General features: G+C 33.0%; 83 protein-coding genes. 38 read left to right on the top strand and 45 right to left on the bottom strand.

Annotation, left to right across the window (positions count from 1 at the left end; genetic code table 11):
* From AST99_RS06600 to AST99_RS06555, 10 genes are all read right to left on the bottom strand, one after another.
* On the bottom strand, positions 1–750 hold a 750-nt coding region (locus tag AST99_RS06600), incomplete at its 3' end, for a rhomboid family intramembrane serine protease (RefSeq protein ID WP_057780456.1).
* Between the two features lie 3 nt (positions 751–753).
* The gene (locus AST99_RS06595) at positions 754–1,512 is read right to left on the bottom strand and encodes a rhomboid family intramembrane serine protease (RefSeq protein WP_057780453.1); all 759 of its coding nucleotides are present in this window, start codon (positions 1,510–1,512) and stop codon (positions 754–756) included.
* Positions 1,513–1,533: 21 nt separating this feature from the next.
* Positions 1,534–3,402, bottom strand: coding sequence for a DNA mismatch repair endonuclease MutL (mutL, locus tag AST99_RS06590; RefSeq protein ID WP_057780451.1), 1,869 nt, complete (start codon positions 3,400–3,402; stop codon positions 1,534–1,536).
* Positions 3,402–3,692, bottom strand: coding sequence for a hypothetical protein (locus tag AST99_RS06585; RefSeq protein WP_057780449.1), 291 nt, complete (start codon positions 3,690–3,692; stop codon positions 3,402–3,404). The genes mutL and AST99_RS06585 overlap by 1 nt, the downstream gene beginning before the upstream one ends.
* Before the next feature lie 8 nt (positions 3,693–3,700).
* Positions 3,701–3,919 (bottom strand): hypothetical protein, encoded by a 219-nt coding sequence (locus tag AST99_RS06580; RefSeq protein WP_057780447.1) that lies wholly within the window; start codon positions 3,917–3,919, stop codon positions 3,701–3,703.
* A gap of 278 nt (positions 3,920–4,197) precedes the next feature.
* Entirely contained in the window at positions 4,198–4,491 is a 294-nt protein-coding gene (gene trxA, locus AST99_RS06575; RefSeq protein ID WP_057780445.1) for a thioredoxin, read from the bottom strand.
* 83 nt (positions 4,492–4,574) lie between these two features.
* Positions 4,575–5,987 (bottom strand): MBL fold metallo-hydrolase, encoded by a 1,413-nt coding sequence (locus AST99_RS06570; RefSeq protein ID WP_057780443.1) that lies wholly within the window; start codon positions 5,985–5,987, stop codon positions 4,575–4,577.
* A gap of 56 nt (positions 5,988–6,043) precedes the next feature.
* Positions 6,044–6,844: a sulfite exporter TauE/SafE family protein gene (locus AST99_RS06565; protein WP_057780441.1), complete on the bottom strand. Its 801-nt coding sequence runs from the start codon at positions 6,842–6,844 to the stop codon at positions 6,044–6,046.
* Positions 6,845–6,938: 94 nt separating this feature from the next.
* Positions 6,939–7,571 (bottom strand): Crp/Fnr family transcriptional regulator, encoded by a 633-nt coding sequence (locus AST99_RS06560; protein ID WP_057780439.1) that lies wholly within the window; start codon positions 7,569–7,571, stop codon positions 6,939–6,941.
* Positions 7,572–7,672: 101 nt separating this feature from the next.
* A complete protein-coding gene (locus AST99_RS06555; protein ID WP_057780437.1) occupies positions 7,673–8,716 on the bottom strand; it encodes an aldose epimerase family protein in 1,044 nt (347 codons plus the stop codon).
* Positions 8,717–9,133: 417 nt separating this feature from the next.
* Here AST99_RS06555 and AST99_RS06550 point away from each other — a divergent pair, with 417 nt between their 5' ends.
* The 7 genes from AST99_RS06550 to AST99_RS06520 all read left to right on the top strand — a co-directional run bounded on the left by AST99_RS06550 (position 9,134) and on the right by AST99_RS06520 (position 18,581).
* The gene (locus AST99_RS06550; protein ID WP_057780434.1) at positions 9,134–9,634 is read left to right on the top strand and encodes a GbsR/MarR family transcriptional regulator; all 501 of its coding nucleotides are present in this window, start codon (positions 9,134–9,136) and stop codon (positions 9,632–9,634) included.
* 23 nt (positions 9,635–9,657) lie between these two features.
* Complete coding sequence (locus tag AST99_RS06545) at positions 9,658–10,785, top strand: efflux RND transporter periplasmic adaptor subunit (protein ID WP_198151417.1); 1,128 nt, start codon at positions 9,658–9,660, stop codon at positions 10,783–10,785.
* A 13-nt stretch (positions 10,786–10,798) separates the two neighbouring features.
* Entirely contained in the window at positions 10,799–13,942 is a 3,144-nt protein-coding gene (locus AST99_RS06540) for an efflux RND transporter permease subunit (RefSeq protein ID WP_057780430.1), read from the top strand.
* A gap of 4 nt (positions 13,943–13,946) precedes the next feature.
* Positions 13,947–15,362, top strand: a complete 1,416-nt coding sequence (locus AST99_RS06535; RefSeq protein ID WP_057780428.1) for an efflux transporter outer membrane subunit — start codon at positions 13,947–13,949, stop codon at positions 15,360–15,362.
* Between the two features lie 152 nt (positions 15,363–15,514).
* Positions 15,515–15,904, top strand: a complete 390-nt coding sequence (locus tag AST99_RS06530; RefSeq protein WP_057780426.1) for a hypothetical protein — start codon at positions 15,515–15,517, stop codon at positions 15,902–15,904.
* Between the two features lie 6 nt (positions 15,905–15,910).
* Positions 15,911–16,966, top strand: a complete 1,056-nt coding sequence (locus AST99_RS06525; protein WP_083495616.1) for a M28 family metallopeptidase — start codon at positions 15,911–15,913, stop codon at positions 16,964–16,966.
* A gap of 55 nt (positions 16,967–17,021) precedes the next feature.
* On the top strand, positions 17,022–18,581 hold the full coding sequence (locus tag AST99_RS06520) for a M28 family peptidase (RefSeq protein WP_057780425.1): 1,560 nt from the start codon (positions 17,022–17,024) through the stop codon (positions 18,579–18,581).
* Between the two features lie 82 nt (positions 18,582–18,663).
* Here AST99_RS06520 and AST99_RS06515 read toward each other — a convergent pair whose 3' ends face one another.
* The 5 genes from AST99_RS06515 to AST99_RS06495 all read right to left on the bottom strand — a co-directional run bounded on the left by AST99_RS06515 (position 18,664) and on the right by AST99_RS06495 (position 23,512).
* Positions 18,664–19,110, bottom strand: a complete 447-nt coding sequence (locus tag AST99_RS06515; protein WP_057780423.1) for a protein-disulfide reductase DsbD domain-containing protein — start codon at positions 19,108–19,110, stop codon at positions 18,664–18,666.
* A 206-nt stretch (positions 19,111–19,316) separates the two neighbouring features.
* A complete protein-coding gene (locus tag AST99_RS06510) occupies positions 19,317–19,847 on the bottom strand; it encodes a porin family protein (protein WP_057780421.1) in 531 nt (176 codons plus the stop codon).
* 98 nt (positions 19,848–19,945) lie between these two features.
* Positions 19,946–20,854, bottom strand: coding sequence for a Ppx/GppA phosphatase family protein (locus tag AST99_RS06505; RefSeq protein ID WP_057780419.1), 909 nt, complete (start codon positions 20,852–20,854; stop codon positions 19,946–19,948).
* 1 nt (position 20,855) lies between these two features.
* Positions 20,856–22,919 (bottom strand): polyphosphate kinase 1, encoded by a 2,064-nt coding sequence (gene ppk1, locus AST99_RS06500; RefSeq protein ID WP_057780417.1) that lies wholly within the window; start codon positions 22,917–22,919, stop codon positions 20,856–20,858.
* Between the two features lie 101 nt (positions 22,920–23,020).
* On the bottom strand, positions 23,021–23,512 hold the full coding sequence (locus AST99_RS06495; protein WP_057780414.1) for a SixA phosphatase family protein: 492 nt from the start codon (positions 23,510–23,512) through the stop codon (positions 23,021–23,023).
* Positions 23,513–23,954: 442 nt separating this feature from the next.
* On the opposite strand from AST99_RS06495, the gene AST99_RS06490 reads away from it, so the two are divergent.
* The 4 genes from AST99_RS06490 to AST99_RS06475 are packed head-to-tail and all read left to right on the top strand — an operon-like array spanning position 23,955 to position 33,463.
* Positions 23,955–24,221, top strand: a complete 267-nt coding sequence (locus tag AST99_RS06490) for a hypothetical protein (protein ID WP_057780412.1) — start codon at positions 23,955–23,957, stop codon at positions 24,219–24,221.
* A 32-nt stretch (positions 24,222–24,253) separates the two neighbouring features.
* Positions 24,254–30,562: a T9SS type B sorting domain-containing protein gene (locus AST99_RS06485; protein ID WP_057780410.1), complete on the top strand. Its 6,309-nt coding sequence runs from the start codon at positions 24,254–24,256 to the stop codon at positions 30,560–30,562.
* 10 nt (positions 30,563–30,572) lie between these two features.
* Positions 30,573–31,538: a PorP/SprF family type IX secretion system membrane protein gene (locus tag AST99_RS06480; protein WP_057780408.1), complete on the top strand. Its 966-nt coding sequence runs from the start codon at positions 30,573–30,575 to the stop codon at positions 31,536–31,538.
* Between the two features lie 11 nt (positions 31,539–31,549).
* Positions 31,550–33,463 carry an OmpA family protein gene (locus AST99_RS06475; RefSeq protein WP_057780406.1) on the top strand — a complete coding sequence of 638 codons (1,914 nt, stop codon included), beginning with the start codon at positions 31,550–31,552 and terminating at the stop codon, positions 33,461–33,463.
* Between the two features lie 941 nt (positions 33,464–34,404).
* On the opposite strand, the gene AST99_RS06470 is transcribed toward AST99_RS06475, so the two are convergent.
* Positions 34,405–35,649 (bottom strand): tetratricopeptide repeat protein, encoded by a 1,245-nt coding sequence (locus AST99_RS06470; RefSeq protein WP_057780404.1) that lies wholly within the window; start codon positions 35,647–35,649, stop codon positions 34,405–34,407.
* 26 nt (positions 35,650–35,675) lie between these two features.
* Positions 35,676–38,234: a DNA gyrase subunit A gene (gene gyrA / locus AST99_RS06465; RefSeq protein ID WP_057780402.1), complete on the bottom strand. Its 2,559-nt coding sequence runs from the start codon at positions 38,232–38,234 to the stop codon at positions 35,676–35,678.
* Positions 38,235–38,493: 259 nt separating this feature from the next.
* On the opposite strand from gyrA, the gene AST99_RS06460 reads away from it, so the two are divergent.
* Together AST99_RS06460 and AST99_RS06455 are read left to right on the top strand one after the other, a co-directional pair.
* Positions 38,494–41,040 (top strand): ATP-dependent Clp protease ATP-binding subunit, encoded by a 2,547-nt coding sequence (locus tag AST99_RS06460; protein ID WP_057780400.1) that lies wholly within the window; start codon positions 38,494–38,496, stop codon positions 41,038–41,040.
* Positions 41,041–41,181: 141 nt separating this feature from the next.
* Positions 41,182–42,210, top strand: a complete 1,029-nt coding sequence (locus AST99_RS06455; RefSeq protein ID WP_057780398.1) for a redoxin family protein — start codon at positions 41,182–41,184, stop codon at positions 42,208–42,210.
* Positions 42,211–42,286: 76 nt separating this feature from the next.
* On the opposite strand, the gene ytxJ is transcribed toward AST99_RS06455, so the two are convergent.
* Positions 42,287–42,712 (bottom strand): bacillithiol system redox-active protein YtxJ, encoded by a 426-nt coding sequence (gene ytxJ / locus AST99_RS06450; protein ID WP_307414691.1) that lies wholly within the window; start codon positions 42,710–42,712, stop codon positions 42,287–42,289.
* Between the two features lie 98 nt (positions 42,713–42,810).
* On the opposite strand from ytxJ, the gene clpB reads away from it, so the two are divergent.
* The gene (gene clpB, locus AST99_RS06445; protein WP_057780396.1) at positions 42,811–45,417 is read left to right on the top strand and encodes an ATP-dependent chaperone ClpB; all 2,607 of its coding nucleotides are present in this window, start codon (positions 42,811–42,813) and stop codon (positions 45,415–45,417) included.
* Positions 45,418–45,613: 196 nt separating this feature from the next.
* Here clpB and AST99_RS06440 read toward each other — a convergent pair whose 3' ends face one another.
* Complete coding sequence (locus AST99_RS06440) at positions 45,614–46,045, bottom strand: porin family protein (RefSeq protein ID WP_057780394.1); 432 nt, start codon at positions 46,043–46,045, stop codon at positions 45,614–45,616.
* A 259-nt stretch (positions 46,046–46,304) separates the two neighbouring features.
* Here AST99_RS06440 and smpB point away from each other — a divergent pair, with 259 nt between their 5' ends.
* The 3 genes from smpB to AST99_RS06425 are packed head-to-tail and all read left to right on the top strand — an operon-like array spanning position 46,305 to position 48,907.
* Entirely contained in the window at positions 46,305–46,763 is a 459-nt protein-coding gene (gene smpB / locus AST99_RS06435) for an SsrA-binding protein SmpB (protein WP_057780392.1), read from the top strand.
* A 30-nt stretch (positions 46,764–46,793) separates the two neighbouring features.
* Entirely contained in the window at positions 46,794–48,338 is a 1,545-nt protein-coding gene (locus tag AST99_RS06430) for a M61 family metallopeptidase (RefSeq protein WP_057780390.1), read from the top strand.
* An 11-nt stretch (positions 48,339–48,349) separates the two neighbouring features.
* On the top strand, positions 48,350–48,907 hold the full coding sequence (locus AST99_RS06425; protein ID WP_057780462.1) for a hypothetical protein: 558 nt from the start codon (positions 48,350–48,352) through the stop codon (positions 48,905–48,907).
* Here AST99_RS06425 and AST99_RS06420 read toward each other — a convergent pair.
* Positions 48,904–49,545: a protein-L-isoaspartate(D-aspartate) O-methyltransferase gene (locus tag AST99_RS06420; protein WP_057780389.1), complete on the bottom strand. Its 642-nt coding sequence runs from the start codon at positions 49,543–49,545 to the stop codon at positions 48,904–48,906. The genes AST99_RS06425 and AST99_RS06420 overlap by 4 nt on opposite strands.
* A 129-nt stretch (positions 49,546–49,674) precedes the next feature.
* On the opposite strand from AST99_RS06420, the gene AST99_RS06415 reads away from it, so the two are divergent.
* The 8 genes from AST99_RS06415 to AST99_RS06380 all read left to right on the top strand — a co-directional run bounded on the left by AST99_RS06415 (position 49,675) and on the right by AST99_RS06380 (position 59,392).
* The gene (locus tag AST99_RS06415) at positions 49,675–50,634 is read left to right on the top strand and encodes a Gfo/Idh/MocA family protein (RefSeq protein ID WP_057780387.1); all 960 of its coding nucleotides are present in this window, start codon (positions 49,675–49,677) and stop codon (positions 50,632–50,634) included.
* A gap of 57 nt (positions 50,635–50,691) precedes the next feature.
* The gene (locus AST99_RS06410) at positions 50,692–51,582 is read left to right on the top strand and encodes a 3-hydroxybutyryl-CoA dehydrogenase (protein WP_057780384.1); all 891 of its coding nucleotides are present in this window, start codon (positions 50,692–50,694) and stop codon (positions 51,580–51,582) included.
* 46 nt (positions 51,583–51,628) lie between these two features.
* Positions 51,629–52,294: a YggS family pyridoxal phosphate-dependent enzyme gene (locus tag AST99_RS06405; RefSeq protein ID WP_057780382.1), complete on the top strand. Its 666-nt coding sequence runs from the start codon at positions 51,629–51,631 to the stop codon at positions 52,292–52,294.
* A 15-nt stretch (positions 52,295–52,309) separates the two neighbouring features.
* Positions 52,310–53,686, top strand: coding sequence for an exonuclease domain-containing protein (locus AST99_RS06400; RefSeq protein WP_057780381.1), 1,377 nt, complete (start codon positions 52,310–52,312; stop codon positions 53,684–53,686).
* A 2-nt stretch (positions 53,687–53,688) separates the two neighbouring features.
* The gene (locus AST99_RS06395) at positions 53,689–55,668 is read left to right on the top strand and encodes a transglutaminase domain-containing protein (protein ID WP_057780378.1); all 1,980 of its coding nucleotides are present in this window, start codon (positions 53,689–53,691) and stop codon (positions 55,666–55,668) included.
* Positions 55,669–55,693: 25 nt separating this feature from the next.
* Entirely contained in the window at positions 55,694–56,566 is an 873-nt protein-coding gene (locus AST99_RS06390) for an ion transporter (RefSeq protein WP_057780376.1), read from the top strand.
* Between the two features lie 4 nt (positions 56,567–56,570).
* Positions 56,571–57,485: a tRNA (adenosine(37)-N6)-dimethylallyltransferase MiaA gene (gene miaA, locus AST99_RS06385; RefSeq protein WP_232301591.1), complete on the top strand. Its 915-nt coding sequence runs from the start codon at positions 56,571–56,573 to the stop codon at positions 57,483–57,485.
* 317 nt (positions 57,486–57,802) lie between these two features.
* Positions 57,803–59,392: an aspartate:alanine exchanger family transporter gene (locus AST99_RS06380; protein ID WP_057780372.1), complete on the top strand. Its 1,590-nt coding sequence runs from the start codon at positions 57,803–57,805 to the stop codon at positions 59,390–59,392.
* A gap of 113 nt (positions 59,393–59,505) precedes the next feature.
* Here the strand turns inward: AST99_RS06380 and AST99_RS06375 are convergent, their stop codons facing one another.
* The 14 genes from AST99_RS06375 to AST99_RS06310 all read right to left on the bottom strand — a co-directional run bounded on the left by AST99_RS06375 (position 59,506) and on the right by AST99_RS06310 (position 72,196).
* Positions 59,506–60,219 (bottom strand): response regulator transcription factor, encoded by a 714-nt coding sequence (locus tag AST99_RS06375; protein WP_057780370.1) that lies wholly within the window; start codon positions 60,217–60,219, stop codon positions 59,506–59,508.
* Positions 60,220–60,223: 4 nt separating this feature from the next.
* A complete protein-coding gene (locus AST99_RS06370) occupies positions 60,224–61,798 on the bottom strand; it encodes a sensor histidine kinase (RefSeq protein ID WP_057780368.1) in 1,575 nt (524 codons plus the stop codon).
* A 77-nt stretch (positions 61,799–61,875) separates the two neighbouring features.
* Complete coding sequence (gene coaE, locus AST99_RS06365; protein WP_057780366.1) at positions 61,876–62,466, bottom strand: dephospho-CoA kinase; 591 nt, start codon at positions 62,464–62,466, stop codon at positions 61,876–61,878.
* Positions 62,463–63,425: a CdaR family protein gene (locus AST99_RS06360; RefSeq protein ID WP_069727813.1), complete on the bottom strand. Its 963-nt coding sequence runs from the start codon at positions 63,423–63,425 to the stop codon at positions 62,463–62,465. The genes coaE and AST99_RS06360 overlap by 4 nt, the downstream gene beginning before the upstream one ends.
* Positions 63,426–63,434: 9 nt before the next feature.
* The gene (locus AST99_RS06355) at positions 63,435–64,433 is read right to left on the bottom strand and encodes a glycosyltransferase family 2 protein (RefSeq protein ID WP_057780361.1); all 999 of its coding nucleotides are present in this window, start codon (positions 64,431–64,433) and stop codon (positions 63,435–63,437) included.
* A gap of 73 nt (positions 64,434–64,506) precedes the next feature.
* Positions 64,507–65,334, bottom strand: a complete 828-nt coding sequence (locus tag AST99_RS06350; protein WP_057780359.1) for an enoyl-ACP reductase FabI — start codon at positions 65,332–65,334, stop codon at positions 64,507–64,509.
* A gap of 67 nt (positions 65,335–65,401) precedes the next feature.
* Positions 65,402–65,659 carry a hypothetical protein gene (locus tag AST99_RS06345; RefSeq protein WP_057780357.1) on the bottom strand — a complete coding sequence of 86 codons (258 nt, stop codon included), beginning with the start codon at positions 65,657–65,659 and terminating at the stop codon, positions 65,402–65,404.
* Positions 65,660–65,670: 11 nt separating this feature from the next.
* On the bottom strand, positions 65,671–67,323 hold the full coding sequence (recN, locus tag AST99_RS06340) for a DNA repair protein RecN (protein ID WP_057780355.1): 1,653 nt from the start codon (positions 67,321–67,323) through the stop codon (positions 65,671–65,673).
* Positions 67,324–67,382: 59 nt separating this feature from the next.
* Entirely contained in the window at positions 67,383–68,270 is an 888-nt protein-coding gene (gene porD / locus AST99_RS06335; protein ID WP_057780348.1) for a type IX secretion system protein PorD, read from the bottom strand.
* Complete coding sequence (gene coaBC, locus AST99_RS06330) at positions 68,263–69,474, bottom strand: bifunctional phosphopantothenoylcysteine decarboxylase/phosphopantothenate--cysteine ligase CoaBC (RefSeq protein WP_057780346.1); 1,212 nt, start codon at positions 69,472–69,474, stop codon at positions 68,263–68,265. The genes porD and coaBC overlap by 8 nt, the downstream gene beginning before the upstream one ends.
* A gap of 10 nt (positions 69,475–69,484) precedes the next feature.
* Positions 69,485–69,811, bottom strand: a complete 327-nt coding sequence (locus AST99_RS06325) for a DNA-directed RNA polymerase subunit omega (RefSeq protein ID WP_057780344.1) — start codon at positions 69,809–69,811, stop codon at positions 69,485–69,487.
* A gap of 4 nt (positions 69,812–69,815) precedes the next feature.
* Positions 69,816–70,616 (bottom strand): outer membrane protein assembly factor BamD, encoded by an 801-nt coding sequence (locus tag AST99_RS06320; protein ID WP_057780342.1) that lies wholly within the window; start codon positions 70,614–70,616, stop codon positions 69,816–69,818.
* Positions 70,617–70,791: 175 nt separating this feature from the next.
* The gene (gene dapA / locus AST99_RS06315) at positions 70,792–71,673 is read right to left on the bottom strand and encodes a 4-hydroxy-tetrahydrodipicolinate synthase (protein ID WP_057780340.1); all 882 of its coding nucleotides are present in this window, start codon (positions 71,671–71,673) and stop codon (positions 70,792–70,794) included.
* A gap of 4 nt (positions 71,674–71,677) precedes the next feature.
* Positions 71,678–72,196 carry a DUF6913 domain-containing protein gene (locus AST99_RS06310; protein WP_057780338.1) on the bottom strand — a complete coding sequence of 173 codons (519 nt, stop codon included), beginning with the start codon at positions 72,194–72,196 and terminating at the stop codon, positions 71,678–71,680.
* Positions 72,197–72,265: 69 nt separating this feature from the next.
* On the opposite strand from AST99_RS06310, the gene AST99_RS06305 reads away from it, so the two are divergent.
* Positions 72,266–73,024 carry a 5'-nucleotidase C-terminal domain-containing protein gene (locus AST99_RS06305; RefSeq protein WP_057780336.1) on the top strand — a complete coding sequence of 253 codons (759 nt, stop codon included), beginning with the start codon at positions 72,266–72,268 and terminating at the stop codon, positions 73,022–73,024.
* A gap of 11 nt (positions 73,025–73,035) precedes the next feature.
* Positions 73,036–73,950 carry a bifunctional metallophosphatase/5'-nucleotidase gene (locus AST99_RS06300; protein WP_057780335.1) on the top strand — a complete coding sequence of 305 codons (915 nt, stop codon included), beginning with the start codon at positions 73,036–73,038 and terminating at the stop codon, positions 73,948–73,950.
* Here AST99_RS06300 and AST99_RS06295 read toward each other — a convergent pair.
* The 6 genes from AST99_RS06295 to AST99_RS06270 form a co-directional block, all read right to left on the bottom strand.
* Entirely contained in the window at positions 73,940–74,320 is a 381-nt protein-coding gene (locus tag AST99_RS06295) for a hypothetical protein (protein ID WP_103192725.1), read from the bottom strand. The genes AST99_RS06300 and AST99_RS06295 overlap by 11 nt on opposite strands.
* Before the next feature lie 525 nt (positions 74,321–74,845).
* Positions 74,846–75,367 (bottom strand): hypothetical protein, encoded by a 522-nt coding sequence (locus tag AST99_RS18845; RefSeq protein WP_157486316.1) that lies wholly within the window; start codon positions 75,365–75,367, stop codon positions 74,846–74,848.
* A gap of 375 nt (positions 75,368–75,742) precedes the next feature.
* Positions 75,743–77,740 (bottom strand): NAD-dependent DNA ligase LigA, encoded by a 1,998-nt coding sequence (gene ligA / locus AST99_RS06285; RefSeq protein ID WP_057780329.1) that lies wholly within the window; start codon positions 77,738–77,740, stop codon positions 75,743–75,745.
* A 2-nt stretch (positions 77,741–77,742) separates the two neighbouring features.
* Positions 77,743–78,324, bottom strand: coding sequence for an LOG family protein (locus AST99_RS06280; protein WP_057780327.1), 582 nt, complete (start codon positions 78,322–78,324; stop codon positions 77,743–77,745).
* Positions 78,321–79,193, bottom strand: coding sequence for a peptide chain release factor N(5)-glutamine methyltransferase (gene prmC / locus AST99_RS06275; protein WP_057780325.1), 873 nt, complete (start codon positions 79,191–79,193; stop codon positions 78,321–78,323). The genes AST99_RS06280 and prmC overlap by 4 nt, the downstream gene beginning before the upstream one ends.
* Positions 79,190–79,672 (bottom strand): GNAT family N-acetyltransferase, encoded by a 483-nt coding sequence (locus AST99_RS06270; protein WP_083495615.1) that lies wholly within the window; start codon positions 79,670–79,672, stop codon positions 79,190–79,192. Before AST99_RS06270 ends, prmC begins: the two co-directional genes overlap by 4 nt.
* Before the next feature lie 27 nt (positions 79,673–79,699).
* Between AST99_RS06270 and ribD the strand changes: the two genes are divergently transcribed.
* The 3 genes from ribD to AST99_RS06255 are packed head-to-tail and all read left to right on the top strand — an operon-like array spanning position 79,700 to position 81,923.
* Entirely contained in the window at positions 79,700–80,704 is a 1,005-nt protein-coding gene (gene ribD / locus AST99_RS06265) for a bifunctional diaminohydroxyphosphoribosylaminopyrimidine deaminase/5-amino-6-(5-phosphoribosylamino)uracil reductase RibD (protein WP_057780323.1), read from the top strand.
* The gene (locus tag AST99_RS06260; protein ID WP_057780321.1) at positions 80,697–81,311 is read left to right on the top strand and encodes an HAD family hydrolase; all 615 of its coding nucleotides are present in this window, start codon (positions 80,697–80,699) and stop codon (positions 81,309–81,311) included. Before ribD ends, AST99_RS06260 begins: the two co-directional genes overlap by 8 nt.
* A gap of 3 nt (positions 81,312–81,314) precedes the next feature.
* Entirely contained in the window at positions 81,315–81,923 is a 609-nt protein-coding gene (locus AST99_RS06255; RefSeq protein WP_057780319.1) for an IMPACT family protein, read from the top strand.
* A gap of 2 nt (positions 81,924–81,925) precedes the next feature.
* On the opposite strand, the gene AST99_RS06250 is transcribed toward AST99_RS06255, so the two are convergent.
* Positions 81,926–82,324: an acyl-CoA thioesterase gene (locus AST99_RS06250; protein WP_057780317.1), complete on the bottom strand. Its 399-nt coding sequence runs from the start codon at positions 82,322–82,324 to the stop codon at positions 81,926–81,928.
* 183 nt (positions 82,325–82,507) lie between these two features.
* On the opposite strand from AST99_RS06250, the gene dnaA reads away from it, so the two are divergent.
* The 3 genes from dnaA to AST99_RS06235 are packed head-to-tail and all read left to right on the top strand — an operon-like array spanning position 82,508 to position 85,159.
* Complete coding sequence (gene dnaA, locus AST99_RS06245; protein ID WP_057780315.1) at positions 82,508–83,935, top strand: chromosomal replication initiator protein DnaA; 1,428 nt, start codon at positions 82,508–82,510, stop codon at positions 83,933–83,935.
* An 11-nt stretch (positions 83,936–83,946) separates the two neighbouring features.
* Entirely contained in the window at positions 83,947–84,399 is a 453-nt protein-coding gene (locus AST99_RS06240) for a low molecular weight protein-tyrosine-phosphatase (protein WP_057780313.1), read from the top strand.
* A 43-nt stretch (positions 84,400–84,442) separates the two neighbouring features.
* Positions 84,443–85,159, top strand: a complete 717-nt coding sequence (locus AST99_RS06235; RefSeq protein WP_057780311.1) for an SAM-dependent methyltransferase — start codon at positions 84,443–84,445, stop codon at positions 85,157–85,159.
* 5 nt (positions 85,160–85,164) lie between these two features.
* On the opposite strand, the gene AST99_RS06230 is transcribed toward AST99_RS06235, so the two are convergent.
* From AST99_RS06230 to dapF, 4 genes are all read right to left on the bottom strand, one after another.
* Positions 85,165–85,836, bottom strand: coding sequence for a hypothetical protein (locus AST99_RS06230; protein ID WP_057780309.1), 672 nt, complete (start codon positions 85,834–85,836; stop codon positions 85,165–85,167).
* A 223-nt stretch (positions 85,837–86,059) separates the two neighbouring features.
* Positions 86,060–87,103, bottom strand: a complete 1,044-nt coding sequence (mltG, locus tag AST99_RS06225) for an endolytic transglycosylase MltG (protein WP_057780307.1) — start codon at positions 87,101–87,103, stop codon at positions 86,060–86,062.
* A complete protein-coding gene (locus tag AST99_RS06220; protein WP_057780305.1) occupies positions 87,103–87,627 on the bottom strand; it encodes a GNAT family N-acetyltransferase in 525 nt (174 codons plus the stop codon). Before AST99_RS06220 ends, mltG begins: the two co-directional genes overlap by 1 nt.
* Positions 87,621–88,400: a diaminopimelate epimerase gene (dapF, locus tag AST99_RS06215; protein ID WP_057780303.1), complete on the bottom strand. Its 780-nt coding sequence runs from the start codon at positions 88,398–88,400 to the stop codon at positions 87,621–87,623. The genes AST99_RS06220 and dapF overlap by 7 nt, the downstream gene beginning before the upstream one ends.
* Positions 88,401–88,550: 150 nt before the next feature.
* Here dapF and AST99_RS06210 point away from each other — a divergent pair, with 150 nt between their 5' ends.
* The 5 genes from AST99_RS06210 (at position 88,551) to rplS (ending at position 93,603) form a co-directional block, all read left to right on the top strand.
* A complete protein-coding gene (locus AST99_RS06210) occupies positions 88,551–89,957 on the top strand; it encodes a trypsin-like peptidase domain-containing protein (RefSeq protein WP_057780301.1) in 1,407 nt (468 codons plus the stop codon).
* Positions 89,958–90,099: 142 nt separating this feature from the next.
* A complete protein-coding gene (locus AST99_RS06205; protein ID WP_057780299.1) occupies positions 90,100–91,548 on the top strand; it encodes a glyceraldehyde-3-phosphate dehydrogenase in 1,449 nt (482 codons plus the stop codon).
* 140 nt (positions 91,549–91,688) lie between these two features.
* A complete protein-coding gene (locus AST99_RS06200) occupies positions 91,689–92,309 on the top strand; it encodes a hypothetical protein (RefSeq protein WP_057780458.1) in 621 nt (206 codons plus the stop codon).
* Between the two features lie 136 nt (positions 92,310–92,445).
* Positions 92,446–93,123, top strand: a complete 678-nt coding sequence (trmD, locus tag AST99_RS06195; RefSeq protein WP_057780297.1) for a tRNA (guanosine(37)-N1)-methyltransferase TrmD — start codon at positions 92,446–92,448, stop codon at positions 93,121–93,123.
* 126 nt (positions 93,124–93,249) lie between these two features.
* The gene (gene rplS, locus AST99_RS06190) at positions 93,250–93,603 is read left to right on the top strand and encodes a 50S ribosomal protein L19 (RefSeq protein WP_057780295.1); all 354 of its coding nucleotides are present in this window, start codon (positions 93,250–93,252) and stop codon (positions 93,601–93,603) included.
* The last annotated feature ends 146 nt before the right edge of the window (positions 93,604–93,749 follow it).

Genomic DNA, 93,749 nt, shown 5'->3' with positions numbered 1-93,749 from the left:
AAAGCCCGCCATATCTTTGTTCGTACGCTTATGCACTGTTTTAAGAGGCGATTTTTTAGTTTTTGAAAACCAAGCAGTAACAGTATCTGCAAGACCTTCAAAGCCTTTCCCTATATCTTTTCCCTGCTTGTATTGCCATGCATAAAGCAATCCTAAAGCAGCACCACCAATATGTGCAAGGTTTCCTCCGGCATTAGAACCTCCTAGACCTATAACATCTAAAGTAACTATTGCTGCACCTACAATCCAGAGTTTTATATTAAACATAAAAAATCGCAAATCCATTTGTGGCATATAAGCACACATAAAGATTAACAAGGCACGAACAGCTGCCGAAGCCCCTACTAATCGTCCGCCAGTATGAAACACATCAGGTAACACATTATAACCCAAAAGAAAAACGATGGCACCTGCAATAGCACCTAAGAAGTAAATGTTAATCGCTAGTTTTTTACTGAACATATTTAAAAACCATTGCCCAATAAAATACAACCACAACATATTAAAAAGCATGTGTATAAAATCGTAATGCACAAATGCATATGTAATAAACGACCATGGTGTGACTAATAATTCTGATAAGTTACTAGATAATTCAAACCATTTTAAACTTACATCATTAGGCAAAGTAGACGTTAAGGCTTGTAAAATAAATCCAATAAAAAAGACAACAACGTTAACTGCTATTATCTTTTCTAACACATTTAAATGCGTTAATTTTTGTTTAATATCTTGATTTAGGGTATTCATATATTAATCCCATCGGTTTTTATTGAACTGTGTTTTTTTCCAATACCACATAATTAAAAAGCCTGTTAATGCACCTCCAACGTGTGCTACATAAGCTGTATTATTCGGGCTAAAGAAGGATTGTCCTGTAATTGCCGAAATTAAATCCAAGGCAATAATTCCTGGTATAAAATATTTAGCTTTTATAGGAATAGGTAAAAATATCATCATCAATTTAGATTCTGGATATAACATACCAAATGCGACTAAAACACCCATGATGGCACCAGAAGCACCAACCATAGTCCCGTTAAATACACTTACAAATTTTCCTAATTGATCTCCATCTAATACTTGCGACCATCGTGTATCGTACATGGCATATCCAGAACGTAAGGTTTCTAAAGTTTCTGAGCTAGAAAATCCAGCACCTTCTAAAGCAGACATTCCGCTAGCATATTGATAATAATAGTATCCCAACATTAAAAGTGCGGCTCCTAAACCTGATGATAAATAGAAGAACAAGAATTTTTTACCTCCAAATTGCTGTTCTACTGGCGTTCCAAACATCCAAAGGGCTAACATATTAAACCCAATGTGCATAAAGCCACCATGCATAAACATATGTGTAAATATTTGCCAAGGCTGAAAAGCATCATTTTTAGGAAAATGTAAAGCGAACCAATCGTAAAATACTGTACCTCCTCCAACAATCATGGTCCCTATAAACATAATAACATTTATGATTATAAGGTGTTTTACAGTATCAGAAATTCTATTCATCATATCTTTATTTCTATGAAATTACATAAATTTTTTATCTAATTCATCAACCGTCATGGTGATAAATGTAGGTCTATTAGTTGGCGACACATTTGGATCCTTACAAGCAAACAAACTATTAACCAAATGATCTTGCTCTGTTTGAGTAAGTGATTGCCCTGATTTTATAGCTAAACTTTTAGATAATGATTTTGCTAATAAATCTGCAGCACTAAAATTTGCATCCGGCACCTCGTGTTCCACATCGCTAATTAATTGCTCTAATATAATACTTACTTCGCTTTCAGGAACATTAATTGGCAATCCGATAATTTCGACCATTTGATTCTCAAAATTCTGAAATACAAAACCCGCATGTTCTAAATCACTTTTTAAATTTAAAACAATATCATGTTCTTGTTTAGATAGCTGTATTTGTAATGGGAATAATAACTGCTGACTAACGGTATTTTTTCCTGTAATATATTCTAAAAATTCTTCATAAAGAATGCGTTGGTGTGCACGATGCTGATCGATAACTAACATCCCAGATTTTATAGCACTTAATACATATTTATTTTGAAGCTGATACGAGGATTGTTTAGAAGACAACTGCGAATCGTCAAACATAGATGCGGTACTTTCTACACTTTCAAATTGCATTTCACTGAAATCGTTAGCCGATTTTGTGCCCTTAGATTCCATTCCTACATATAAACTTTCCCAACCTGCTGTTGGAGTTTCTTTACGTCCAGAATATGAACTTGAATATGTTTTTGAAGGCGGCGTAGACTGCTTTTCGGTATCAAATGGATTAAACGACCTGTCGACTTCTATAGTTGGTGTTGAAGCCGATTTATTTGAATAATCGTAAGGTGTATCTAAATTCGCATCACGATCAAAATCTAAAACTGGAGCAATATTAAATTGTCCTAAACTATGTTTAACAGAGGCTCTTAAAATGGCGTATAACGTATGCTCATCATCAAACTTTATTTCTGTTTTTGTAGGATGTATATTAATATCTATAGTTTGCGGGTTAACTTCTAAATTTAGAAAGTAACTCGCATGTGTCCCGTCTTTAATTAATCCTTCAAAAGCAGCTGTAATGGCATGATTGAGATACGCACTTTTTATAAATCTATGATTGACAAAGAAAAACTGTTCTCCTCTAGATTTCTTCGCATATTCAGGTTTCCCAACAAATCCTGAAATTTTAAGCACATCGGTATCTTCATTTACAGGGACCAATTTTTCATTGGTTTTTGGCCCAAAAATATTTACAATACGTTGTCTGTAATTACTTTGTGGTAAATTAAAAACTTCAGAACCGTTGTGATACATTACAAAACTTATACTTGGGTGTGCCAAAGCAACACGCTGAAATTCATCTATAATATGTCGGGTTTCAACCGTATTCGATTTTAAAAAATTACGTCTGGCAGGAATATTAAAAAACAAATGCTTAACGGCTATTGAGGTTCCTGTTGGTGTTACAATTATATCCTGAGCAACAACTTCACTCCCTTCAATCGTAATTGCTGTACCAACCTCATCTTGCTCTTGCTTTGTTTTTAATTCTACATGAGCAATTGCCGCAATACTTGCCAAGGCTTCACCACGGAATCCTTTAGTATTTAACTGAAATAAATCTTCAGCAGAGCGGATTTTAGAAGTCGCGTGACGTTCAAAACTTAAACGTGCATCTGTAACGCTCATCCCTACGCCATCATCAATAACTTGCACTAAGGTTTTCCCTGCATCTTTAACCAATAGTTTTATGGTTTCTGCTTTAGCATCTATGGCATTTTCTAAAAGTTCTTTAACTACAGAAGCTGGGCGTTGTACTACCTCACCAGCTGCAATTTGATTTGCAACATGGTCTGGTAAAAGTTGAATAATATCTGCCATTATGAATTTGGAAGGAATATGGATAAATCGAATTCTATAATAAATAGAAAAATTAGAATTAATATAGCAACAATAATTAGTATCCGTCTATTGGCTTCTCGGTCTGGAGATTCTTTTAATTCTCCGAAGGCATTCTGAAATTTAGATTTAATGCCGCCTGTTGGTCCTACGGTTTTTCTATAATCGTCGAACTTATGTTTCATTTCAAACGGACTCCCTTCACCTTCATTTTTAAAATGTCGAGGTGAGTACGAAAACTTTTTATTTTTTCTGGTCTTAAAAATCCCCATAATTCTTGCTACAATTCATAATTACTTAATACATACCATAAAATAATAACCAGAATAAAGATAACAATCCATCCAGAGAGACGGAACCCTTTATTGCTTTGGTGTTTTCTCGTTTGCTTAAGTTCGTCCCATTTAGACGACATTTCGTTAGGCTTTGTTTCATTTTCCTGCTGAAACTTAGGCTTATAATTAAACGATTTATTTTTACACTGATTAAATAAATTCACTATTTAAAAACTAGTCTTTGTTAAACATCAAAGGTACTTAAAATTGGGAACAAAGGCGAATTCGGTTTCCAAAAAAATGTTAACAAAAGTAGTCAAATCACTATAAATTTATCATTTTACAAGACAACCTTAGTCTTTTTAATATGAATTTTATAAAATAAGATAATTTAAAATTTAATAAAAATAGCGACATAAGCCACTATTTTAAAATCTAAAAGCGTCCTAAAAAGGACGCTTTTATTGCTATTAACCAATTCTAGGTAATTAACTACACAAGGTTAACTACCACTTATAATGTTTAGTAAATCTGATTTCTGAACAACACCAGATTGTCTCCATATTTGTTTTCCTGACTTATATAAAATTAAAGTTGGTACGCCTCTAACATTTAATTTTGAGGCTAGCTCTTGGTTTTTATCGACATCAATTTTTAATATTGAAACCGACTCGCCTAAACTATCTTTCACATCTTTTAAAATGGGAGCCATAGCTTTACAAGGCCCACACCATTCTGCAAAAAAATCGACTAAAACAGGTTTGTCCTGTTTAATTAGTTCTGAAAATCGACTCATAATTATCCTTTTTTAAAAATTAGTACTGTTAAAACATGAGGTAAAAACAGTAATTAAAATATATTGAGAGGTATTAAAAGACACTATTTTTTTAATGTAGATGGGCAAACAAAATCTGTTAACGGAATTCCCGCTTCACGAATTGCTTTCATACCACCAGCAACATCTATTAAATTGTGATAGCCACGGCTTTTTAATATAGAAGCGGCTATTACAGATCTGTATCCACCTGCACAATGCACATAAAATGGAGTATCTTTTGGAATCTCAGACAAATAGTCGTTAATAAATTCTAAAGATGCATTCTTCGCATTTTCTATATGTTCTGCAGTATACTCTGAATCTTTTCTTACATCGAAAACATTTAACGTCTCTGATTCTAATCGTGTTTTAAACGTCTCTGCTGTAATAGACGAAATGGTATCGTATTCCTTACCTGCAGTTTTCCAAGCCTCAAAACCACCTTCTAAATATCCTAACGTATTATCGAAACCTACACGCGACAAACGGATTACAGTTTCTTCTTCCATACCTGGATCTGTAACCAATAAAATAGGTTGTTTAACATCTTTAATTAAAGCACCAACCCATGGAGCAAAACCACCTTGTAAGCCTATAAATATAGAACGTGGAATATGTCCTTTAATAAAATCGTCTTGATGGCGCACATCTAAAACTAAAGCTTCAACTGTATTTGCTATGGTTTCAAACGCATCTGGATTTAATGCTTTAGTTCCTTTTTCAATAACCATATCAATATTATCATAACCTTCCTTATTCATTTTTACATTTAAAGGAAAATATTGTGGTGGTGGAGCTAAACCATCGGTTACTTCTTTTATGAACTCAGATTTTGTCATGTCTTCTCGCAGAGCATAATTCATGTGTTTCTGATTCCCTAAGGTATCTACCGTTTCTTTCATCATATTTTTTCCGCAAGCAGAACCTGCACCGTGTCCAGGATACACAATAACATCATTAGCTAAAGGCATAATTTTAGTTCGTAAACTGTCGTATAAAAAACCTGCTAAATCGTCTTGAGTAATATCGCTTTTTTGAGCTAAATCTGGACGTCCAACATCGCCTAAAAACAATGTATCGCCACTAAAAATGGCATAATCTTTACCGGTTTCATCTTTTAATAGAAAGGTTGTACTTTCCATAGTATGCCCAGGTGTATGTAGTATTTTAATCACCACATCGCCTAATTTAAATTCCTGACCATCTGTTGCTATAATAGCATCGAAAGTAGGATTTGCGGTTGGGCCATATACAATTGGTGCTCCTGTTTTTTGAGATAAAGTCACATGACCACTGACAAAATCTGCATGAAAATGAGTTTCAAAAATGTATTTTATTTTGGCACCTTCTTTCTCTGCTTTTTTAACATAAGGTTCTACCTCGCGTAACGGATCTATAATTGCAACTTCACCTTTACTTTCTATATAATAAGCACCTTGTGCTAAACATCCTGTATATATCTGATCTACTTTCATAATCTATTTCTTTATATAAAAATACTACTGTTTTTAAAATCTCTGAGTAACACTTGTTACATTATTAACTCCTTAATTATGATGTAAACCCCCATAATTAAGACAAACCAACCAAACCCTTTTTTAAGTTTTTTTCCTGAAATAAAATTAGAAAAATAACTACCAAGAAAAATACCTACAACTGCAACTGCTGTAAAACTGAGTAAGAATACCCAATCTATTTCTATATTACCTATATCTCCAATAAATCCAATTAACGAATTCACAGCAATAATAAACAAGGATGTCCCTACTGCTTTTTTCATGGATAAATTCCCTAATATTATTAAGGCTGGAATAATTATAAATCCGCCGCCAGCTCCAACAATACCAGTAAAAAACCCGATAACGATGGCCTGATTGAATATTAAAAGATTACTTAACTTACTATGAGCATGTTCTTTGCTGTCGTCTTTCTTAGGTTTCAACATCGTTAAAGACGCAATTACCATCATTACAGCAAACATAACCATTATAAAAATGTCTTTGGTAACAACAAAACTCCCAATAGAGAAAATAGCATCTGGGATTGCTGGGATAATAAATTTACGAGTAATATACACCATGGTAAACGCCGGAATAGCAAATACCGCTGCGATCTTTAAGTCGACTAATCCTTTTTGAAAATTTTTAAAGGCTCCAAAACTAGATGAAACCCCTACAATAAATAAAGAATATGCTGTAGCTGTTACCGGATTCAACATCAGTAAATATACTAAAATGGGAACCGTTAGAATGGAACCTCCACCCCCGGTAAGTCCTAAAACTAAACCGACAATTAATGCGCCAATAAAACCGATGATTTGAGAAATATCCATAAATAAACTTTGGGCAAATGTAAAACTAAGCTAAAGCATTACAAGTAACCAAAGTTACACTAAGAAATAAAAGATGAGATTTACTACTTAAACACTATAAATCTAATAAATGAATTTGATTACGATAAAGCTTTAAGCGACCATCGTTTTCTAGCTTTTTAAGTAATCTAGAAATCACCACTCTAGAGGTATGTAAATCTTGAGCAATATCTTGATGCGTTACAGCAATCATGTCGTTATGATTTACCATAGCCTTATCCTTTAAATATTTAAGCAAACGCTCATCCATTTTAAGAAAAGCAATCGTATCTATAGATTCTAATAACTCAACAGTACGTTCATGGTAACTTTGAAGAATAAAATTTTGCCAACTTTTATACTTCCCCATCCATTCTCCCATTTTTTCTACAGGAACCATTATTAATGTGGCAGCAGTTTCGGCAATAGCTCTTATTTCGCTTTTAGAATTTCCCATACAACAAGAAATACTCATAGTACAGGTATCTCCTTGCTCTATAAAATACAGCAGCAGCTCGTCTCCTTGCTCATCTTCTCTCAATATTTTAAGTGCTCCGCTAATTAAAAGTGGCATATGCGAAATGGTCTGACCAATATCCATAAGCGTATATCCTTCCGGTACAGCTTTAAAGAGTCCGCATTGATTTATCTCTTGAAGCAACTCATCTTCAAACAAATACCCATAATGCATTTTTAATTCTTCAATCATAAACATCAAATAAGATTTTAAAGATAACAATAACCAAACAATTCTAATTTGATTACAACATAGAATCTTAATGAAAATGCACTAAAACGTATACTTCAGAATTATTTTGTAGAAAACTTAAACGTAGTATGTGATTTATAAATGTCTCCTGGATTTAGTACGGTTGATGGAAAAGCTTCTTTATTAGGTGAATCCGGATAATGTTGAGTTTCTAAACATAAAGCCACACGTGGTGCATAGGGTTTATCTAGAAAGTTTGCGGTATAAAACTGAATACCTGGCTCGTCTGTAAAAACTTCCATAAACCTACCGCTTGAGGGATCGAAAACAGAGGCCGCTAAATGCACGCCATCATTTTGATGGTTTAAAACCCAACAATGGTCGTAACCCGACCCTTTTTTTATTTGTTCATGCTCAGCATCTATCTCTTCCCCTACTCTTTTTGGTGTTGTAAAATCAAATGGGGTATCTGTAACAGGAGTAATTGTTCCGATTGGAATGGCATCTTTATCTACTGGAAGATAAGCGTCTGCATTAATCATTACAGTTTGATCTGTAATAGGTTTAGATAAATTAGCAGATAAATTAAAATACGAATGCTGTGTTAAATTAACCAAGGTGGTTTTATCTGTAGTAGCTTCATAACTCACCATTAATGCATTATCAAAAGTTAATGTATAAACCACAGTCACATTTAAATTACCAGGAAACCCTTCTTCCATATCTTTACTAACATATGTAAGTTTTAAAGCGATATTATCGTGTTGTTTTATTGGTTCTGCTTTCCATATTACCTTATCAAATCCTTTGTTTCCGCCATGCAAACAATTGGGACCGTTATTGGTTGCTAAAGTAAATTCTTCTCCTTGAAGCGAAAATTTACCGTTTGCAATACGATTTCCATATCGCCCGATAATGGCTCCTAAAAATGTTGGATTTGTTAAATAAGGCTCTAGGGTTTTATAACCTAGCACTACATTTTCAAACTGCTGATCTCTATTTGGCACTTTTAGAGCAGTGATAATTCCTCCAAACGTAATGATATCTACTTGCATACCATTTTCATTTTTAAGCGTATAAAGATCTACTTGTTCTCCTTCTGGAGTTGTTCCGTAAACAGATTGAGTAATTAATGCTTGATTCATAATTTATCCTATTTTAAAGTCGTTGTGTCATGAGATATTACACTCCAAATAACACTTAAATTTAGGTGTATAAAAATACTAAAAACAGCAGCAAAACGGACGCTTTTTATCGTGCAATTTCTTGAAACATTCCAATTAAAAAACACCACACTTTGTACACTAAATTTCAGACAACTGCTTTGAGGTAGACGTATTTTTTAACAATTCAGTTTTATTTTTGCTATTTAATGTTTTTTTTAACGCTTTAAGACAATCATACACGTCCAAAATCAACGTATTGATTAAAAACTAGTTAACCACTATATTTTACCAAAAAACTAACTAAAATCAGGTGTATCTCATTTAACATTACTTTAACTTCTTTTGGTTCGGTAAATTCCGAACCAACACTATATTTACAAAAATTTATAATACATAATGAAGAAAGAACTTCTTGAGGAAAAAGAAAAACTCGTAGAAAAATTAGGAGTTATTATAGAAAACCGAGATCAGCTACCTCCTGTAGCTAGTCGTATTATTTCTTATGTGGTTTTGAATGGAAAATGCGGAACAACCTTCGATGATTTAGTAACAAACTTATGTGCTAGTAAAAGTACAATCTCAACACATTTAAATCATTTAGTCGATTTAAAGCAACTAGAATATTTCACAAAACAAGGCGACAGAAAGAAATATTACATTGTAAGCGCTTGCCATATTTTAACACATATGGAAAAGATGGTGGTCAATTGGTCTTCTGAAAAAGCATTGCACAAAGAGATGAAATCGTATAAAAAGAAAGCCAATGAATTGATTGTTGAAGACACTGAAAAATTCAGCTTAGAATTCCATAACAATTACATCACCTTTTTAGACGAAGTGACAAAGTCGGTTTTAAAATTAAAAGAAAAAATAGAACAAATACAGTACAATAAATAGAAATCTTAATCAAAAAAAGTAATATGAAAAATAAACATTACATGCTGATATCGCTGTTTTTTATAGCGATAACTTTTATAAGTTGTGGAGATAACAAAACAGAACAACCGCAGCAACAACAAGCCCCAACTTTTCCTGTAACCGTATTACAGAATAAGACGGTTACTGCGTTTCAAACTTTTCCTACTAGTATATCTGGTATCGTAAGCAGTAAAGTGAGCGCTAAAGTTAGTGGTTACATACAAAAAGTTTTGGTAGATGAAGGTGAGCCAGTAAAAAAAGGACAGCCTTTATTTAAGTTAGAAACACAATCTTTAAGTCAAGATGCTGGAGCTGCCAAAGCACGTGTTAATGTTGCTCAAGTAGAAGTAGATAAGTTAATACCGCTAGTAGAAAAAGGTATTATAAGTAATGTACAATTAGAAACTGCTAAAGCAAATTTAGCTCAAGCCAAAGCAAGTTATAGTGCTATAAACGCAAACATTGGCTATGCTACTATTAAAAGTCAGGTAGACGGTTTTGTAGGTGCTATTAATTTTAGAGAAGGGTCTTTAATTAGCCCGAGCGATCCTACACCCTTAACAACTGTTAGTGATATTAGTAAAGTATATGCTTTTTTTAGTTTAAATGAAACGCAATATTTAGACTTTTTAGAACATGCTGAAGGTAAGACTCTAGAAGAAAAGTTAACAAAATACCCAGATGTAAATTTAATTTTAGCTAATGGTTCTATGTACTCTGAAAAAGGAAAAATACAAACCAGTTCTGGACAAATAAATCAAAATACGGGTACAGTAAGCCTTAGAGCTGTATTTGAAAATCCTAACCATTTAATTACAAACGGTAGTAGCGGAAAAATACAAATTCCAACAGTATACGAAGATGCTATTGTTGTGCCTCAAGAAGCCACTTACGAGCAACAAGGAAAAATTATGCTTTTTAAATTAGGAGAAGATAATAAAGCCGTTAATACTATTATTGAAATTAAAGCGACTGTAAATGGTTTATACGTTATAGAATCTGGTGTAAATGCCAACGATAAAATTATTACAGCTGGAATTGGTAAAGTGAGAAACGATATGGTAATCACACCAAACGAAGTTCCTTTTAGCGAGGTTACTAAGCCTATTGAAACCTTATTTAGAAACTAATAATTCATAAAATATGTTAAAAACATTTATTGAAAGACCCGTACTTTCAACGGTTATTTCTATCATTATAGTTTTACTAGGAGTTATTAGTATTACTAGCCTACCGATAGAAGAATATCCCGATATTGCTCCGCCTACAATTAAAGTTACTGCATCTTATACTGGTGCAAATGCCGAAACGGTATTAGAGAGTGTTATTATTCCTATAGAAGAGCAAATTAACGGTGTAGAAGGAATGACATACATTACCTCTACAGCATCAAATACAGGAACAGCAGAAATCACCGTATACTTTGATCAAGAAATGGATGCAGATATTGCTGCCGTAAACGTTCAAAACCGTGTAGCAAGAGCTTCAGCATTATTACCTCAAGAAGTTATACAAACCGGTGTAATTACTCAAAAGCAAGAAACAAGTGCTTTGATGTTTATTTCCATGTATTCTGAGAGTGATGATTACGATGCAACGTTTATTCAGAATTATTTAAAAATTAACGTCATTCCCGCCATGCAACGTATTAGTGGTGTTGGAGATGTTAGTGTATTTTCACAACAAGATTATGCGATGCGTATTTGGTTGAAACCAGAAAAATTAGCCGCTTACGGTTTAATTCCTTCAGATATTTCTGCCGCTTTAGCAGAACAAAACTTAGAAGCAGCAGCGGGTTCTTTAGGTCAGAATAACGGAGAATCTTTTTCTTATACTTTAACCTATAGTGGACGTTTTAAAGACGAAAGTCAATACAGCGATATTGTTATAAAAGCTTTAGGAAACGGACAGTTTTTAAGATTGAAAGATGTTGCGACTATTGAATTAGACGCACAATCTTATGCCGCGAATGCCATGAGTTTAGGAAACCCTGCCGTTTTTATGGGTATTTTTCAAACCAAAGGTTCTAATGCTCAAGAAATTATTGAAAACATTAAAACCACTTTAGAAACTGTAGAAAAAGACCTGCCAGAAGGATTAGGTATTTTTGTGCCTTATGATACGAGTTTATTCTTAAACGCCTCTATAGAAAAAGTAATTCACACTTTAATTGAAGCCTTTATATTGGTATTTATAGTTGTATTTATTTTCCTTCAAGATTTCCGATCAACTTTAATACCGGCCATTGCAGTACCGGTATCTATTATTGGAACATTTTTCTTCTTGAATGTTTTTGGATACTCTATTAACCTCTTAACTTTATTTGCACTCGTCCTCGCCATTGGTATTGTGGTCGATGATGCCATTGTGGTTGTAGAAGCCGTTCACGCTAAGATGGATCATGGAGAAAAGAATCCGAAAAAAGCAACCTTAGTTGCCATGAATGAAATTTCTGGAGCCATTATATCTATTACATTGGTTATGGCTGCAGTATTTATACCAGTTACTTTTGTTACAGGGCCTACAGGTGTATTCTACGAACAATTTGGGGTAACCTTAATTATTTCCATTTTAATTTCGGCAGTAAATGCCTTAACCTTAAGTCCTGCTTTATGTGCGTTATTATTAAAAGAACATAAAGACGATCATGAGCTTAAAGGTAAAAGTCCGGTGCAACGTTTTTACACGCTTTTTAACAGAGGATTTAATGCTACAACAGAAAAATATGGGAATTCACTTCAATTTTTATTTAGAAAAAAATGGGTTCCAGTATTGCTTTTAGCTTTAGCTGTTGCAGGGATATTTTATGCAGCAAAAACAACCCCTACAGGTTTTGTACCTAATGAAGATAGAGGTATTATTTTCGCAAATATTGAATTACCTGCTGGTGCATCTTTAGACCGTACAGATGCTGTAGCGAAAAAGCTATATGCTCAAATTGAAGGTTTAGATGGTATTGTTGGTGTCAATTTTATTAAAGGTCGAAGTTTAATAAATGGTACTGGATCTAACTACGGAATGGGAATTATTAAGTTAGACGACTGGAGTGAACGTGAAGACGAATCGCTTTCTTCGCAAGCCATTACCGGGAAATTATTTGGTATTGCTGCCGGAGTTCCTGAAGCTAAAATTATTTTCTTCTCTCCTCCTAGTATACGCGGTTTTGGTAACTCTGCCGGTTTTGAAGTGAACTTATTAGATAAGTTTGGAGGCGAATTCACAGATTTAGATAAAGCCAATCAAGATTTTGCAATGGCTTTAATGAGTCATCCGGAAATTCAATATGCGCAATCTGCTTTTAACACAAGTTATCCGCAATACGAAATGGAAGTGAATGTGCCATTAGCTAAAGAAAAAGGAGTTGATGTTTCTAGTATTTTTTCAACTTTACAAGGATATATTGGTGGAATTTATGCTTCAGATTTTTCTAAATTCGGAAAACAATTTAGAGTATATATTCAAGCGCTGCCAGAAGACAGAGCAAATGTAGATGCTTTAAATAGCATGTATGTTAGAACAGATACTGGCGAAATGACACCCATTACACAATTTGTAAAATTAGAAAGAGTTTACGGTCCACAATCTGTAACACGATTTAACTTATTAAACTCTACAAGTATAACCGGAGCAACAAACGAAGGGTATAGTACTGGAGACGCCATTAGAGTTATTGAAGAAGAGGTTGCAAAACTACCAAGTAATTATACAATTGCGTATTCTGGATTAACTCGAGAAGAAGTAAATGCTGGTAGCCAAACTACATTTATTTTCATTTTAAGTATCTTATTTGTGTACTTCTTATTAAGTGCACAATACGAAAGTTATTTACTGCCATTTGCTGTAATTCTATCTTTACCATTTGGAGTATTTGGAGCTTACATTAGTACCAAGTTTTTAGGATTGGAAAACAACATCTATTTCCAAATTTCACTAATTATGCTTATTGGACTGTTAGCGAAGAACGCCATCCTTATTGTTGAGATTGCATTACAAAAACGACACCATGGAGAAAGTATAGTTGAAGCAGCTATAGACGGTGCAAAATCCCGTTTACGACCAATTTTAATGACTTCTTTCGCATTTATCTTAGGTTTAATGCCTTTAGTATTAGCAAAAGGTGTAGGATCGGAAGGTAATAAATCTATTGGTACTGGTGCTGTTGGAGGATTACTTATAGGAACTATTTTAGGAGTATTTATTATACCTATCTTATTTATTTTATTCCAATGGTTACAAGAAAAAATATCTAAAAAACCAGTTGTAATCGAACAAAATTTAGAACAATAATCGTATGATATCAATTATAAAACATAACCCATTTGGTAAAATTTCGATTTTACTTTTTGCCATGATAACTTTACAGAGTTGTTTTGTAGCGAAAGACTATAAACGACCAGAGTTTGAAGAAACTCCAGATTTATTCCGTACAGATAATTTACCTGCAGACAGTACGTCTATGGCAGATGTGTCTTGGAAAGATTTGTTTACAGATCCCTATTTAAATCAATATATTGAAGAAGGACTTCAAAACAATATTGATATAAGAATAGCCATTCAACAAATGGTAGCAGCAGCATCTTACGCCAAACAAGGCAAAGCAGGATATTTACCCTCTGTAGATTTAAGCGCTACAGGCACACGCCAAGAGTTTTCAGAAAACAGTCAGTTCGGATCTATTTTTAGCGGAACTTTAGATTCTTACGATTTTACGGCGAGTTTATCTTGGGAAGCAGATATTTGGGGGAAAATTAGAAGTGCTAAACGAGCTTCAGACGCAAATTATTTACAATCTGTAGCAGCTCATAAAGCTGTAAAAACACTTTTAGTGGCTCAAATTGCAACTACGTATTACCAATTATTAGCCCTAGATGCCCAACTTAAAATTACAGACGAGTCTATTTTAACTCGTGAAAAAAGTGTAGAAACTATTAAAGCGTTAAAAGAAGCTGGACAAGTTAATCAGGTTGCGGTAGACCAAAGTATTGCGCAATTTAATAGTGCCAGTGCTTTAAAAATAGATATTGAAAGTGCTATTTTCACTACAGAAAACACGCTTAGTTTGCTATTAGGTAGAAGCCCTGAAACTATTGAAAGAAGTGATTTAGACATCCAAAAATTAGAGACAGACATGCAAGTTGGTGTACCGTCTATATTGCTTCGTAACAGACCAGATGTAATGGCAGCAGAATATGCTTTAATTAATGCATTTGAGTTAACAAACGTAGCCAAGAGTCAGTTTTACCCATCTTTAACTTTAACAGCTTCAGGCGGATTCCAAAGTTTAGAACTAAAAGATTGGTTAAGTGCTAATTCTATTTTCTCTACCTTAGTTGGTGGTTTAGCGCAACCTTTATTCAATAAACGTAGCATTAGAACCCAACATGAAGTTGCCATTGCTCAACAAGAGCAAGCGCTTTTAAATTTCGAAAAAACATTACTTACTGCCGGTAACGAAGTGTCTACTACACTGTATAATTATGATGCAGAAAACAGAAAAATAGTGTTTAGAGAAAATGAAGTTCAAGCCTTAAGAAAAGCTGAAGCAAACTCTGAAGAACTTTTAAACTACGGTTTAAGTACGTATTTAGATTTGCTTACTGCCAGAACTGCCGCTTTAAGTGCAGAGCTTAATGTGGTTGAAAGTAAACTTCAAAAGTTATTAAATGTAGTCGATTTATATGAAGCCCTTGGAGGTGGATGGAAATAAACTCGCTTATAACATAAATTCAATAAGAAAAGCCCTTTTCAATAGCAAAAGGGCTTTTCTTATTTCAAACTTGAATATATATTTAGAAAATACTTAAAAAACGTTGTATTTTCGATTTAAAATCCAGAACATTTCAGATTAAACAATAAACAATGAGAAAAACAAGTGTCATCTCTGCATTAATCTTAGCTGTTGTTGCTACCATTTTAGCAACGCTTCCTGCTTCTTTATACGCAACTATAGTGGCTTTAGTGGCAATCCTTTTAGGCGTTCTTGGATGGCGGTTATCTACAGACAAATTACAAGCTAAATCTACCTCACAGCTTGCCATTTTACTAAGTGCTATCGCGTTAATACTTTCTGTTTACAAATACATTTTTATTCCTGTTGACATTAAAGAGTCTACTCCTACGGAACAACACCAAGAAGAAGACGATTTCGATGATGATGCAGACTACGACGATTCCTTAGATAATGATCTTGAGGAAGTCGAAGAAAAACCACCACTAAATTTAATCAATGCCAATTCACCTTTAAACTAAAAACATATGTATTTAAAGTTCTTTTTTATCCTGCCTGCTTTATTAATTTTCAACTCTTGTACAGACAAAAAAGATAGCAGTCTAACAGAGGAATCTACAGATGCTATTACTACTCAAGACACTGTAGCGATTAGAAAATATGCAAATACAATTACAACTGAAGAATTAAAAAATCATTTAGAGATTTATGCTTCAGATGAATTTGAAGGTCGCGCAACCGGAACAGCAGGGCAAAAAAAAGCTGCTGAATATTTAAAACAATTTTACATTAGCGAAAACATCGCATCTCCTATCAACGACACCGTCTATTTTCAAGACATTCCCGCATCTTATTTACCTAAAGGAACAAATGCTTCCGAAAATGTTTTAGCCTATATTGAAGGTTCTGAAAAACCAGAAGAAATTGTTATAATTTCTGCACATTTAGATCATGTTGGAATTATTAATGGTGAAATTTATAATGGTGCAGATGATGATGGTTCTGGAACAGTTGCTATTCTTGAGATTGCTCAAGCCTTTAAAGAAGCCGCTTTAAATGGCTATCAGCCAAAACGAAGTATTTTATTCTTACACGTAACTGCCGAAGAAATTGGACTATATGGCTCTAAATACTATTCAGAACACCCCATATTTCCTTTAGAAAATACCGTAGCCGATTTAAACATTGATATGATTGGGCGTGTAGACGATAAACATATAGATCAATCCGATTATGTATATTTAATTGGATCTGATCGCTTAAGTGACGATCTACATGAATTATCCGAACAAGCTAATAAAACCTATTTCAACTTAGAATTGGACTACACATTTAATGACATAAACGACGAAAATAGATTCTATTACAGATCCGATCATTACAACTTTGCAAAATATAACATTCCCGTTATTTTTTATTTTAATGGTACACATGCAGACTACCATAAAGCGACGGATACGGTAGAAAAAATTAATTTTTCATTGCTTCAAAAACGAGCTCAACTTGTATTTGTTACAGCTTGGCAATTAGCAAATCAAACCAATCGTCCTGCATTAAATGATGATGTTAAGCCCTTAGATTAAAACTCTTATATTTAACAATTCTAATCAACTTAAAATAATCAAAAAAACGCTTACTATGAAAAAAACCTTCATACTTGCTAGTGCTGCTGCATTAGTTTTAAGTTGTGGAAGTACTCAAGAAACCTCTACAACAACACAAAGCACAGCAATAACTAAAGACGTTAACTTTTATGCCCAACGCATAACAGCAGATGCTTTAAAAACAGATTTAATGGTGTATGCTTCTGATGAATTTGAAGGTCGAGAAACAGGTCAGCCAGGTCAGAAAAAAGCCATCGCCTTTTTAAAACAACGTTATATAGATTTAGGAATTCCTGCAGCCAAAACCGATGGTAACTATTATCAAGATGTTCCCCTTGAAATTATTAAAACACCAGAAGTAAGTTTAGCAATAAACAATACCAATTTTGAACTTATTACTGATTTCGTATCTATTCTTCCTAGTAAATCAGGGTCAATACAAACCAACGAAATTGCGTATGTAGGTTATGGTATTGAAACAGACTCTTATTCAGATTATAAAGATGTAGACCTTAACGGTAAGGTTGTTTTATTTAAAGCTGGTGAACCTAAAAATGAAGATGGCACCTATGTTATATCCGGAACAACAGAAACCAGTAAATGGTCTAATTTTAGACAAGAATTTGCATTAAAAAGAGACTTAGCTAAAGAAAAAGGAGCAAAAGCCATTTTATTTTACGCCCCAGAGGTTTACGATATGGCAGCAAATCGCTATGGAAAATCTCGTGGCAGAATGAGTTTACAAGCTAAAGAAGAATCTTTGTTTTATTTTGTAATAAACACTACAATAGCCGAGAGTATATTACCAAGTATCGCTACAAATAATAGTATACAAACTATTCAGACAACATTCAGTTTAGACTATAAAAAAGTGAGTGAAGATTTTAACTCTGAAAATGTTGCCGCATTTATTAAAGGTACTGAAAAACCAGACGAAGTTATTGTTGTATCTGCGCACTTAGACCATGAAGGTATTAAAGATGGAGTTGTATACAATGGTGCGGATGATGATGGCTCTGGAACGGTTGCATTACTAGAGCTTGCAGATGCTTTTAAGAACGCTAAAGATAATGGACAAGGTCCAAAACGCTCTATCTTATTTCTTCACGTTACAGGTGAAGAAAAAGGCCTTTTAGGCTCGAGTTATTACGCAGACTACGATCCTATAATTCCTTTAGACGAAACGATGGTGGATTTAAACATTGACATGATTGGTAGAACAGATCCAAAGCGAGAAAGCTCTAACAGAAATTATGTGTATTTAATTGGAAGTGATAAATTAAGTTCTGAATTGCATACCATCTCTGAAGATGTAAACAAATCGTGTTGTAATGTAGAACTAGATTATACATTTAATGATGATAACGATCCTAACCGCTTTTACTACCGCTCAGACCATTACAACTTTGCAAAGAATAATATCCCTGTAATTTTCTATTTTAACGGAACGCACGACGATTACCACAAACCTACAGATACGCCTGATAAAATTCAATACGATTTATTAGAAAACAGAACGCGCTTAGTGTTCTATACAGCATGGGAACTGGCTAACCGCGAACAAAAATTGATTGTAGACAAGGCTTCAAATTAAAAACAATCTACTTCAAATAAAAAATCCTTCAACATATTAATTGTTGAAGGATTTTTTATTTTCTAAATGTTGTTAAGCAAGATTATTTCACATCAAACTCTAAATCTATTTCGGTTGGAGGTAGGCATCTGGAATCGTCACACACCATGAATTCCACAGTTCCTAGTACTTTAAAAGGCACTGCGCCTTTTACTCTAATACGTTGTTTAAAATCTGCTTTACCTTCAAAAAACTTGATGTTCATTTCAAACACAGGATCATCAACTACATGACCTTTTCCTTCTTGTGTATTTCCTTTTTTTAAGAAATTTTTATTGCCTTTAAATGTAAAGGTTGTCGGAATTGGTCCGTTTTCAGGAACGTTTTGAGAATACAAATGCCAACCTTTATCTACATTTGCAGTTGCCACCAACTCATATTCTGTATCTGAAATTTTATTTACAGATGTTGTCCACTTAACGGGTTCTAATATTTGAGAGTTTACAGATCCAGTTATAATTAATACGAGTAGCAAAACAATGTTTTTCATAGTTATATTGGGTTATCTTTTAAATTATTGATATTAAACTAATAGATGATACCCAAATATATACGATTCCCTCTTTTTAGATTTAAATAAGAATTAAAGTTATAGAACTTTTAACATTTCAACTTTCAAAAAAAACATTTAGATACCAAAAGAGCCAAATCTTTGTTTAAAGATTTGGCTCTTTTTAAGTTATTAAGCTTATATATTTAGAATATTTTTATACCTAAACCTATTTGTATGTTGCTGCTTTTTGCTTCTAAAACTTGTTCGTCGTCATAAACATTTGTAACGCCGTACACATATCTTACATCGACATAAAAGTCATCGAAAAACACATATTCTACACCAGCTACTCCTGAAAATACTAAGTTACTAAATCCATCTTCAAACTCGTGTATTTTTAAACCTAACTGAGGTCCTAAACCAACAGATAACTTTTCTGTAACTGCATATTTAGCAAAAACCGGAAGGTTAAGATAATCTAATCTAAGCTCATCTTTTTTAGCACCTTCTGCTGAAAACTGAATTTCTGGGGCCACAGAAAACTTATCTGTAATACCATATTGTGCTGTAAATCCAACTACAAACCCATTTCTGTGAGCATTTCCTGAAGGAACTTCAGAATCGTAATCTAAATTTGAGATATTCATTCCGGCTCTTACTCCGAATAAATCGAATTGAGCAAAACTAGTTGTGGTTGCTAGTATAGTTAAAACTAGTAAGGTAATTTTTTTCATATTGATAGATTTTGGTGCTAAGTTAAAATTAATAAAATCACTTTAATATAATTTTAGATAATTGTGATAAAAAAAGGGATGAAACGCTTATTTTATCGTTATACTAATTTCTTACTTGATACTGTTTCATAATATAAACTCTTTATAATTCCGTCACTTAATCCTATTTTAGGAACATAAATATCTTTGGCTCCACTCCATTTCATGGCCGATAAATAAATTCTCGCAGCAGGAATAATTACATCTGCCCTATCCTGATTTAAATCTAATTCAGTAATTCGCTCTTCGTAAGAATATGATTGCAATATATTATAATAAGACGTTAAATAAAAGAAAGTTAATGGTTTCCCTACTGCTTTACCAGAAACCTTAAATATTTTATTAATATTTCCTCCAGAACCTATTAAATCTATTTTATCATACTTTTTAGTATGCTCTTTAATCCAATTTTCTAGTTCGTTCCAGGTTTCGCGTTTCACCATATCGTTAAGCAATCTTACCGTACCTATTTTAAAAGATCTGGATATTTCTGTTGCTCCATGGTCTATCACAGTAAACTCTGTGCTTCCTCCACCTACATCAACGTATAAATAAGTTTTATTTGGGTTTATGTAGGCATTTAAATCTGTTGCCGCAATAATAGCTGCTTCTTCATCGCCTTCAATAATATCGATATTAATATCTGATTGTTCCTGAATTTGAGACACCACATCTGGACCATTTTTAGCTTCACGCATGGCAGAAGTTGCACAGGCTTTATATTTTTCTACTTTATGAGATTTCATAAGTAATTTAAACGCATGCATGGTATCTATCATGCGTTCTATATTTTTCTCAGATATTCTTTGTTCTAAGAACACATCTGCACCTAAACGAATGGGCACACGAACTAAAGAGCTTTTTTTAAACTTCGTTGGTTTTCCTTCTTCCTCAATAATATTAGCAATTAATAATCTTACGGCATTGGAACCTATATCTATTGCTGCATATTTTTTTATTATAAGCATATTACTCCTTTAACTTGTTTAAATAGTATTCGTAGGTTGCAAACTGCGATCTAACTTTTGTTTTTTTATTCTTCTTATGTTCGTTAGTTTGGGCTAAATTTAAAATTCGTGCTTTTACATTATCGCTCCAACAAATATTAAATGTATCTAATAATTCTTGCTTAATTTCTTTATCGTAAATCGGACAAGTAACTTCAACTCTATTTTCAATGTTACGAGTCATCCAATCTGCCGAAGAAATATAAACTTTAGGATTTCCGCCATTTCCAAACACATAAAGTCTGGTGTGTTCTAAAAACTTATCGACTATACTAATCACTTCAATATTCTCACTCATCCCTTCTATCCCAGGGACCAGACAACACAATCCTCTAACAATCATTTGGATTTTTACTCCTGCTCTACTTGCTTCATATAGTTTATCTACCATTTTATAGCTAGAAATACTATTCATCTTAAGTTTAATACTTGCAGGTTTACCAAGTTTTACATTTACAATTTCGGCATCTATTAATTTAAATAATGCTTTTTGAGTATAATGCGGTGATGTTATAATATGTTTATACCTGTATATTAAATAATTTGTTTCAAAAAAACTAAAAACTTTATTAATATCTTTTAAAATCTTCTGATCTGCAGTAAATAATGTATAATCTGTATATATTTTGGCAGTAGATTCGTTAAAGTTCCCTGTACTTACTATACCGTAGCGTTTTATTTTTTTGTTCTCTTCGCGTTCTATAACACACATTTTACTATGCACTTTAAGACCTTGAACACCAAAAATAAGATTAATCCCTTCAATTTCCATTTGCTCGGCATAAGCAATATTGGCTTGCTCGTCAAAACGGGCTTGTAATTCTATAGATACTGTAACGCGTTTTCCATTTTTTGCGGCATTTATTAAGGAACTCGCAATGTCTGAAATTTGAGCTAATCTATAAATTGTAATTTTTATAGTTTTTACTTGAGGATCTAATGCTGCTTCCCTTAAAAATTTAACCACATAAGAGAACGTATGGTAAGGGGCGTAAAGCAAATAATCTTTTTTAGCAATTAATGCAAATATACTTTCTTCCAGACTTAGACCTTTTACATGTAGTGGTTCTATTTTATCGTAAAGCAAATCGGTTCTTCCCAAACTCGGGAACCCCATATAATCGCGTCTGTTATGATAACGTCCTCCAGGAATAATACTATCTGAAGGTTCTATATTCATTTTTTTCAATAAATAATCTAGAGTTTCCTTTTCTATTTGCTTGTCATATACAAATCGAACAGGTTCACCAATTTGTCTGTGTTTAACACTATCTGATAATTTATCGATAAAACTTTTACTCAAATCACTCTCGAAATCTAATTCACCATCTCTGGTAATTTTAATCATATGAGCTGACACTGATTTATAATCGAAAATATTAAAGATATCATCTAAGCAGTAACGCAATAAATCGTCTAGCATTATAATATAGTCTTTATTGCCTTCTCTAGGAAGCACAACAAAACGGTCCATATTTTTAGAAATTTCTATTAATGCGTATTGATGTTCGTCTGTATTCATATGCATATTTACTGCTAAATACGCTGCACTATCTTTTAATAAGGGAAGCTTGACCAAATCGTTTAAGATGATAGTGACAAGAGCTGGACTTATTTTTTGAATAAAATATTGCTTAATAAATTGATGTTGCGATGGAGATATTTGGTTTTCATCAATAATAAAGATATTCTCTTTCTTTAAATTATTCTGAATATTACTAAGAATTTCTAAACTCTCAGCTTGTTGTTCTATTACAATTTTTGTAATAATTTCTAAAAGTTCACCCGCTTTAATACCACCTAATTCACTTTTACCAGCTTTACCTGCTTGATCGATTCGCTTTACAGTTGCATAACGCACTTTGAAAAATTCGTCTAAATTATTTGAAAATATACCTAAAAATCGCAAACGCTCAATTAAGGGTACGTTTTTATCTTCAGCTTCTTGAAGTACTCTTGCATTAAATTGAAGCCAACTAATCTCTCTATTAATATATATATTATTAGCTTTTTCGATTTTTATCATCTAAATAATTTTTGATTACTTCTTACAAATATATTGTATTTAGAATTTAATTCTGTTTACTATTGTGTTATTAAGTAATGAATACTTTCAAAAACATTAAATTATTTTAAAGCTTTAGGAAATAATTTTAATTTTAAATAACCTGAAGCTAAATCTGACCAGTTTTCTATATTAAATTCTAAAACGACTAAACCACTTGTTGGGACATTTTCGATGTACTCGTTTCCATAAAAATTAACAAAATGATTAATCGCATGATTATGACCAAAAATAAACACAACATCTAAATCATTTGCTAAATTTTTAATAAATTCAGTCAATTTATCACCCTCGAAATCGTATAAATCTTCGATAATTTTCACCGAAATCTGTTCTTCCACAAAAAAGTTATTAACAAAAATATCACAAGTATCTAAAGCGCGTTTCGCAGGACTAGAAAATACACTTTTTAAAGAAATATCTGACATGTTTTTGAAATTCCTACAAACTTTTATAGTATTGGTAATACCTACCGGTTTTAGCGGCCTAAACCGGTCTCCTACACCGTGTTCCCACGAAGACTTACCATGTCTAACAACAACTATTTTTTTCATAATTCTTAATAAATGTTAAACGCTCCAAATAAATTAGCTAGAATCGCATTTTTAAACTAAATTAACATAATTAAACCTTAATTAAATAGTTATAAACACAATTTTTTTAACATGTTAACAAAATTTTATCCGACGTAATGCATTAATGTCCGTCAAAAAACACCCAACTTACACTTCGTCGAAAATAAAGCGTATTTTAACATTAAATTTTGTTTTTCTAACTCTATCTGTCGTTTTTTGTAAGTATTAATTGTCAAAGAATATGATCCCAAGTCTAATTTCAAAACCTAAAGTCTTTGTTTTGCTCGCCAAAACTTTCCCACAAAACTTTATGCCCTCTAGACCGGTTTTACTTCTTAACCAAAAGTAAGATCTGTTGAAACATGAATTAAACTTGAATCTATTTTAAACACATAAATTAACGTTAATCAATAAATTGTATATGGTATCAAATCATGCTTCAAACCTACTTTTCTTTTTTACAGAACGCTTAAGGCATCAGGCCTTAAAAATTATCTCGCCCAGTTTTCAAGACAAAATTTTAAAACCTGCAGGCTTAAACCTTAAAGACGCCACACTGCAATTACAACATTTTGCATTTAGCAAACATATTAACGGACCACTCTTAGCCTGCACAATACAAACGCAATTGCTAAACTACATAGACCCAGAAATAACTAATAATTATAAAGTTGTTAATCCATCATAAGCAGTATTAGGATAACTTAATCGATTCATGAAATGAAAAAATTTTACGCTACGAAATTTAAAGCTTATAAAAACTTCAAACAGTATTCGCTGTTAGCATTATTGCTAATGGCTTTCAGTTTTTATAGCTATGGCCAGTCACCAGTACAATTTAGCTCGAGAGCTAGTTATACAGTTAATGGTGATTTTACTATTATAGGAAATGCCAACCTGACTCCAGAAACGGGAGTTAGTTCGGGAGACATGATATATGTCGATATAGATGGAGATCCAACTACGGTTAACTCATCTTCCGCAACCATTCAACTTAAAAATGAAAGCGGACAAGTGGTAGATAACACATCTAACATTGTTTATGCCGGATTATATTGGACTGGTCGCCCTCCTGGTCAAGAGTTTATTGTTAACAATCCTAACAACGGACTTACCAACACATTAAATAAATCTATAGTGTCTTTAAAAGGACCTGGTTCTAGCGGATATACAGATGTAACTGCTAATTCAGTAGATATCTACTATCCTGAAGGATCTTTTAATGATATGTATATTGCCTATGCAGATGTAACGGGTTTTGTACAATCAAATGGGACAGGTGAATATACTGTTGCAGACATTGCGTTAGTTGAGGGTCAAGATGATACCGTAGGTTTAGGTATTGGATACTACGGTGGCTGGAGTATGGTTATCGTATACGAAAACTCAAGTATGAGAAACCGTAATATAGGTGTTTTTGATGGTTACTCTTTTAAAGGTGTACCTAACGATCCAGATTACGAGCTTCTTAGCTACATAGACTTAGATATTAGCGCTTTAAATACTGCAGATAATGTAAATGCTAAGATAGGTGTTATGGGTGCTGAAGGTGATGCAGATTTAGCTGGAGATGCTTTAACAACACAATACGGAGGAACTGGTGCTTACATACAACGTCTTAGTCATAGCACAAATACAACAACAAACTTTTTTAACTCGTCTATAAACGTTGATGGATTTCCTAGAACTCCTAATGATCCCGTTTTTGGAATTGATTTAAGTAAATTTGACCTTCCTGAACCAAGTGTTATACCTGGGCAAAATAATTTATCTATTCAATATACTGCGACTACAGATAAATACGTTGTTTACAACTTAACTTTAGCTTTTGAAACCGTAACATTACCTGAGCCTCCTGAAGATGCTACATACGAATGTATAGCAGATGTTCCTGTTATGGAAGATTTAATTGCTGATGATGTATGTTCGGACACAGGTGGAACAATTACTTCGGTAAATACACAAACTACAAATTCTACAGATCCTTGTAATGTTATCATTACACGTACATGGTCTTTCACAAACTCATGTGGAGACACATCTTCTGTATCACAAACTATTAATATAATAGATACCACTGCTCCTATTGCTCCTGAAGCTCCTGCAGATATTACAGTCGCTTGTTTAACAGATCTTCCTACAGATCTTGAATTAGAAGCTACAGATAATTGTGGAACTATTATAACTGCAGTTGGTGTAGATAACATCGTATCATCTTCAGATGGCGGATGTAACCAATCAGTAATTCGTACTTGGACATTTGAAGACCAATGTGGAAACTCTTCAGAAATATCTCAAAACATAACAGTAATCGACGATGTTGCTCCAATATTTTTAGATGCTCCTCAAGATATTGTATATGATTGTGATGGAGAACAAAGAATTCCAACAATTGATGCATGGGTACAACTTAATGGATATGGATTAGCAACAGATAATTGTTCAGGTATAACTTGGACAAACAATTACGATTCAACAACACCAACGTGTAACGAGAGTGTTACAGTAGAATTTACTGCAACTGATGCATGTGGAAATTCAATTTCACAATCTGCAACCTATACAGTATTAGATGAAACTGGTCCTGTTATAGGAACTGAACCAGAAGCATTAGTTTTAGAATGTAACGAGAATTCAGAAAATGTATTAAATACTTGGTTAACATCTAACGGAGGCGGTTTGGCAACAGACGCATGTTCTACAGATGTAACTTGGAGTAATGATTTTAACGAAGATACATTCAACCTACAAGCATGTGGTGAAGACAATGCTACAACAGTAACCTTTACTGCAACAGATTACTGTGGAAACATAACAAGTACAACTGCAACCATTACAGTAACAGATGTAACTGCACCTACACTACCAACTAATGTACCAGCAGATGTTGAAGTAGAATGTTATGATGATGTTCCTGCAACAATTAATCTTACTGCAACAGATGAATGTGCCGGTGAAATTACAGTATCAGGAATAGATACAGAAGACAATACAGATCCTACTAATATAATTATTACACGTACTTGGACATTTACAGACGCTTGTGGAAACACATCTGAAGTATCTCAAATGATAACAGTAAGTGATATAACGGCTCCTGTTATAGACAATATCCCTACAGATTTAGCTGTAGAGTGTATATCAGATGTACCTGCAATGGAAGCTTTAACAGCAACAGACAACTGTGCTGGTATAATTACTTCTAACGGAACTGAAACCATTAACGATACAGATGCTTGTAATGTAATCATTACACGTAACTGGGTGTTTACAGACGATAGCGGTAACTCTACAGAGACTACGCAAACTATAACGGTTAAAGATGAAACTGCTCCTATAGTAGATAGTGTTCCTGCAGATATGACAATTGATTGTAATGATGATTTACCTGAAATGGAAGCGTTGACTGCAACAGACAATTGTGCTGGAACTATTACAGCTCTAGGGACTGAAACGGTAGATGACTCTGGTGCTCTATTTACTATTATAACTCGTACTTGGACCTTTACAGATGATTGTGGAAACACAACAGAAGCAACTCAAACAATTTCAGTAGAAAAAGATGTTACTGCTCCTGTAGTAGATAATGCTCCTGCTGACTTAACATTAGAATGTATTGATGATGTTCCAACAATGGAAGTATTAACAGCAACTGATGATTGTGTTGGAGTCATTACTTCTAACGGAACTGAAACCATTAACGATGCAGATGCTTGTAATGTAATTATTACACGTAACTGGGTATTTACAGACGATAGTGGTAACTCAACTGAAGTATCACAAACTATAACAGTAGCAGATGTAACTGCTCCTGTAGTAGATAGTGTCCCTGCAGATATGACTATTGCTTGTGATGAAGAATTGCCTGTAATGGTTGAGTTAACTGCAACAGACAATTGTGCTGGAACTATTACAGCTCTAGGTACAGAAACTGTAGATGACTCTGGTGCTTTATTGACAATTATTACTCGTACTTGGACCTTTACAGATAATTGTGGAAACACAACAGAAGCTACTCAAACAATTTCAGTAGAAAAAGATGTTACTGCTCCTGTAGTAGATAACGCTCCTGCTGACTTAACATTAGAATGTATTGATGATGTTCCAACAATGGAAGCATTAACAGCAACTGATGATTGTGTTGGAGTCATTACTTCTAACGGAACTGAAACCATTAACGATGCAGATGCTTGTAATGTAATTATTACACGTAACTGGGTGTTTACAGATAATAGTGGTAACTCTACAGAAGTATCACAAACAATAACTGTAGCAGATACTCAAGCTCCTATTGTTCCAACTATCCCAGCTGATATAACAATAGAATGTTCAGACGAGTTACCTGTTATGATAGACCTAACAGCACAAGACAATTGTGGTGCAGAAGTTATCGCAACACCTGTAGATGTAACAGACAACACAGATCCATGTAATGTTATAATTACACGTACTTGGACGTTCGAAGATGCTTGTGGAAATGTAAGTACAGGTAGTCAAACAATAAATGTTATAGACGAAACTGCTCCGACTTTAATTGAAGAAGCCACAGACATTGTTTACAATTGTAGTGGAGAGCAAAGAAATGCAACTATCGAAGCTTGGGTAAGTCTTAACGGATATGCATTAGCTCAAGATAATTGTTCTGATATTACTTGGACAAATAACTATGATCCTAGCATTATTAGCTGTGAAGCTCCTGTAGAAGTCATATTTACTGCTACAGATGCTTGTGGAAACTCAACCTCTACAACAGCAACTTATACTATTAACGATGAAACAGGACCAACAATAGAAACAGAACCTCAAGATTTAATCCTTGCATGTTTTTCAGATACTGACACAGTACAAGATTGGTTAAATACTAATGGAGGTGCGACAGCTTTCGATTATTGTTCAGATACTATTACTTGGAGTAACGACTTTGATGCTTCATCATTAAGTGCTGATGCTTGTGGAATAGATAATGCAGTAACAGTAACATTTACTGCTGTAGACTATTGTGGAAATGCTACTCAGACTACAGCTACTATTGCTATAATAGATGAAACTGCTCCTGTATTAACTACAGAAGTTCCTGCAGATGTAACTGTAGAATGTTATGATGATATTCCTACTATGATTTCTCTTACAGCAACAGATGAATGTGCTGGAGATATTACAGTAACTGGAATAGATACTGAAGATAATACAGATCCAACTAATATAATTATCACTCGTACTTGGACGTTCGAAGATGCTTGTGGTAACACAACTGAAGTGTCACAAACTATTACTGTTAATGATGCAACTGCACCTGTATTAGATTCAACGATACCTACAGATTTAGCTCTTGAATGTTTAAGTGATGTTCCAGCAATGGAAACATTAACAGCTACCGATAACTGTGTTGGAACTATAACATCAAACGGTACTGAAGTTATTAATGATGCAGATGCTTGTAATGTGATAATTACTCGTACTTGGATCTTTATGGATAACAGCGGTAATACTACTGAAGTTAATCAAACTATAACTGTGAAAGACGAAACTGCTCCTGTAGTAACAACGCCTCCAACAGATTTAAATATAGAATGTGATGGAGATATTCCCGCATTAGAAGCTTTAATAGCAATAGATAATTGTGCTGGAGAATTAACTTCTGAAGGAACTGAAACCATTAATACTACAGACCCTCTTAATACAATTATCACACGTACTTGGTCATTTACTGATAATTGTGGTAATACAACTGAAGTGTCTCAAACTATAACAGTAAAAGATGTAACTGCTCCTGTAGTAGACCCAATGCCAGAAGATGTAACTTATGCATGTATCGATGACGTTCCTACATTATCAGCATTAACTGCAATAGACAACTGTTCTGGAGAATTAACTTCTGAAGGAACTGAAACAATTGAAGATGCAGATGCTTGTAACGTAACAATTACACGTACTTGGATGTTTACAGATGAGAGTGGAAACGAAACTGAAGTTACTCAAACTATAACAGTAATTGATGATGTGGCTCCAACTGCTCCTGCTGCTCCAGCAGATCTTACAGTACAGTGTATAGATGATGTACCTGTAACTAGCGACTTAACTGCTACAGACAACTGTGGAGAAGCTATTACATCTACAGGTGTAGATACTGTAACAGATATCGATTCTTGTAGTAGTATTATTACTAGAACATGGTCGTTTACAGATTCATGTGGTAATACTTCAACAACAACTCAAATTATTACAGTAGAAGATACTATTGCTCCTACTCTAGTTAGTGACTTAGATACAGAAGTTGAAATCTTTTGTTCAGATATACCTACACAACCAGAATTAGATTTCACAGACAATTGTGCTTCTACTTTAGATGTTGAGTATACAGAAGTAAGTACTGCAACTGGTGCTGCTTTCGAAAACTACTTAATCATTAGAGATTGGACCGTAACAGATACATGTGGTAACGCTGCTGTATTTACACAAACAATAACGGTTAACGTACAACAAGATGTTGTACTAGTAACAGACGACAGATGTACTGAAGGTGGTGCTGTAGATTTAGATAGTTATTTAGTAGATTCTAGTATCGATGGTACATGGGTTGTAACATCTGGAGATACAACTATAAATGGAAGTACTTACGATCCTATTGATTCTGAAGTTGGAGCAAGTTATGAGTTCACATTTACTGAAGCAGATGGTTGTCAAAACCAAACTACAGTTACAATAACAGTTAATGAAGATTGTGTTGAGCCAACTTGTGATCCTATTGTTTCTACAACAGTAACACCTAACGGTGACCAGTGGAACGAATACTTTACAATAACAGGTCTTGATAGATGTGGATTTGTAATAGACGTTGAAATTTACAACAGATGGGGAGCATTAGTTTATAAAGCTCAAGATTATCAAAACAACTGGAATGGTAAAAACGATAAAGGCGCTTTTGGTAATGCTAATAACTTGCCAACAGGAACATACTATTATATTGTAACATTAAAAAATAGCGGATTGAAACCACTAACAGGTTCAATTTACTTAGGAACCAAATAAAAAATAACCTATGAAAATTTTAAAGCATCACATAGTAGCTTTAGCATTATTGAGTTGCACGGTTGGAATGGCACAACAACTGCCACAGTTTACTCAATACATGTATAACACCATATCTATTAACCCTGCGTATACAGGAAGTAGAGAGACCTTAAGCGTTGTTGGCCTTCATAGAAGCCAATGGGTAGGTATTGATGGTGCTCCTACAACACAAACTCTTTCTGTGCATTCGCCTTTAGAAAACGAAAAGATAGGAATTGGTGGTTCATTTATACATGATGAACTTGGAGCAGAAAACTTCAATTATTTATATGGAAGTTTTTCATACACAATTAATACGGGTGAAAAATCTAAATTAGCTTTTGGTATTAATGCTGGGTTTACTCAGTATAGTTTAGACCAGGACTTCAGATTAAACAACCCAGACGATCCGATTATTTATGGTATTGAAGATCGTTGGGCTCCAAACGTAGGAGCAGGTGTTTACTGGCATTCAGAAAGGTGGTATTTAGGTTTATCCGCTCCTAGAATTTTAAACACAGATTATAACACTAACGAATATGAAGCTCTAGAGCGAGTAAGTTATTACTTCACTGGAGGGTATGTTTGGGACATTGGAAGTTATACAAAGTTTAAACCATCATTCTTATTAAAAGCAACCAATGGTGCACCTATATCATACGATGTTACAGCAAACTTCTTATTCTACGACAAAATGTGGATTGGAGCTGGTTTCAGACATAACTCAGGTGTAGATGGTAATCAATCAAACGGAGTTTCAGATTACTCATTTGGTGGTACTAATGCAATTGCAGGTTTAATTGATTTCCAAGTATCTAAACAACTAAGAATTGGTTATACTTATGAATCACCTATAAATTCTGAAATTAAATATTACCAAAGCGGAACTCACGAGATCATTTTAATGTTCGAATTATTTAAAGAAAGACGTATTAAATCCCCAAGATATTTCTAAAGACTACCACTATGAAGACAAAATTAATATTCACCATACTAGCACTATCAAGTACTTTTATCTTTGCTCAAAAAAAGGTAGCCGACAAATTCTTTAAAAATTACGCTTATGTTAAAGCAAGTGATTTATACCAAGAGGCTGTTAAAAAAGGAGACAGTAGTGCACATGTATTAACACGTTTAGGAGATTGTTTTTACAACAACTCAGATTCTGAAAAAGCTGCAACTTGGTATGCAATGGCTATTGAAAAACACGATGATGTAGATCCTATTTATTATTATAAATATGCACAATCATTACGTAGTTTAGGTCAGTATGATGACGCTGTTGTGTATTTAGAAAAATTTAATGAAGCACAAAAAGATGAAGATCGTATAGATGGAACAGATTTTACAAATGTTGCTCTTTATGAAAAACTAAAAAGTACAGAAGGTATTTATGTAGATATAATTAACCTACCTATTAATACTATAAATTCTGATTTTGGTGCTTTTGAATACGACGGAACTTTATACTTCGCCTCTACTTCTAAGAAAACTAAAGATGAATTATATGCTTGGAATGATCAGCCATTTTTAGACATATACCAATCTGATATTTCTGAAGGTGCAGATGGAGAAGATGCTTTAAATTATACATACCCTAATTATGTTAAGAGTGATCAAATCAATACTAAATATCACGAAGCAAGTGTTGCCATTACAAACGATGGTAAGACTATGTATTTTACAAGAGATAACGTTAGTAAAAACAGAAAATTAAAAGCAGATCGAGAAGGAACATCTCACTTAAAAATTTACAAAGCAACATTAGTAGATACAACTTGGCAAGATGTTCAAGAATTAAATTTTAACGATAAAGTATTCTCTACAGGTCATCCTGCTTTAAGTCCAGATAATAAAACACTATACTTTACTTCAGATAGAGAAGGAGGATATGGACAATCTGATATTTGGAAAGTTGCAATTTTAGGAGACGATAATTATGGTTTCCCAGTAAATTTAGGTGCAGCAGTAAATACAGCTGGAAAAGAAATGTTCCCGTTTGTAGATCAAGATAACAACTTATACTTCTCTTCAGATAGTTATTTAAACCTAGGATTATTAGATATCTTTAAATCTGATGTTTTAAAAGGTGGAACGAGTGTAGAAAACATTGGAGCACCTTTTAATAGTGGCTTAGATGATTTTGCTTATAACATCAATACTGGAAATGGTAGAGGATATTTCTCTTCTAACCGTGAAGGTGGTAAAGGAAGTGATGATATTTATTCTTTCGAGATTTGTGCTCAAATGATCACAGGTACTGTAAGAGATAGTAGAACGGTATTACCTTTGGCTTTTGCTAGTGTTCAATTAATAGACGAAACTGGTAAAGTCGTTAAAGAGGTAATGACAGGAGAAGATGGTTTTTACTCTTTCAAAGTAAGCTGTAATAACACCTATAATATTTTAGGTAGTAAAGCAGATTATAAAGACGACTTAAGAGAGGTGAGCACATCTTTAATTAATGGAAACGAAGTGACTATAGATCTTAACTTAATACCACTTATTATTGAAGATGAAATTGTGATTAACCCTATTTACTTCGACTTCGATAAATGGGATATTAGAACAGATGCAGCTTACGAGTTAGAAAACATTGTAGGTGTAATGAGAGAGCATCCAAACATGAAAATTAAAATTGAATCGCATACAGATAGTCGTGGTCCAGATAATTATAACTTAACTTTATCTGATAAGCGTGCTAAATCTACAAGAGATTATATCTTATCTAGAGAAATTGATCCAAGTAGAATTGAAAGTGCAATTGGATACGGAGAAACACAACTGGTTAATGATTGTGCTAACGGAGTTAAGTGTACTAAAGAACAACACCAAGATAACAGACGATCTAAGTTTATTATCTTAGAAAATAAGCAATAATTATTACTCAATCACAACAATAAAAAAAGCCGCTATTAAGCGGCTTTTTTTATTTATGATAGTTGACAAGTATAAAGTAACTTGACTCCCCTACACCATCCACAATAAAGCTATTAGTGCTTTTAAATGATTAATGTATGTCATCAAAAACTATCAATTGTAATCATACTAGTGAAATATTTAACCGCAATGTAACACACTTAATTTCTCTGATTAAAATGAATTATAATCGAAGTTAATGCTAAGTCTAACTTGACATACATAAGCTCAGTGTATTATCATTTAGAGCATCACCAGTAACTAGATTGATTGCTCATTATAATATTAAGTAAGAGAAATAAAAGTGATTCTTAGCCAACCTAAACAGGCATAATTATGACATAACATACACTAACTAGACATTTTTAACAGACTATCAAACACTCTTAATTACCAAACTAATTGATTACTTAAAACACAAGCTACTCTCCTACTCGAGCGGTAGACAAACTTTTGTTAACTGTATTTAATTTTACATACTAAATTAACGAACCTCAACTGGTCTACTTAATCTTAAAATATAACTTATTTATAACTTGTTTATTTAGCTGATAATTGTAACATTTGGTTTGGTTAAAAAAAGTGGATTCATTTTAATAGAGAACTACAATTTTGCACTTATATTAATTGGAATAATATATACTATATTATATTTTGATGCAGTGAGCTTTATGAGTTAACTGGTAGAAAACATATATCATTTAGAGCTTTAAAGAAAAGCGTATAATGAGTTTATATAACATTAAGTTGTAAAACAAATCTAGTTTTATCAGGCCTAGAGACGCTTTAAAAGCTTTTAAAACTATACGTTAACTTCTATTATATTAAGTAAGGTTAAAGCATAAAAAAGCCTGTGATATAAATTCACAGGCTATTTCATTAACTTATATACGAACTAAATATTATTTAGCAGCATCTAATTTTGCTTGTACTTCTTTAGCTTTATCAGTTTCACCAGTAGCGTTGTAAATATTTATTAATTGTTGGTAAATATTTGGTACTGGATTAGGGTTTTTAGCAATATATTGAACTAGAACATCTGCTCCTTTGTCAAATAAACTAGTCTTTTTAGCGCGTAACTCATCGTAACGTGCATTATCTGCTTTACTTGTACCTAAGCTATTCATTTCTTCAATTAGAGAGTTTCCTTCATCAATGTAAGTTGTAGACTCGTTTAAAGCTGCATCTGCATAATCAGGCTTAATCTCTAGAGCTTTTTCGAATGCAGTTCTTGCACCTTCAAAGTCTTGATTCTTTAAAGAAATAACACCAATGTTGTAGTGTAAGTTTGGATTGTCTGGTTGTTGTTTAACAGCCTCTTCCATTAATTCTTTAAACTTATCTGTTTCTTCTAATTCTAAATATAAATTAGCTTCAGTTAAGATTAAATCTAAGTTATCAGGATCTTGTAATCTTGCTTTTTTAGCTGCTGCTAAAGCTTCATCTGTTTTTCCTTGAGATACTAAAATTAAAGCGATGTTCTTAGTGATTTCACCTTGTTTAGAATCTGTTTTACGCATACCTGGATTGTTATGAGATTTTGCTTTCACAAATAAATCTCTTTGGCTTTGAGCCATAACTTCTTCTTCTCCAGTTGCCACATTTGTAGCATAATATTGCGTTTCGATACCTGTGTATCCTAACTCATCTAAAGTTTTGTACTGTCTTAAAGCCGTATCGTAATCCTGATCACTTACAGAACTTACTGCTGCATAATACAAATACGTAGTATCTGTAGGCACAATGTTGTATAATTGCTCAAACTGCTGACTAGCTACTGTATAATTCTTAGCCTTGAAGTTGTCGTTCGCTTTAACTAAATACGTGTTTTGCATGTTGTTTTTAAACTCTGCTACTTCACTCTTCATAGAATCATCAACCTGATCTAAGTTTTCAAGCGCTTTAGTAACATCTGCTGCAGAACCTGCACCATTTGCATATAAAGCTTCTGCTTGTAGATAATAATACTTTGACTTGTATTTATCATCTATAGAAGATAACATTGGCGTAACTTGATTTAAAGATGCCTTTGCTTCTGCGTAATTATTGCTTTTAATTGCCTTTTCCGCTGCCTTTAATTCTTTTTTTTGTGCAAAAGAAAATGCACTAACGGATAAAGCCAAAGCAACTATAACCTGTTTTTTCATTGTAATAAAATTATGTTAATTGTTAATTAATTGTTTTCTATGTTGTCATTTTCAATTGTAGTATCATCACCATCTGTAGGTGTATCTACACCTTCTTCTGCTTCAATATCTACTAAGGTTTCTTCTTCATGCATTACTTTCGCAACTGCTGCTATAGAATCATTCCCTTTTAAATTTATAAGTTTTACACCTTGTGTTGCACGACCCATTACTCTTAAATCTTGAACAGCAATTCTAATGGCGATACCTGATTTATTGATAATCATAAGATCGTCTGAATCTGAAACAGTTTTAATGGATACTAATTTACCCGTTTTTTCTGTAATAGAAATCGTTTTTACACCTTTTCCTCCACGGTTAGTAACTCTATAAACTGGTTCTCCATCTTCTGGATCGTCAATATAAGTACGTTTACCATATCCGTTTTCAGAAACAACTAAAACAGATTCTTCTTGTGGGTTCTCTACAGTAATCATGCCAATAACCTCATCACCTTCATGTGCTAAAGTAATTCCGCGTACTCCAGATGCACCTCTTCCCATTGGTCTTGTCTTAGCTTCTTCGAAACGAATGGCTTTACCAGACTGTAAGGCTAACATCACTTGACTTGTTCCTGTTGTAAGTTTAGCTTCTAAAAGTACATCGTCTTCTTTAATTGTGATGGCATTAATACCATTAGTTCGCGGACGAGAATATTGCTCTAAAGATGTTTTCTTAACTTGACCATTTTTAGTCGCCATGATGACGTAATGACTATTAATATACGCTTCGTCCTTAAGGTCTTGAGTACAAATAAATGCCATAACTTTATCGTCTTGTTCAATGTTTATTAAATTCTGAATAGCTCGACCTTTAGAGGTTTTACTTCCTTCAGGAATTTCGTAAACACGCATCCAGAAACATTTTCCTTTTTGTGTAAAGAATAACATGTACTGGTGGTTGGTTCCCACAAATAAATGCTCTAAGAAATCTTCATTTCGGGTTGTTGAAGCTTTTTGCCCAACACCACCTCTATGTTGTGTTTTATATTCATTAAGCGAAGTACGCTTAATGTAACCTGCATGAGAAATAGTAATTACCACTTGCTCATCCGGGATCATATCTTCAATACTTAAATCACCTCCTGCATATTCTATAATAGAACGACGCTCATCACCATATTTATCTTTAATAACTTGAAGTTCGTCTTTAATGATATTCATTCGACGTTCTTTCTTTTCCAAGATATCTTTTAAATCCTCTATGGTTTTCATAATATCGTCGTATTCTGAACGTAACTTGTCTTGCTCTAATCCTGTTAACTGGCGTAGACGCATTTCGACAATAGCTTTAGCCTGAATTTCAGAAAGTTTAAAACGTTCTATTAAACGTTCACGAGCTTCATCTGCATTAGATGAACTACGAATTATTTGAATCACTTCATCAATATTATCAGAAGCAATAATTAATCCTTCTAATATGTGAGCACGCTCTTCTGCTTTACGTAATTCGTAAGTTGTACGTCTTACTACAACGTCATGTCTATGCTCAACAAAATGATGAATTAAATCTTTTAAGTTTAACAATTCTGGACGTCCATTAACCAGTGCAATATTGTTTACACTAAAAGACGTTTGTAATTGTGTGAACTTATATAATTTATTTAAAACGATATTAGGAATCGCATCACGTTTTAATACATATACAATACGCATTCCATTTCTATCAGACTCATCTCTTATCGTAGAAATACCGTCTAATTTTTTATCGTTCACTAAATCGGCTGTTTTTTTAATCATTTCAGCCTTATTTACTTGATACGGAATTTCTGTAACAATAATACATTCGCGTCCGTGCACTTCTTCAATATTAGCTTTGGCTCGCATTATAACACGACCACGCCCTGTATGAAAAGCTTCTTTTACACCATCGTAACCAAAAATGGTTCCTCCAGTAGGAAAATCGGGAGCTTTTATATATTGAATTAATTCGTCTATTGTAATATCTTTATTTTCGATATACGCAATAGTACCTTCAACCACTTCTGTTAAATTGTGTGGTGGCATATTAGTAGCCATACCTACAGCAATACCAGAGGCTCCATTAATTAATAAACCAGGAACACGTGTTGGTAACACGGTTGGTTCTTTTAATGTATCATCAAAGTTTAATTTATGGTCTACTGTTTCCTTGTCGATATCTGCCAACATGTCTTCAGAAATCTTGCGCATACGCGCTTCTGTATAACGCATTGCTGCAGGACTATCTCCATCTACAGAACCAAAGTTACCTTGCCCGTCTACTAACATATAACGTAAACTCCATTCTTGAGCCATACGTACCATAGCGTCGTAAACCGATGTATCTCCGTGTGGGTGATACTTTCCTAAAACTTCACCAACAATTCTTGCTGACTTTTTATGCGCTCCAGTTGCTCTAACTCCCAGTTCGTACATTCCATATAAAACACGTCTGTGTACAGGTTTTAAACCATCTCTAACATCGGGAAGCGCACGTGACACAATGACTGACATTGAATAATCAATGTAAGCCGTTTTCATTTCGTCTTCGATATTAATTGGAATAAGCTTTTCTCCTTCTGCCATCTATAAAAATAATTTAGTTATCTTGTGTGTTTCAAATCGCGCTAATATAACCATTTCGCGAGTAATAGCAGGCGTTTTAACACTGTTTTTAAGCGTTTTTATTAACAATTCGTACAAGGGGTTTAGTTAATAAGTAAGACAGCAAATATTTTGATTATACAAAGATTTTTTTTCTATTAGCATAAATCATATAATTAAGGTATACTTTTTGTCTTTGGTAATATGTTTTAGTAATTTTAATGCAGAAAGGATTTAATTTATGGATGATAATTTTTCACCAAGAGTAAAAGATGTTATAGCTTATAGTAAAGAAGAAGCCCTACGTTTAGGACACGACTTTATTGGCACAGAACATCTTATGCTTGGACTTTTAAGAGACGGTAACGGTAAAGCAATAAATATTTTAAACGCCTTAGATATAGATCTAAATCATTTAAGGAGAAAAGTAGAAATATTAAGCCCTGCAAACCCAACATTAACCGCAATTTCTAACGAGAAGAAGAATTTGCACCTTACAAGACAAGCAGAACGCGCTTTAAAAACAACATTTTTAGAAGCCAAGCTATTTCAAAGTAATTCCATTAACACCGCACATTTATTATTGTGTATATTAAGGAACGAAAATGACCCTACAACTAAGCTCTTAAACAAGTTGAAAGTAGATTATGATAACGTTAAAGAACAATTTAAATTTATGATTACAAACGATGATAATTATATAGAACCAAAGGCTGAATCCTTCCAAGATGACGGCCCTAGCGAAGATGACGCTACAAAAGATAATTTGTTCAATACACCAACAGGAAAAGCAAACAAAAAATCTAAAACACCTGTTTTAGATAATTTTGGTCGTGATTTAACAGCCATGGCTGAAGAAGGTAAACTAGACCCTGTTGTTGGACGTGAAAAAGAAATTGAACGTGTCTCTCAGATTTTGAGTCGACGTAAAAAAAACAACCCACTTTTAATCGGAGAACCTGGTGTTGGTAAGTCTGCCATTGCAGAAGGTTTAGCGAACAGAATTGTAAAACGTAAAGTATCTAGAATTCTATTTAATAAGCGTGTTGTAACTTTAGATTTAGCCAGCTTAGTTGCTGGAACCAAATATAGAGGACAGTTTGAAGAACGTATGAAAGCCGTAATGAATGAACTTGAAAAGAATGAGGATATTATTCTTTTTATTGATGAAATTCACACCATTGTAGGTGCCGGTGGAGCTACAGGAAGTTTAGATGCTTCTAACATGTTTAAACCAGCTTTAGCACGTGGAGAAATTCAATGTGTTGGTGCAACAACTTTAGACGAATACAGACAGTATATCGAAAAAGATGGCGCCTTAGAACGTCGTTTCCAAAAAGTTATTGTAGAACCAACTACAGTAGAACAAACCATTGAAATTTTAAATAATATAAAAGATAAATACGAAAGTCACCATAACGTAAATTATACACCAGAAGCTATTACTGCTTGTGTAAAATTAACTAGTCGCTATATGACAGATCGTTTTTTACCAGACAAAGCGATAGATGCTTTAGACGAAGCCGGTTCTCGCGTACACATTACCAATATTAATGTGCCTAAAAAAATTCTTGAACTTGAAAATGAACTTGAACAAGTTAGAGAAACAAAAACATCTGTTGTTAAAAAACAAAAATACGAGGAAGCAGCTAAATTAAGAGACGATGAAAAGCGTCTTGAAAAAGAGTTAGCGATCGCACAAGAAAAATGGGAAGAAGATACTAAACAACATCGCGAACTAGTCACAGAAGATAATGTAGCAGATGTCGTTTCTATGATGACTGGAATTCCAGTTAACAGAATTGCCCAAACAGAAAGCAATAAATTGGCCGTTTTACCAGAACTTATAAAAGGAAAGGTAATCGGACAAGACGAAGCGGTTTCTAAAGTGGTAAAAGCCATTCAAAGAAATCGTGCTGGACTTAAAGATCCTAACAAACCAATTGGTTCATTTATCTTTTTAGGTCAGACAGGAGTTGGTAAAACCCAATTAGCTAAAGTACTTGCTAAACAATTATTTGATAGTGAAGATGCATTAGTTAGAATAGATATGAGTGAATACATGGAAAAATTCGCCATTTCTAGATTAGTTGGAGCGCCTCCAGGATACGTAGGGTATGAAGAAGGTGGACAGTTAACCGAAAAAATTCGTCGTAAACCTTACGCTGTTGTCCTTTTAGATGAAATTGAAAAAGCGCATCCGGATGTATTTAACATGATGCTTCAAGTTTTAGACGACGGATTCTTAACAGACAGCTTAGGTCGTAAAATAGATTTCAGAAATACTATTATTATCATGACATCTAATATTGGTGCCCGTAAATTGAAAGATTTCGGTACTGGAATTGGTTTTGGTACTGCATCTCAAAAAGCACAAGAAGATGCGAATACAAGAAGCGTTATTGAAAGTGCTTTAAAGAAAGCCTTTGCTCCTGAGTTCTTGAATAGAATAGATGATGTTATTGTATTTAATACTTTAGAAAAAGCAGACCTTAACGATATTATCAAAATAGAACTTGATAAATTATTGTTACGCATCAAAGATCTTGGTTACGATTTAAAACTAAGCGACAAAGCAACTAGTTTTATTGCAGAAAAAGGATTTGATAAACAATATGGAGCACGTCCTTTAAAACGGGCCATTCAGAAATATGTTGAAGATGCTTTAGCAGAAAAGATTATTACATCTAAAATTCACGAAGGAGATGTTATTTTAATGGATTTAGATGATGCTAGTCAAGAACTTGTAATCACCATTGAAAAACAAGAAAATCCCACAGAATCTTAAAAAAGATTAATTATTTTAAACCAAATGTCCGTTGTTAACCCTTCGGACATTTTTTTTAATTTTTATCTACCCAAACTATTACAATTAATTATAATATACCATTCTATTCTCTTATTTTTGAAGGAACTAAAAAATCAAACTATGAAAAAAATATGTATTGCTATTGGTGCACTGGCTATATTCGCGTGCCAAGAAGCTCCAAAAAAAGATTATGTAACACTTTCTGGACAAATAACAGATAAAAATAGCGACTCTTTAATAGTGAGAAGTCGTGCCTACAGTAAAACAATTACAGTAAACGCAGATGGTACATTTAGCGATACTTTAAAAATAGAAACTGGACTCTACAACTTTTATGATGGTGTAGAATCTACTAATGTATTCCTTAAAAACGGATACGATTTAAATCTTTCTTTAGATACGAAAGCTTTCGACGAATCTATTTCGTACACAGGAGAAGGCGCAGAAAACAATAATTATTTAGCAGAAAAATCTTTAATCGAAGAAAAATTATTAGATCAAGATTTCTCATCAATGACATTAGAAAGTTTAGATACTGAATTTGAAAATATAGAAACAGAACTTACAACGTTTTACAACTCTAAACAAGGTATAGATACCATGCTTACAAATATGGCTTCTAACAACTTAAAGCCAATGCTTGATGGCACAAAAAAATATTATGCAAACAATATTAAGCTTAAACAAGAAATGACAGGGAAACCTTCACCAATGTTTGTAGATTATACAAATGCAGATGGATCGACTACATCTTTAGAAAGTTTAAAAGGAAAATATGTTTATATAGATGTTTGGGCAACTTGGTGCGCGCCTTGTAAAGCAGAAATTCCTTCGTTAAAAGCTTTGGAAGCAGAATATTATGACAAAAATATTACGTTTGTAAGTATTTCTGTGGATGACGACAGAACACACGGCGGTTCTTGGGACAAAGCTAAAGCAGACTGGTTAGCCATGGTTGCAGATGAAGATTTAGGCGGTATACAAGTTATGTCTCCAGAAGGTTGGAAATCTGAATTTGTGAGAAATTACCAAGTTAATGGTATCCCAAGGTTTATCTTAATTGGACCTGACGGAAATGTTGTAGACCCTAGCGCTCCTAGACCTTCTGATGCTAAATTAAAAGAATTATTTACGTCTTTAAGTATCTAAGACTACAAACAATCAACAACAAAAATCTGCTTAGAACATTTGTTTTAAGCGGATTTTTTGTTGAATACCATATCTTCTAATAAGCTGACAAATCAATACTATTTATTTCGCCATGAGAAGCGTGCTTTACAACTACTCCATTTTTAACAATTAAAAGCTGTGGCGATTCATGATATACTTTAAATCTATTTGCTATTTCAGCAGACAACTCCCGGTTTTGTAATAAATCCAGAAAATACATATCTAAATTTAAATCTAGATCGTATGCTTTTTCAAACTGGCTCAACACCATTCTGCTAATCCCACAACGTGTAGAATGTTTAAAAATAACCTGCGTCTTTCCCGCAGAGTCTTCTACAATAGTATCTAACTGACTTTCAGAAACCAAGGCTTTCCAAGGAATTGATGGTTTTTCACTTTTATCTTCTGAATTATTACTGAATATTTTATCAAAAAATCCCATATTTTCATTAATTTTAAGTCTTACTTCTTTTCTACTCAAAAGACAAATCGTCAGTAATAACGTGCTAAAAACAGACATTTTGTCTCGACTTTCTAAATGGTAAGAAAATTGATTATTCATTGAAAAACAAATACACAATGAACTTTAACAATTATACAATAAAATCTCAAGAAGCCATACAACGTGCACAACAAATTGCGCAAGAATTTGGCCAACAAAGTTTAGAGAACGAACATGTTTTTAAAGCTATTTCTGAAGTAGATGAGAATGTGTTACCGTTTATTCTAAAAAAACTGAATGTTAACATCAACATTTTAAAGCAAGCTTTAGACAAACAAATTGAAAGTTTTCCTAAAGTTACTGGAGCAGAAATCATGGCTTCACGCGAACTTAGCACAGCTCTAAACGAGGCGTCTAGTATTGCTAAAAAAATGAATGATGAATATGTATCTGTCGAACACTTAATCATTGCTATTTTTAAATCGAAAAGCAAGATTGCTCAAATGCTGAAGGATCAGGGTGTCACAGAGAAAGCGCTTATTGCTGCTATTGAAGAATTACGACAAGGCGACCGTGTAACTTCTCAAAGTCAAGAAGAGACCTATAACGCCCTTAATAAATATGCGAAAAATTTAAATGAATTAGCCAAAAATGGCAAACTAGATCCGGTTATTGGTCGTGATGAAGAAATTCGTAGAATCCTACAAATTTTATCTAGACGAACAAAAAACAATCCTATTTTAGTGGGAGAACCTGGTACCGGAAAGACAGCTATCGCCGAAGGTTTAGCGCATAGAATAGTTGATGGTGATATTCCTGAAAACTTAAAAGACAAACAAATTTTTGCCTTAGACATGGGTGCCCTTATTGCTGGTGCTAAATACAAAGGTGAATTTGAAGAGCGTTTAAAAGCCGTGGTAAAAGAAGTCACAACTAGCGAAGGTGACGTTGTTTTATTTATAGATGAGATTCATACGCTTGTTGGTGCAGGTGGTGGACAAGGCGCAATGGATGCTGCCAATATTTTAAAACCAGCCTTAGCACGTGGAGAACTTAGAGCTATTGGAGCTACAACTTTAGATGAGTATCAAAAATACTTTGAAAAAGACAAGGCCTTAGAACGTCGTTTCCAAAAAGTAATGGTAAACGAACCAGACACCGAAAGTGCCATTTCTATTTTACGTGGTATAAAAGAGAAATATGAAACTCACCATAAAGTACGTATTAAAGACGAAGCCATAATTGGTGCTGTAGAGTTGTCTGAACGCTATATTACAAACCGTTTTTTACCAGATAAGGCTATTGATTTAATGGATGAAGCCGCTTCTAAACTGCGTATGGAAATTAATTCTAAACCAGAAGAACTTGATGTTTTAGATAGAAAAGTGATGCAGTTGGAAATTGAAATTGAAGCGATAAAACGTGAAAAAGACGAGGTAAAACTTAAAAGTTTAAAATCAGATTTAGCGAACTTGAAAGAAGAACGCAACGAAATAAACGCTAAATGGAAAAGCGAAAAAGAAGTTGTAGATAATATTCAAGCTGCTAAATTAAATATTGAAAACTTTAAACTTGAAGCAGAACGCGCAGAACGTGAAGGCGATTACGGTAAAGTTGCAGAAATTAGATACGGAAAAATTAAAGATGCACAAGAACGACTAGATCACCTTCAAAAAGAATTAAGCGAAAATGAGACTGGCAATTCTTTAATTAAAGAAGAAGTTACTTATGATGATATTGCGGAAGTTGTAGCAAAATGGACCGGTATTCCTGTAACAAAAATGCTACAGAGTGAACGTGAAAAATTATTGCACTTAGAAGACGAGTTACATAAACGTGTTGTAGGACAAGAAGAAGCTATTGAAGCTGTTAGTGATGCTGTAAGACGAAGCCGTGCCGGATTACAAAATCCGCAAAAACCAATAGGAACCTTCTTATTCTTAGGAACAACAGGTGTTGGTAAAACGGAATTAGCTAAAGCCTTGGCCGAGTACTTATTTGATGATGAAAATGCGATGACTCGTATTGATATGAGTGAATATCAGGAACGTCATGCCGTAAGCAGATTGGTAGGTGCACCTCCAGGATACGTAGGTTATGATGAAGGTGGGCAATTAACAGAAGCTGTACGAAGAAAACCATATTCTGTAGTGCTTTTAGATGAAATTGAAAAAGCACATCCCGATACTTTTAATATCTTACTACAGGTATTAGACGAAGGACGTTTAACAGATAACAAAGGACGTGTGGCCGATTTTAAAAACACCATAATAATAATGACCTCTAATATGGGAAGTCAGATTATTCAAGAACGTTTTGAAGCCACTAAGGATATAGAAAGTGCTATTGAAACTGCAAAAATTGATGTATTAGCAGTATTAAAGCAATCTGTTAGACCTGAGTTTTTAAACAGAATAGACGACACTATTATGTTTACACCGCTAAGTAAAGAAAACATTAAAGAAATTGTAGAATTACAACTTAAGAGTGTTGCTAAAATGATTGCACAACAAGGCATCACCTTTGATGCAACTCCTGAAGCTGTAAATTATTTAGCGAAAAAAGGTTTTAATCCAGAATATGGAGCAAGACCAGTAAAACGTGTAATACAAAAAGATGTATTAAATGCTTTAAGTAAAGAAATCTTATCTGGTAAAGTCACTACAGACAGTATTATATTACTTGATAATTTTGATGATAAATTAGTGTTTAGAAACCAAGACAGTTTAGTACCTCAAGAGTAATTAAAATTTTGTTAAAACCTACTTTACACGTAATAGAACAAACTTAGATGCGTTAAAGTGTTAGGTTGGTTAGTAATCAAAAGCAATGTAAATCTGAAATATGATGAACATTGCTTTTTTTATGAAATTACAAAACACAAAAAAAGCATTTTGATACATGACCAAAATGCTTTAAATATTAAAATATCAATTATCCTTATAATTTCATTGTAACTCCAATTGCTGGCATCACAGTGTTTATACCTCCAGAAAATTCAGCATACACACCCCATTTGTCATTCCAAAACCATCGTCCTCCAACTTGTAATCCCATATCAAAACTACTATCGTCTAAGTCGTTGTCTCCAGTATATATAGCATATCCAGCGTTTGCACCACCGTAAACATCCCATGCATCATCAGTAATCCCGAAAATATTATCGAAATAATAATTTGCTTTTACACCCAAAGTAATCCAATCTAAATCAAAATCAGTTCCTATTCCAGGAGCAATTGTAACATCTTCGTGAACAGGGATTTCGTAATTAACTCCTACAAGTCCAAAGTTCAATTCTTCTCTTGCTTGTCCGAAAACATTTGCTACACTAAACATCAAGGCAAATGCAAATAATAATGTGATTTTTCTCATAATTTAAGTTTAAATAATTTGATTAACTGAAGCAAAAGTAAATATAAATTAACATAAAATTTAACTGCATCAGGATTTATTGTGCCCCTTTCAAATCGATTTATTAATTCTAGATTTTCATGAAAAAACATCGCATACATCGACACATTTTTAACATAAGACTTTCAATAAAACTTTAAATTTCTCTAATTTAATATAATGAAGTTATTGAAGCTTTAGCGCATTAATTATTATATTTAATTATTTACCTTTGACAACTATGCAAAATAAAATAAACATACAAAACAAAAAGGCTCGTTTTTTATACGAAATCCTAGACAAATATACCGCTGGAATTGTGCTCTCTGGTACCGAAATTAAATCTATTAGAAGCAGTAAAGCATCTATAGCAGAAAGCTTCTGTGAATTTAACGAACAAGGCGAATTGTTTGTAATAAACATGACTGTTGAAGAATACAAATTTGGAAACTACTATAACCACCGGCCTAAAGCAGAGCGAAAATTACTTTTAAATAAACGCGAGCTTAAAAAATTAGAAAAAGAAGTAAAGAATAGCGGGTTAACCATTGTACCTCTAAAACTTTTTATAAACGATAATGGATATGCCAAGTTAAACATAGCTTTAGCAAAAGGTAAGAAACTATACGACAAGCGTGAGACTATTAAAGACCGAGATAACAAACGTAATTTAGATCGCGTAAAGAAAATTTATAAATAATAACATTCCCAATTTTATCTTACCAAAGCTATGATATCGAGTTTAAGATTAATCATTTTAGCATTTACATTCTCGCTATGTTCTTGCTCAGGTTCTAAATCTACAGTAACCGACACACCAACAGTTACACCTATAAAGTTTGAAATAAATCTTTTAGATCGATCTAAAGACACCTATAAAGTCACTGTTACGCCACCAACTTTAAGCGAAGAGAATGCAATTTACCAATTTGCATCTACCGCGCCGGGAACGTATCAAGTTATGGATATCGGGCGTTATGTTAAATCATTTAAAGCATTAGATAAGAATGGAAATGAATTGGAAACTACGCCAATTTCTACCAATCAGTTTCAATTAACGCATCCGTCAAAAATTGCTAAAATAGAATACGAAATTTCAGAAACTTGGGATACACCGGTTTCAGAAAACAACATTTATCTAATGTGTGGAACCTCTATTGAAGACGATCACACCCTAATAAACGGACAAGCTGTTTTTGGTTATTTTAAAAATAAGCAAAGTAGTCCTATCACCATAAAGCTAGATTATCCAGAATCCTGGACTGTTGGAACACCATTAACTAAAAATAGTGATAGTTTATATTTCGCTGAAGATTACGATAAAGTAGTAGACTCACCTATTCTACTTGGAAATCTTACTAAAGCTTCTATGAATGTTCAAGGGACTAACGTAGATATTTTTACCTATTCTAAAACCGGTTTAATTACCTCAGACCAAGTTTTAGAATCTATGGAAAACATGTTGCTATCTGCAAGCGGATTCCTTAATGGTTTACCTGTAAAAAATTACACTTTCTTATTCCATTTTGAAGACAAAACCAATGGCGCTTGGGAACACTCTTATAGTTCAGAATACATTTATAGAGAAGACACTTGGGATAATTTAGAACAACAAATTTTAGAAGTTGCTGCTCACGAATTTTTTCATGTGGTAACACCTTTAAATATCCATAGCGAAATTGTAGATCAGTTTAACTTTATTACACCCGTACCATCACGACACTTATGGTTATACGAGGGCACTACAGAATGGGCGTCACACATGATGTTATTCCGTTCAGGATTAAAATCTACAAACGACTATTTTGAAACGCTATCTAAAAAAATAATGATCGACTCTAAATATTACGATAAAAAAGTAAGCTTAGAAGAATTATCTCTTACCTCTTACACTAAAAAAGGAAATAGACAATACGGAAATATTTACATGAGAGGCGCTTTAGTTGCTGGACTTATAGATATAAAATTGTTAGAATTATCGCATGGAGAACGTGGTTATATCGATGTTATTAACGATTTAGCAAAAGAATACGGCCCAGATACTCCGTTTGATGATGCGACGTTTTTCGAAACTTTTGTTCAAAAAACCTATCCAGAAATACAAACCATTATAGACGATTATATTATTAATGCAAACCCATTACCAATACAATCGTATTACAAATTAATTGGTGTAGATTACAATCCTAGCAAAAACAAATTCTCTTTAATGGCAACGCCTACAGCAGAACAATTAATATTAAGAACAAAATGGATGGCACCAATAAGCCTTTAAAATGCTTTAAAATGAAACAGTTTTTATTAATCTTAAGCTTGAGTATATTAATAACAACTCCTGCCTTTGCACAAAAGACTAAGGACGTTGAAATACAAAAAACAGATTACTCACCATTGGTTGCCTCTTTAGAAACTACATTAGGGACACTATATTTATCTATATCTGGAGATAAAAATGAAAAACGCGATTGGGATTTATTTACCTTTTTATTTAAAGATGATGCCAAATTAATAACCACAGGTGTCGATTACGAAGGCAAATTACAAGCCAAATACATGACACCTGCAGAGTATACAAAATCGTCTAAATCTTGGATGTTAAAAAATGGATTTTACGAAAAAGAAATTCATCGTATTGTACACACTTACGGTAATATTACGCAAGTGTTTAGCACATTTGAAGCTTACCATTCTGAAGCCGACAAAGAACCGTTCACCAAGGGAATTAACAGCATCCAACTGATGTATGATGGTACCAGATGGTATATAATAAACCTTATGTGGACCAACGAAACAAAAGACAAACCTATTCCTGCAAAATATTTACCACAAGACGAAAATAATTAATTTTTGTCCTCCAAAAGCGGCACAAAACGGAATTCTCCAAACTCGTGTTTTTCAAATTCTTTAAGACCTTTTCTAATAAAAAGTGTCATAGTTTGTACAGTATCTCCAACAGGAATAACTAGACGCCCTCCTATTTTTAACTGACTTAATAAAGGTGTCGGTACAAAAGGGGCACCCGCAGTCACAATTATCCCATCAAAAGGAGCTTCTTCTGGCATGCCTTTATACCCATCACCAAATATTAATTTTCTAGGACGATATCCTAATTTTGGAAGAAACTTACTCGTCTTCTTAAATAATTCTAATTGGCGTTCAATACTAAATACTTTTGCACCTAGTTCACATAAAACAGCGGTTTGATAACCACTCCCCGTGCCTATTTCTAAAATTTTAGAATCTCTATTTAATTTTAACAATTCGGTTTGAAAAGCGACCGTGTAAGGTTGCGAAATGGTTTGATCGGCAGCAATAGGGAATGCTTTATCCTGATAAGCATGATCTAAAAAACTAGAATCCATAAACAAATGTCTAGGGATGTGTCCTATAGTTTTTAGTACAGCGGCATCTGTTATACCTTTGTTTATTAATATGTTTACTAATTGTTGTCTTAATCCTTTATGTTTAAAAGTATCGTTCAAAAGTGCAAGTATTAGGTAAGTTTAGTGGTTTTATAAGTTTTGCAAAAGTAAATCTTTTATTAAATTTTTAAATCTTAATTGGCACTTTAAAGTCATAAAAATCTTATTTTTGTTTAAAACCCTATTAGAATGTTAAAAGCTGGAGTTCTTGGTGCTGGTCACCTCGGAAAAATTCATTTAAGACTACTTAATCAATCTGAAAAATACCAACTCGTAGGTTTTTACGATCCCGATGTAAATAATGCCAAAAAAGTAGAAGCTGAATTTGGTTATAAATTCTTTCCAACTATAGAAGAATTAATAGATGCAGTAGATGTTGTAGATATTGTAACACCAACCTTATCGCACTACGACTGTGCTAAATTAGCCATCTCTAAAAACAAACATATTTTTGTTGAAAAACCAATTACAAATACTGTTGAAGAAGCAGAGTCTTTAAGAGCACTCGTTGCAGAACATAATGTAAAAGGACAAGTAGGACACGTAGAGCGTTTTAATCCTGCTTTTACAGCCATAAAAGACGCTTTAGACAAACCTATGTTTATTGAAGCGCATAGATTGGCAGAATTTAACCCTAGAGGTACAGATGTTCCTGTGGTTTTAGATCTCATGATTCACGATATAGACGTTATTTTAAGCGTTGTACAATCTGAAGTAAAACACATTAGTGCCAGTGGCGTTTCGGTAATAAGTGACACGCCAGACATAGCAAATGCCAGAATAGAATTTGTAAATGGTTGTGTGGCTAACCTTACAGCAAGTAGAATTTCGTTAAAAAACATGCGAAAAACTCGCTTTTTTCAACGTGATGCCTACATTTCTGTAGATTTTCTTGAAAAGAAATGTGAAGTAGTAAAAATGAAAGATGCTCCTGAAAAACCTGGAGATTTTGATATGATTTTACAAAATGCTGAAGGCATTAAAAAGCAAATCTACTTTGCTAATCCTGATGTTGAAAATAATAATGCCATTTTAGACGAATTAGAAACTTTTGCTGATGCAATAAATAACGACACTAAACCTGTGGTGACTTTGCATGATGGGACAGAAGCTTTACGCGTGGCAAATATGATTATCGATCAGTTTTAAACGTTTTCAAAACCTAACCTAGAGCACATAAAACACGTTCTCGAAACATTTACAAGCATGAAACACATCGCAGTTATTGGTGCCGGAACCATGGGGAATGGTATTGCACATACATTTGCCCAAAGTGGTTTTCATGTGCGTTTAATAGATATTAGTGAAACCGCTTTAACTAAAGGCCTAGCTACAATTTCTAAAAACTTAGACCGTTTAATAGCAAAAACGGTTATTACAGAAGTTCAGAAAGACGAAACCTTAAAATTAATAACCACATATACTGCTCTTGATGAAGGTGTAAAAGGAGCGGATTTAGTCGTAGAAGCTGCAACAGAACAAATCGATTTAAAACTTAAAATTTTTAAACAATTAAGTCACGTTTGTGAAGCCCACACCATTTTAGCAACAAATACCTCATCAATCTCCATAACACAAATTGCAGCCGTAACAGACCGTCCAGAATGGGTTATTGGTATGCATTTTATGAATCCAGTACCCATCATGAAATTGGTAGAAATTATTCGCGGATACAACACGAGTGACGCAGTGACCAAAACCATTATGGAACTGTCTAGAACTTTAGGTAAAGATCCTGTAGAAGTTAATGATTACCCTGGATTTGTTGCCAACAGAATTTTAATGCCTATGTTAAACGAATCTATAGAAACGTTATACAACGGTGTTGCTGGTGTTAAAGAAATTGATACCGTAATGAAACTCGGTATGGCTCACCCCATGGGACCTTTACAATTAGCAGATTTTATTGGTTTAGACGTATGTTTATCTATTTTAAATGTGATGTACGACGGATTTAAAAATCCGAAATATGCACCATGCCCATTATTGGTTAACATGGTTAGAGCAGGAAAACTAGGAATAAAATCTGGCGAAGGGTTCTACGACTATGCATCATCTAAAAAGGCAGAACAGGTTGCAAAGCAATTCTTAAAATAAATAAATTTTAAAATTTTCCTCCAATTACAACGTATAATTATTTACCATGTCTATTCAACAAAATTTAAATCATATAAAAGAAACACTACCAGAACAAGTAACTTTAGTGGCTGTTTCTAAAACCAAACCTGTTAGTGATTTGCAAGAAGCCTACGATGCTGGACAACGTATTTTTGGCGAAAACAAAATTCAGGAAATGGCCGAAAAACACGAGATTCTTCCTAAAGATATTGAGTGGCACATGATTGGTCATGTACAGCGCAATAAGGTAAAATACATGGCACCTTTTGTCAGTTTAATTCATGGTGTTGAAAATGAAAAACTTTTAATTGAAATTAACAAACAAGCTGCAAAACACAATCGTGTTATAGATTGTTTACTTCAAATTAAAATCGCTAAAGAAGATTCTAAATTCGGGATGACAGAAGCTGAGGCTTTTGATATCCTTCAATCTCCATCTTTTTCAGAACTCAAAAATATTAATATTGTAGGTGTAATGGGTATGGCCACCTTTACAGAGAATGAATCTCAAATAAAAACAGAATTTACCCAATTAAAAACTATCTTTAATACTTTAAAAGCACACCATAAGTTCCCTACTCAATTTAAAACCATTTCTATGGGAATGAGTGGAGATTACCAATTGGCAGTGGCTTGCGGAAGCACTATGGTGCGTATCGGGAGTAGTATTTTTGGTGTTCGGAATTATTAATTTTAAGAGTATATTATTTACGCAGTTTTAGACATAGAGACCACAGGTGGCAAGTTTAATGAAGAAGGCATTACAGAAATAGCTATCTATAAATACGACGGTCACACCGTTGTAGATCAATTTATATCCTTAGTAAATCCAGAGCGCGACATACAACCATTTGTTGTTAAGCTTACTGGAATTAACAGCAATATGCTTAAAAATGCACCTAAATTTTACGAGGTTGCAAAACGTATTATTGAAATTACAGAGGACTGTATAATTGTAGCACACAACTCAGAATTTGATTACCGCATTCTGCGAACAGAATTTAAACGTTTAGGTTACGAGTTCAAACGTAAAACGTTGTGTACCGTAGAGCTTTCTAAAGATTTAATTCCAGATCAGGCTTCATATAGTTTAGGAAAGTTAGTGAGATCTTTAGGTATTCCTGTAACCGATAGACACCGTGCTAACGGAGATGCTTTAGCTACTGTAAAGTTATTTAAACTGCTGCAAACAAAAGATACCACGAAGCAAATCATTCAATCGTCTGTAAAAGACACTTTAAAAACTAAAAAACTAGACAATAAACTTATTGATATTGTTGAAACACTTCCCTCGGTAACTGGTGTATACTACATTCATAAAGAAGGTGGAGATATTATTTACATCGGAAAAAGCAGAAATATAAAACGTCGCGTTAATCAGCATTTTACAGCTCCGAATTCTAAATCTAAAAAAATTCAGCTTCATGTTACTGCTGTAACTTACGAAGAAACAGGAAGTGAACTTATCGCTTTATTAAAAGAAAGTGAAGAAATAAAACGTGTAAAACCCATTTATAATCGTTCTAGAAAGCGCACACATTTCACACATGCCTTATATGCGACCAAAGATAAACACGGATATATAAATTTAAAAATAGATATTGCAGATGGTCGTAAACACCCCATTACAACATTTAGCAATAAACAAAGTGCAAAACATTTTATGGAACGCGCTGTTGAAACATACAATCTATGTTTACAACTTACCAATTTAGAAACTAATATTCCTGGAAAACCTTGTTTTAATCATACTATAAAAACATGTAATGGCTCTTGTGTAAACGAAGAATCTGCAGAAGATTACAACCTCCGTGTTCAAGAGTTATTAGACAAAAATAGTTATGTCTTCAAGCATATGATTATTGTAGATCGCGGAAGAACTATAGACGAGCGTAGTGCGATTTACATCAAAGACGGAAAGTTTGAAGGTTTAGGTTTCTTCAATCTAAACTATCAAATTAATAATATTAAAGTGTTAGAATCTATCATTACCAAAATGGAAAATAATAGAGATGCACAACATATAATACAAAGCTATTTGCGTAGCCATAAAAACTTAAAAACAATCGAACTAATGCCTTAAGCGTGAAAAATCTACTAACTAACCTACTATTATTTCTTTCTACTCTTTCTTTATTTGCCCAAGCCTACAACAGTAAAGAATTTGCAATAAGCCCAAATGACCTCAACATAAACCATTATACAAAAGATTCTACAGCAAATGCTTTAGTGATTTATGAATATGGAAAAAGTTATATAGACGATAATGACTTTCTGCTTAAAACAGAATATCAGAAAAAAGTCAAAATTTTAAACAGAAACGGATTTGAGCATGCAACTGTTGAAATTCAGCTTTATAAAAATAAAACCAATAAAGAACGGATTACCGATATTGTTGCAACTACATTTAATTCTAAAAACGGAGCTATAACCTCTACCAGATTAAATCCGTCTGACATTTATTACGAAGACATTACTCCCAAACATACTCTAGTTAAATTTACCTTACCTAATATTCAAGAAGGAAGCGTTATAACATATAGTTACAAATTATCTTCCCCGTATATCTATAAATACCACGAATGGATATTTCAAGAAGATATTCCAAAATTATATAGCGAATATGTAACTAGTATTCCTGGTATTTATAACTACAACATAAAACTAGTAGGGCCATATAAATTTTTTGATAGCAATTCTAAAATTAAAGGAAACTGTCTTGAAGGTCCTGGCGGATCTTCTGCAGACTGCGGTGTCACTAATTACGTGATGAAAGATTTACCTGCATTTATAGAGGAAGATTACATGACGAGTAAACGAAATTATATCTCTAGAATAGATTTTGAATTAAAAACCATTAATCATTTTGATGGTAGTGTTGAACAGATTACGAAAACGTGGAAAGATGTCGATCACGAATTAAAAACAGATAAAGAGTTTGGTTGGCAAATTAGAAAATCTATAAAAGCTGAAGATTTTTTAAGTACCGAAATTATTAAAAATGACAATCCTTTAAACAAAGCGCAATCCATTTACAATTTCGTTCAAGATCAATACAAATGGAATGGAGACTATAATGATATCTTTGTTGAAACTTCTGTAAAAGACCTGATAAATAACAAATCTGGAAATGCATCTAGTATAAACATCTTGCTACATAACCTATTAAGAGATTGTAATATTGAAGTTAAACCTGTGTTATTATCTACTCGTAATAAAGGGTTTGCAACTAAAGTTTTCCCTATACTATCCGATTTTAATTATTTAATAATTCAAGCCAAAATTGGAGACGACACCTATTTATTAGATGCAGCAGAACCAGATTTACCCTTTGGAAGTTTACCTTTTAGATGTTTAAATGGTTATGGCAGATTAATAGATTTTAAACACGGCAGCGAATGGATAGATATCGAGGAACGTAAAGTATCTCAAATTGCTTACCGAGTAGAAATGGATATTGTAAATGATTCATTACAAATTTTAAGCGGCATAACTAAAACGGGATATTACGCTATAGATTCTAAAACAGATTACCAAAAAGATCCAGAATTATACAAAAAAGAATTTTCAGACGAGCATCCAACGCTTAACGTTTTAGAACACACAATTAAAGATTCTGAACGAAACACTCTTAGTTTTGATGAAGTTTTTAAACTAAAACAAGGTTTAGATCCAATGAACACCACCGTAAATGGTGTAACAAAAGAAACCCTATATATTAATCCTATTCTGTTTCCTTTTATTGAAAAAAATCCATTTACACTTCAAGAACGTTTGTACCCGATAGACTTCGGCTACAAAAGAACATTCTCTTACATACTCAAATTAAATACAGGTAAGTATACTGTTGCAGAAGCGCCAAAAAATGCTGTTTTTGCTTTACCTAATAAAACCGGTATTTTAAAATTAAATGTCAATCAGCAGGATGATTTTATTATTATAAACTTAAAATTCAGTCTCGATAAACCTTTATATAATCACGAGTATTATGAAAGTTTAAAGACATTGTCTAGTGAACTCATTAACATTCAAAAAAATTCAATAATTGTTTTAAATTCAATTTAGGAATAGTTTTCTTATTTTTGATTTTATGAGCCAACCAAATAAGAAAAAAAACTGGAAAAATCAGTTACATGAAATCATTTACGAAGCAGATACGCCTGCCGGTAAGTTATTTGATGTCATACTACTTGTTATCATTATTGCAAGTATTGTATTGGTTATGCTTGAAAGCGTAAAATCTATTGATTTAAAATACCACAACCTTTTAAATACGCTTGAGTGGATAATTACGGTATTGTTTACTGTAGAATATATTGCTAGAGTTATTACGGTAAAGAAACCTTTTAAATACATTTTTAGCTTTTATGGAATCATAGATTTATTGTCTACTGCTCCAAAATATTTATCATTTTTATTCGCAGGTACACATGCATTAATTGCATTAAGAGCATTAAGGTTACTACGTGTATTTAGAATTTTAAAACTGGGTAGATATTTGGGCGCTTCTAATAATTTAGTGTCTGCGTTAAAATCGAGTCGTGCTAAAATTTCAGTGTTTTTATTTGCTGTTATTATTTTAGCCGTCATTTTAGGAACTATTATGTATTTGGTAGAAGGTGAAGAAAACGGGTTTACAAACATTCCTAAAAGTGTGTATTGGTGTATCGTGACCTTAACAACTGTGGGATTCGGAGATATCGCTCCGCAAACGCCTTTAGGACAACTTATCGCCTCTCTTGTCATGATTTTAGGTTACGGTATAATAGCAGTACCTACAGGAATAGTATCTGCAGAATATAGTAATCAGACTAGAAATAATTTAGAACCTGCTCCTAAAAAAACAGATCCTAAAATTGAAGTAAATTTAAATTCACAATCGTGCTCAAATTGCCTAAAAAGCGATCATAGAGACGGAGCAGAATATTGTTATAATTGCGGCGAACCTCTGCACAATTCTTAAACTTTTGAATACAAATCATTATCTAATCTCCATAGTTGGTCCAACTGCAATTGGAAAAACAGCTTTAAGTATTAAACTGGCAAAACATTTTAATACAGAAATCTTGTCTGCAGATTCTAGACAGTTTTTTAGAGAAATGCAAATAGGAACTGCAGCACCAACTCCAGAAGAATTATCTGAAGCACCGCATCATTTTATACATCACAAATGTATTGAAGACACTTACAATGTAGGCGCATTTGAAAAAGAAGCCTTACAAACTTTAGACACACTCTTTAAAACGCATAACACAGTAATTATGGTTGGCGGTTCTGGATTATATGTAGATGCCGTGACACGAGGATTAGACAATTTCCCGAAAGTAGATCCTAATATACGCATTGCTTTAAATGCGCAATTAGATAGTGAAGGTTTACAAAGTTTACAAGACTTATTGAAGCAACACGATCCAAAGTCGTTTAACACTATTGCTATCGATAATCCGCATCGTGTTATTAGAGCTTTAGAAATTTGTATTGGTTCGGGACAACCTTATTCTTCCTTTTTAAATAAAGATAAAGATGCTAGGCCATTTAAAACAATAACGGTTGGACTTAAAGCAGATCGCGACATTATTTACGACCGCATAAACCGACGTGTAGATATTATGATGGAACACGGTTTACTAGATGAAGTCAAATCACTTCAAGATAAGCAACATTTAAACGCCTTAAATACGGTTGGTTATAAAGAAACCTTTAATTACTTAAATGGAGAATGGCCTTTAGATTTTGCTGTTTCAGAAATTAAAAAAAATTCTCGACGTTTTGCAAAACGTCAACTCACTTGGTTTAAACGTAACGAAAATACGTTATGGTTCGATTACGAAACTCCGATTTCGACCATTATACAGGATATTGAAAAGCATATTACCCATTAAAACTTTCTAATTAAAGCAAGGCACAACTTTTCTGGGTGATTTTAAAATTCCAACTTTTAAATTATAACTCAGATTTAAAAAAGCAAATCTCACAAATGCTGTGTAAGAAATTATTACAGCTTACAAAAATGTTTTAAATTTAACCGTAATAAACGAACCTTAGTGCATTAAATGTAAGACTTGTAATACATTATCTTGTCACTCATGTAATACTAAAATTATTTAACAACAGTTTTTTTCTTCTTTTATATAATGATAAAAGTCATTAACTGTTTTTTTAATATCCTTTACATTTGCACCTTATTAAAAACTAATAGATGGAATTTTTAAACGCTACTTATTTAGCCCTCTTCGTAATAATTTGTATCGGTTTTATTATCGGTAATATTAAGATTAAAGGGATCTCTCTCGATGTTTCTGCCATTATATTTGTGGCATTACTTTTTGGTCATTTTGGAGTTGCTCTACCTGATATATTACAAAAAATTGGACTTATTTTATTTATTTATACTATTGGTTTACAAGCAGGGCCTGGCTTTTTTGAATCGTTTAAAGAACAAGGAAAAAACCTGGTGGTCTTAGCAGCCATTGTTATTTTTACTGCAGCGTTTATAACATTCCTTTCCATTCAGTTTTTAGGTATCGATAAATCTATTGCCATTGGCTTAATGGCTGGAGCACTAACCAGTACGCCTGGATTAGCAACTGCTATAGATGTTACACATTCACCCTTAGCATCTATTGGTTATGGTATTGCCTATCCGTTTGGAGTAATTGGTGTGATTTTATTTGTGAAATTATACCCGAAATTATTCAGAATAAATATTGAAAAAGAAGAAGCCGATTATGAAGAAAAAGTAAATGGACATTTTGACGAAATAACTAGATGTAATTTTAAGGTAGAAAATGAAGGCGCTATTGGCAAGACTATTGAGCAACTTAGAGTAAGATCGATGACAAAAGGTGTAATCTCCAGAGTTCTTCATGAAAACAAAGCTTTTGTCCCTCATAAAGCAACTGTGTTACATAAAGGCGATTTAATTAGAGTTGTGGGTACAGAAGAAGCCTTAAGACGTGTAGAAGTTTTAATAGGACCAAAAACAGATCTTCAAATCTCTTTAGGTGAAGATTTTGTAGTGCAGTCTTATTTAATGACTAAAACATCGCTTGTAAATAAATCTTTAGGAGAATTAAACTTGAAAGATAACTTTAATGCCACCATCACTAGAATTAGAAGAAGTGGTATAGACTTATCGCCTAACACGACATTACGTTTACAAATTGGTGATAAATTAATGATTTCTAGTCAGAAAAGTTGTACCTCACAAATTTCAAGACTTATCGGAGATAACAAAAGTAAACTGTCTGACACCGATTTTTTCCCATTAGCTTTAGGTATTGTTATTGGTATTTTTGTTGGAGGTGTTTCTATCTCATTCGGAGATTCTTTCAGTTTCAATTTAGGATTAACTGGTGGTGTACTAATTGTTGCCATGATTTTAGGACGACTTGGTAAAACAGGAAATGTACTTTGGGTAATGAGTGGAAACTCTAACCAACTATTACGCCAGTTTGGACTAATGCTATTCTTAGCGGTAGTTGGTACAAATGCTGGAGCCACTTTAGTAGAAACTTATTCGCAATATGGAATACAGTTATTTCTAATTGGAGGTTTAATTACGTTTCTACCTATGGTTTTTGCTGCAATTGTAGCTAGAATGTTTTTCAAGATTAATATTTTAACCTTATTGGGAACACTAACAGGGTCTATGACTAGTACGCCTGGTTTAGCAGCTGTAGATACCATGACTAAGACAGATGCTCCTTCTGTGGCTTATGCTACGGTTTATCCGATTGCTATGGTATTATTAATTATATGTGCTCAAATACTAGGATTACTCTTTTAATTAGTATAGAAAGACACTTTAAATAATTTAAATTTTGAGAGGTTTACATCTCAATTTAAAACATAAAAAAAACCAGCATAATGCTGGTTTTTTTTATCTATATGTATAATATATTATCCTTTTTGTGTATTCACTACCAAACGGAAACCTTCACCATGAATGTTAAGAATTTCAACATTTTCATCGCCTTTTAAATACTTACGTAACTTAGCAATATACACGTCCATACTACGAGATGTAAAGTAGTTATCGTCTCTCCATATTTTAGTTAAAGCTAATTCACGAGGCATTAAATCATTTTCATGTAAAGCTAATAAACGTAATAATTCATTCTCTTTAGGAGATAATTTAATTGGGTCTTCATCATTTAATTTTAGGAATCTCAATTTCGAATTTAAATCGAAATTACCAATCTTAAATTCAAATTGCTTACTATCTGTAACCGTTTCTGAAGCTTTACGTTGAATGATTGCATGAATCTTCATAAGTAACACTTCACTATCAAAAGGTTTGTTTAAATAGTCATCTGCTCCAACTTTATACCCTTTCAATACATCTTCTTTCATTGCTTTCGCAGTTAAAAAGATAATAGGCACTTCTGTATTTTTTTCTCTAATTTCTTTAGCAAGAGTAAAACCATCTTTATAAGGCATCATGACATCTAGGATACATAAATCAAAATCGTCCTTTTTAAACTTTTCGAAGCCTTCCATACCATTTTTGGCATGAGTAACATCGTAGTCATTCATGGTTAAATAATCTTTAAGAACAGTTCCAAAATTTGGATCGTCCTCTACTAATAAAATTTTCTTATGTTGTTCGCTCATAACTTTATGATATTAATGGAAGTTTAACAATAAATGTGCTTCCCTTTCCTTTTTCACTTTCCACCGAAATATGACCTTGATGATCATCTACTATTCGTTTAACATATGCAAGACCAAGACCATGTCCTTTTACATTATGTATGTTTCCTGTGTGTTCTCTATAAAACTTTTCAAAAACTCGTTTTTGTGCGGCTTTACTCATTCCGCTTCCTTGGTCTTTAATTTTTAATAATATACTATTACCTACATTCTCTGTGTACACATCTATTTTAGGTGCATCAGGAGAATATTTTATAGCATTATCAAGTATATTCACTATAACATTTGTAAAGTGCGTTTCACTGGCTAATACAGAAGTTTTATCGGCTTCTAAATGTAATTTTATAAAACCTTGTCTATCTTCAACGATTAATTCTACGTGTGTAATAGCATCTTCTATTAAGTCGTGTAACTTAACTCTATCCTTACCAATGTTTAGTTCATTTTTTTCTAGTTTAGATATTCTTAAAACGTTTTCTACATGTGCATGCATACGTTTATTCTCTTCTTTAATCATATTAAGGTAACGCTTTACCTTCTCTTTATCATCAATAATCTTTGGATTCTTAATGGCATCCAAAGCTAAATTTATTGTTGCTATTGGTGTTTTAAACTCATGCGTCATGTTATTAATGAAATCATTTTTAATTTCAGAAATTTTACGCTGTTTTACTAATTGATATAAAGCACTTGTGTAAGCAATAATTATAATTGATGTAAAAATAAAAGACAACAAAGTCATCCCAATAATAGACGACATGATAAACTGATTACGTGCCGGAAAATTAACTAATAGCCTAAAGTTATTCTGACTATTTTCGTTCTGAAAAATAGGCACACTAAATGTTTTATCGTCTTGTAATTCAAAACCTTCACTTTGCACCTTAGTCGCTAAGTCGTTACTATATATAGCAAACTCGTAATCAATATCTATATTATCTTCGTGTAGCTTTCGCGTTAATAAACTTTGTACATCTTCATTATTTACACGCTTATAAATGGGAGTTCTGCTTGTTAAAACTTTAAAAGCTTCTTCAAAACTCTGTTTTTCTGCTTCACTAAATCGGGCATGTCTAACACTACTAAAAACAGGGCTCACATTAACGTTGTTTTCAATAACACTTTTGTTACTGTAAACCTGCGTTTCAGACTGACCTATAATACGTTTAATATTAATACTATCTAAACCTATGTCAAAGATCGAAGAAGATAATTTATAATTTTCTTCTAATATTCCACTTCTATAAATTAAAGTTTCATTTGTACTTTCGTTTTGCTGATTAATAAAGAGCTGCGTTATTGCAATAGTGTCAGCATCTTTTTTTTGATCAACTAAACGTTGAAACTTTTTAAAATACGTATTTAACTCGCGTTCTTCAATATCTTTAGAAACAAAACTCAATGCTTTTTTTACATTGAACGTAAATTGTTGCTCTTCATTCTTAACAGAATCGCTAATATAACGTGCTTGTACAAAAATGATCCCTACCAGAGATAAGCTCATTAATACCACCAGCAACATAAATAACTTCTTACTCATTATTCAAAATTAACATTTTAACATTAAGCATTTTTAACATTTAACCTTACATTAACAAAATTGTTAAAATTGCACTTTTATTTAATTTTATTAAGTATTGCTTTGTGAATATCTTGCACTTGTTCAAGCATATGGGGCATCGTATCATTAACGATAACATAGTCCGATTTTGCTATACGCATATCATCTGTCCACTGTTGTTTCATTATTGATTCTATCTTTTCTACAGAAGAATTGTCGCGTTTTAATAGACGTTCAATTTTAGTAGCCTTGTCTAAAGTTACCGTTATAATTTGATCGCATATCACATCGCCATGAGTTTCAAATAAAATGGCTGCTTCTTTTAATACATAGGGTGCATTTTGGTTTGACACCCATGTATTAAAATGTGCGGCAACACGCGGATGCACTATGGCATTCATTTTTTCTAATAATGGTTTATTATTAAAAATAGCATCAGAGATATAAGGTTTATTTAAAGCCCCATTTACATAAGCTTCTGCTCCAAATAAATGAATGAGTTCTGACTTTATTTCGGTAGACGACACCATTAATAATTTAGCTTCATCATCTGAAATATATGTCGGGATGCCATATGTATTTTGAAATGCTTTTGCTACTGTAGATTTTCCGCTACCTATACCGCCTGTTAAACCTATTATAATCATTCTGAAATTATATATTCTATTTTTTGCTGAATAATTTTTGCACTCTTTACATTTTTTGGTTGTTTCACCAATTCTGGAACCAAATACGACTGATTATCGACATGCTTTTCATAATCGCATTCTACCTTAAAATCTTTAGCTGAGACTTCGTTAAATCCGCTTAAAGTGGTATAATAAGATACAGACACAGATTTGGGATAATATTTTAAAGCTAAATTAGCTGGCACATTTTTTATAGTGACAGGGATATTAAAAGTCCCTTCTGTAAACTTTTCTACTTTAGCGTTTAAATGTACTTTGTTATGAGAAAACGTAATTAATTTGCTCTCTTTTGGTAAGTCTAAACCTATTTTTTGATTGATATCTAAATGTACATCTTCAAGTTCTAAGGGTAAAGTTTTAATAAACTGTATTGCGCTAACCTGTTTTTCTGGTCCAATAATATGAACGGTATCTGGTGTTATTGTATAATTTTCTAAAACATCAAAACCAGGACTAAACTTAATATGTTCTTGCAAAATTACAGGCACATCTTTTGTTGCATTTTCATCGTACTTAAATTGAAGAGAATCCGGCAATAGACTCACCACTTCAATATCTTTATCGAATTGATCGTTAATTTTAGAATACGATCTTCGCGAACTCCAAGAAAACGTAGAATCTGTATGCTTTAGGTTATCTTTATAATCTAGAGTTAGCTTAGGTTTAAAGATATAATATCTTAAAAATTTAAACCCATAGGTTTTTAAAGTCACATTTAAAACCTGATTGCTATCGTTTAAAATAACATAGGTTTCCGGTAGGTTAACAGTTTCTACAGGAAATGTAATGGTGTTTGTATACGTACTTGAGAGTTTATTAAGTACCAAAATGGTAAAGGAGAGTAACAGAAATAACGCAAAGACGTTAATCTTCTTACTTTTCACAAATTTTAGAAACCTTGATTTTATATCTTTCATTTAAAAAGTTTAAAAAAATAATTCAGGAAACACCTGTTTTGCTTCTTTTTTAAAGACATGAATTTTAAGGAATGATTTAAAAAAACCATATCCATAACCTCCAAATTGGATGCATATTGCCGGTATTGACAATAGAGCTACAATTATACTTTTAGATTGCATTAGCGACAAAAAGAATGCGATAATAAAATACAAAATATACAGCATTAAAAACCACTCAAAATGAAATATAAATGCCGTAATCGCAACTAAAAATCCGAATATAAAAAGTGTTGGAAACCAATATGTAAGTTTTGCTGTTTGTGGGTGCCACAAATTTAAAATGGGACGCACTTTACCAAACTTATTGACTTGTGTATAAAATTTAGACCATGAAATACGACGCTTATGATATACAAAAGCTTCTGGAATTAATTTGGTATTAAATCCCAAATCCCATAATCTTATAGATAAATCGGGGTCTTCTCCTGGGTGAATGGTTCCAAAACCTTTAGACACTTTAAATGCTGCATTAGACAACCCCATATTAAAACTTCTGGGTTGAAATTTTCCAATCTGATTTTTATGACCACGAATTCCTCCTGTAGTGATAAAAGATGTCATTGAAAAATTAATAGCTTTTTGGAGCGTAGTAAAGGATGCTTCTGCAGCATCTGGACCTCCAAAACAATCTACAAACTCGGAAATTAGACTGGCATCTACTTCATTTAAATACCCTGGAGGTAATACACAATCGGAATCTAGAATAATAAAATAGTTGCCTGTTGCTTGTTGCATACCAAAATTTCTAGAATCACCTGGACCAGAATTTTCTTTAAAAAAATATGCAATATTCAATCGGTCCTTAAAAGTGTTCACTACAGTTTCTGAGCTGTGATTAGAACCGTCTTCAACAATTACAATTTCAAAATTTAAAGTTGTTTTTAAATTCAAAAAACTAACAAGCAGTTCCTCAATTTCATCAGGACGATTATATACCGGAATTATAAATGAATATTGTAAATGCATACACAAATGTAATTAAACGCATAAAAAAAGCCGCCTTTTTAGGCAGCTTTTAGAAGACTAAAAACGTCTATATTTATTCTTTAGTTTCAGAGGCAATAAAGGCTTCCATAACTTCGTTACTTACTCCCGTATTACTAAATCCACCATCGTTATATAAATTTTGTAAAGTTACACGTTTAGTTAAATCACTAAACATAGCTACTGTATAATCTGCACAGTCTGCAGCGGTAGCATTACCTAATGGAGACATTTTATCTGCGTAAGCAATAAAACCATCAAATCCTTTAACACCGGAACCAGCAGTAGTTGGCGTTGGTGATTGAGAAATTGTATTTACTCTCACTTTTTTATCTTTTCCGAAGTAATATCCAAAACTACGAGCCACACTTTCTAAATAGGCTTTATTATCTGCCATATCGTTATAGTCTGGGAATACACGTTGTGCTGCCATATAAGACAATCCAACAATACTTCCCCACTCGTTCATAGCATCTGCTTTGTAAAGTGTTTGCATAACTTTATGAAAAGACATTGCAGAAACATCTGTTCCTTTTTGAGTATAAGCGTAATTCTGATCGGTATAGTGATTTCCTTTTCTTACGTTTATAGACATTCCGATTGAATGTAAAACAAAATCAATTTTTCCGCCCAAAATCTCCATCGATTTTTCAACTAAATTTTGCAAATCTTCTACAGAAGTAGCGTCTGCAGGAATAATTTGAGAACCTGTTTTTTCTGCAAGTTCATTAATTTGTCCCATACGCATTGCAACAGGTGCATTCGTTAAAACAAAAGTTCCGCCTTCTTCATGAACACGTTCTGCAGTTTTCCATGCAATAGAGTTTGCATCTAGTGCACCAAAAATGATTCCTTTTTTTCCTTTTAGTAAATTGTATGACATATTTTTAATTCTTATTTTAAGTATAGTTACTGCGAATTAACAGAGGGTTCAAAGTTATGAAAACTTTTTATTCTAATAATAATTCATTTTTAGTAATAATTCTTGTGCTTTCGTTCTCCCAATTTCCATTAGTAAAAACAATAACACCATATTTTTTATGGTAAAACTTTGCTCCTTCTTTTACTTCATTATTTGGCGGAAACACAAAATCTGGAACACATTCTCCATCAACATAAACTCCACTACAGCTTTGCCCGTCTGAATCGCATCCTACAAAAGACACCAGAACAAAAAACAAAACCAATACGGGAAATATATTTTTCATTTTAAATTTTTCTAATTCAGTAATTGCTTGGCATGCGCTATTGCAGAACTAGACAACTCTAATCCACCTAACATTTGCGCAATTTCTACAACACGATCTTCACCTTTAATAACCACCAAATTAGTAGTTGTTATTTGGTTTACATCTTCTTTATACACTTTTAAATGTGTGTCGCCTTTCGCTGCTACTTGAGGTAAATGTGTAATAGCAAAGACTTGCATACTTTCACTCATCTGTTTCATAATGACACCCATTTTATTCGAAATTTCTCCAGAAACTCCTGTGTCAATTTCATCGAACATAATAGTTGGTAATTGCATGTATTTAGACAACACCGATTTTATAGCTAACATTATTCTAGATAATTCTCCACCAGAAGCAGCCTTATTTAAGGCTTTAAAACTACCGCCTTTATTCGCAGAAAATAGAAATTGTAAATTATCTTTTCCATTGGCATGAAATTCTGAAGCGACTTGCAACGTAATTTCAAATTGCGCATTTGCCATTCCTAAATCTGACAATAAGGTCTCTAACTGCGATTTTAACGATGGAATAACTGCGTTACGATTGGTATGAATTGTTTTAGCTAAGGCATTAAGCACCTTTTCTAGTTTAGTAATTTCAGTTTTTAGTTTCTGAATATTCTTATCTAAATTTTCGGTAACCCCAACTTTTTCGTCTAAGGCATTCTGAATCTCTATTAATTCTGAAATATCTGAAACCAAATGCTTTTTCTTCAAATTATGAAGCAGTTGTAATCTAGAATTTACGACTTCTAAACGATTAGGATCTGCTTCAAGAGCATCTTCAGAAGCTTCTATTTCTGTAAACACATCATACAACTCGATTAAACTACTATCAATCCTATCGTATAATTCTTTATATTTTTGAGAGAATGAAGCAATCTTACTAAAATTAGATTTTATTTCGGTAAGTATCACTAAACCTCCTATTTGTTCGTCACTTAATAACTGATGGGAAGCGGCAATTTTTTCTTTAATAGCTTCAATATTATCTAGCGTTTCGTATTCTTCTTCTAGACTTTCAAACTCACCATCGACCAATTTAGCATCAATTAACTCTTGTAATAAAAACGAATTATACTCATGCTCTTTATTAGCTTCAGCTTGAAAATCTTGTAATTTTTTTAATTCCTTCTGAAGTGATTTATACGTTTTTAAATTGACTTTATACTCTGTTAAAGGATCGTCTACTTTTGCCAATGCATCTATAACCTGAAACTGAAACGCATCGTCTGTAAGTTGCATGGTTTGATGTTGCGAATGTATATCGATTAAACGTTCTCCTAAAGTTTGTAAACTATTTAAAGTTACTGGAGAATCGTTTACAAAAGCACGGGATTTCCCAGAAGGTAAAATTTCGCGTCTAATTATAGTCTGAGTTTCAAAATCGAGATCTTCTTGATTGTAAATAGATTCTAAATTATAATTTGAAACATCGAATACCGCTTCAATAATACATTTTTGAGAATCGTCTTTTAACGAGGATAAATCGGCACGTTTACCCAAAATTAAAGATAACGCCCCTAATAAAATAGATTTACCAGCTCCGGTTTCTCCTGTAATTATGGTAAAACCAGTATTAAAATCTGCCTGTAAATCGTCGATTAAGGCGTAGTTTTTTATAGATAGAGATGTTAACAATGTAGTTAAATGCTTTAAATTTGTAAATCAAAGATAATTTAGATTTAAGTCGTAATCAATTAAAACTTAATATTTCTCCATTTGCTAGAATATGTGGGAGCAATATTGTTTAAGATGTCTAAAAGGTCGGCAACATTTACACTTGGGCCGTCGGAAAATATACTTTCGATTTCATCGCTTTTAGCATCGAAAAATACGCGTAATAGATAAGAACTCGGTCTTCTGTTATTCATAGTCTGAAATAAACTTACAGCATAAGCCACCGCTTCTTTCCCGGCCTTTATATCTGTACTCATGTTATCTAGTCCATCTCTGTGGTACGTGTACATCACTTCTCGAAACTCTTTATAAGTCGGCGATAATATATTATCTATTAACACATATCTTGATTGCGAACCGTCTTCTAACTTCCAGCCTTTATAGCCTTCTTGCTGTGAAAAATTTACAATATCTTGTGCTAATTCTAGGTATTCGCTACCGCCTTCAAACTCGAAAGTATCGGCATCTAATCCTAAAATCATATATACATGAAAGGCAATTACAGAAATTAAATTAGACTCGTATTGTGTGGCGCTAAAATTTAAATTTTCGTATTCAGCATACTTAAACGTAAAACTCTTATCGTTGTAATTATAGATAGGCGTTGTATAAGATGCGCCATAAACGGGTCTAGTAGATTGTACCTGAATGGTACCACTAAACAAATCATTATCATAACTATTTATAATGATAATCATGCTACAGTTAATACGTTCCCCAATCTTAAAGCCTCTGTTTGTCCACTGTCTGTTATTTACAAACTCATTAAGTTGTTTTTCTAAGGTCTTAAATACTTGTACGTTTTCGTTTCCTGTTTGTTCTGCATTAACAACAATCTTACAGTTTAATTCTTGAGCAGTAAAACTCATAGAAACACAAAAAAATAGAGTAAATAAGATATTACGCATGTAGTTGATTTAATATTTCATTGAATATATCTTGAGCGACTTCTGCCTTCGATTTTAAATTAAATTCTATTATGTGTTCTTTAGCATCAATAAGCGTTATTTTATTTGTATCGGCTTTAAAACCTGCACCTTTATCATTTAAAGAATTTAACACAATAAGGTCTAAATTTTTACGCTTTAATTTGCCTTTGGCATGCTCCAACTCATTATTCGTTTCTAACGCAAAACCAACTAAAAACTGATTGCTTTTTATAGCACCTAAAAAGGCTAAAACATCTTTAGTTTTCTCTAGCTCTAAAGTTAACGCACTATCGTCCTTTTTTATTTTCTGAAGCGCAACTTCTTTTGGTTTATAATCAGCTACAGCTGCAGCACATATAGCAATATCTGCGTCTTTAAAATGCAATTGCGCCTGTTCATACATATCTTGAGCACTTATTATAGGAATAATATTTACTGCATTATGCTTAAGCGTTTGGTTGGTAGGTCCAGAAATTAAGGTTACCTCAGCACCAAGATTAGCAGCTGTTTGTGCTAATTCGAACCCCATTTTACCACTAGAATGATTTCCTATAAAACGCACAGGATCTATAGCCTCATAAGTTGGGCCAGCAGTAATCATAACTTTTTTACCATGTAAAGGTAAGTTTCCTAAAATATGCTGTTCTATAAAATACACAATATCTTCTGGTTCTGCCATACGACCTTCCCCTACTAAACCACTAGCTAATTCGCCAGAAGTTGCAGGAATCATAACATTTCCAAAACCTTGTAATTTTTCAAAAGAGTGTGCTGTAGAAGGATGCTTATACATATCTAAATCCATTGCTGGAGCAAAATACACTGGACATTTAGCAGATAAATAAGTTGCTAACAACAAATTATCGCAAGTCCCGTTTGCCATTTTAGACATAGTATTAGCTGTTGCGGGCGCAATAACTAATAGGTCGGCCCAAAGACCTAATTCTACATGACTATTCCAAACTGCGCTTTCGTCTTCATCATTATAAAACGAAGATACTACGGGATGTTTGGAGAGTGTAGATAATGTTAGGGGCGTGACAAAATCTATAGAAGCAGGTGTCATGACTACTTTAACGTCTGCACCTGCTTTTATGAATAATCTTACTAAAGAAGCTGTCTTGTAAGCCGCTATACCAGCACTAATGCCTAACAGTATCTTTTTGCCGCTTAATATTGACATAGCTTATATTTTACTGAACGTCTTCGTCAGTGTTTCTGTAGTATACTTTATGATCTAACCACTCTTGAACTGCTAAAGCATGTGGTTTTGGTAATTTTTCGTAAAATTTTGAAACTTCGATTTGCTCTTTGTTTTCAAAAATCTCTTCTAAACTATCGTTATACGTTGCAAATTCTTCTAATTTTTCAATTAGTTCCTTTTTAATCTCGGTGTTAATTTGATCTGCACGTCTAGAAATAATAGAAATTGCTTCGTATATATTTCCTGTCTGCTCATCAACCTTGTTCTTATTATACGTTACTGTATTAACAGGTGCATTGATTTTTTTTAAATCCATTATATTAACTTTTAGTGCTGTAATTTTTTAATTCTTCTACTATTACTTCGTGCTTCGTATCTGCTTCTTCTAAGAATTGAGTCTCTGAATACCCTTTCATTAAATCATCATAATAAGTGTTAGCAGATTCTAATCGTTCTTGTTTCTTACGTTCAATACTAAATATTGCCAATTGATATGCGGAATCAAATCTATAATACATAGCTTCTTCTCTTAATGCAGATCCTGGAAATTCGAACAGAAAATTATCGAACGATTTTATTGATGCTTGATAATCTTGTATTGTGTTATATTGTTTTGCTATTTCAAACGCTTTACGTTCTAATTTTGCATCTAATTCTTGTATGTATCCACTCGCTTCACTTAAATACTCTGAGCCAGGAAACTGGTTGATAAACAATTGTAACTTCTCTATAGCTTCTTTTGTACTAGCTTGATCTTTACTATAAATAGGAGATTCTTTGTAATAACTCTTAGCGGATAAAAACGAAGCTTCTTCTAACTTCTCACTATTAGGGTAAGAATCTGCAAATCGTTCAAATTGGTATCCTGCAACATAATAGTCCTTCATTCCGTAGTACGATTGCGCATACATGTACATTAGCTTTTCTGCTTGTGGTTTTCCACGGTAGCTTGGTACAATTTGAGAGAACAATCTATTTGCCTTAGAAAACTCACCTTCATTATAAAGTTGTTCTCCTAATTTAAATTTAGCACCGATATCTGTTGCTTTAAGTGTTTTTTGATATTCACCACATGAACTTAAAACAATAAACGCGAATAAAATGTATAAATATTTCCCCATAGTTTTTTAACAGAATGCAAAATTAAGCTATTCTTATTGATTTTAAAAATAATATTTTTCAGCTAAATTAAAGGATGTAATTAGGTTACAATTAGCTTTAAGTATATTTTAACTTTTAAAATAGTTACAAAAAAACATACAGCGTCTAATTAGATAAGCTTATACAGATTTAAATCTATTTATTAGCTGCCACAAATGCCCTAATTTTATCTTTCAATCTAGCAGTAGCCTCTACTAAAGGTAGTCTTACACTTGCATGACATAAGTCTAAAGCTTCGAAAACAGCTTTAATTCCTGACGGATTATTTTCCTCAAAAATATACCCTACTACATCCATTAATTTATAATGAATGGCATATGCTTCTTTAGCTTTTCCTTCTAAACCTAACTGTATCATTTTAGAAAATTGAGCAGGAACAGCCTGGCCAATTACAGAAATAACGCCAGATCCTCCAGCTAAAACAACTCCTAAAGCTAAATCGTCATCCCCAGAAATAACTAAAAAGTCTTCTGGTTTATCCTTTAATAACTTTAAATATTGTCCGATATTGTTTCCAGCCTCTTTTATGGCTACAATATTTTCAAAATCGTTTGCTAATCTAATTGTTGTTTCTGGTAACATATTTGATGCTGTTCTCCCAGGAACGTTGTACAAGACGATATTAATAGGGCAGGCTTCAGACACTGCTTTAAAGTGCTGATACACACCTTCCTGTGTTGGCTTACTATAATAAGGCGATACCGAAAGTATAGCTTCAAAAGGACTTAAATCTGTCGCTTTAATTTCTTCAACTACAGCAGCAGTATTGTTTCCTCCAATACCCAAAACTAAGGGTATACGACCGTTATTAGTTTCAGTTATGGTTTTAATTACGGCTTCCTTTTCAGCTTTAGTAACGGTAACACTTTCTCCAGTGGTTCCCATTATTACTAAATAATTGGTACCATTTTCGATATTGAAATTAACAATTTGGGTTAATGCATCATGATCTACACTAAGATCTGCCTTAAAAGGTGTAACTAGAGCAACTCCAGTACCTATTAATTTACTATTCATCTGTTTAAATTCTTTTTAATATACTTAAGTACTTTAAAAGCTCTCGCTTAAAGACTTCTATGGCATCCGGATTTACATTAATTATTAAATCGTTTAACCGTTGTTCTTCTTGTAACACCCCTATTTTTAAATCTGATTTAACTTTGGCAGTTAAGACCTTTAAATCTAAATTATCTGTAAAATAATAACTTATTAAAGCATCAAACTCATTATTTAAAAACAGCTCTAATTCGGGGTTTTTAATCTTTCCAGACCACCCTATATCTTTAGCGGTAAATACTGGAAAACCATGACCATCATTACCTTCTTCTGACATTGAAAAAGCTAAAATTTTAAAACTATTGGGTTTTATTTTTAAAAGTTTAGATATAGATTCTATAGCCTCAGTATTAGAAAACTCATCAATGTTTAATATAACTCCCAAACTTTCAATATGTTTAGAGGTGTTAGAAATCTTGCGATTTGCCAACAATTTATTAAAATACTTTTTATTAGATTTTTCCCTAAAACCTTTTAAAATCATTTATCTTTAAACTTTTTGCAAATGTAGAAAAACTATAACCATACTTCAGTAAAATTTATAAGTTTAATTATGATTTTTAAACAATTAATGGTTTGCATCTGCCTTATGTTTTTGGTAAGCTGTAAAACGAAGACATTAAATCTAACAAAAATTGAAGGTAAAGAAATTCCTATTTCAGCAGAATTACCGCCAGACCAAGACATTGCTAACTTTATTAAGCCCTATCACGATCATGTTATTAACACACTTGATAGCACTTTAGCTTATGCTCCAGAAACTTACAGTAAAGACAATGGAACATTTAATACGGCTATCGGAAATCTTATGGCCGATGTCATTTACGAGCAAGCCAATCCCATATTTAAAAGCAGAACAGGTCACGATATAGATTTTGTACTCCTAAATAAAGGTGGTATCCGAGCGCCAATTTCTAAAGGTAATATTACGTTACGTACGGCTTATGAGATTATGCCTTTTGAAAATAGTGTTGTTGTTGCTGCTATTAAAGGTAAAAATGTAAACGCCGCCATGACTTATTTAAGTCAGTCTAAAAGCGCACATCCCGTTTCTAAATTAAAACTTGCCATTAACTCTGATTTTGATGTTGTTGAAGCCTTAGTTAAAGGTAAAGCCATAGATGAAAACAAAACATATTACGTCGCTACAAACGATTATTTATATAATGGTGGAGACCATATGACGTTTTTTAAACCTAATGATAGTGTGTACGATTTAAATTATAAATTAAGAAACGCATTTATCGATTATTTTACAAAAGTAGATACTATTAATCCGGTGATAGACGACAGGTTTATCCAAATAAAATAATGTAAAGCCTTATGAAACGTAGAGACTTCTTACAACAATCTACAGTTGCAACATCGTTAGTTGCTTTAGGAGGATTAAGTTTAACCTCTTTTACGGCTGCTCCTAAAACAAAAAAAATAACCGTTTTACATACCAACGATGTGCATAGTCATATAGATCCGTTTGGACCTAACGACGGTAGAAACGCAAATCTAGGCGGTGTTGCTAAACGTGCTCGTTTAATAGACAAAATTCGTTTGGACAATCCAAACACCTTGTTATTAGATGCTGGAGATATTTTTCAAGGCACACCATATTTTAATTTTTACGGCGGGGAATTAGAGTTTAAACTCATGAGTAAACTTAAATATGACGCCGCAACTATAGGAAATCATGATTTTGATAACAGTATAGATGGATTATATGCTCAATTACCACATGCCGAGTTCCCATTCTTAATATCAAATTACGATTTCTCTAACACCATAATGGATACACACACCAAACCTTATAAAGTCTTTTCTAAAGATGGTATTAAAATAGGTGTATTTGGTGTTGGTATAGAATTACAAGGCCTTGTAGATATTGCCATGTATAAAGAAACAAAATATTTAGATCCTGTTGAAATGGCTCAAGACATGAGTCGAATTTTAAAAGAGCAGGAACAGTGCGACCTAATTATTTGCTTATCTCATTTAGGATATAAATACAATTCTGAAACAAAAATTAGTGATTTAAAATTAGCTGCCGCTACCAAAGATATCGATTTAATTATTGGCGGACATACACACACATTCCTACCTAAACCAACTATTGTAAAGAATATTGAAGGTAAAGACACACTTGTTAACCAAGTAGGATGTTACGGAATTAATCTAGGAAAAATAGATTTCTATTTTGATACTAATAAAAATAAAGCTGCAGAAGGCACATCTATTATTGTTTAATAGCATTTTGTTCTTGCTGCTTAGTAAACACGAAATTATAAGAGCGTATTTTTTGCGCTCTTTTTTTGGCTTTATTCTTTGTGACCATATAATTAAACAGAAAAATTAACCCTCCACTATATAACACACGCTCTAACAAGACTAAAGTCCAATCATAAATATAATAATTATGAATATAGAACAGGACTTCACTAAATATAAAGCATAAAGACATGACTAAATATTGAATAGTCGATTTTGTATCTGAGTTTAAATACACAGCAAAAGACACAAAGGCAAGAATGATTAAGGTAACCGTATGTAATCCAAAAAACATAACCATAATCGGATCTTTAATTATCCCATCTAAAACGGTGTATAATTGATACAATAAATAGGTATTAATTATAAAAACTACGAGTAAATAACTTCCAAGAAAGAGACCGAATTTTATCCCTTTAAATTGTGTTAACACAAGTCCTAAAAGGCTTAAATAACTAATTAAGTAAAATAGATTGCTATAATGTAGAATTTCAGGGCTATCAAAAAATATTGAAGTGAAATCTGCTAAGAACGCTGTAACCAAATAGGTAATTAAATACCAATTAATATAATTACACCTGATAAAGTAGAAAAGTATGAACACAGGTATTACTAAAGGCTTAACACACTGCAAAAGCAACTCTCTATCTGTTACTGTAGCAAATATATTAACGCCTATTAGAAGACATAAGACCGATATAAAGATCTTACTATAATTAAATTTAATCCAGTTCTTCAAAATAAACAATCATAAGTAGGTTGAGCAAACATACAACAATACGTCGGATTTATCATGCGCTTTATCGAAAAAATAGTAATAATTCGATGAACTACATTTATGAAGAATAATAAAAAAATTAGATGTAAATTATAATTAATCTAACTCCACCATCTTTACATTTTTGGTAGCATTCTGAATGGCAAATAGATAAAAGCACATAAAGCCAGACACTATTAAAAGAAAGCATATTATGTTTAGTGAAATTTCTTCTGAAGGAAATCTTGTTACATATTGAATAATTTCTGAGAAAAACACACAAAGTGCTCCAATAAACAAAAAGAAAGACCTAGTATTATCTTTATACAAATAATTAATAAACGCTACATTTAATAATATTAATATAACTAGATTATACACAAACTCTAAAACAATAGATGCCGTTGTATCTTCTAAAGGAAGCGCGTCTGCTTCTAAAGTGATAGTCCCTACATATTTTGAAGTTTCTTGTGCTCCTATTACTGTTTCTGTAGAAGGAGAATTAATTGCTAAATCACCATTTACTAAGGAAAACAATACATAAGAGTTTAATAATAATAAAATAATTATGGTAAGATTAAATCGAGGGATTATATCTTTATAATACATCCCCTTAAAGACTCCAAAAATTAATGACATATACGCAGATATGTACAAAAAGTTCCCTAAAAAGTAAATTAAATTCTCATGCAAATATTCAGTTTCACTAAAGAAAGCTAAAATATGAGCTAAAGAAAATAATGTTAAAAATGCAGTAAAATATAGTTTAGGATTTTTATGAGTAGATAAATAGAACACACAAATAAAAGGCACAACTAAGGCCATAATAACATTTGAAAAATTATACAATTCAGCACACTGTAAAAACAAATACGATACACTTAAAATGATTAATATAATTAATATTAAATATGTTTTCCTCATAAATATGTACATAGACAAGCTAACAAATATAATTATTAATAATTAAACTTGAAGACTTCGAGCAAGAACATGTAAAATTTTAAAACATTACTAAACATTTAACAATTGTAAAAAATCGTTTTCAGATAAAATTTCAATTCCGAGTTTCTCTGCTTTTGCACGTTTACTAGGCCCCATTTTGTCTCCCGCAACCACAAAACTAGTTTTTGAGGAAATAGAACTTCCAACTTTACCTCCGTTATCTTCTATCATTTTTTTAAGTTCGTCTCGAGATACAGTTGTAAAAACTCCAGATACTACAAAAACTTTTCCTGCTAATTCATCAGATTGATTCGCTAAGGCTTCTACTGAAATCTCAAGAGACACTCCAAAAGCTTTTAAACGGTCAATAATTATTTTATTTTCATCTGATTGAAAAAACGCAACAACACTCTTTGCTATCTTTACACCAATCTCATCTACATTTACCAAAGTCTCTTCGGTAGCTTCTGCAATTGCATCAATATACTTAAAATGCTTAACTAGTTTTTTAGCAACTGTTTCACCTACATAACGAATACCTAAGGCGTATAACACACGCTCAAATGGCACTTGTTTAGATAGCTCGATGCCGTTAATTAAATTATCAGCACTTTTTTCTGCCATACGCTCTAGCGGAAGAACATCGTCTTTTGTTAATTCATATAAATCTGAATAATTATGAATCAAGTCTTCATTAACTAACAATGCTACAGTCTCTCCTCCTAGCCCATCAATATCCATTGCTTTTCTTGAAATAAAATGCTGAATACGACCAATAATTTGAGGCTTACACCCATTGTAATTCGGACAGTAATGCTGTGCTTCACCCTCTTGTCTTACTAATTCTGTATGGCATTCTGGGCAATGTGTAATATATATTGTAGGCTGAGAATCTGCTGGACGCTGCGTTAAATCGACAGCTATAATTTTAGGTATAATCTCACCTCCTTTTTCAACAAAAACTTCATCGCCTTCACGAATATCTAGCTTTGCAATTTGGTCTGCATTATGCAAAGAGGCTCGCTTTACTGTGGTTCCTGCTAATTCTACAGGTTCTAAATTAGCCACAGGTGTAATTGCACCTGTTCGACCAACCTGATATGTAATTTCGTTTAATCGAGTAGATACTTGTTCTGCTTTAAACTTGTAAGCCATAGCCCATCGTGGCGCCTTAGCAGTATACCCTAATTCGTCTTGATGCTGAAAACTATTCACCTTTATAACCACACCATCTGTTTCGTATGGTAAATCGTGTCGATGCACATCCCAATATTCTATAAATTCAAAAACTTCGTCTATAGAATGCACTAATTTTGCTGCACTAGGCACTTTAAATCCCCAGTCTCTTGCTTTTTGTAAGCCTTCTATTTGCGACTGAATATTTAAATTCCGTCCAATAATAGTATACAATAAACACTCTAGAGGACGCTTAGCCACCTCGCTACTATCTTGTAATTTTAAACTACCTGAAGCCGTATTTCTCGGATTTCGATAGGGTTCTTCTCCAATCTCAATCCGATCTTCATTCATTTTATTGAAACCATCAAATGGCAACACAATTTCCCCTCTAATATCAAACTTCTCCGGATAATCACCTTTCAGTTTTAAAGGCACCGATTTTATGGTTTTTATATTCGCCGTGACTTCATCACCTTGCACACCATCGCCTCGAGTCACTGCTTTGGTAAGCACACCGTTTTCGTAAGTTAAACTTATGGAAGCACCATCGTATTTTAATTCACAAGTATAAAACACATCGCCATCCACCATTTTTTTCACACGTTGTTCCCATGCCAACAAATCGTCTTTAGAATATGAATTATCTAAAGAATACATGCGATAATCGTGAACTACAGTGTTAAAGTTTTTAGTAATTGTGCCCCCAACGCGGTTAGTCGGAGAATTTTCGTCGTAAAACTCAGGATGCTTAGCTTCTAAATCCTGTAGTGATTTTAGTTTCATGTCGAACTCAAAATCACTAATTTCACTCTGATCTAGAACGTAATATTTATAGTTATAATTGTTTAATTCGTCTCTTAATTGCTGAATTTGTGCTTCAATTGTCATACTTACAATCTATCTTTATTTAACCATTTTGGAGCAGGTAATGGCTTGTAATTATTCATTTTTTCTAATAAACCATCTATAGTATCATCTACAACAACAGCTTCTAAATTTTCTTGTTTTAAAAAGCCACGAGCAACCATGGTATCACATTGCGCTAGTAAATTATCGAAAAACCCATTAATATTTAAAATCCCAATTGGTTTTACATGAAGACCTAATTGTCCCCAAGTTGTAATTTCAAAAAATTCATCCATGGTTCCAAATCCGCCAGGAAGCACCATAAATCCATCCGATTTTTCATACATAATTACTTTACGTTCGTGCATATTATCGGTTACGATAAGTTCTGTTAATTTTGGATGTACAATTTCCTTTGTTTCTAAAAACCCAGGAATAATACCCAAAACGTCACCTTGAGCCTCTAACACACCACGAGCAATTTCACCCATAATCCCAATTTTAGCAGCTCCGTAAACTAATTTTATGTGTTGTTCTCCAAACGTTTTACCAAGTTGATACGCTTCAGAGATAATTTTTGAATCGGAGCCTTCACTCGATCCGCAAAATACAGCTATAGATTTCATAATTCTTTTATGCCTTTAATCATTCTATTTCGTTTAAACATATCTTGTCGCAATTCTACATGCGTAAAAGTATGGGCTTTTAATAAATCGACCATTTCATCGCCTAAAAACTCATTGATTTCGAAAAATAACAATCCGTCGTTTACCAAATTATCTTTAGCCAATTTTGTAATGGCTTTATAAAACTTAAGCGGATCGTGATCTTCTACAAATAAAGCAAGGTGTGGTTCATGATCTAACACATTTGCTTTCATTTGAAGCTTTTCTAAATCGCGAACATACGGCGGATTAGACACAATAACATCAAACGGTAATTTAAAATGTGCATTTTTATAAGTCTCTACAGATAAAATATCGGCATGTATAAAATTCACATCAACCTTATTATGTTTAGCATTCTGTGTTGCAACAGCAAGAGCATCTTCACTAACATCAACCGCATAAACTTCAGCATTATTAAACTTTTTAGCCAACGATATTGCAATACATCCACTCCCTGTACCAATGTCTAAAATCCGTAAAGGCTTTGTTGTTTGTCCCAATTCAGATTCTATAATCCATGCCACTAATTCTTCTGTTTCTGGTCTAGGAATTAATACCGAATTATTCACTTGAAACTCCATGCCGTAAAACTCTGTAGATTTTAATACATACTGAATGGGTTCATGGCGTTTTAAAGATTCCAAGGCATCTAACACAGGAATAGCTTCAGTTTCAGATATACTGTAATCCGGTTCGAGTGCTAAAGTTATTCGTTTAAAATTGAAATAATATTCGCATACCATAAAAAAGAAGTGGTCTACTTCTCTAGAATCATAGTCTCCATCTAAAGCGTGATGAAAGGTCTCTTGTAGCGTTTTTAATTTCATAATGCTTTTGTCATCCAAACATTACACGAATAATGCCCTGTATTTCCTAAAGGTCCTTCTAAGTTTTTAAAACCAGTCTTTTTATATAAAGCTGTAGCAGACGTCATATATGGTAAAGTCTCTAAATAGCACGTTTTAAATCCTAGGGTTTTAGCATATTCTAAACAGGTATGCATCATTTTAGAACCAACTCCTTTTCCTCTTGCAACATCTAAAAAATACATTTTCTGAAGTTCGCAAACACCTTCTGCTTCTGGTAAAGGTGCAATTCCGGCTCCTCCAATAATTTTATTATGGTCTTCCACCACAAAATAAACCATATTTGGATTATTGTAGGCTTCAAACATATCATTCAAGGCTTCATCTTCATAAGCCGTGCCCACTTTTGGCACACCAAATTCAACCAATACCGTGCGAATCACCTCTGCGACTTGCTGATTATCTTTTGTTTGAATTTCTCTTATCTCGAAATGGCTCATACTCGTTTTTAATCTTATTTTTGTGATGTGAAGATACATGAAAAATACATAAATCGCTGTATAGAAATTGCCAAAAACGGACTTGGAACCACACGACCAAACCCAATGGTAGGGTGTGTTATAGTGTACAACGATAAAATTATAGCTGAAGGTTTTACGAGTCCTTATGGCGGACCTCATGCCGAAGTAAATGCCATTCAATCGGTTACAGATAAATCTATTTTACAAAACGCGACCTTATATGTTACACTAGAACCGTGTTCTCATTTTGGAAAAACACCTCCTTGTAGCGACCTTATTATTTCGCATAAAATTCCTAAAGTTGTTATCGGAACTATAGATGATAATTCTCTAGTGGCCGGTCGAGGTATTAAAAAATTACAAAATGCTGGGTGCGATGTTGTTGTTGGCGTTTTGGAAGCAGAATGCAAAGAACACCACAAACGTTTTTTTACCTTTCACAATAAAAAAAGACCATACATTATATTAAAATGGGCTCAGTCTGCAGATGGATTTTTATCTCCTGAAACAAAAGACGAGCAAAAACCCGTTTGGATTACTAATCCATATTCTAGACAACTAGTTCATAAATGGCGCGCAGAAGAACAAGCCATTTTAGTGGGTGGAAATACGGTATTACAAGACAATCCGAGTTTAACTGTTCGCGAATGGACCGGTTTACAACCTACACGAGTTGTTATAGACAAGTATAATAATTTACCTGATACAGCAGCAGTCTTTAATACATCTGCTAAAACCATAAAATTAACAAAAACTGACTTAGATTTTTCTAAACCTTTAGCTACTCAAATCTGTGAAAAATTACATGAGTACAATATAAACTCTATAATAATTGAAGGAGGACATAACACCCTACAAGATTTTATAGATGAAAACCTTTGGGATGAAGCTCGTATATTTTACGGCACAAATCTGTTTATGGAAGGCACAAAAGCTCCATTTATAAAAGGAAGCTTGACTTCCGAAACCAAACTATTAAACGATACTTTAAAATATTACATTAATGATTAAGACAATAATTTTCGATTTTGGCGACGTATTTATCAATTTAGATAAAGTAGGAGCTCTGGAACAAGCACTTCTAAACTTTAAGTTAGAAAACATTCCAGAAGACATGGTTCATATTAATAGTTTGTATGAAATGGGATTGATTGATAATTCTGAATTTTTAGAGTTTTACGAAACATCGTTCCCTGAAATTACTAAAGATAAAATTATAGAGATCTGGAACTCCATATTAAAAGATTTTCCTCATCATCGTTTAGAGTTTTTAAAATCACTTTCAGAAAGTAAAAAATACAAACTTATTTTATTAAGTAATACTAACGATTTACATATAGAATTTGTAAAAAGTTATGTGCCATTTTTTAAAGAATTTGAAAGTTACTTTGACGTCTTTTACTTATCGCACGAAATTAATCTTAGAAAACCGAATCCAGATATTTACGAATTCGTTTTAAAAGAAAACAATTTAATAGCTTCGGAAACCTTATTTGTAGACGATCTTAAAGAAAATACTGAAAGCGCAGAAAAACTAGGTATCAATACTTGGAACATAATTCCAGGAAAAGAAGATGTTACCACGCTATTTGAAACAAAAAAAGAATTATTTAGCTAATTTTTGGAAGTACAAGACACATACAACACCATTTTAAAGCCGTCTGAAGAAACACTATTTAAAGAAAAGAATAGCAAGTTTTTTGGATATGCTATTCCGGTTAAGACCGAAGACGATGTAAAAGCACAGTTAGAAGCTATAAAAAAACAACATCACTCCGCTAGGCATTGGTGTTACGCTTATCAAATAGGTACAGAAGACATTGCTTATCGCGCAAACGACGATGGCGAACCTAATAATTCTGCCGGAATGCCTATCTACGGACAAATTCAATCTTTTAATGTCACCAATGTTTTAATAGTTGTGGTTCGTTATTTTGGAGGGGTTAAATTAGGCGTTGGAGGTTTAATTAGCGCTTATAGAACATCTGCACAATTAAGTTTAGAAGCTTCTAAAATTGTAGAACGCACTATAAATATAGATTACCTTATTATATATGATTATAAAAACATGAATAAGGTGATGCGTATTATTAAGGAGAAAAATATAAACGTAACACATCAGAAATTAGAGTTGCGTTGCGAACTCACTATTTCTGTCAGAAAAAAAGATGCTGAAGCTATTTTTAATAGTTTTAGCACCCTATTTGAGGTTGAAATAAAACAACTGTAAGATTATTCAGGTATTAAATCCAATATATATTTCGGACATTTTATTGGACGCTTTGTTTCCATATTAATAAATGCCAAAACTGTGTTCGCTAAAACTAACAATTCTCCCTTCTGATTTGTGATTTCAAAATCAAAATCGATCTTAACAGAAGGTTGTTTTTTTAGTATCGTTTTCACTTTAATTACCTCGTCGTAAAAAGCTGATTTTTTGTAGTTTAAAGACATTGAAATTACAGGTAACATAATACCTTTATCTTCCATCTCTTTATAAGACACACCAAGCGACCTTAACCACTCAGTCCGCGCCATTTCTAGGTACAACGCATAATTACCGTGATGCACCACCCCCATTTGATCGGTTTCACCATATCGCACTCTTATTTCTATTTCATCAATTATCATAGTAAAGTATCATTATTTTTTCGTAGCTTAGAAAGCCTGATAAACATGAGGAAAAAAATCTTTAAATTCAATAGCAAAGCATTTTTTTTTTAAGATTTTTGTTCACATATTTGTCAAACCAAAAAACGAGAGATTATTTCAACATCTCTTATTAACTTTAACTAAAAAATCTTTTAAATTATAATGAGTGTAACTGCGCAATCGGTATGGAATAACTGTCTCGAATTTATAAAAGATAATATCCAACCGCAAGCATATAAAACATGGTTTGAACCTATTGCCGCAGTTAAGCTAACGGACAATGCGCTAAGCATACAAGTTCCTAGCAAATTTTTCTACGAGTGGTTGGAAGAACACTATGTTAAAATTTTAAAAGTAGCATTAACTAAGGAGTTAGGTGAAAAAGCCAAATTGGTTTACATTATTAAAATGGAAAACACATATGGCAACAAACAACCGTTTACAGAACGTATTCCGAGTTCAAGCAGATCTGCTGTTAAAGCTCAAGATGTAGATATTCCACTTAACAATAAAAACCCAGAATTACGTAACCCGTTTATTATTCCAGGTATTAGAAATGTTAAGATAGAGTCTCAACTTAATCCTAATTACAGTTTCGAAAATTTTTTAGAAGGCGATTCTAACCGTTTGGCAAGAAGTGCTGGTTTAGCAGTTTCTGCAAAACCGGGAGGAACTTCTTTTAATCCACTATTAATTTTTGGAGGCGTTGGTCTTGGAAAAACCCATTTAGCACATGCTATTGGAGTTGAAATTAAAGATAAATACCCTGAAAAAACAGTCTTATATATATCTGCTGAAAAGTTTACGCAACAATATATAGATTCGGTTAAGAAGAATAATAGAAACGATTTTATTCATTTCTATCAAATTATAGATGTTTTAATTATTGACGATGTTCAATTTTTATCTGGTAAAACAGGAACACAAGATGTGTTTTTCCACATTTTTAATCACTTACACCAAAATGGTAAACAAGTGATTTTAACAAGTGATAAAGCGCCTGTAGATATGCAAGATATTGAACAACGTTTACTATCTCGTTTTAAATGGGGACTATCTGCAGAATTGCAAAGCCCAGATTTTGAAACACGCGTGTCTATCTTAAACAACAAATTATATCGTGACGGTGTAGATATGCCTGAAGAGATTGTTGAATATGTAGCGAAACACATTAAAACAAATGTAAGAGAATTAGAAGGTGCTATCATCTCGTTAATTGCTCAATCGTCTTTCAATAAAAAAGAAATCACTCTAGATCTTGCAAAGCAAATTGTAGAAAAATTTGTAAAAAACACAAAACGCGAAGTCTCTATAGATTACATACAAAAAGTAGTCTCAGATTATTTCCAAATGAATGTAGATACGTTGCAGTCTAAAACAAGAAAGCGACATATTGTACAGGCTAGACAATTAGCTATGTTTTTTGCTAAAAAATATACAAAAGCATCATTAGCAAGTATCGGGTCACAAATTGGAAAACGTGATCACGCTACCGTACTTCATGCTTGTAAAACAGTTGATAACTTATCGACTACAGACAAGCAATTTAAAAAGTACGTAGAAGATATTACTAAAAAACTTTCTGTTTAAAACATATTACAATGACTAAAATACTCATGGTTTGCCTTGGAAATATCTGCCGATCTCCATTGGCAGAAGGTATTTTACGTTCTAAATTACCTTATGAAGATTTTGTTGTAGATTCTGCAGGAACATCTAGTTACCATATTGGATCTCATCCAGATAATCGCTCTATAACCGTTGGCAACAAATACGGCATCAATATTTCTAATTTAATGGGAAGACAATTTTCTGTTAGAGATTTTGACGATTTTGATATCATCTACGCTATGGATCGTGCTAATTACAGAGACATCTTACACCTAGCTCGACATGATAACGATAAACAAAAGGTAAAAATGATTTTGAATGAAGTATACCCAAATCAAGATTATGATGTTCCCGATCCTTATCACGGCGGAACTCATGGTTTTGAAAACGTGTACAAAATGTTAGATGAAGCTTGCGATATTATTGCTGACAATTTAAAATAACACCACTTAGTACGATATTTAAAACTGACAAAATTTTACAGCTATGAAATCTTCTTTAGGAAAACTTTACCTTATTCCAACCACTTTAGGCGATAACGAACCTTTAGAAGTATTACCCATTTCTGTAAAAACTATCATTGAAAATACAACGGTTTTTATTGTTGAAAATGAAAAAACAGCTAGACGTTTTATTAAACGCATCTCACCAGACACTGTACAATCTGATTTAAAAATGTTTCATTTAAACAAATTCACAGAATCTAGCGATTTACCTAGTTTCTTGGAACCTTGTTTAGCAGGTACAAATGTTGGATTGCTATCTGAAGCTGGCTGTCCTAGTGTTGCCGACCCTGGATCTGATGTTGTAAAAATTGCCCATGAACAAGGTGTACAAGTAGTCCCTTTAGTTGGCCCATCTTCTATACTATTAGCACTAATGAGTTCTGGCATGAATGGTCAAGGCTTTTCTTTTAATGGATATTTACCCATAGATAAGAGTGAAAGAAAACAGGAGTTAAAACGCTTAGAACGTTTATCTTTTGATCATAATCAGTCACAGATTTTTATTGAAACTCCGTATCGTAACAATAAAATGCTAGAAGATCTTTCTAACACACTAGGCAAAAACACTATGGTGTGTGTGGCATGTGATATTACATTACCTACAGAGTTTATTAAAACCAAACCTGCTTCAGAATGGTCTAAAAACACTGAAGACCTCCATAAGAGGCCTTCAATTTTTATAATCCATAAAAGTTAAAAAACTTAAGCTTTACTCACTTTCGCTTTTTTGTTTGGTTTCACAAAAGAAGTATCGTAACCCGAAAACTTCTTCATGTAATACTCAATTGTTGTTCCGTATGCATCAGAAAAACTTGTAGAACCATGACTCCTTAAGTATTTCTTTACATTTCCTGGTCCAGATAAATGTGCTGCTGCAAGTATTCCCGATTCGGTTATTACAACGCCATTAATTCTTTTCCCTACATAATTTTTAATGTCTCGACGTAAAATCCATTTATTACGTTCTGCATTTGCTAAAAATGCTTTTTCTTGTAATTCTGGATTTTTTAGAAACTGTACCGGATTATGTATTCCGATTATTTTTAATGTTTCTTTTCCAAATTGGTATTTTCCTAAATACCCTAGTGTATTAACTGTAAAATAATTACCTCTAGATTCTTTAAAACCTAAAGCTTCTTTAAAACCAACATAGGTCTTTCCTAATGATGGTGAAAATGAACTTGCAATATCTGTTTTTAATGCTTCTGCATTGTTGTGGCTAACACTATCATTAACCATGTTGTAATTTAAGGCTATGCCTTTTGTTAAATAACTGTCCCCTACTTTAAAGGTCTCTTCTGTTGAAAATGAATAAAAAGCCAAAGAACATATTGCAAGAATTACGAATAAGTAACTTCCAATATTTTTTATCATACCATTTAATTTCTTCAGGCAAGTAAATAAAGTTTACCTGAAAATTTCAGTCGGCAAATGTACAACATATTTTATTAATTTGAAAATTAATCATTTAACACCAAAATACCCCTATTATTCGCCTAAAAATGTACGTTTTAACCGAGCTCAGAGCCTGTTTAGAACTCAATTTCATGTAAGACAAGTATTACATAAATTATTGTTAAAATTCTAATTTTTATAATTATTGTCTAATTCCTTGACGATTTAGGTAGTTCTGATAGGCTCTTGCATTAGCATTATGCTGACTTAAATTCTTAGCAAATCTATGGTAACCTATGCGTTCAGCATCAGCTGCAAAATAATAATACCCATGATTTTCGGCATTTAAAACAGCATTAATAGCGGTAAGGTCTGCCATAGCAATTGGCCCTGGAGGTAATCCGTTATATATATACGTGTTATATGGAGATTCTATCGTTTTATGTTTGTTTAACACACGTTTAATTAGGGTGTTTTTGTATTCTGGTAATTGGTAAGCAGCAAATTTAAGAGTAGGATCTGCTTGCAAAGGCATCCCAACTTTTAATCTATTTAAATACACACCTGCAATTCTAGGCTGCTCGTCTGCTGCTTTAGACTCTTCGTGAACAATAGATGCTAAAGTAATAACTTCGTTAGGTGTTAAACCAATGGCTTTTGCTTTGTCAAGTCTAGTCGCGTTCCAAAATCTATTATACTCCGTTAACATGCGGTCTCTAAACTGTACACCAGAAGTATTCCAGAAAAACTCATAACTATTGGGAATATACATACCTAATAGCGTTGCTGTTGTGAATTTATTTGTAGCTAAAAACAGAGAATCCTTCATGGCTACAACTAAAGACAAACTATCGGCTTCTATTTGAGCAGATACACGTCCTGCTAATTTTTCAATACTTTCTTGATTATTAAAAGCAACTTGAATTGGAATATTTTTAATACGAATAGAGTTTATAATATCATTATTATTCATGTCTTTTGTAAGACTAAACTTTCCTGCTTTAATATGTGTAGTGTATTGCTTACGTTCAGCCAAAGCATCAAAGGTTCCAATATCTTTTAATAAAGGCTTTAATTGTTCGCGTACATCTTGATAAGTAGCTCCTGTTGGAATATATACATAAGCTGTTTCATTATTAAAAGCCGTATTAGGCTTAAACATAGCAGAATACACATAATTTGCAAAAAACGCAGCAACTACTAGTCCAAGAAGCACTATGGCAACTATAATTTTTTTAATATACATTAGCTATTAATTAGTTGTAAAAGAAATTCGTTTTTATAAGTACCGTTTACAAAGTTCCAGTCTTTTTTTAAACCGACGTTTTGAAACCCTTGTTTGGTGAATAATTTAAGACTTGCTGTATTATCTTCAGAGATATTACAATATACTTGATGTAATTGAAGTTGTGTAAAACAATAATTAACTAAGAGAGAGAGTGCTTCACTCCCTAAGCCTTGAGCGCGCTTAGCTGCATTAGTAATTAAAATACCGATACCGGCTTTTCGGTTCTGAAATTCAAAATCGAAAACATCTATCAAACCAATTGTATTTTCATTATAATCTGAAATGACTAAGCGTAATTGCTTGGCTTCATAAATATCTAAATGTGCTTGCTCTAAATATTGTTTTATTAAAAATTTAGAATATGGTGTTTGCGTATTACTAAGTTCCCAGATAGACTCATCATTTTCAACTTCATGAATAAAATCTAAATCTTCGGGTTCCAAAGCACGCAAATACACATGTTCTCCTTTTAAGGTTACCATGCTATCTCGCCTTTAAAAACTTGTTTTGCAGGTCCTGTTAACCATACATTATTATATCCTGATTCTGTTTTAGTAAAAGACACCTTTAATTCTCCGCCTTGTACTTTTAAATGTACCGTATTATCTGGAGTTTCTCCTAAATAATTCATGGCAATAGCAACTGCAGTAACTCCCGTACCGCAAGATAAGGTTTCATCTTCTACACCTCTTTCATAAGTTCTGACTTGAAACTCATTGCTAGAAATTTTCTTAACAAAATTTACATTAGTGCCTTCCTTATAATAAGGAGCACCGTTTCTTATATTTCTACCAATCGTTTTAATATCGAAAGATGCAATATTATCTTCAAATTGCACATGATGTGGTGAACCTGTATTTAAAAACACATAAGATTTATGATCTTCTACAGTAGGTACATCTTGCATTTGCAATTGCACTAAATCTCCATCAAACACCACATGATGCATCCCATCGATAGCTTCAAAAGATGCTTTTTTATCAATAACATTTAAATCTTTAGCAAATTGAGACAAACAACGTCCGCCATTTCCACACATGGTACTTTCGTTACCATCGGCATTATAATACACCATTTTAAAATCGGCTTCGTCATGATTTTCTAATAAAATTAAACCATCTGCTCCAATTCCAAAACGTCTATCACATAGTCGATTAATAAGCGCTGTATCTTGTTTATTGAATGTATTTAGACGATTATCAATCATCACAAAATCATTCCCTGTTCCTTGGTATTTGTAAAAAGTATGTGTCATAATTAGCAGCAAATATAGGAATATTTAGCTATTAATTCGTGTGTTAAAAACTCTTTAATAGTAAGTTAAATAGCGTTAAAGAATTACTAGCATACACCATAAAGAATTAATTTTAATCTTTATTATTTAATAACCTAAATTACACTAAACATGAAAAAAATATTAACCTTAGTCTTTGTTTCAGCTTTAGGTGGCTTGTTAACTCTTGGCGCCTATAAAATGTTTTTGGAAAATGAAGATGCTTTAGTGATTACTAAAACAGAATCTCGTCCTTCAAATTTTTTACCTACTACAAATGTAGCTAATACCAATATGATAAATAATGCACCCGATTTTACTACGGCTGCAGAAAATACAGTACACAGTGTTGTGCACGTAAAAAACACTTCAATTGTTTCTGGACAAATGACCTATAAAGACTTATTCTTAGGTAGAAGTTCTGCAAGACCTCAAGTAGGTACAGGATCTGGAGTTATTATTTCACCAGACGGTTATATTATTACAAACAATCATGTTATTAATAATTCTCAAGAACTTACTGTTACATTAAATGACAATAGAGAATACAATGCTACAATTATTGGTAGCGATGATAAAACAGATATTGCTTTACTAAAAATTGATACCGAAGAAGATTTACCATATACCACATTTGGAGATAGCGATCAGGCAAAATTAGGAGAATGGGTACTTGCTGTTGGGAATCCTTTTAATTTAACATCTACAGTTACGGCTGGTATAATTAGTGCAAAATCTAGAGATTTAACGGGAGATAGTTACCAATCGTTTATACAAACAGATGCTGCTGTTAATCCAGGAAATTCTGGTGGTGCTTTAGTAAATGCTAACGGAGATTTAATAGGAATAAACACTGCAATATCTTCGCAAACGGGATCTTATATTGGATACTCTTTTGCCGTACCTAGTAATATAGCAAGAAAAGTAATTGAAGATATTATGGAGTACGGTAACGTACAGAATGGAATTTTAGGTGTGACTGGAGGTGCTTTAAATAATGCTTTTGCTGAAAAATTAAACATTGATGATACCGAAGGTTTTTATGTAGATAATGTTGAAGAAGGTTCTGGAGCTCAAGTTTCGGGTATAGAAAAAGGCGATATTATTAAAAAAGTAGATCAAGTAAAAATTAGAAAATTTGCAGATCTTAGAGGACATTTAAATACTAAACGTCCAGATGATGTAGTGAATGTTACAATTCTAAGAGATGGTGATTTAAAAGAAATTCCTGTAACCTTAATTAGAAATCAAACTTTTACCATGCCATTAGTTGGTGTTATTAAGAATACAGATAAAAAAGATCTTAAAAAATTCAACTTAGATAATGGTGTCAAAATTATAAGACTTAATGATGAATATGCCCAATATTGGAAACAAAACGGCATTATGGAAGGTACAATTATTACCGCTATAAATACTCAAAAAGTAAATAGTATAGACGATGTACAAACCATACTTAAAAACAAATCACCTTACGAACCTTTGCAAATTGAATTAATAAACGCAAATGGAGAAAAAGAGCGTTACAATTTTAGATAATAATTTAAACGCATTGAATTCGTTTAAAATAAAACCTTCTAGATATTCTAGGAGGTTTTATTTTTTTTAAAAACATTTACGAAAACGTTTGAAATCTTTTACTTTTGTATCAGATATAAACAACTAACTAAAAATTAAATCAATGAGTTTTAACGAAACTTATGAAAAAGAATTGGCTTTTCAAGCCGATAGAAGACGAGCTACAGTAAAATTTATTAAAATAGTAAGCGACCTTTGGTACGATAAAGCGATAGAACTTGTACTGTTCAGAAATCAACTTATAGACCGTAATGTGAGTGAGATTTTAAACTTGCATGAATACGCTGGACAATTTGTACAAAAACCCATTTCTGTATTCGATTCTGTAGAAATTGCGCAAGCCATTAAAAAATTAGACTTACCTCCTGCTAAACTGGATATTGGAAAGTTAACTTTTGAATTTAAATCTGAAGACCAGCACCACCACAATGCCACCTCTTTTATTGTTGACAAACTTAAAGATGCTAAAAAAAATGGTCCAATAACACCTAAAGATGTTGTACTATATGGTTTTGGAAGAATTGGACGCTTAGTTGCTAGAGAGTTAATGACAAGAACTGGAGCTGGAAATCAGCTGCGTTTACGAGCGATTGTAACTCGCGGTAAAATAGATCAAACGGTATTAGAAAAAAGAGCATCACTTTTAAGAAACGATTCTATACATGCAGATTTTTCGGGAACAGTAACTGTAGATGCCCTAAACGACGCCCTAATAATTAACGGAACTACAGTTAAAATTATTTCAGCAAATAATCCTGAAGATATTGATTATACAGCTTACGGTATAAATAATGCTCTAGTGATAGATAATACTGGAGCTTTTAGAGATCAAGAAGCATTAAGCAGACATTTACATGCAAAGGGTGTAAACAAAGTATTATTAACTGCTCCTGGAAAAGGCATACCCAATATTGTACATGGAGTAAATCATTTAGAATATAAGCCCGATGCAGTTAATATTTTTTCTGCAGCATCATGCACAACAAATGCCATCACTCCTATTCTAAAAGTAATAGAAGATGTTTATGGTGTAAAACATGGCCATTTAGAAACCATTCATGCCTATACTAACGATCAGAATTTGGTCGATAATTTTCATAATAAATATCGTCGCGGAAGAGCTGCTGCTTTAAATATGGTAATTACAGAAACTGGTGCCGGAAAAGCAGTCTCTAAAGCACTACCAAGTTTAGAAGGTAAATTAACGTCTAACGCCATACGTGTTCCTGTGCCTAACGGCTCTTTAGCCATATTAAATTTAGAATTAAACACAGAAACTAGTCTAGAAGAATTAAATTCTACTATTAAAAAGAGTGCTTTAGAAGGCCCATTAGTAGAACAAATTAAATATGAACTTAATGATGAGTTGGTCTCTAGTGATATTGTAGGAAGTTCTGCTCCTGCTATTTTTGACAGTAAGGCCACAATTGTAAGACCGAATAACAAAAATGTGATTTTATATATTTGGTACGATAACGAATATGGTTATAGCCATCAGGTAGTTAGGTTAGCAAAATACATTTCTAAAGTAAGACGTTATACATATTATTAATAGAAAGCATCCGTTTATAAAATTCTAACGTATATATAAAACCGCACTATAGTGAGGTTTTTTGCAAATTTAAGTGCAGAACTTAAACATTATTTTTTAAATTCGTGACATCCAAAAAAAATCCAAATAAGATTTCTATAATGAATGTAGTAAAAACCATAGCAACCACTTTAATTACGTGTCTGCTTACCATTACGTTATCAGCACAAACAAATACTGAAACAGAATCCGATTCAAATTTATCTTTAAATGAAGGAACTTTAGATAACCAATTTGAATTCATCATTCAAAAATCAAATAATTATCAGAATTATAAAGTCGTTAAAAAAGTATGGTTACAAACATTAAAATCTCATACTCTAGATTCTTTACAAGCCATTAGAAAAGATTTAGTTGAAACACAAACAATCGTAGATCAACAGGCTAAAGAAATTGCGACATTAAAATCTAAATTAAACGAAACTCAAAACACGCTAGATCTTACAAATCAAGAAAAAGATAGCATGGAGTTTTTAGGAATGCAATTAAGCAAAACCACTTATAATACTTTTATATGGTCTATTATTGGCGGACTTTTAATTTGTTTATTATTCTTTATCTATAAATTTAGAAACAGTAATTCGGTAACAAAAGAAGCCAAACGTATGCTTTCAGAAATAGAAGAAGAATTTGACGAGCACCGTAAAACAGCTTTAGAAAGAGAACAAAAAGTACGCAGACAATTACAAGATGAGCTAAATAAACAAAAAGGCAACGCTTAAAACATATACAGTCACGTAATCACAGAAAAGTCCATACAACATGTATGGACTTTTTTGTTAATCACAATTGCACAATAAATATCTTCGGTTTTTAAATCCATTCTTCGCATCTTTGCATTTGATTTAATAGGAAGCCATGCGCATAGATATCATTACCGTTTTACCCGAATTACTTAAAAGTCCGTTTGAAGCATCTATTTTAAAACGAGCAATTGATGCTAATTTAGTCGAAGTCCATTTTCATAATTTAAGAGATTATACTACAGATAACTATAAAACTATAGACGATTATCAGTTTGGAGGAGGTGCCGGAATGGTTATGCTTATAGAACCTATTGATAAATGCATTTCCAAATTAAAATCTGAGCGAGATTACGACGAGGTAATTTATATGACTCCAGATGGAGAGACATTAAAACAAGGTATGGCTAACACTTTATCTCTAAAAGAAAATATCATTATTCTTTGCGGTCATTATAAAGGTGTAGACCAACGCGTACGTGATTTGTTTGTCACTAAAGAAATATCTATCGGAGATTATGTGCTTTCTGGAGGGGAATTGGGAGCAGCAGTATTGTGCGATTCAATCATAAGATTAATACCAGGTGTTTTGGGTAACGAAACTTCTGCTTTAACAGATTCTTTTCAAGATAACTTACTAGCTCCACCTATTTATACACGCCCAAGAGAGTATAAAGGATTAAAAGTTCCTGAAATTTTATTTACAGGTAATTTTCCTAAAATAGAGAAATGGCGTGAAGATCAAGCTTTTGAGCGAACCAAAACACGTAGGCCTGATCTTTTAGACGACTAATATTTTTTTAAACACTTAGTGTTGCAGATAAGAAATAAATCACTATTTTTGCAGCCAATTTCGAACCAACCTCTGGCGAAAATCGTGAATGTTGCTTTGGATTAACTATAATTAAATAATAAAGATATGGAATCTTTAATAAAATTTGTACAAGACGAATTTGTAACAAAAAAAGAATTCCCAGCATTCGGAGCTGGAGACACAATTACTGTGTACTACGAAATTAGAGAAGGTGAAAAAGTACGTACTCAGTTTTTTAGAGGTGTAGTGATTCAAAAAAGAGGAACAGGTGCTTCTGAAACATTCACAATCAGAAAAATGTCTGGTACTGTAGGTGTAGAACGTATCTTCCCTGTAAACATGCCAGCTTTACAAAAAATAGAGATCAACAAAAAAGGTAAAGTGCGTAGAGCTCGTATCTTCTACTTTAGAGGTCTTACTGGTAAAAAAGCAAGAATTAAAGAAAGAAGAAACAAATAATCTTCACTTTATAATATTAAAAAGTCCTAACAATTTTGTTAGGACTTTTTTTATGAACAAAAGTTAATAACCCCGGTTTATAAGTTGTTGATATCTAAAATGTTAAAACTGCTTGAAAAACTAATAATATTTCTTATCTTTATAGA

Origin of the sequence: Formosa algae (assembly GCF_001439665.1) — a bacterium.
GTDB classification, from domain to species: Bacteria; Bacteroidota; Bacteroidia; order Flavobacteriales; family Flavobacteriaceae; genus Formosa; species Formosa algae.
The sequence above is the reverse complement of the archived record's forward strand: the minus strand, read 5'-3'. Positions and strand labels throughout refer to the sequence as shown.

Bases quoted from the DNA above. Each gene is read 5' to 3' on its own strand.
- AST99_RS06595 (WP_057780453.1), bottom strand. From the start codon at position 1,512: ATGAATAGAATTTCTGATACTGTAAAACACCTTATAATCATAAATGTT.
- mutL (WP_057780451.1), bottom strand. From the start codon at position 3,402: ATGGCAGATATTATTCAACTTTTACCAGACCATGTTGCAAATCAAATT.
- AST99_RS06585 (WP_057780449.1), bottom strand. From the start codon at position 3,692: ATGGGGATTTTTAAGACCAGAAAAAATAAAAAGTTTTCGTACTCACCT.
- trxA (WP_057780445.1), bottom strand. From the start codon at position 4,491: ATGAGTCGATTTTCAGAACTAATTAAACAGGACAAACCTGTTTTAGTC.
- AST99_RS06570 (WP_057780443.1), bottom strand. From the start codon at position 5,987: ATGAAAGTAGATCAGATATATACAGGATGTTTAGCACAAGGTGCTTAT.
- AST99_RS06565 (WP_057780441.1), bottom strand. From the start codon at position 6,844: ATGGATATTTCTCAAATCATCGGTTTTATTGGCGCATTAATTGTCGGT.
- AST99_RS06560 (WP_057780439.1), bottom strand. From the start codon at position 7,571: ATGATTGAAGAATTAAAAATGCATTATGGGTATTTGTTTGAAGATGAG.
- AST99_RS06555 (WP_057780437.1), bottom strand. From the start codon at position 8,716: ATGAATCAAGCATTAATTACTCAATCTGTTTACGGAACAACTCCAGAA.
- AST99_RS06550 (WP_057780434.1), top strand. From the start codon at position 9,134: ATGAAGAAAGAACTTCTTGAGGAAAAAGAAAAACTCGTAGAAAAATTA.
- AST99_RS06545 (WP_198151417.1), top strand. From the start codon at position 9,658: ATGAAAAATAAACATTACATGCTGATATCGCTGTTTTTTATAGCGATA.
- AST99_RS06540 (WP_057780430.1), top strand. From the start codon at position 10,799: ATGTTAAAAACATTTATTGAAAGACCCGTACTTTCAACGGTTATTTCT.
- AST99_RS06535 (WP_057780428.1), top strand. From the start codon at position 13,947: ATGATATCAATTATAAAACATAACCCATTTGGTAAAATTTCGATTTTA.
- AST99_RS06530 (WP_057780426.1), top strand. From the start codon at position 15,515: ATGAGAAAAACAAGTGTCATCTCTGCATTAATCTTAGCTGTTGTTGCT.
- AST99_RS06525 (WP_083495616.1), top strand. From the start codon at position 15,911: ATGTATTTAAAGTTCTTTTTTATCCTGCCTGCTTTATTAATTTTCAAC.
- AST99_RS06520 (WP_057780425.1), top strand. From the start codon at position 17,022: ATGAAAAAAACCTTCATACTTGCTAGTGCTGCTGCATTAGTTTTAAGT.
- AST99_RS06515 (WP_057780423.1), bottom strand. From the start codon at position 19,110: ATGAAAAACATTGTTTTGCTACTCGTATTAATTATAACTGGATCTGTA.
- AST99_RS06510 (WP_057780421.1), bottom strand. From the start codon at position 19,847: ATGAAAAAAATTACCTTACTAGTTTTAACTATACTAGCAACCACAACT.
- AST99_RS06505 (WP_057780419.1), bottom strand. From the start codon at position 20,854: ATGCTTATAATAAAAAAATATGCAGCAATAGATATAGGTTCCAATGCC.
- ppk1 (WP_057780417.1), bottom strand. From the start codon at position 22,919: ATGATAAAAATCGAAAAAGCTAATAATATATATATTAATAGAGAGATT.
- AST99_RS06495 (WP_057780414.1), bottom strand. From the start codon at position 23,512: ATGAAAAAAATAGTTGTTGTTAGACATGGTAAGTCTTCGTGGGAACAC.
- AST99_RS06490 (WP_057780412.1), top strand. From the start codon at position 23,955: ATGGTATCAAATCATGCTTCAAACCTACTTTTCTTTTTTACAGAACGC.
- AST99_RS06485 (WP_057780410.1), top strand. From the start codon at position 24,254: ATGAAAAAATTTTACGCTACGAAATTTAAAGCTTATAAAAACTTCAAA.
- AST99_RS06480 (WP_057780408.1), top strand. From the start codon at position 30,573: ATGAAAATTTTAAAGCATCACATAGTAGCTTTAGCATTATTGAGTTGC.
- AST99_RS06475 (WP_057780406.1), top strand. From the start codon at position 31,550: ATGAAGACAAAATTAATATTCACCATACTAGCACTATCAAGTACTTTT.
- AST99_RS06470 (WP_057780404.1), bottom strand. From the start codon at position 35,649: ATGAAAAAACAGGTTATAGTTGCTTTGGCTTTATCCGTTAGTGCATTT.
- gyrA (WP_057780402.1), bottom strand. From the start codon at position 38,234: ATGGCAGAAGGAGAAAAGCTTATTCCAATTAATATCGAAGACGAAATG.
- AST99_RS06460 (WP_057780400.1), top strand. From the start codon at position 38,494: ATGGATGATAATTTTTCACCAAGAGTAAAAGATGTTATAGCTTATAGT.
- AST99_RS06455 (WP_057780398.1), top strand. From the start codon at position 41,182: ATGAAAAAAATATGTATTGCTATTGGTGCACTGGCTATATTCGCGTGC.
- clpB (WP_057780396.1), top strand. From the start codon at position 42,811: ATGAACTTTAACAATTATACAATAAAATCTCAAGAAGCCATACAACGT.
- AST99_RS06440 (WP_057780394.1), bottom strand. From the start codon at position 46,045: ATGAGAAAAATCACATTATTATTTGCATTTGCCTTGATGTTTAGTGTA.
- smpB (WP_057780392.1), top strand. From the start codon at position 46,305: ATGCAAAATAAAATAAACATACAAAACAAAAAGGCTCGTTTTTTATAC.
- AST99_RS06430 (WP_057780390.1), top strand. From the start codon at position 46,794: ATGATATCGAGTTTAAGATTAATCATTTTAGCATTTACATTCTCGCTA.
- AST99_RS06425 (WP_057780462.1), top strand. From the start codon at position 48,350: ATGAAACAGTTTTTATTAATCTTAAGCTTGAGTATATTAATAACAACT.
- AST99_RS06415 (WP_057780387.1), top strand. From the start codon at position 49,675: ATGTTAAAAGCTGGAGTTCTTGGTGCTGGTCACCTCGGAAAAATTCAT.
- AST99_RS06410 (WP_057780384.1), top strand. From the start codon at position 50,692: ATGAAACACATCGCAGTTATTGGTGCCGGAACCATGGGGAATGGTATT.
- AST99_RS06405 (WP_057780382.1), top strand. From the start codon at position 51,629: ATGTCTATTCAACAAAATTTAAATCATATAAAAGAAACACTACCAGAA.
- AST99_RS06390 (WP_057780376.1), top strand. From the start codon at position 55,694: ATGAGCCAACCAAATAAGAAAAAAAACTGGAAAAATCAGTTACATGAA.
- AST99_RS06380 (WP_057780372.1), top strand. From the start codon at position 57,803: ATGGAATTTTTAAACGCTACTTATTTAGCCCTCTTCGTAATAATTTGT.
- AST99_RS06375 (WP_057780370.1), bottom strand. From the start codon at position 60,219: ATGAGCGAACAACATAAGAAAATTTTATTAGTAGAGGACGATCCAAAT.
- AST99_RS06370 (WP_057780368.1), bottom strand. From the start codon at position 61,798: ATGAGTAAGAAGTTATTTATGTTGCTGGTGGTATTAATGAGCTTATCT.
- coaE (WP_057780366.1), bottom strand. From the start codon at position 62,466: ATGATTATAATAGGTTTAACAGGCGGTATAGGTAGCGGAAAATCTACA.
- AST99_RS06360 (WP_069727813.1), bottom strand. From the start codon at position 63,425: ATGAAAGATATAAAATCAAGGTTTCTAAAATTTGTGAAAAGTAAGAAG.
- AST99_RS06355 (WP_057780361.1), bottom strand. From the start codon at position 64,433: ATGCATTTACAATATTCATTTATAATTCCGGTATATAATCGTCCTGAT.
- AST99_RS06350 (WP_057780359.1), bottom strand. From the start codon at position 65,334: ATGTCATACAATTTACTAAAAGGAAAAAAAGGAATCATTTTTGGTGCA.
- AST99_RS06345 (WP_057780357.1), bottom strand. From the start codon at position 65,659: ATGAAAAATATATTTCCCGTATTGGTTTTGTTTTTTGTTCTGGTGTCT.
- porD (WP_057780348.1), bottom strand. From the start codon at position 68,270: ATGCGTAATATCTTATTTACTCTATTTTTTTGTGTTTCTATGAGTTTT.
- coaBC (WP_057780346.1), bottom strand. From the start codon at position 69,474: ATGTCAATATTAAGCGGCAAAAAGATACTGTTAGGCATTAGTGCTGGT.
- AST99_RS06325 (WP_057780344.1), bottom strand. From the start codon at position 69,811: ATGGATTTAAAAAAAATCAATGCACCTGTTAATACAGTAACGTATAAT.
- AST99_RS06320 (WP_057780342.1), bottom strand. From the start codon at position 70,616: ATGGGGAAATATTTATACATTTTATTCGCGTTTATTGTTTTAAGTTCA.
- dapA (WP_057780340.1), bottom strand. From the start codon at position 71,673: ATGAATAGTAAATTAATAGGTACTGGAGTTGCTCTAGTTACACCTTTT.
- AST99_RS06310 (WP_057780338.1), bottom strand. From the start codon at position 72,196: ATGATTTTAAAAGGTTTTAGGGAAAAATCTAATAAAAAGTATTTTAAT.
- AST99_RS06305 (WP_057780336.1), top strand. From the start codon at position 72,266: ATGATTTTTAAACAATTAATGGTTTGCATCTGCCTTATGTTTTTGGTA.
- AST99_RS06300 (WP_057780335.1), top strand. From the start codon at position 73,036: ATGAAACGTAGAGACTTCTTACAACAATCTACAGTTGCAACATCGTTA.
- AST99_RS18845 (WP_157486316.1), bottom strand. From the start codon at position 75,367: ATGTCATTAATTTTTGGAGTCTTTAAGGGGATGTATTATAAAGATATA.
- ligA (WP_057780329.1), bottom strand. From the start codon at position 77,740: ATGACAATTGAAGCACAAATTCAGCAATTAAGAGACGAATTAAACAAT.
- AST99_RS06280 (WP_057780327.1), bottom strand. From the start codon at position 78,324: ATGAAATCTATAGCTGTATTTTGCGGATCGAGTGAAGGCTCCGATTCA.
- prmC (WP_057780325.1), bottom strand. From the start codon at position 79,193: ATGAAATTAAAAACGCTACAAGAGACCTTTCATCACGCTTTAGATGGA.
- AST99_RS06270 (WP_083495615.1), bottom strand. From the start codon at position 79,672: ATGAGCCATTTCGAGATAAGAGAAATTCAAACAAAAGATAATCAGCAA.
- AST99_RS06260 (WP_057780321.1), top strand. From the start codon at position 80,697: ATGATTAAGACAATAATTTTCGATTTTGGCGACGTATTTATCAATTTA.
- AST99_RS06250 (WP_057780317.1), bottom strand. From the start codon at position 82,324: ATGATAATTGATGAAATAGAAATAAGAGTGCGATATGGTGAAACCGAT.
- dnaA (WP_057780315.1), top strand. From the start codon at position 82,508: ATGAGTGTAACTGCGCAATCGGTATGGAATAACTGTCTCGAATTTATA.
- AST99_RS06240 (WP_057780313.1), top strand. From the start codon at position 83,947: ATGACTAAAATACTCATGGTTTGCCTTGGAAATATCTGCCGATCTCCA.
- AST99_RS06235 (WP_057780311.1), top strand. From the start codon at position 84,443: ATGAAATCTTCTTTAGGAAAACTTTACCTTATTCCAACCACTTTAGGC.
- AST99_RS06230 (WP_057780309.1), bottom strand. From the start codon at position 85,836: ATGATAAAAAATATTGGAAGTTACTTATTCGTAATTCTTGCAATATGT.
- mltG (WP_057780307.1), bottom strand. From the start codon at position 87,103: ATGTATATTAAAAAAATTATAGTTGCCATAGTGCTTCTTGGACTAGTA.
- AST99_RS06220 (WP_057780305.1), bottom strand. From the start codon at position 87,627: ATGGTAACCTTAAAAGGAGAACATGTGTATTTGCGTGCTTTGGAACCC.
- dapF (WP_057780303.1), bottom strand. From the start codon at position 88,400: ATGACACATACTTTTTACAAATACCAAGGAACAGGGAATGATTTTGTG.
- AST99_RS06210 (WP_057780301.1), top strand. From the start codon at position 88,551: ATGAAAAAAATATTAACCTTAGTCTTTGTTTCAGCTTTAGGTGGCTTG.
- AST99_RS06205 (WP_057780299.1), top strand. From the start codon at position 90,100: ATGAGTTTTAACGAAACTTATGAAAAAGAATTGGCTTTTCAAGCCGAT.
- AST99_RS06200 (WP_057780458.1), top strand. From the start codon at position 91,689: ATGAATGTAGTAAAAACCATAGCAACCACTTTAATTACGTGTCTGCTT.
- trmD (WP_057780297.1), top strand. From the start codon at position 92,446: ATGCGCATAGATATCATTACCGTTTTACCCGAATTACTTAAAAGTCCG.
- rplS (WP_057780295.1), top strand. From the start codon at position 93,250: ATGGAATCTTTAATAAAATTTGTACAAGACGAATTTGTAACAAAAAAA.